The sequence below is a fragment of the Cupriavidus sp. HY129 genome, assembly GCF_059492215.1.
Genome location: NZ_CP083255.1, coordinates 1 through 114,079 on the forward strand (window position 1 = coordinate 1; position 114,079 = coordinate 114,079).

At 64.1% G+C, this 114,079-nt stretch carries 102 protein-coding genes (1 of these 102 cut by a window edge); 64 read left to right on the top strand and 38 right to left on the bottom strand.

What is annotated here, in order from left to right:
* Together K6G35_RS16480 and K6G35_RS16485 are read left to right on the top strand one after the other, a co-directional pair.
* Window positions 1–3,471 carry a hybrid sensor histidine kinase/response regulator gene (locus K6G35_RS16480; RefSeq protein WP_008643855.1) on the top strand — a complete coding sequence of 1,157 codons (3,471 nt, stop codon included), beginning with the start codon at window positions 1–3 and terminating at the stop codon, window positions 3,469–3,471.
* Window positions 3,472–3,661: 190 nt separating this feature from the next.
* Window positions 3,662–5,050: an MFS transporter gene (locus tag K6G35_RS16485; RefSeq protein ID WP_008643856.1), complete on the top strand. Its 1,389-nt coding sequence runs from the start codon at window positions 3,662–3,664 to the stop codon at window positions 5,048–5,050.
* 55 nt (window positions 5,051–5,105) lie between these two features.
* Here the strand turns inward: K6G35_RS16485 and K6G35_RS16490 are convergent, their stop codons facing one another.
* The 3 genes from K6G35_RS16490 to K6G35_RS16500 form a co-directional block, all read right to left on the bottom strand.
* The gene (locus K6G35_RS16490) at window positions 5,106–6,092 is read right to left on the bottom strand and encodes a Bug family tripartite tricarboxylate transporter substrate binding protein (RefSeq protein WP_008643857.1); all 987 of its coding nucleotides are present in this window, start codon (window positions 6,090–6,092) and stop codon (window positions 5,106–5,108) included.
* A 68-nt stretch (window positions 6,093–6,160) separates the two neighbouring features.
* Entirely contained in the window at window positions 6,161–6,973 is an 813-nt protein-coding gene (locus K6G35_RS16495; protein WP_008643858.1) for an SDR family oxidoreductase, read from the bottom strand.
* Window positions 6,974–7,010: 37 nt separating this feature from the next.
* Entirely contained in the window at window positions 7,011–7,853 is an 843-nt protein-coding gene (locus K6G35_RS16500) for an IclR family transcriptional regulator (RefSeq protein WP_017512731.1), read from the bottom strand.
* 309 nt (window positions 7,854–8,162) lie between these two features.
* Between K6G35_RS16500 and K6G35_RS16505 the strand changes: the two genes are divergently transcribed.
* The 5 genes from K6G35_RS16505 to K6G35_RS16525 all read left to right on the top strand — a co-directional run bounded on the left by K6G35_RS16505 (window position 8,163) and on the right by K6G35_RS16525 (window position 12,800).
* Window positions 8,163–9,026 (top strand): branched-chain amino acid ABC transporter permease, encoded by an 864-nt coding sequence (locus K6G35_RS16505; RefSeq protein WP_017512732.1) that lies wholly within the window; start codon window positions 8,163–8,165, stop codon window positions 9,024–9,026.
* Between the two features lie 19 nt (window positions 9,027–9,045).
* Complete coding sequence (locus K6G35_RS16510) at window positions 9,046–10,074, top strand: branched-chain amino acid ABC transporter permease (RefSeq protein WP_008643861.1); 1,029 nt, start codon at window positions 9,046–9,048, stop codon at window positions 10,072–10,074.
* Complete coding sequence (locus tag K6G35_RS16515) at window positions 10,067–10,831, top strand: ABC transporter ATP-binding protein (RefSeq protein ID WP_008643862.1); 765 nt, start codon at window positions 10,067–10,069, stop codon at window positions 10,829–10,831. The genes K6G35_RS16510 and K6G35_RS16515 overlap by 8 nt, the downstream gene beginning before the upstream one ends.
* A complete protein-coding gene (locus tag K6G35_RS16520) occupies window positions 10,818–11,525 on the top strand; it encodes an ABC transporter ATP-binding protein (RefSeq protein WP_008643863.1) in 708 nt (235 codons plus the stop codon). Before K6G35_RS16515 ends, K6G35_RS16520 begins: the two co-directional genes overlap by 14 nt.
* A 102-nt stretch (window positions 11,526–11,627) precedes the next feature.
* Window positions 11,628–12,800, top strand: a complete 1,173-nt coding sequence (locus K6G35_RS16525; RefSeq protein WP_008643864.1) for an ABC transporter substrate-binding protein — start codon at window positions 11,628–11,630, stop codon at window positions 12,798–12,800.
* Between the two features lie 192 nt (window positions 12,801–12,992).
* Here the strand turns inward: K6G35_RS16525 and K6G35_RS16530 are convergent, their stop codons facing one another.
* Both K6G35_RS16530 and K6G35_RS16535 read right to left on the bottom strand, forming a co-directional pair.
* Window positions 12,993–15,521: a DUF6600 domain-containing protein gene (locus K6G35_RS16530; RefSeq protein WP_495676758.1), complete on the bottom strand. Its 2,529-nt coding sequence runs from the start codon at window positions 15,519–15,521 to the stop codon at window positions 12,993–12,995.
* Window positions 15,522–15,709: 188 nt separating this feature from the next.
* Window positions 15,710–17,035, bottom strand: coding sequence for a putative bifunctional diguanylate cyclase/phosphodiesterase (locus K6G35_RS16535; protein WP_008648643.1), 1,326 nt, complete (start codon window positions 17,033–17,035; stop codon window positions 15,710–15,712).
* A gap of 221 nt (window positions 17,036–17,256) precedes the next feature.
* Between K6G35_RS16535 and K6G35_RS16540 the strand changes: the two genes are divergently transcribed.
* The 7 genes from K6G35_RS16540 to K6G35_RS16570 are packed head-to-tail and all read left to right on the top strand — an operon-like array spanning window position 17,257 to window position 25,788.
* Window positions 17,257–18,927 carry a methyl-accepting chemotaxis protein gene (locus tag K6G35_RS16540; protein WP_008648635.1) on the top strand — a complete coding sequence of 557 codons (1,671 nt, stop codon included), beginning with the start codon at window positions 17,257–17,259 and terminating at the stop codon, window positions 18,925–18,927.
* A gap of 27 nt (window positions 18,928–18,954) precedes the next feature.
* Window positions 18,955–19,428 (top strand): chemotaxis protein CheW, encoded by a 474-nt coding sequence (locus K6G35_RS16545; RefSeq protein WP_495676759.1) that lies wholly within the window; start codon window positions 18,955–18,957, stop codon window positions 19,426–19,428.
* Complete coding sequence (locus K6G35_RS16550; RefSeq protein WP_008648632.1) at window positions 19,425–20,717, top strand: CheR family methyltransferase; 1,293 nt, start codon at window positions 19,425–19,427, stop codon at window positions 20,715–20,717. The genes K6G35_RS16545 and K6G35_RS16550 overlap by 4 nt, the downstream gene beginning before the upstream one ends.
* Entirely contained in the window at window positions 20,710–21,444 is a 735-nt protein-coding gene (locus tag K6G35_RS16555) for a chemotaxis protein CheW (protein WP_008648631.1), read from the top strand. The genes K6G35_RS16550 and K6G35_RS16555 overlap by 8 nt, the downstream gene beginning before the upstream one ends.
* Window positions 21,441–23,744, top strand: a complete 2,304-nt coding sequence (locus K6G35_RS16560) for a hybrid sensor histidine kinase/response regulator (RefSeq protein ID WP_035883136.1) — start codon at window positions 21,441–21,443, stop codon at window positions 23,742–23,744. Before K6G35_RS16555 ends, K6G35_RS16560 begins: the two co-directional genes overlap by 4 nt.
* Entirely contained in the window at window positions 23,741–24,757 is a 1,017-nt protein-coding gene (locus K6G35_RS16565) for a chemotaxis response regulator protein-glutamate methylesterase (RefSeq protein ID WP_186425720.1), read from the top strand. The genes K6G35_RS16560 and K6G35_RS16565 overlap by 4 nt, the downstream gene beginning before the upstream one ends.
* Before the next feature lie 23 nt (window positions 24,758–24,780).
* Complete coding sequence (locus tag K6G35_RS16570) at window positions 24,781–25,788, top strand: response regulator (protein ID WP_035883133.1); 1,008 nt, start codon at window positions 24,781–24,783, stop codon at window positions 25,786–25,788.
* A gap of 332 nt (window positions 25,789–26,120) precedes the next feature.
* Here the strand turns inward: K6G35_RS16570 and K6G35_RS16575 are convergent, their stop codons facing one another.
* Window positions 26,121–26,537, bottom strand: a complete 417-nt coding sequence (locus tag K6G35_RS16575) for a hypothetical protein (protein WP_234707017.1) — start codon at window positions 26,535–26,537, stop codon at window positions 26,121–26,123.
* A 14-nt stretch (window positions 26,538–26,551) separates the two neighbouring features.
* Between K6G35_RS16575 and K6G35_RS16580 the strand changes: the two genes are divergently transcribed.
* On the top strand, window positions 26,552–28,777 hold the full coding sequence (locus K6G35_RS16580; protein ID WP_495676760.1) for a TagA domain-containing protein: 2,226 nt from the start codon (window positions 26,552–26,554) through the stop codon (window positions 28,775–28,777).
* Window positions 28,778–28,999: 222 nt separating this feature from the next.
* Here the strand turns inward: K6G35_RS16580 and K6G35_RS16585 are convergent, their stop codons facing one another.
* The 4 genes from K6G35_RS16585 to K6G35_RS16600 form a co-directional block, all read right to left on the bottom strand.
* Entirely contained in the window at window positions 29,000–29,299 is a 300-nt protein-coding gene (locus tag K6G35_RS16585) for a PadR family transcriptional regulator (RefSeq protein ID WP_008651813.1), read from the bottom strand.
* Between the two features lie 171 nt (window positions 29,300–29,470).
* On the bottom strand, window positions 29,471–30,973 hold the full coding sequence (locus tag K6G35_RS16590; protein WP_011518471.1) for a tripartite tricarboxylate transporter permease: 1,503 nt from the start codon (window positions 30,971–30,973) through the stop codon (window positions 29,471–29,473).
* Window positions 30,974–30,986: 13 nt separating this feature from the next.
* The gene (locus tag K6G35_RS16595; protein ID WP_008644611.1) at window positions 30,987–31,448 is read right to left on the bottom strand and encodes a tripartite tricarboxylate transporter TctB family protein; all 462 of its coding nucleotides are present in this window, start codon (window positions 31,446–31,448) and stop codon (window positions 30,987–30,989) included.
* Window positions 31,449–31,861: 413 nt separating this feature from the next.
* Window positions 31,862–33,352 (bottom strand): MATE family efflux transporter, encoded by a 1,491-nt coding sequence (locus tag K6G35_RS16600; protein WP_286882597.1) that lies wholly within the window; start codon window positions 33,350–33,352, stop codon window positions 31,862–31,864.
* A 234-nt stretch (window positions 33,353–33,586) separates the two neighbouring features.
* Here K6G35_RS16600 and K6G35_RS16605 point away from each other — a divergent pair, with 234 nt between their 5' ends.
* Window positions 33,587–35,014 carry an NAD-dependent succinate-semialdehyde dehydrogenase gene (locus K6G35_RS16605; RefSeq protein WP_008644613.1) on the top strand — a complete coding sequence of 476 codons (1,428 nt, stop codon included), beginning with the start codon at window positions 33,587–33,589 and terminating at the stop codon, window positions 35,012–35,014.
* Between the two features lie 81 nt (window positions 35,015–35,095).
* Here K6G35_RS16605 and K6G35_RS16610 read toward each other — a convergent pair whose 3' ends face one another.
* The 7 genes from K6G35_RS16610 to K6G35_RS16640 form a co-directional block, all read right to left on the bottom strand.
* The gene (locus K6G35_RS16610; RefSeq protein ID WP_008644615.1) at window positions 35,096–36,295 is read right to left on the bottom strand and encodes a DUF2252 domain-containing protein; all 1,200 of its coding nucleotides are present in this window, start codon (window positions 36,293–36,295) and stop codon (window positions 35,096–35,098) included.
* 59 nt (window positions 36,296–36,354) lie between these two features.
* Window positions 36,355–36,717 carry a cytochrome C oxidase subunit IV family protein gene (locus K6G35_RS16615; protein WP_008644617.1) on the bottom strand — a complete coding sequence of 121 codons (363 nt, stop codon included), beginning with the start codon at window positions 36,715–36,717 and terminating at the stop codon, window positions 36,355–36,357.
* A gap of 8 nt (window positions 36,718–36,725) precedes the next feature.
* Window positions 36,726–37,430: a heme-copper oxidase subunit III family protein gene (locus K6G35_RS16620; RefSeq protein ID WP_008644619.1), complete on the bottom strand. Its 705-nt coding sequence runs from the start codon at window positions 37,428–37,430 to the stop codon at window positions 36,726–36,728.
* 12 nt (window positions 37,431–37,442) lie between these two features.
* On the bottom strand, window positions 37,443–38,111 hold the full coding sequence (locus K6G35_RS16625) for a cytochrome c oxidase subunit 3 (protein ID WP_035883129.1): 669 nt from the start codon (window positions 38,109–38,111) through the stop codon (window positions 37,443–37,445).
* Window positions 38,108–39,865: a cytochrome c oxidase subunit I gene (ctaD, locus tag K6G35_RS16630; protein ID WP_008644623.1), complete on the bottom strand. Its 1,758-nt coding sequence runs from the start codon at window positions 39,863–39,865 to the stop codon at window positions 38,108–38,110. The genes K6G35_RS16625 and ctaD overlap by 4 nt, the downstream gene beginning before the upstream one ends.
* Before the next feature lie 36 nt (window positions 39,866–39,901).
* Window positions 39,902–41,077 carry a c-type cytochrome gene (locus K6G35_RS16635; protein ID WP_495676761.1) on the bottom strand — a complete coding sequence of 392 codons (1,176 nt, stop codon included), beginning with the start codon at window positions 41,075–41,077 and terminating at the stop codon, window positions 39,902–39,904.
* 276 nt (window positions 41,078–41,353) lie between these two features.
* A complete protein-coding gene (locus tag K6G35_RS16640) occupies window positions 41,354–41,857 on the bottom strand; it encodes a membrane protein (protein ID WP_035883124.1) in 504 nt (167 codons plus the stop codon).
* Between the two features lie 276 nt (window positions 41,858–42,133).
* On the opposite strand from K6G35_RS16640, the gene K6G35_RS16645 reads away from it, so the two are divergent.
* Window positions 42,134–42,322 (top strand): hypothetical protein, encoded by a 189-nt coding sequence (locus tag K6G35_RS16645; RefSeq protein WP_008644630.1) that lies wholly within the window; start codon window positions 42,134–42,136, stop codon window positions 42,320–42,322.
* A 172-nt stretch (window positions 42,323–42,494) separates the two neighbouring features.
* On the opposite strand, the gene K6G35_RS16650 is transcribed toward K6G35_RS16645, so the two are convergent.
* Window positions 42,495–43,406, bottom strand: a complete 912-nt coding sequence (locus tag K6G35_RS16650) for a LysR family transcriptional regulator (RefSeq protein WP_035884076.1) — start codon at window positions 43,404–43,406, stop codon at window positions 42,495–42,497.
* Between the two features lie 98 nt (window positions 43,407–43,504).
* On the opposite strand from K6G35_RS16650, the gene K6G35_RS16655 reads away from it, so the two are divergent.
* The gene (locus K6G35_RS16655) at window positions 43,505–44,059 is read left to right on the top strand and encodes a DMT family transporter (protein WP_008646700.1); all 555 of its coding nucleotides are present in this window, start codon (window positions 43,505–43,507) and stop codon (window positions 44,057–44,059) included.
* Here K6G35_RS16655 and K6G35_RS16660 read toward each other — a convergent pair.
* Window positions 44,016–44,957 carry a LysR family transcriptional regulator gene (locus K6G35_RS16660; RefSeq protein ID WP_008646697.1) on the bottom strand — a complete coding sequence of 314 codons (942 nt, stop codon included), beginning with the start codon at window positions 44,955–44,957 and terminating at the stop codon, window positions 44,016–44,018. The two genes, K6G35_RS16655 and K6G35_RS16660, sit on opposite strands and share 44 nt — an antisense overlap.
* A gap of 130 nt (window positions 44,958–45,087) precedes the next feature.
* Here K6G35_RS16660 and K6G35_RS16665 point away from each other — a divergent pair, with 130 nt between their 5' ends.
* Window positions 45,088–46,089 carry a tripartite tricarboxylate transporter substrate binding protein gene (locus K6G35_RS16665; RefSeq protein ID WP_008646695.1) on the top strand — a complete coding sequence of 334 codons (1,002 nt, stop codon included), beginning with the start codon at window positions 45,088–45,090 and terminating at the stop codon, window positions 46,087–46,089.
* An 8-nt stretch (window positions 46,090–46,097) separates the two neighbouring features.
* On the top strand, window positions 46,098–47,210 hold the full coding sequence (locus K6G35_RS16670) for a CoA transferase (RefSeq protein WP_024570037.1): 1,113 nt from the start codon (window positions 46,098–46,100) through the stop codon (window positions 47,208–47,210).
* 47 nt (window positions 47,211–47,257) lie between these two features.
* On the opposite strand, the gene K6G35_RS16675 is transcribed toward K6G35_RS16670, so the two are convergent.
* The gene (locus K6G35_RS16675; protein WP_495676762.1) at window positions 47,258–49,276 is read right to left on the bottom strand and encodes a methyl-accepting chemotaxis protein; all 2,019 of its coding nucleotides are present in this window, start codon (window positions 49,274–49,276) and stop codon (window positions 47,258–47,260) included.
* A 911-nt stretch (window positions 49,277–50,187) separates the two neighbouring features.
* Between K6G35_RS16675 and K6G35_RS16680 the strand changes: the two genes are divergently transcribed.
* The 9 genes from K6G35_RS16680 to K6G35_RS16720 all read left to right on the top strand — a co-directional run bounded on the left by K6G35_RS16680 (window position 50,188) and on the right by K6G35_RS16720 (window position 57,262).
* A complete protein-coding gene (locus K6G35_RS16680; protein WP_495676763.1) occupies window positions 50,188–50,508 on the top strand; it encodes an RNA chaperone Hfq in 321 nt (106 codons plus the stop codon).
* A gap of 222 nt (window positions 50,509–50,730) precedes the next feature.
* Entirely contained in the window at window positions 50,731–51,969 is a 1,239-nt protein-coding gene (locus K6G35_RS16685; RefSeq protein ID WP_008646678.1) for a flagellin FliC, read from the top strand.
* Window positions 51,970–52,084: 115 nt separating this feature from the next.
* Window positions 52,085–52,465, top strand: a complete 381-nt coding sequence (locus K6G35_RS16690; protein WP_286882328.1) for a flagellar protein FlaG — start codon at window positions 52,085–52,087, stop codon at window positions 52,463–52,465.
* Between the two features lie 42 nt (window positions 52,466–52,507).
* Window positions 52,508–53,980 carry a flagellar filament capping protein FliD gene (gene fliD / locus K6G35_RS16695; RefSeq protein ID WP_495676764.1) on the top strand — a complete coding sequence of 491 codons (1,473 nt, stop codon included), beginning with the start codon at window positions 52,508–52,510 and terminating at the stop codon, window positions 53,978–53,980.
* Between the two features lie 24 nt (window positions 53,981–54,004).
* Window positions 54,005–54,439: a flagellar export chaperone FliS gene (fliS, locus tag K6G35_RS16700; RefSeq protein ID WP_008646675.1), complete on the top strand. Its 435-nt coding sequence runs from the start codon at window positions 54,005–54,007 to the stop codon at window positions 54,437–54,439.
* 21 nt (window positions 54,440–54,460) lie between these two features.
* On the top strand, window positions 54,461–54,805 hold the full coding sequence (locus K6G35_RS16705; RefSeq protein ID WP_495676765.1) for a flagellar protein FliT: 345 nt from the start codon (window positions 54,461–54,463) through the stop codon (window positions 54,803–54,805).
* An 86-nt stretch (window positions 54,806–54,891) separates the two neighbouring features.
* On the top strand, window positions 54,892–56,235 hold the full coding sequence (fliK, locus tag K6G35_RS16710; RefSeq protein ID WP_495676766.1) for a flagellar hook-length control protein FliK: 1,344 nt from the start codon (window positions 54,892–54,894) through the stop codon (window positions 56,233–56,235).
* The gene (locus tag K6G35_RS16715) at window positions 56,232–56,513 is read left to right on the top strand and encodes an EscU/YscU/HrcU family type III secretion system export apparatus switch protein (RefSeq protein ID WP_008646668.1); all 282 of its coding nucleotides are present in this window, start codon (window positions 56,232–56,234) and stop codon (window positions 56,511–56,513) included. Before fliK ends, K6G35_RS16715 begins: the two co-directional genes overlap by 4 nt.
* Window positions 56,514–56,623: 110 nt before the next feature.
* The gene (locus K6G35_RS16720; RefSeq protein ID WP_008646666.1) at window positions 56,624–57,262 is read left to right on the top strand and encodes a methyltransferase domain-containing protein; all 639 of its coding nucleotides are present in this window, start codon (window positions 56,624–56,626) and stop codon (window positions 57,260–57,262) included.
* A gap of 19 nt (window positions 57,263–57,281) precedes the next feature.
* Here K6G35_RS16720 and K6G35_RS16725 read toward each other — a convergent pair whose 3' ends face one another.
* The 7 genes from K6G35_RS16725 to K6G35_RS16755 are packed head-to-tail and all read right to left on the bottom strand — an operon-like array spanning window position 57,282 to window position 65,261.
* Window positions 57,282–58,406, bottom strand: coding sequence for a DegT/DnrJ/EryC1/StrS family aminotransferase (locus K6G35_RS16725; protein WP_186426848.1), 1,125 nt, complete (start codon window positions 58,404–58,406; stop codon window positions 57,282–57,284).
* Window positions 58,403–59,206, bottom strand: a complete 804-nt coding sequence (locus K6G35_RS16730; protein WP_051705492.1) for a WbqC family protein — start codon at window positions 59,204–59,206, stop codon at window positions 58,403–58,405. Before K6G35_RS16730 ends, K6G35_RS16725 begins: the two co-directional genes overlap by 4 nt.
* Window positions 59,203–60,432 (bottom strand): class I SAM-dependent methyltransferase, encoded by a 1,230-nt coding sequence (locus K6G35_RS16735; RefSeq protein ID WP_035884083.1) that lies wholly within the window; start codon window positions 60,430–60,432, stop codon window positions 59,203–59,205. The genes K6G35_RS16730 and K6G35_RS16735 overlap by 4 nt, the downstream gene beginning before the upstream one ends.
* Window positions 60,429–60,980: a dTDP-4-dehydrorhamnose 3,5-epimerase family protein gene (locus K6G35_RS16740; protein ID WP_035884166.1), complete on the bottom strand. Its 552-nt coding sequence runs from the start codon at window positions 60,978–60,980 to the stop codon at window positions 60,429–60,431. The genes K6G35_RS16735 and K6G35_RS16740 overlap by 4 nt, the downstream gene beginning before the upstream one ends.
* Window positions 60,977–62,083 carry a CDP-glucose 4,6-dehydratase gene (gene rfbG / locus K6G35_RS16745; RefSeq protein WP_035884084.1) on the bottom strand — a complete coding sequence of 369 codons (1,107 nt, stop codon included), beginning with the start codon at window positions 62,081–62,083 and terminating at the stop codon, window positions 60,977–60,979. The genes K6G35_RS16740 and rfbG overlap by 4 nt, the downstream gene beginning before the upstream one ends.
* Entirely contained in the window at window positions 62,065–62,835 is a 771-nt protein-coding gene (gene rfbF / locus K6G35_RS16750; RefSeq protein ID WP_008646656.1) for a glucose-1-phosphate cytidylyltransferase, read from the bottom strand. The genes rfbG and rfbF overlap by 19 nt, the downstream gene beginning before the upstream one ends.
* On the bottom strand, window positions 62,832–65,261 hold the full coding sequence (locus K6G35_RS16755; RefSeq protein WP_489696394.1) for an O-linked N-acetylglucosamine transferase, SPINDLY family protein: 2,430 nt from the start codon (window positions 65,259–65,261) through the stop codon (window positions 62,832–62,834). The genes rfbF and K6G35_RS16755 overlap by 4 nt, the downstream gene beginning before the upstream one ends.
* Before the next feature lie 13 nt (window positions 65,262–65,274).
* Here K6G35_RS16755 and K6G35_RS16760 point away from each other — a divergent pair, with 13 nt between their 5' ends.
* Window positions 65,275–65,937: an LbetaH domain-containing protein gene (locus K6G35_RS16760; protein WP_035884086.1), complete on the top strand. Its 663-nt coding sequence runs from the start codon at window positions 65,275–65,277 to the stop codon at window positions 65,935–65,937.
* Window positions 65,938–66,175: 238 nt separating this feature from the next.
* Here K6G35_RS16760 and fliE read toward each other — a convergent pair whose 3' ends face one another.
* Window positions 66,176–66,496 carry a flagellar hook-basal body complex protein FliE gene (gene fliE, locus K6G35_RS16765; RefSeq protein WP_011519664.1) on the bottom strand — a complete coding sequence of 107 codons (321 nt, stop codon included), beginning with the start codon at window positions 66,494–66,496 and terminating at the stop codon, window positions 66,176–66,178.
* Between the two features lie 369 nt (window positions 66,497–66,865).
* Between fliE and fliF the strand changes: the two genes are divergently transcribed.
* From fliF to K6G35_RS16810, 9 genes are all read left to right on the top strand, one after another.
* On the top strand, window positions 66,866–68,548 hold the full coding sequence (gene fliF / locus K6G35_RS16770) for a flagellar basal-body MS-ring/collar protein FliF (protein WP_017511937.1): 1,683 nt from the start codon (window positions 66,866–66,868) through the stop codon (window positions 68,546–68,548).
* Window positions 68,535–69,548: a flagellar motor switch protein FliG gene (fliG, locus tag K6G35_RS16775; RefSeq protein WP_011519667.1), complete on the top strand. Its 1,014-nt coding sequence runs from the start codon at window positions 68,535–68,537 to the stop codon at window positions 69,546–69,548. The genes fliF and fliG overlap by 14 nt, the downstream gene beginning before the upstream one ends.
* The gene (gene fliH, locus K6G35_RS16780) at window positions 69,535–70,371 is read left to right on the top strand and encodes a flagellar assembly protein FliH (protein ID WP_286882336.1); all 837 of its coding nucleotides are present in this window, start codon (window positions 69,535–69,537) and stop codon (window positions 70,369–70,371) included. Before fliG ends, fliH begins: the two co-directional genes overlap by 14 nt.
* Window positions 70,364–71,836 (top strand): flagellar protein export ATPase FliI, encoded by a 1,473-nt coding sequence (gene fliI / locus K6G35_RS16785; RefSeq protein WP_286882337.1) that lies wholly within the window; start codon window positions 70,364–70,366, stop codon window positions 71,834–71,836. Before fliH ends, fliI begins: the two co-directional genes overlap by 8 nt.
* On the top strand, window positions 71,829–72,281 hold the full coding sequence (gene fliJ, locus K6G35_RS16790) for a flagellar export protein FliJ (RefSeq protein ID WP_008649006.1): 453 nt from the start codon (window positions 71,829–71,831) through the stop codon (window positions 72,279–72,281). Before fliI ends, fliJ begins: the two co-directional genes overlap by 8 nt.
* 15 nt (window positions 72,282–72,296) lie before the next feature.
* Window positions 72,297–73,784, top strand: a complete 1,488-nt coding sequence (locus tag K6G35_RS16795; protein WP_495676767.1) for a flagellar hook-length control protein FliK — start codon at window positions 72,297–72,299, stop codon at window positions 73,782–73,784.
* 188 nt (window positions 73,785–73,972) lie between these two features.
* Window positions 73,973–75,007: an alpha/beta fold hydrolase gene (locus K6G35_RS16800; RefSeq protein ID WP_008647191.1), complete on the top strand. Its 1,035-nt coding sequence runs from the start codon at window positions 73,973–73,975 to the stop codon at window positions 75,005–75,007.
* Between the two features lie 66 nt (window positions 75,008–75,073).
* Complete coding sequence (alkB, locus tag K6G35_RS16805; protein ID WP_008647188.1) at window positions 75,074–75,736, top strand: DNA oxidative demethylase AlkB; 663 nt, start codon at window positions 75,074–75,076, stop codon at window positions 75,734–75,736.
* Between the two features lie 143 nt (window positions 75,737–75,879).
* Entirely contained in the window at window positions 75,880–77,349 is a 1,470-nt protein-coding gene (locus K6G35_RS16810) for an SLC13 family permease (protein WP_008647186.1), read from the top strand.
* A 42-nt stretch (window positions 77,350–77,391) separates the two neighbouring features.
* Here K6G35_RS16810 and K6G35_RS16815 read toward each other — a convergent pair whose 3' ends face one another.
* A complete protein-coding gene (locus K6G35_RS16815; protein ID WP_324608912.1) occupies window positions 77,392–77,694 on the bottom strand; it encodes a helix-turn-helix domain-containing protein in 303 nt (100 codons plus the stop codon).
* Window positions 77,695–77,942: 248 nt separating this feature from the next.
* On the opposite strand from K6G35_RS16815, the gene araD reads away from it, so the two are divergent.
* The 7 genes from araD (at window position 77,943) to K6G35_RS16850 (ending at window position 85,968) form a co-directional block, all read left to right on the top strand.
* On the top strand, window positions 77,943–79,682 hold the full coding sequence (araD, locus tag K6G35_RS16820; protein WP_035884093.1) for an L-arabinonate dehydratase: 1,740 nt from the start codon (window positions 77,943–77,945) through the stop codon (window positions 79,680–79,682).
* Window positions 79,683–79,689: 7 nt separating this feature from the next.
* Entirely contained in the window at window positions 79,690–80,409 is a 720-nt protein-coding gene (locus K6G35_RS16825) for a ribonuclease activity regulator RraA (protein WP_008647180.1), read from the top strand.
* 79 nt (window positions 80,410–80,488) lie between these two features.
* On the top strand, window positions 80,489–81,457 hold the full coding sequence (locus tag K6G35_RS16830) for a Bug family tripartite tricarboxylate transporter substrate binding protein (RefSeq protein WP_008647177.1): 969 nt from the start codon (window positions 80,489–80,491) through the stop codon (window positions 81,455–81,457).
* A 42-nt stretch (window positions 81,458–81,499) separates the two neighbouring features.
* Window positions 81,500–82,438, top strand: a complete 939-nt coding sequence (locus tag K6G35_RS16835; RefSeq protein ID WP_029307084.1) for a 2-hydroxyacid dehydrogenase — start codon at window positions 81,500–81,502, stop codon at window positions 82,436–82,438.
* 107 nt (window positions 82,439–82,545) lie between these two features.
* A complete protein-coding gene (locus K6G35_RS16840) occupies window positions 82,546–83,400 on the top strand; it encodes an intradiol ring-cleavage dioxygenase (RefSeq protein ID WP_495676768.1) in 855 nt (284 codons plus the stop codon).
* Between the two features lie 285 nt (window positions 83,401–83,685).
* The gene (locus K6G35_RS16845; RefSeq protein ID WP_495676769.1) at window positions 83,686–85,275 is read left to right on the top strand and encodes an EAL domain-containing protein; all 1,590 of its coding nucleotides are present in this window, start codon (window positions 83,686–83,688) and stop codon (window positions 85,273–85,275) included.
* Window positions 85,276–85,350: 75 nt separating this feature from the next.
* A complete protein-coding gene (locus K6G35_RS16850; protein ID WP_008648762.1) occupies window positions 85,351–85,968 on the top strand; it encodes a LysE family translocator in 618 nt (205 codons plus the stop codon).
* Window positions 85,969–86,022: 54 nt separating this feature from the next.
* Here K6G35_RS16850 and K6G35_RS16855 read toward each other — a convergent pair whose 3' ends face one another.
* Window positions 86,023–87,018 carry a Bug family tripartite tricarboxylate transporter substrate binding protein gene (locus K6G35_RS16855; RefSeq protein WP_495676770.1) on the bottom strand — a complete coding sequence of 332 codons (996 nt, stop codon included), beginning with the start codon at window positions 87,016–87,018 and terminating at the stop codon, window positions 86,023–86,025.
* A gap of 100 nt (window positions 87,019–87,118) precedes the next feature.
* Complete coding sequence (locus tag K6G35_RS16860) at window positions 87,119–88,045, bottom strand: LysR family transcriptional regulator (protein ID WP_186426838.1); 927 nt, start codon at window positions 88,043–88,045, stop codon at window positions 87,119–87,121.
* A gap of 208 nt (window positions 88,046–88,253) precedes the next feature.
* On the opposite strand from K6G35_RS16860, the gene K6G35_RS16865 reads away from it, so the two are divergent.
* A complete protein-coding gene (locus K6G35_RS16865; protein ID WP_495676771.1) occupies window positions 88,254–88,733 on the top strand; it encodes a polyhydroxyalkanoate granule-associated phasin in 480 nt (159 codons plus the stop codon).
* Window positions 88,734–88,897: 164 nt separating this feature from the next.
* Entirely contained in the window at window positions 88,898–89,239 is a 342-nt protein-coding gene (locus K6G35_RS16870; protein WP_035884099.1) for a hypothetical protein, read from the top strand.
* Window positions 89,240–89,394: 155 nt separating this feature from the next.
* Here the strand turns inward: K6G35_RS16870 and K6G35_RS16875 are convergent, their stop codons facing one another.
* Entirely contained in the window at window positions 89,395–90,399 is a 1,005-nt protein-coding gene (locus tag K6G35_RS16875) for a dienelactone hydrolase family protein (RefSeq protein ID WP_495676772.1), read from the bottom strand.
* Between the two features lie 286 nt (window positions 90,400–90,685).
* Here K6G35_RS16875 and K6G35_RS16880 point away from each other — a divergent pair, with 286 nt between their 5' ends.
* Window positions 90,686–92,044 (top strand): serine hydrolase domain-containing protein, encoded by a 1,359-nt coding sequence (locus K6G35_RS16880; RefSeq protein ID WP_035884101.1) that lies wholly within the window; start codon window positions 90,686–90,688, stop codon window positions 92,042–92,044.
* Window positions 92,045–92,321: 277 nt separating this feature from the next.
* Here K6G35_RS16880 and dbpA read toward each other — a convergent pair whose 3' ends face one another.
* A complete protein-coding gene (gene dbpA / locus K6G35_RS16885) occupies window positions 92,322–93,725 on the bottom strand; it encodes an ATP-dependent RNA helicase DbpA (RefSeq protein ID WP_035884102.1) in 1,404 nt (467 codons plus the stop codon).
* Window positions 93,726–94,056: 331 nt separating this feature from the next.
* On the opposite strand from dbpA, the gene K6G35_RS16890 reads away from it, so the two are divergent.
* The 5 genes from K6G35_RS16890 (at window position 94,057) to K6G35_RS16910 (ending at window position 99,630) form a co-directional block, all read left to right on the top strand.
* Complete coding sequence (locus tag K6G35_RS16890) at window positions 94,057–95,037, top strand: quinone oxidoreductase family protein (RefSeq protein WP_495676773.1); 981 nt, start codon at window positions 94,057–94,059, stop codon at window positions 95,035–95,037.
* Window positions 95,038–95,108: 71 nt separating this feature from the next.
* Complete coding sequence (locus K6G35_RS16895; RefSeq protein WP_008644170.1) at window positions 95,109–96,176, top strand: beta-keto acid cleavage family enzyme; 1,068 nt, start codon at window positions 95,109–95,111, stop codon at window positions 96,174–96,176.
* 117 nt (window positions 96,177–96,293) lie between these two features.
* The gene (locus K6G35_RS16900; protein ID WP_495676774.1) at window positions 96,294–97,286 is read left to right on the top strand and encodes a Bug family tripartite tricarboxylate transporter substrate binding protein; all 993 of its coding nucleotides are present in this window, start codon (window positions 96,294–96,296) and stop codon (window positions 97,284–97,286) included.
* A gap of 311 nt (window positions 97,287–97,597) precedes the next feature.
* On the top strand, window positions 97,598–98,758 hold the full coding sequence (locus tag K6G35_RS16905) for a porin (RefSeq protein ID WP_035884168.1): 1,161 nt from the start codon (window positions 97,598–97,600) through the stop codon (window positions 98,756–98,758).
* Between the two features lie 113 nt (window positions 98,759–98,871).
* Window positions 98,872–99,630 carry an SDR family NAD(P)-dependent oxidoreductase gene (locus tag K6G35_RS16910; protein WP_035884107.1) on the top strand — a complete coding sequence of 253 codons (759 nt, stop codon included), beginning with the start codon at window positions 98,872–98,874 and terminating at the stop codon, window positions 99,628–99,630.
* A gap of 77 nt (window positions 99,631–99,707) precedes the next feature.
* On the opposite strand, the gene K6G35_RS16915 is transcribed toward K6G35_RS16910, so the two are convergent.
* A complete protein-coding gene (locus K6G35_RS16915; RefSeq protein WP_495676775.1) occupies window positions 99,708–100,454 on the bottom strand; it encodes an SDR family NAD(P)-dependent oxidoreductase in 747 nt (248 codons plus the stop codon).
* 61 nt (window positions 100,455–100,515) lie between these two features.
* Window positions 100,516–101,451 (bottom strand): 3,5-dioxohexanoate:acetyl-CoA acetone transferase, encoded by a 936-nt coding sequence (kce, locus tag K6G35_RS16920; protein ID WP_035884110.1) that lies wholly within the window; start codon window positions 101,449–101,451, stop codon window positions 100,516–100,518.
* Window positions 101,452–101,651: 200 nt separating this feature from the next.
* Here kce and K6G35_RS16925 point away from each other — a divergent pair, with 200 nt between their 5' ends.
* Window positions 101,652–102,497, top strand: a complete 846-nt coding sequence (locus tag K6G35_RS16925) for a TauD/TfdA dioxygenase family protein (RefSeq protein WP_011519696.1) — start codon at window positions 101,652–101,654, stop codon at window positions 102,495–102,497.
* A 27-nt stretch (window positions 102,498–102,524) separates the two neighbouring features.
* Window positions 102,525–103,094 (top strand): RBBP9/YdeN family alpha/beta hydrolase, encoded by a 570-nt coding sequence (locus K6G35_RS16930; protein ID WP_008644150.1) that lies wholly within the window; start codon window positions 102,525–102,527, stop codon window positions 103,092–103,094.
* 54 nt (window positions 103,095–103,148) lie between these two features.
* Here K6G35_RS16930 and K6G35_RS16935 read toward each other — a convergent pair whose 3' ends face one another.
* Window positions 103,149–104,141, bottom strand: a complete 993-nt coding sequence (locus tag K6G35_RS16935; protein WP_035884111.1) for a Bug family tripartite tricarboxylate transporter substrate binding protein — start codon at window positions 104,139–104,141, stop codon at window positions 103,149–103,151.
* Window positions 104,142–104,427: 286 nt separating this feature from the next.
* Here K6G35_RS16935 and K6G35_RS16940 point away from each other — a divergent pair, with 286 nt between their 5' ends.
* Window positions 104,428–105,471: an AraC family transcriptional regulator gene (locus K6G35_RS16940; RefSeq protein WP_008644142.1), complete on the top strand. Its 1,044-nt coding sequence runs from the start codon at window positions 104,428–104,430 to the stop codon at window positions 105,469–105,471.
* 257 nt (window positions 105,472–105,728) lie between these two features.
* On the opposite strand, the gene K6G35_RS16945 is transcribed toward K6G35_RS16940, so the two are convergent.
* A complete protein-coding gene (locus tag K6G35_RS16945) occupies window positions 105,729–108,320 on the bottom strand; it encodes a bifunctional aconitate hydratase 2/2-methylisocitrate dehydratase (protein WP_286882347.1) in 2,592 nt (863 codons plus the stop codon).
* Window positions 108,321–108,768: 448 nt separating this feature from the next.
* On the opposite strand from K6G35_RS16945, the gene fliL reads away from it, so the two are divergent.
* From fliL to fliR, 7 genes are all read left to right on the top strand, one after another.
* The gene (gene fliL / locus K6G35_RS16950; protein WP_008644140.1) at window positions 108,769–109,257 is read left to right on the top strand and encodes a flagellar basal body-associated protein FliL; all 489 of its coding nucleotides are present in this window, start codon (window positions 108,769–108,771) and stop codon (window positions 109,255–109,257) included.
* 146 nt (window positions 109,258–109,403) lie between these two features.
* Window positions 109,404–110,414 carry a flagellar motor switch protein FliM gene (gene fliM / locus K6G35_RS16955; RefSeq protein ID WP_008644139.1) on the top strand — a complete coding sequence of 337 codons (1,011 nt, stop codon included), beginning with the start codon at window positions 109,404–109,406 and terminating at the stop codon, window positions 110,412–110,414.
* Entirely contained in the window at window positions 110,407–110,877 is a 471-nt protein-coding gene (gene fliN / locus K6G35_RS16960; RefSeq protein ID WP_035881059.1) for a flagellar motor switch protein FliN, read from the top strand. Before fliM ends, fliN begins: the two co-directional genes overlap by 8 nt.
* The gene (gene fliO, locus K6G35_RS16965; protein WP_008648906.1) at window positions 110,874–111,434 is read left to right on the top strand and encodes a flagellar biosynthetic protein FliO; all 561 of its coding nucleotides are present in this window, start codon (window positions 110,874–110,876) and stop codon (window positions 111,432–111,434) included. The genes fliN and fliO overlap by 4 nt, the downstream gene beginning before the upstream one ends.
* Window positions 111,431–112,225, top strand: coding sequence for a flagellar type III secretion system pore protein FliP (fliP, locus tag K6G35_RS16970; protein WP_011519706.1), 795 nt, complete (start codon window positions 111,431–111,433; stop codon window positions 112,223–112,225). Before fliO ends, fliP begins: the two co-directional genes overlap by 4 nt.
* Window positions 112,226–112,238: 13 nt before the next feature.
* Window positions 112,239–112,508, top strand: a complete 270-nt coding sequence (gene fliQ, locus K6G35_RS16975) for a flagellar biosynthesis protein FliQ (protein WP_008651899.1) — start codon at window positions 112,239–112,241, stop codon at window positions 112,506–112,508.
* Between the two features lie 45 nt (window positions 112,509–112,553).
* Complete coding sequence (gene fliR / locus K6G35_RS16980) at window positions 112,554–113,339, top strand: flagellar biosynthetic protein FliR (protein WP_008651897.1); 786 nt, start codon at window positions 112,554–112,556, stop codon at window positions 113,337–113,339.
* 27 nt (window positions 113,340–113,366) lie between these two features.
* Here fliR and blaOXA read toward each other — a convergent pair whose 3' ends face one another.
* Window positions 113,367–114,079 carry the 3' portion of an OXA-1206 family carbapenem-hydrolyzing class D beta-lactamase gene (gene blaOXA, locus K6G35_RS16985; protein WP_186426831.1) on the bottom strand. It continues 112 nt past the right edge of the window, so only the last 713 of its 825 coding nucleotides appear in the window; the start codon falls outside the window, past its right edge — the gene reads right to left on this strand; the stop codon is at window positions 113,367–113,369.

Genomic DNA, 114,079 nt, shown 5'->3' on the forward strand with positions numbered 1-114,079 from the left:
ATGCAGCAAATACTCGATCGCACACAGGAGTCGCTGGCGCAGGCGTTTGCTTCGCTGGCGCGCAACGCAAGACGGCAGCGTCAGCTCTACTACGCCACAGTCGGCCTCCTAATTGCGATCGTCATCGTATCGGCCATCCTGCTCGGCGGGCTTGCGGCTGCCAAGCAGCTCGACATCCGACGCAGTCATCTTGCCCAGTATGTCAGCGCGATCTCCCTTCAACTCCAGAGCGATGCCTCATTCCTGCGCCGAACGACGCTGACGGTGGCGCATTACCTGAATGCCCGCAGCGATTCGCCCACCGATCCAGATCTTCTCGAACGCATACGTCGTACTGGCATCGCCGTTGCTCCTGATGGCCGCTACACACTGCTGGTACCCTCGAGCACGCAGCAGGCCTGGGGCCGTTCGCTTCCAGAACGCGTCTGGCAATTGCAGCAGATTGCCATTGCTGCGCTGACCACCCGCGTCGCCTTCGAACTCGATAATCCCGCCTATGTGGTCGACGCGAATGCCGAGTACGCCGTCATCCTGACACCGTCTCCAATGCCACTCGACGTGGCGCTTCTGATTGCCGAGCAAAACGACCCTGTGGAAGTACTGCGGGACAAACTCGTTCAGGCCTTGCAGGCCCGGACCGGACAGGAGCTTCCGCGTAACGGAGAGCAGGTTTGGATCGGACCCGTCGAGGATCCGGTGCTGCACTCGCAAGTCATGACGTCCGTGGTAGGGACAACGGCAGGCGACGGACACCGACCTGCGCTCATCGCATCGAGTACACCTGTCAATGCCTTCCTGTCCCAGCTCAAGCGCCCGAGCGATCCAGCCATGCTGCTGTTGCTCAACCACGCGGAAGACCGCATCGACATCTCCCCGCGGGGAAGCTCGCTCGAAGTCGCGGAACGCATTCTCTCGCGCACACGCCGCCTGCCCCCCGACACACTCCGGCTCGGAAGATCCGGCCTGGTGCTGGTGCAGCCATTGCGCCAGGATTTCGGCTCCCTTGTCTATTTCCTGGCCTACGGCAAACTATTCAGTTCGATCTACTACGAACTGATGACCATCGGGTCCCTGAGCATGATGTTGATCATCGCGATCGTGATATCCACACGCTACTGGGACATTCATTTGCTGAGACACGGCCAGGCCGAAGCCGCCCGCGCGCTCGAGAACGAAACGATCAACCATATCCTCGTCAATGCCACGCCGATCGGGCTTTGCATCGTCCGCCAGCAGGACCACGTCATCGTGACCTCGAACCTGGTTGCCGACACGTTGCTTGGATGCAGTCGGGGAGCGACGATGCCCACCCGGATCATCGACGCCTTGCGCCAGCGCCCCTCGCAGGCTTTCAGTGACGCGTTCGGGCCAATTGCGCAGATCAGGGTGCCCGGGTACGCCCATGCCGACGCTTCCCGGCGGTGCAATTCCACGACGGAAGCCGCACCTGCTTCAAAGCCACAGTTTCTGCAAATTACATCAGCGCCCGCCAGATACCGCGGAGAGTGCGTGCTCTTCTGTGCCATTCAGGACGTAACAGCACAACAACAACTCGAGCAGAAGCTTCGATCCGCCCAGCAAGCGACGGAAGCCATGATGCGTGCCCGATCGAATTTCTTTGCCGCGATGAGCCACGAGATACGCACGCCACTGAATGCGCTCCTGGGCAATCTCGAACTGCTCGGGCGCAGCCGCGGCCTCGAGGCACACGCAACACGGCTACGCGCATTGCAGTCGTCCTCCGAAGGGCTGCGTCGGATCGTCAACGATATTCTTGATTTCTCGAAGATAGATGCTGGCGAGATGAAGCTGGTGTCCGCACCTTTCAATCCGCTCGACGAACTTGAAAGTCTGTCCCTTTCCTACGCGCCCATGGTGACGGATCGACCGATCCGCTTCTACGCCCAACTTTCGCCTACCCTGAGCACGCTTCTGAGGGGCGACCGCATGAGGCTGGCGCAGATCGTCAACAATCTGCTTGGCAATGCGTTCAAGTTCACGGCGAGCGGGAAAATCACGCTTAGTGCGGAGATTTCTCGAGATGCCCAAGGAATGGCGACGCTGGTCTGCCGGGTGCGAGACACCGGAGACGGCATGTCTCAGGCGCTGGCTTCCCGTGTATTCCAACCCTTCGTGCAAGGCGAGACCAGCACCACGGCGTATTACAGCGGCACTGGACTCGGCCTCTCCATCTGCGCCCGACTGAGCGAGCTGATGGGCGGACACATCAGCGTTGAAAGCGTGGAGGGCGTGGGCAGTGCCTTCACGGTAGTCATTCCGTTTGCCGAGCCTGCGGCAACGGCCCCGGCACATGGATTGACGATGCTTGGTGGCATGGTCATGGTGCTATGCCAGGAAACGGAATCTGGTGCCACGCTGGAAGCCTGGCTGACAAGAGTCGGCTGCCAGGTGCACGTGCTGCCGGCCAGTTGCGCCGCCCACACCTGGCTATGTACCAGCCATCCCCAGATCATGGTTGTGACCGGAGAGTATGGGCTCGACACAATCAGATCACTTCGAACCATTTGCCCGGCGAACGCCGTGTGGATCACACGCAATGGGCCGGATCGCCCAGCAGAGCTGGAATCGGGAATCTTTGAGGTTTCCGCATACAACCATGCCGCCATCCTGGCCGGCGTAAAAACCGCATTGATCGGGCCACCGCGACCGGTCGAAACAACAAACGGAACCGCCGGCGCAAATGGAAAGGCGCAGGCCGAAGCGACTCCCCATTCGCCCGATCAGCGTGGCACGGTTCTGGTCGCCGAAGACAACCCACTGAACCGCATGCTGATTGCCGAGCAACTCGAGACGATCGGCTGGACGTCAATCGTGGTCAACGATGGGCGCCAGGCACTCGCGGTGCTCGATCAACAAGCTGTCGACATCGTGCTGACCGACATCCAGATGCCGGTAATGAACGGATACGAACTGCTATCTGCAATCAAGGCCAAAAGGCCGCCGCTGCCCGTTTTTGCATTCAGCGCGGTCACGCACGCCGGTCAGGCCTCCGACTGGCATGCTCGCGGATTCGACGGCTACATTGCCAAGCCAGTGTCGCTGGCGGAACTGGAGCACGCCCTGCACGGCGTGTCCCTGCAACCGGACGTAGATGCCGCGCGCTCCACACCCGCCTCCAGCGACAGTCCCGCCGATATCGTCCCGGCGGCCGATCGCGAGCGCTACCGGGCGCTGCTGCGCGAACACCTGCAAACGGATGAGCCCAAGCTTGCCGGCATCCTGCTCAGCCGCAATACCCAGGCCTTGGGCCAATGGGCTCATCGTTGCGCGGGGGCATTCCTGATCGTCGGCGCAACCACCATCGTCAAGCTCTGTCGAGCCGTCGAGCGCCTCTGCGATGACGGAAACGAGTGGTCGCCCCTCCTGGAAACAGAAGCCGGTGCATTGCAGGCGGCGGTGCATGACTTCCGCGCCAGCCCGGATCAGCCCGAGGAAACGTCAACTACTTGATCCGGCGACGCAAGAAAGCGTTGTCACGTAGCCGCATGACGCACCGTGAGAGATATCCAGATTTGCGCTGCATGGCCTGACAGGACGATAATGGCGGGGCCGTTCTCTTCCTGATCCAGGGCGCCAAAAGCGGTCTGACGGGGTCTCCGGGCCCGGAATGGCAAGCCCAAGCCGCTCTCTGCCCCGTTCCATGCAGCCCCATCAAGGACTCCCCTATCCCCAGCGTGCCTGGGCAATCCTGACCGTCTTCTGCGGTCTCATCATGGCCGTGCTCGATGGCTCGATCGCCAATATCGCGTTGCCATCGATCTCCCGTGAGCTTAACGCCGAAGCCGCCAGCACGATCTGGGTCGTCAATGCCTACCAGTTGACCGTTACCATCTGCCTGTTGCCGTTGTCGTCACTGGGCGACATCCTCGGCTACAAGCGTGTGTACCGGACTGGGCTGGCAATCTTCCTCATCGGATCGCTGCTCGCCGCATGCGCGGTGAACCTGCCGATGCTGGTGGCGGCCCGTGTCATCCAGGGCATCGGTGGTGCCGGCATCATGAGCGTCAATACCGCGCTCGTGCGATTCATCTATCCGCCGACCAAGCTCGGACGCGGTATCGGACTCAACGCGCTGGTGGTTGGCGTGACGATCGCCGTTGGCCCTTCACTCGGCGCGCTGATCCTTGGCATCAGCAGCTGGCCGTGGCTGTTCGCGGTGAATGTACCGGTGGCCATCGTCGCGCTATGGATCTCGCGCTGGGCGCTGCCTGACACACCGGCCCAGCCGCGCGCGTTCGACTATCCCAGCGCCGTGCTGTCCGCAGTGGTCTTCGGCATGTTTATCCTCGGCGTCGACAGCATGGGGCACGCAACACTGCGCGTCGTTGGCGCGATCGGGATCGCGTTGGCCATCGTCCTCGGCTGGCTGCTGGTGCGTCGCCAACGCGGGCGTCCGGCGCCGCTGGTACCGGTCGATCTGTTCGCGAGCCGCGCCTTCACGCTGGCTGTCGGCACATCGTTCTGCTCGTTCATGACGCAGATGCTCGCGTTCGTAGCCTTGCCGTTCTATCTCGAGTATCAGCTTGGACGCAGCCTGCAGGAAACGGGCTTGCTGATCACCCCCTGGCCGCTGATGGTCGCCTTGATGGCAGCGCTGTCCGGCAGGCTGTCGGACCGCTATCCGGCCAGCATTCTGGCAGGCGCGGGCCTGATTATGCTGACTACCGGTCTGATTGGCCTGGCCTTGCTCTCGCCAACCGCCAGCAGCTTCGATATCGCCTGGCGCACCGCGCTGTGCGGTATCGGCTTCGGCTTCTTCCAGTCCCCGAACAACCGGGCGATGATCGGCGCCACGCCACGTGAGCGAAGCGGCGGTGCCAGCGGTGCTCAGGCAACGACGCGTCTGCTGGGACAGACCACGGGAACCGCAGTGGTCGCGCTGCTGTTCAGCCTAGACAACGCTGGTGCGGCGAGAACCGCGCTCTTCGCCGCCGCCTGCGTGGCGGCGATCGGCGCAATCATCAGCTTCAGCCGGCTGCGCGACGCCCTGCCCGCACCGACCGAAGGCGCGGCCGAGCCGGACGCCTGACTACCCAAGGGCCAGGACTCGCGAGAGCCCCGGCCCTTGCCGGGAAGATGCGGTATTAGTCCGCCTTCGCGCCAGAATCCTTCACGACCTTCGCCCACTTGGCGATCTCGCTGCGCTGATACTCTGCCAGCTTCTCAGGCGTCCCGAGAACCGGATCGAGACCCAACGTCTTGAGCTTTGCCTGCACGTCGGGCTGCGTGAAAATGCGGTTCATCTCGGCGTTCAGCTTGACCACGATCTCTTTCGGCGTATGTGCCGGCACGAAGACCGCGAACCACGATGTTGCCTCGTAACCGGGCAGGCCCTGCTCGGCGATGGTCGGGATGTCCGGTGCGGAGGCCGAACGATGCGCACTGGTCACGCCCAGCGCGCGCAGCTTGCCCTCCTTCACCACCGGCAGCGCGGACGGCAGGTTGTCGAACATCATCGTGATGTGGCCGCCCAGCAAGTCCGGAATGGCCATCGCCCGCCCCTTGTATGGAACATGCTCGATTTTCGTTCCCGCCATCGTGTTGAACAGTTCGCCCGCCACGTGCAAGGACGTACCGATACCCGGCGTGCCAAACGTCAACTGCCCCGGCTTGGCCTTGGCCAGCGCAATCAGTTCCTGCACGTTCTTCGCGGGCACGGACGGATGCACGACCAGCACGTTCGGCGTGGACGCCAACAGGATCACGGGCGTGAAGTCCTTGACCATGTCATAGGGCATCTTGCTGTACAGCGCGCCATTGATCGAATGCGTGCCGACCGTGCCCAGCGCCAGCGTGTAACCATCGGGCGCTGAGCGGGCCACCGTCTCCGCGCCGATATTGCCGCCCGCGCCCGGCTTGTTGTCGACGATAACGGGCTGCCCCAGCGAGAACTTCTCGGAAAAAATCCGCGCAAGAATGTCCGGCGCACCACCGCTCGGAAAGCCGACCACCATGCGGATCGGCTTGGCCGGATAGGCATCGTTCGCCTGCGCGGCGGGAATCGCCGCTAACGAGGCCGCGGCAGCCAGCATCGCCACGACATGGCGACGCGTGAACATTCGTACATACATGGATCTGTCTCCTGATTCTCCGGGCTTTTCGCCTCTGGATATGGGATAGGCCCGCGCGGGGCCCTGAGTTAAACGACGATGTTGCCAAACTCCTTGGTGACCTGGTCGTGCAGCCGACGCATGCCACGCAGCCACCGATCGTAGTCTTGCCCCTTGCGACGGTAGTACTCCAACACCTCGGGGTGCGGCAGGATCAGGAAGCTCTCGTTGGCGACGCCTTCGAGCGTCTTCTCAGCCACGTGCTCGGCCGTGACCGAACCAGCCTGCAGGAAGCCCTTGCGCTCGCCGCCCTCGCCGAACAGCATCTTCGTCTGCACACCCTGCGGGCAGATGCAGCTCACCTTGATGCCGCGGTCGCCGTAGGTGATCGACAGCCATTCGGCAAAGCCGATCGCCGCGTGCTTGGTCACGGCATAAGGCGCCGATCCGATCTGCGAGAGCAGACCCGCAGCCGAGACCGTGTTCACGAAGTACCCATCACCACGTTCGAGCATCTGCGGCAGCGCAGCCTTGGCCGCGTGGATATGCGCCATGACGTTGATTTCCCAGATGCGCTGCCATTCGTCCGCGGTGGCATCAAGGCCCTTGCGCAGGATGATGCCGGCGTTTGAGCAGAACACGTCCACCTGACCGAAACGCTGCGTGGCGGTGTCGACCAGATTCTGCACGGCTTCGGCATTTGCCACGTCCACGCGTTGCGAGAAGATCTGGCAGCCTGGCGCGGCCGCCACTGCCTCGGCGGCCACCTGCGACGCGCCGGCCTCGTCAATATCCGCCACGGCGATGCCGCGTGCGCCGGCACGGGCAAACGCCAGCACCAGGGCGCGTCCAATACCGGTGCCGCCACCGGTCACGATTACGGTCTTGTTGCGAACTTCCATGCATGCCTCCAAGGTTCGATGTCTGCGATGAATAAGATCAGGCTGGCCGCCAGAGTCTTGCCGCGAGCGCGTCCGCCAACTCGCGAATGCGGGGGCCAAGATTGCCTTCGAGAATTTCGGGCGAGAGCCGCGTGGACGCCCCGCCGATGTTGATCGACAGCACTTCCGAGCCATCCGCCAGACTCACCGGCGCGGCGGCGCCACTCACCGAACGGTCCCACTCGGCGTGCGCCATGCAGAAGCCACGTCGCGCGTGTTCGCGCAGCCCACGCTCAAGCTTGGTACGGATGGATGCCCAACGCGCCCCGTGGTGACGCTCGAGTTCGGCGAACACCGCGCCTCGCCGATCGGATGTCAGGCCCGCCAGCCACGCCTTGCCGATGGCCGATGTCGCCATCGGCAGCCGCGAGCCAGGCGTGAGCCTCATCACCAACGCACCACGCGGCTGGCACACCTCGAGATACACCATGTCGTGACGATCCGGCGCCGCCAGCGCCACCGTACAGCCAGTGGCAAACGCCAGAGACTGCATCAGCGGCTGCGCGATATCGCGAATGCCGGCCCCCGAGAGATAGCGCTGCGCGGGCAGCATCGCCGCCTGGCCAATGCGGTACTTCTCCTGGGCCTCGACGTACACGAGGTACCCGAGGCTGGCCAGCGTGTACGTCAGGCGCGACACGGTTGGTCGGGGGATGCCGGTACGACGAGACAACTCCGCATTGCCAAGGAAGTCATCGTCCGGTCCGAACGCACGCAGCAACTCCACGCCGCGGGCCAGCGCCGTGACGAAATTCCGATCCCCGTCCTCAGCGGGACGCGCGGCATCGGCCGATACCAGGGCGGTATCGGCGGGCATCGGAATCGAGGTTGTGCGCTTCATTTCGACTTCATATCAGTTTCCGGCAAGGAACGACCGCGCTATGCGCGGAAAGAATTGCGGTCATACACACGGCAAGTAAGGCAAGGCCCGCCCCGGGGGCCACTTGCACACTGAAATCAGGGATAACGCGGAGGTTCTGAAAGGCTTCTGCAAGCCCATATTTCGCACAGCGGAATACTACGTCCGATCGCTTGACGCTACTTAAAACGCTATGCAACAGTCGCCAAAAAAGAACGACCGTGCGAGAACGTCACGGCGTCAACAGACAGTGTCGGTACAAACCCCTGTATCGGCGCAAGGAGACGGTTCATGGCATTGTTTTTTCAGCAGTTTCTCAATGGCCTGACTTTGGGCGGCGTCTATAGCCTGGTCGCACTCGGACTGACCCTGGTCTACGGCATCTTGCACGTACCAAACTTCGCGCACGGCGCGTTCTACATGGCCGGTGCGTATGTGTCGTACTACGCCATGACCACGCTGGGCATGAATTACTGGCTGGCCATGCTTGCGGCGGCCGTCGTGGTGGCGGTGCTGTCGATGCTGGCGGACCGCCTGGTCTTTTATCCGCTGCGCCATGCGCCCGAGATTCACGACATGATCGCCGCCATCGGCATCCTGCTGTTTCTCGAAGCCGGCGCGCAGGCCCTGTGGGGGGCCGACTTCCACCGCATGCCCACGCCGTATGGTCAGATGGTCGAGATCTTCGGCCTGACCGCTCCACTGCAACGGCTGTTGATCATCGTCGCGGCATTCGGCCTGATGGTGCTGCTCCACCTGTTCCTGACGCGCACGGTCACGGGTTCGACGATCGTCGCCATGGCGCAGAACCGCGAAGGCGCCGCGCTGGTCGGTATCGACGCCATGCGCGTGACACTGCTTGTGTTCGCGATCTCTGGCGCGCTGGCCGCCATCGCCGCCACACTCTACGCGCCGATCAACCTGGTCTATCCGAGCATGGGCAACCTGGTCATCACCAAGGCGTTCGTGATCATCATCCTCGGCGGCATGGGCAGCATCCCCGGCGCGATCGTGGGCGGGCTGATCATCGGCATGGCCGAAAGCTTCGGTGGCTTCTACATCTCCACCGACTACAAGGACATCATCGCCTTCCTGCTGCTTGTGATCATCCTGTCGGTGCGTCCGCAGGGCCTGTTCGCCGGCAAGACCGCCTGACAGGAACCAGGAGACCACCATGAAAACAATGCAAGGCAAAATCGGCTGGACGCTGTTGTTCGTCGCGGCCATCGTGTTTCCGCTGGCCGTCCCCAACAGCTACTACCTGACGGTGATGACGCTGGCCTTCATCATGGCCATCGCCACGCTCGGGCTGAACCTGCTGACCGGATACACGGGCCAGCTCAATCTCGCGCATGGCGGCTTCATGGCTATCGGCGCCTACACCCTGGGCATCCTGACCGTCGACCATCAGATGCCGTACTGGCTCGCGTTCGCGTTGTCCGGCGTGGTCTGCATGGTTTTGGGTTATGTCGTCGGCACGGTGTCGCTGCGCCTGAAGGGGCACTACTTCTCGATCTTCACGATGTGCGTGGGCTACATCATCTATCTGCTGATCGAGAAATGGGAGAGCCTGACCCACGGTGCGGTAGGCCTGATCGGCATCCCGGTCCCGGCTTCGATCGGTCCGATCGCCTTCGACAGCGTACAGGCGCAGTACTACCTGGTGCTGGTCTTCCTGGCCCTGGGCACATTCGTCATGCATCGCATCGTCAGCTCGCTGGTCGGCCGCAGCTTCATGGCCGTGCGTAACAGCGATGCTCTCGCGGAAGCGCTCGGCATCAACCTGATGCGCACCAAGGTCCTGTCGTTCGTGCTCTCCGTGGGCTACGCCGGATTCGCCGGCGCGCTCTATGCCGGCCAGGTACGCTTCCTGGGTCCGGACATCGCCCGCACCGACATCACGTTCGACATGGTCATGGCGATGCTGGTCGGTGGCACGGGCACGCTGCTCGGTCCGCTGCTTGGTTCGCTGCTGGTACCGTGGGTCACGCAGACCCTGCAGTTCCTGCAGGACTACCGGATGCTCGTGTTCGGTCCGGTGCTGATCCTGCTGATCATCTTCGTGCCGGATGGCATCGTCGGTTCGTTCCTGAAGCGGCAAGTCCGCCGAGCCGCCGCCGCGCGCCGTGGACAGATGGCCGCCGCGCGCCCGACGCAAACCACGTCCGTCCCGACCACCCGCCCCGGAGCCGAGAATGCTTGAGATCCGCAATCTGACCAAGAAATTTGGCGGCCTGACCGCGGTGCACGATGTGTCCGTAACGTTTGAGACCGGCCATATCAACGCGATCATCGGTCCCAATGGCGCCGGCAAGACGACGTTCTTCAATCTGATCGCTGGCACCCATGCGCCGACATCGGGCCAGATCCTGCTCAAGGGACAGGACGTCGCCGGACTGCGCGCGGACCAGATCGCCCGCCTGGGCGTGGCGCGCACGTTCCAGGCCACCTCGCTGTTCGACCGCGCGACCGTGCTCGACAACCTGATCGTCGGCCATCGGCTCCGCACAAAGTCCGGGCTGGCCGACGTGCTGTTCAACACGCGCCGCCTGCGCGAAGAAGAGAAGCTGTGTCGGGAGAAGGCCGAGGCCGCGCTCGATTTCGTCGGGCTGTCACACCTGGCGCATGAACTGGCTGCGGATATCACCCAGGAAGCGCGCAAGCGCGTGGCGTTCGCGCTTGCGCTGGCCACTGACCCGGATCTGCTGCTGCTCGACGAACCTGCCGGTGGCGTGAACCCGGAGGAGACGGTCGGCCTTGCCGAACTGATCCGCAAGATGGTCCGGCACGGCAAGACCGTCTGCCTGATCGAACACAAGATGGACATGATCATGCGACTGGCCGACAAGATCATGGTGCTCAACTACGGCGAAAAGATTGCCGAAGGCACGCCGGCGCAGATCCAGCAAGATCCGCACGTCATTGAAGCCTACCTGGGAGCCGACCATGTTGCAGCTTGATCGCGTCTCGCTGTCGTACGGCAGCTTCCGCGCCCTGGACAATATCTCGCTGCACGCAGGCGCCGGAGAACTCGTGGTACTGCTTGGCGCGAACGGCGCGGGCAAGAGCTCCATCTTTCTCGCGATGAGCGGCATCCATCGCATCAGCGGCGGCAGCATGCGTTTCGACGGCCGCGAGCTTGGCGGGATGAAGCCGTCGCAAATCGTGCAGGCGGGACTCGTGCACTGCCCAGAGGGCCGCAAGCTGTTCCCCGCAATGAGCGTCGAGAAGAACCTGACGCTTGGCGCCTATGTGCATCGCCGTGACCGGGCCGGCATCCGCAAGACGCTCGAAGAGGTCTACGAGATGTTCCCGATCCTGCTCCAGAAGAAGGATGATCCCGCGGGATCGCTGTCTGGCGGGCAACAACAAATGGTGGCGCTGGGCCGCGCGCTGATGAGCCGCCCGCGCGCGCTGCTGCTCGACGAGCCCTCGCTGGGTCTTGCACCGCTGGTGGTCAAGCAGATGTTCGAGATCATCCAGCGCATCAATCGCGCCGGCACCACCGTACTGCTGGCGGAGCAGAACGCCTACGCGGCGCTCGGCATCGCCCATCGCGCCTACGTGATCGAGAATGGTCACATCGTGATGGAAGGTGATCGCGATACGCTGCTGAAGGATGAGGGGATCAGGAAGGCGTACATCGGCGGGTAATTCGATTCGCCGAACTGGCTGAATACACCCTTCTCTCACTCGCGGGAAAAGGGCGATAAGGGCGTAGAGAACAAGCGCAGTCAAAACTCAAAGGAGACAGCAATGCAGTACAAGACATTGGGTCGTTTCTTCCCGCTGGCCGCATGCGCGGTGGCGGCATTGGTCGCATCGGCACCGGCACTGGCGCAGGAAGTGGTCAAGATCGGCTACACCGGTCCGCTGTCGGGCGGCGCGGCGCTCTACGGCAAGAACGTGCTGTCGGGCATCCAGATGGCTGTCGACGAGATCAACGCCAGCGGCCTCGAGGTCAAGGGCAAGAAGGTCAAGCTGGAAGTCGTCTCGCTCGACGACAAGTACGCGCCTGCCGAAGCCGCGATCAATGCGCGTCGCCTGGTGCAGCAGTACAAGACCCCGGCGGTGTTCGTACCCCACTCGGGCGGCATCTTCGCGCTGCAGGCCTTCAATGAACAGGAAAAGTTCATGGTGATGGCGTACTCGAGCGTGCCGCGCATCACCGACGCCGGCAACAAGCTGACGATCCGCATCCCGCCGGCATACACCGGCTACATCGAGCCGTTCGTCAAGGCGCAGATGAAGCGCTTTGGCAAGAACGTGGCGCTGGTACCTGCCGACCATGACTACGCCAAGGCCTGGGTGCAAGCGTTCGTGCCGGCCTGGGAAGGCGCGGGCGGCAAGGTGGTGGGCAACAATCCGATGTCGTACACCAAGGCCACCGACTTCTACACCGGCGTTTCGCGCGCCATCGCCGACAAACCCGACGTGATGTTCGTCGGCGGCCCATCGGAGCCGACCGCGCTGGTGGTCAAGCAGGCGCGCGAGCTTGGCTTCAAGGGCGGCTTCATCATCATGGACCAGGCCAAGATGGACGAAATGGCCAAGGTCACGAACGGTCTGGCCATGCTCGAAGGCTCGATCGGCGTGATGCCGCTGGTCAACGACGCACGCCCGGTGGCACAGGCCTATAACGCCCGCTACAAGAAACTGCACGACGGTCGCGATGCCACCACGGAAATGTCGCTGAACTACACGATGACCTGGGCGCTGGCCAATGCCATGAAGCTGGCAGGCACCACCAGCGACGCAGCGGCCATCCGCGCGAAGATGCCCGAAGCGGTCAAGACGCTGCCGAAGGATGTCAATCCGAACGAGGTGGAAGGCATCGACGCCAAGGGCGGCTCCATGGCCGATACCGTGGTTGGCTGGGTGCAGAACGGCAAGATCGCGCCGGTACGCCTGTCGGAACTGGGCAAGTAAGCAGCCCGCCGGAGAGAGACGACGGAGGAGTGGGACCCTGCTGGCGGGCAAGCCAGCGCCATAACTAGAATCGCAAGTGGAGAGAAAGCAAAGGGCGTCCGATGATTCGGACGCCCTTTGTCTTTCAGGAGGTGCCGCTGGACATCCACCCCCTATCCCGCTAGCTGGCGAGGGTGAAACACCACGGACTCATCAACGACCGTCGTTATGTGCCTGTTCCTCACGACTCTGACGCGCGCGCTCCTGCTGCGCCCGTTGTTGCTGCTGTTGCTGTTGCTGCTGCTGTTGTTGCTGTTGTTGCTGCTGGATCTGGCGCTGGCGGTCCTGCTGTTGGCGCTGTTGCTCCTGCATCTGCCGTTGCTGCTCCTGTACCTGCCGCTGTTGTTCCTGCGCCTGGCGCTGCTGATCCACCTGTTGCCGCTGCATGGCCTGCTGACGCTGCTGCTCGAATTGCTGGCGCTGTTGCTCCTGGAACTGGCGTGCGTGTTCGAGCTGCTGTTGCTGTTGCTGTTGCTGCTGCTGCACCTGCCGTTGTTGATCCATCTGCTGGCGTTCTTGCGCTTGCCGCTGCTGGTCCATTTGCTGCTGCCGCTGCTGCGCCTGCCGCTGTTGATCCATCTGCTGGCGTTCTTGCGCCTGCCGTTGCTGGTCCGACTGCTGTTGCCGCTGCTGCGACTGCCGTTGCTGATCCATCTGCTGACGCTCTTGCGCCTGGCGCTGCTGATCGAACTGCTGCTGACGCTGTTGCGACTGCCGTTGCTGATCCATCTGCTGACGCTCTTGCGCCTGGCGCTGCTGATCGAACTGCTGCTGACGCTGTTGCGACTGCCGTTGCTGATCCATCTGCTGACGCTCTTGCGCCTGGCGCTGCTGATCGAGTTGCTGCCGCTGCTGGTCCTGCGCCTGTCGCTGCAGCGCCTGCTGCTGACGCTGCTGGAATTCCGCGGACTGCCGCTGGCGTTCTTCCGTCTGGCGTTGCTGGTCGAACTGCTGACGCTGGATCGCCTGCTCCTGTCGTTGGGACTCCTGCGGCAGACCACGCATCTGGTCCGGCCGCGGCGCGAAGCCGCGACCGCTCTGGGCCGCCTGGCTAACCCGCACATCAGGTTGCCACGGCATTGCCTGGGCTGGCTGCCCACCCCGGCGTGAACCCTGTTGCGGCCGCGCTTCCTGCGTCGGCCCCCGCCATGCCGGCCCCGCACCCGCCGTGCCGCCTTCGCGCGCGAAGCGGTTTGCCAGTTCGTCGGGCCCCACACGGCCAGGCTGACGCGCGGCAATCGCCTGCCGCTCAAACCCCGCGCGCGCCATCGGCGGCAGCCCGCGCGGCTGGGCCGCGCCAATCAGGCTGGTCTTGACCGGCGCCATCGGCGGCGCGCCAAAGTTGCCTTCACCAGCGGGCAGATGCCGCCACTCGTCGCGCGTACGGGCACGCGGCACCGGTCGGCCCTCCACGAAGCTCCGTGACGACATGCCAGAGATCGCGCCAGGTACCTCGCGGTTGTTCCAACGATCCCGATCGCCACGGGCGATAAAGTTGTTGTTGATCGTGACGTTGTTGATGCGCGTGACATAGGTCGGGCTGGCGCGATAGATCGGCCGATACACATCGCGAGGGCCCAACGGATACCAGGCCACCCCCGGCCCGCCGCCGATGCTGATCGTCGCGCTCACGCCACCGACGAATCCGACCACCGCTGGCGCATAGTAAGGCCGCACCGAGATCGGCCCCGGCACCCATCCCCAGCGGTTGCCGAAGTAGGCCCAACGCCCATAGTGAGAAGGCGCGAAGCCCCACGGCGCGTCGTCGACCCAGGTCCAGCCCCAGGGCGCCACCCAGGCCCAGTAGCCCGAACTATAGGGCGCCCAACCGGCTGGCTCGGCGCGAGGAAACCACACCGCGCCATAGCCCGGGTCTTGCTGCCAGTCACCATAGTCGTCCAGCGCGGTATAGCCCGTCATATCGCGCGGAACATAACGCGCCGATACGGACTCATCCTCGCGCGCGTCGCGCGCGGCCGTCCACTGGTCGAAGCTGTCGGGTCCACCAACGTTGCCCGGACCGGCATCCGCGAGATCGGCACCCGCAAAGCGCATCCGCTGCCCACGGCTCATTTCGATCGAACGCGTGTCGCCATAAAGCACGGCGGTGCCGTGGCGGATCGACACCTGCGTCGTGGTGCCGTCGGGGGAAACGTCGAGCCGGTAGTCACCCGGCTCACGTGGCACAAACGCCAGATTGGGTGTATCAATCTCCACTTGCTGGTCGGGTGGCAGCGCGCGCACGCGCAACTGGAGCGTGCCTTGTGTCAGTTTTACCTGCGTGGTGTGATCGTCGAGGTTCAGCACCCCTGCGGCGGTGCCGCCACCCAGTCGGATCGCAGTGGCGCCGGCGTGAAGTTCCGCTCGGCCGCCCGGATCGACCCAGACCCGGTCGCCAGTGGTCACTGGCCGATTCAGGCCGATCGCAGCCCATTCGTCGGAGCCCGCCGGAGCAAAACTGAGGCCGCCGGCCGCATCGGTTACCGTGGCAATGCGCGAGGAAGGGTCCGCCGACTGTGCAGTTTCCGGGCCGGCGGGCACTCCGGCTCCGCCTTGCCCCTGCTCGATGTAGCCAGGAGGCATGTTCGGGTTATAGCCCTGAGCGCCGGCCGGTGCCTGCGCGAGCAGCGCGGCCAGGCCGAACGCCACAGGCGCCAGCGCGAATCTTGTATGGGATTGCATGTGTGTTACCTGAGTCCGGTGGGCCACCGCGCCCACGCGCGGCCGCCATCGTGGCGACCTGTCAGTGCCACCCTACATCTGATAACGATGCAGAGTTCTACCTGTGTACCGGACTTTGTAAGTACATATTTCCCCGCGGCCCGGCCGGGCGATGGGGGATAAAGGTGGAAACAAATCCGTCGCCCGTGTCAGCGCGGCTGGCGGCGGAGGTGCTCTGTCAGGAGGTCAGCGGACATCGGGCGCCCATAGAGATAGCCCTGCGCCTCGACGCATCCGTTGGCCAGCAGGAATTCCCGCTGGGCGTTGTTTTCCACCCCTTCGGCGACCACGCCGATGCGCAGGCTCTGCCCGACGTTGATGACCGAACGCACGATCGCCGCATCGACACTGTCTTGCGTGACGTTGCGAATAAACGACTGATCGATCTTGAGCCGGTCCACCGGGAAGGATTTCAGGAAGCTCAGAGATGCATAGCCGGTGCCAAAATCGTCGCAAGTCAGCGTCACGCCATCGCGGCGCAGCGCCTGGAGCTGGCCCGACACCTCGTCGCCCTGCTGCAGTGCGATGGTCTCGGTGATCTCGATCTCCAGCCGGTCGGGCGGCAGCTCGAGCGCCCGCAGCACATGGCGGACCTCGGTCAGCAAGCGGCTTTCGGACAGCTGGGCGGCAAACAGGTTGATCGCCACCCGGGGGGCATCGGGAAACGTCAGCGACCACGCCCGCGCCTGCGCGCAAGCCGTGTGCAGCAGCCACATGCCGACGTCCGCCGCCACGCTGCTCGCGGCCAGGGCGTCGATAAACGCGGCCGGGGCCAGCAGGCCCAGCGTCGGATGCCGCCAGCGCATCAGTGCCTCCGCGCCCAGCACGCGGCCATCCCGCAGGTCCACCTGCGGCTGGTACAACAGTTCGAACTGCCGCTGGGCGTAGGCTTCCCGCAAGGCCTGGACGAGCGACAGTCGCGTCATCACATCCGTGCGCATCTGCGGTTTGAAGAAGCGGATCGTGCGCCCGCCATCGTGCTTGGCCCGGGCCAGTGCCAGGCTGGCGGCTGCCAGCACATCGGAAGTGGTATCCCCGCCGGTCGGCATCACGCACGCGCCCAAGCTGGCCAGCACATGGTGGCGGCGGCCGTTAAGTTCGTGGGGGGCAGACAGCATCGACAGGATGGCGGCGCTCACGTGCCGCACCAGCGTCGGGTCCGAGATGGAGGTCAGCAGCACGGCGAACTCGTCGCCGCCCACGCGGCCAACCACGGCGTCGCGCGGCGCGGCATCGCGCAGCCGGCGGGCAACTTGCTGGAGGATGGCATCGCCCTCCATATGGCCATGCATGTCGTTGAACGCGCGGAAATCGTCGATGCCAACCAGCAACAGGGAAAAGCGGGGCGTCGCCTCGCTATGCAGGCGCGTTTCCAGCCGATTCAAGAATGCCTGGCGAGCGACCACGCCGGTCAGCGGATCGACATCCGCCGGCGGCAAGGCACCAGTCGCCTGCGCCTCCGACTTGGCCACCATCCCTGCCCTATCTGTTGTGATGAACATGTTCCCTGCTCAAGCTATTTGGCAAGTGTGACGAAAACCTTGGAAAATGCAAGCGCTTCCAATTTCCGGCGCAACGGCGCAACGCCCCGGGCACCGCGTTGAAATGGCTTGGGCGTTACAGTACCCTACGCCGCAAAAGGCTACCACCCAAACGAGGGATACCCCCAACTGGGTGACGGCGCCCGCCCCAACGCATGACCCAGCCCGCCCCGAGCCCGGCGGCCTCACCGGAGACGATCCTGATCGTGACCCACTGGACCATCCGCACCCGCATTCTGGCGAGCTTCACCATCATCCTGCTGGTCATGGCACTGATGAGCGGCGTCGCCTACCGACGGCTGTCCGCCATCGAGCACGAAACCACCGTGATGCGCACCGATGCGCTGCCGGGCCTGAACTACAGCGCCGGAATGCGCGGGGTCTGGGGCGAAATCTACGTGCTGGCCTGGCAGACGGTAACCGCGGCCGATGCTCCGCAGCGCGCCCGCCTGCTGACGCAGACGCAGGACGCCATGCAGCGTCTGGACCGTTTGGAGCAGCAGTACGACGCCACCATCGTCCGTGACGACGACCGGGCCCGCTTCCACAACTACCAGGCCGTCCGCGCCCGGTACCAGCAGGCCGCCCAGCCGTACCTTGACCCTGCTCAGTGGAAGGATGCCGCCACAGCCCAGGCCGCCCTGCGCGGCAGCGCGCACGACCTCTGGTCTGATGGCCGGAAGTTGCTGCAGGACATCGTCGACGACAACGGCAAGGTCAATGAGCGGGCCTCCACTGGCATCGTTGACTCGGTGGTAACGGCCAAGGTCAGTATCGAAGTGGCATTCGGCATCGCCGTGCTCGCCGCCCTGATCGCCGGCTATCAATTGCTACGCGCCATTACGGTGCCGATGGGCAAGATCGTCTCGCTGCTGAAGACCATGCGCGGCGGCGACCTGCGCCAGCGGATGGTGCTGCATCGGCAAGACGAGTTCCAGGCCGTGGAGGAAGGTTTCAACCAGATGGCTGACGAGCTGACGTCGCTGGTCGGACAAGCGCAACGCTCGGCAATTCAAGTCACTACCTCGGTCAACGAGATCGCCGCCACGGCGCGCCAGCAGCAGGCCACCGCCACCGAAACGGCCGCCACGACCACGCAGATTGGCGCGACTTCGCGCGAAATCTCGGCTACCGCGCGCGACCTGGTCCGCACCATGAGCGAGGTTTCCCACGCCGCCGACCAGACAGCCGGACTGGCTGGCACCGGTCAGGTGGGTCTGTCGCGCATGGAAGCGACGATGAACCACGTGATGGAAGCCGCCGGCTCGGTTAACTCCCGTCTGGCCACGCTCAACGAGAAGGCCGGCAATATCAACCAGGTGGTGACCACCATCGCGCGCGTGGCGGACCAGACCAACCTGCTGTCGCTGAACGCCGCGATCGAGGCCGAAAAGGCCGGCGAGTACGGCCGCGGATTCTCCGTGGTGGCCACCGAGATTCGTCGCCTGGCGGACCAGACCGCCGTGGCCACCTACGACATCGAACAGATCGTGCGCGAGATCCAGTCGGCCGTGGCCGCCGGGGTGATGGGCATGGACAAGTTCTCGGAGGAAGTCCGCCGCGGCATGTCCGAGGTCACCCAGGTGGGCGACCAGCTTTCGCAGATCATCGGGCAGGTTCAGTCCCTGGCGCCGCGCGTGCAGATGGTCAACGAAGGGATGCAGGCGCAGGCAGGCGGCGCCGAGCAGATCAATCAGGCGCTGATCCAGCTGTCCGAAGCCGCGCAGCAGACGGTGGAGTCGCTGCGTCAGTCCAGCCAGGCCATCGACGAACTGACGCTGGTTTCCAACGAACTGCGCAGCGGCGTCTCGCGCTTCAAAGTCTGAGCAGGCGACCCCGGAGCCGCCATCGCCATGGCCCTTTTCCTGCTCTTCCGCATCGGCGCCGATCGCTACGCGCTCGATAGCGTCGAGGTGGCCGAGGTCCTGCCGCTCGGCCCCGTCAAACAGATACCCGGCGCGCCGGAGTGGGTCTGCGGACTGATGACCCGGCACGGACAGCCCGTGCCTGTCATCGACATCACCGCGCTGGCCACCGGCACACCCGCCACCGCGCGCGCCAGCACCCGCACCGCGCTGGTGCATTATCGGCGCGCGCGCGACGCCGGCACCCAGCCTCGCGTGCTTGGCCTGCGGCTCGAGCACGCCAACGAAACGCTGCGCTGCGATCCCGCATCGTTCATCGATGGCGGCATCGACCCGACACACGCCCGCTATCTTGGACCGGTGCGCCACGATCCGCGTGGCCTGATCCAATGGGTACATGTCGGTGCGCTGCTGCCCGACGCCGTCCACGCCATGCTGTTTTCCGCAACGTCCCCGGCATGACCGACGCCCCCCATCCGCCCACCTTGATCGAGGCGCTGCTGAAGGAACGCATCGGGCTTGATGCCGCATCGGTCGGCCGAGGCACGATCGCGCGCGCGGTGGAAGAACGGCGCCAGGCCCTGGGCGCCGATGACCCCGCGGCCTACTGGAACCTGCTTCATGCGGTGCCGGACGAGCTGCAGGCGCTGATCGAGTCCGTCGTCGTCCCGGAAACCTGGTTCTTCCGGCACCGCGAGGCACTGCTCGCGCTGGCCCGATTCGCCGCGCAACGGGTGTTCGGGGCCGGGGAGCCGATGCTACGCATCCTCAGCCTGCCCTGCTCGACCGGTGAAGAGCCCTATTCGATCGCGATGGCGCTGCTCGACGCCGGGATTCCGGGCAATCGCTTCCGCGTCGATGCCATCGATATCAGCGCACGCGCCCTGGAACGCGCGCGCGCCGCTGTCTATGGCGACAACGCGTTTCGCGGCCAGCCGCTGGACTTCCGTGATCGCTACTTCATGCCGGTCACCGGCACACCGGCGACCTATCAACTGCTGCCAAAGGTCCACAATCAGGTACGGCTGCTATACGGCAACCTGATAGACCCCGACTTGCTGAGGCACGAAGCGCCGTACCACTTTGCGTTTTGCCGCAACCTGATGATCTATCTCGATCCGGCCACGCAGTGCGAAGCGATCCGGACCCTGCGCCGCCTGACCCGGCCAGACGGCATGATCTTCGTTGGTCCCGCGGAAGCAAGCCTGCTGACGCGCGAGGGGCTGGCCGGCGCAGGGGTCCCGCTGGCCTTCGCCTTCCATGCTCAGCCAGCCGCCAGCCCATCGAGCCACGCGCCAGCAGCGCAAATGGTGCTGCCGCCACAGCCCGTGATCACGAGGGCCCGATCGGCCGCCACCACCCCGGCAAGGCACGCGGCGCCCGTGTCGGATGTGGCGACGAGCAGCCCGTCAGCGCAGCCAACACCCGCGCCCAGCCGCGAAGCCGCGCTGGCTGCCATGGCAGCCATGGCCGATCGCGGCGAACTCGATCGCGCCCTGGCGGCGTGCCAGCAATTCCTGGCTGAGCACGGGACATCGGCCGACGGCTGGTGTCTGCTGGGCGTGCTGCACGATGCCTCGGGCCGCGCCACCGAGGCGCACGCGGCCTACCGCAAGGCGGTGTATCTCGACCCTGGCCATGAAGAAGCGCTCTATCATCTGGCCGCCCTGCTCGACAGCGGAGGCGATACCGCCGGCGCGCACCGCTTGCGCGAACGCGCCCAACGTCATGCCCGAATGAGCCATGACTGAACCAAATTCACTGTTGCCCCATGCCGCCCCGGCAAGCGCCATCGACGACTGCTGGCGCCGCATCGGCGTGACCGGCGATCGCACCTGCCCGCTACTCGCCACGCACATCACCTGCAGGAATTGCCCGGTCTACGCCCAGGCCGCCTTGGTGTTGCTCGACACACTGGCCATCGACCCGATCGTCCAGCCTGCCAGCGATAGCGATACGCCCATCGACCCATCGTCAGCCGACCGGCTGGCCGGAGAGTCGTACATGGTGTTTCGCGTCGGCGACGAATGGCTGGCCTTGCCGACGGCCGCGCTGGGCGAAGTCACTGCGCCTGCGCTGGTCCACTCGCTGCCACATCGGCGCCATGCCGCGCTGATCGGGGTAGCGGCCGTGCGCGGCGCGTTGCTGACGTGCATCTCGCTGGCGCTGCTGTTTGGCGAATCCGCTGAATCCGCTGAATCCGCTGAATCCGCTGAATCCAACGGGCGTGGCGGCCAGGATGCCCAGCGCGCGGCGCGCTTCCTGATTCTTGGCCAGGGACGCAATGCGATCGCGCTGCCCGTTGCCGAGGTAGCCGGCGTCGAGCGCGTCACGCAGGATGTCTTGCTGCCCTTGCCGGCGACGCTCGCGCGCGCCTCCGCCCGCTATTCACGCGCGCTGTTCGATTTCAACGGCCACAGCGTCGGTCTGCTTGATGCCGACCTGCTGCGGCAGGCGTTGACCCGGAGCCTGTCATGAATCCGGAACAACTCCGTGATGCCTCGTTGCTGGACCTGTTCGCGCTCGAAGCCGACGCGCAGGCCGATGTGCTCAATGCCGGCCTGCTGGCCCTGGAACGCGATCCCACGGCAGCCGTCCAGCTCGAGGCTTGCATGCGCGCCGCGCATTCGCTAAAAGGGGCCGCGCGCATCGTCGGGCTCGACGGTGGCGTGCGCGTTGCGCATGTGATGGAGGATTGCCTCGTCGCCGCGCAACGTGGCGGCCTTCTGCTGAGCGCCGCCCATATCGATGCGCTGCTGCAAGGCACTGACCTGCTGCAGCGAATCGGCCATCCGCCCGATGGCAACGCCAACTGGCCGGAGCTTGGCGGCAAGGCGGAGATCGACGCTTTCGTCGCCCGTCTCGAGGCGCTGCTCGATGGTGGCGCGGATGTGGCGGCACTGGCAGCACCGACAGTGTTGCCGTCGGCCGCCGAGCCCTCGCCGCCGGAGCCCCCGTTATCCACGGTCGATCGCCCGTCAGCGAGCACCGTCGCGCCGGCGCAGCCACAGGAGTACTCCGGCAACCAGGAACGCATCCTGCGCGTCAATGCCGAACGGCTGGACCGGCTGTTGGCGATGGCCGGCGAGTCGATGGTGGAGACGCATTGGCTACGGCCGTTCGGCGTCGCGATCCAGCAAGCCAGGCGTCAACAGATGCGCGTGATGCAGGCGCTCGATGGCGTTCAGGCGCTGCTCGACAGCCCCGATAGCACCGTGCCACGCTTGCGGGCGGCACTGATGGAGACTCGCCAACTGCTCGAGGACAGCCACGGCCAGCTCACCCAGCGCGTGGAAGAATTCGACCAGTACGATCACCGCCAGAGCGGACTGTCGCGCCGCCTGTACGACACAGCGCTGTCGTGCCGGATGCGCCCGCTGGCCGATGGCATCACCGGTTACTCGCGCATGGTGCGCGACCTGGGCCGCTCGCTCGGCAAGCGTGTCCGACTGGAGTTGTCCGGCGAGCAAACCCAGGTCGACCGGGACATTCTGGAACATCTCGACGCACCGCTGGCTCACCTGCTGCGCAATGCGGTCGATCATGGCATCGAAGCGCCGGAGACGCGCCGCGTCGCCGACAAGCCGGAAGAAGGCCGGGTATCACTCCATGCGTGGCACAACGCCGGCCGGCTTGTGATCGAGATCTTCGATGACGGCGCAGGCGTCGATCTGGAAGCGTTGCGCGCCGCCATCGTGCGGCGAGGCCTCGCCCAGGCGGACACCGTCGCGCGGCTATCGCAAGCCGAGTTGCTCGAGTTCCTGCTACTGCCGGGATTCAGCATGCGCGAGACGGTTTCCGAGGTCTCCGGCCGCGGCGTCGGGCTCGACGCCGTGCAGGACATGGTGCGTGCCGTGCGGGGCAGCCTGAGGCTTTCCCAGCAGCCTGGCAGCGGCCTCCACTTCCATCTCGAGTTGCCGCTGACACTGTCGATCGTGCGGGCGCTGCTCGTGGAAATCTCGGGCGAAGCCTATGCATTCCCGCTGGGCCACGTGCTGCGTGCCGTGGCCGTGCGCCGCGAAGACATCGAACAGACCGAGCAGCACCAGCACTTCCGCCACGACGGCAAGCCGGTGGGACTGATCAGCGCCGCGCAGGTGCTCCAGCGTCCCGAGCGTGGCCAGGATGGAGATACCGTCCCCGTGGTCGTCATCGGCGAGCAGGATCGCGTGTATGGCCTTGCAGTGGATCGCCTGATCGGCGAGCGATTGCTGGTGGTGCAGCCACTCGCGCAGGCCCTTGGAAAGATCAAGGACATCGCGGCGGGCAGCCTGACCGACGATGGCACGCCGGTCCTGATCTTCGACGTCGAGGACATGCTGCGGTCGGTGGAAAAACTCGTCTCCGATGGCCGCATCGAACGGGTGCGCCATGGCGGCGAGGAAACGACCCAGACACGACGCAAGCGCGTGCTGGTGGTGGATGACTCGCTGACCGTGCGCGAACTGGAGCGCAAGCTGCTGAGCGGACGCGGCTACGACGTGGCCGTCGCGGTGGACGGCATGGACGGATGGAACGTGCTGCGTGCGGAATCGTTCGATCTGGTGATCACCGACGTCGACATGCCGCGCATGGATGGCATTGAACTCGTCAGCCGGATACGGAGCGATGCCCGCCTGACGCATCTGCCGGTAATGATCGTCTCGTACAAGGACCGCGAGCAGGATCGCGAGCGCGGCCTGCAGGCTGGCGCGGATTACTATCTGGCCAAAGGCAGCTTCCACGATACCGCGCTGCTCGACGCGGTACGTGACCTGATCGGCGAGGCACGCTCATGAGAATCGGCATCGTCAATGATTCCGCGCTGGCTGTTACCGCATTGCGGCGCGCGCTTGCGCTGGACGCCACACTCGAGATCGCCTGGATCGCCGGCGACGGCGAGGAAGCCGTGCGGATGGCGGCGACCCAGACTCCTGACCTGATCCTGATGGACCTGCTGATGCCGGTCATGGACGGCGTGGAAGCCACACGGCGCATCATGGCCGAATCGCCGTGTGCGATCGTCGTGGTGACCATGGACCTCGGCCGTAACGCGAACCAGGTGTTCGATGCCATGGGGCACGGTGCGATCGATGCCGTAGACACCCCGACGCTCACCGACTCCGACACCAAGCTCGCGGCCGGCCCGCTATTGCGGAAGATCCGGAACATCGCACGCCTGCTTGGCGGACGCGCGCAGGCGCCCCATCCGCTCGCGGCGGCCACCAAGACGCCCACCGCGCCCCGGCTGGTCGCGATTGGCGCATCGGCCGGCGGCCCGGCTGCGCTGGCCACGCTGCTCGGCGCGTTGCCAGCTGACTTTGGCGCGGCGGTCGTCGCCGTGCAACATGTCGACGAAGCGTTCGCCCAGGGCATGGCCGAGTGGCTCGACGCGCAGTGCCAGCTGCCGGTACGCCTTGCCCGGGCTGGAGAGGTACCGGAGGCCGGTGCGGTGGTGCTGGCCGGCACGAACGATCACTTGCGCCTGACCAGCTCGGGACGCCTCATCTATACCCCCGAACCTTGCGACTACCTGTATCGCCCTTCGATCGATGTGTTTTTTGAAAGCGTGGTGGAACACTGGCGCGGTGAAGCAATCGGAGTATTGCTGACCGGCATGGGACGCGATGGGGCGCAAGGCCTGAAGGCCATGCGTGAACGCGGCTTCCAGACCATCGCGCAGGATCAGGCCACGAGCGCCGTCTACGGGATGCCCAAGGCGGCGGCCACACTGGGCGCGGCGAGCGAGATTCTGCCACTGCAGAAGATCGCGCCGCGACTAGTCATGACGTGTGGCGGCGGTCGGCGGTAAGAGAAAAGAACAGGAGGCGAATAATGCCCAGACAAATCAAATCGGCCGATGCGGCGGCCACCCATGAATACCCGGCGATGGTGCTGCTGGTCGACGATCAGGCCATCATCGGCGAGGCTATCCGGCGCGCGCTGGCCAGCGAATCCGATATCGACTTCCACTATTGCTCGCAGCCCGAGGAGGCCGTGGCGGTGGCCGAGCGTACCAAGCCCACTGTGATCCTGCAGGATCTGGTCATGCCCGGCACCGATGGGCTGACGCTGGTGCGCCGCTACCGCGAAAACGCCGCCACGCGCGATATTCCGATCATCGTGCTGTCGACGAAGGAAGAGCCCACCATGAAGAGTGCGGCTTTCGCGGCCGGCGCCAACGACTATCTGGTCAAGCTGCCGGATTCGATCGAGCTGATCGCGCGTATCCGCTACCACTCTCGCTCCTATCTGAACCTGCTGCAGCGTGACGAGGCATATCGGGCGCTGCGCCAAAGCCAGCAGCAATTGCTCGAGACCAACCTGGAACTGCAGCGGCTAACCAATTCCGACGGGCTGACGTCCCTGTCGAACCGGCGCTATTTCGACGAGTACCTGGGCGCGGAATGGAAACGCGCCCAGCGCGAACAGACTCAGCTTGCGCTACTGATGATCGATGTCGACGCATTCAAGGGCTACAACGATACCTACGGCCACGTGGCCGGCGACGAGGTACTGCGCCGCGTGGCCACCGTGATTCGCGAGAACTGCGCGCGGCCGGCGGACCTGCCCGCGCGCTTCGGCGGCGAGGAATTCTCGATGATCCTGCCGGCCACGTCGCCCGGCGGCGCGCGACTGCTGGCCGAGAAGGTCAGGCGCGCGATCGAGACGCTGCGCATTCCGCATGCCTGCTCCCCAACCGGCGGATTTGTCACGGTCAGTATCGGCGGCGCGGTGATCGTACCTGGAAGCGATGCCGATTTCAGCCGGCTGATCGAGGCTGCCGATGCGGGCCTCTATCAGGCCAAGCGTAATGGACGAAACCAGGTAGTGATGGCGTAGTTCAGAATCTTCTGCTCCCGGGTTTCCAGATCTTGGCTTCCATCGCCGAAGCCAAGGTAAATCCTCGCCTGGGACACAACAAGTCAACGCCTTGACACGCATCGCAATGCCGATGCGCCCGGTAGCCATCGCCCCCGCTTCCCCGGCGGATGGCCCGATGCGATTCCGTACCGGATATTTCTTAGGTTCACCCCCCCTTTCCCCGCATTAAGCGCCGTCTTTGTGCGCCGCCTTTGAATGCCAAGGCGACCTATCTCGTTCAAAGCGATATTCTTCCTCGCGCGTCAATTATCAATATCAACGCATCACGTAAATAGTATTTACGCCAAAAATCATAATAATAGACTCATTTGCCCCAAAGCAAAAAAAGAGCGCCGGAACATTATCACTGCCCAGCTAAAATCATTGGCGAGGTTAATTATTAAACTCAATCGTAAATAATAAATTACAAAAACAACATTATTTACATCCAATACACGCGAGCAATGAAATGACATACAACCATCATTCACGAAATTTCGCTTCAGCATCACCTGTTTCCAGGGTCTCAACGCTTCGTCGGCCGCACACGGAACTCCTTCGCATTGCAGCCGCATCGGCTTTGGCCCTTGCGGCGCTGGCCGGATGTGGCGGCGGTGGAGACAGCGGCCCGTCATCGGGCAGCACGCAACCTGCGCCAACCCCGACGCCAACACCAACGCCAACGCCAACACCAACGCCAACACCAACACCAACACCTGGATACCCACGCACGACTTTCGACTTGGCCGGCGCGCTCGAATACGGGCAAACCAGTGTCGTGAGGCAGAACGAAACGCGTATCGCACCACACCTGGTCGAAGGCCGCAGCACGCTCCTGCTGTTTACGCCAACCAAGCCCATCAGCAATGACCAAGAAGTATTTGTCGAAGCAATGCTGAACGGCGTATCGATGGGACGTCTCTTCCTGAAGAAGCCCGCCGACCTGAATGGCTATGCGGAAGACAGGATTACCCAGGACACCTTGCCACGCTACAGCACACAGGCGTGGAGCACGCAGATGCCCACTGGGTGGATGAAGTCCGGTGTCCAACTAACCGTTGGCTATGACGAGCTGCGCCACGAGGTAAAACAGATCTACGCATACCGCGTCACGAATAGCCTTCCCCCGCTGGCGGCTCCATCGGAACTCACATACACACGAACCAAGGTGCTGTTCTGGGAGGATCCTGATTCCAATGCCGATACCCTCGATTCGGACAAGCTCGCTGACGAAATCCACGCCCGCATGCCGGTAAGCAGGATATCCATCGTGGACTACCTGCCTGCACGCTGGAACAGCGTCATTATGATGGACTCCCCAAATCCCCCAAGGAGGTTTGATTCACTGAGGCAGATACCGATCTCTGGGGTCCTTCCAACCCGCACCACGGCGTGGGCCGCGAACATCATGGTGGACAAGGCAAACACCGGACGCGGTTTGCAGGCCACCGACCCCTTCGACATGTTCAATCAGTCGTCGCCGCTTGCTTATGGAGCCACCCTTTCTCAAGGACGCTACAAGGACCGTGACGGAAATCTCCAGAGCGCCTTCGACGCAAATACCGGCCGCCCTGGCTGGGCTCAGATCCAATGGAACGAGGAATGTAGCGGTGCGATGAACCGAGCACTGGGCAGAGTCGTAGGCTTGACCCCATTCGTTGAAGGGCAACCCTTGGAGTTCGGAGGCGAGTATCCCGATGGTCTCATATGGGCAGCCTCGCACCCGCAGCCATTCGATACCGCGCGAGGCGTATTCAGAACGTGGTATGCGGCCACCGATGGCTTTACCATTCGGTCGTCAGACAAGCCACTGCGCGGCCGGATTGATCCTCAGTTCTACCACAAGGAAATCAACGACTATAAAGAGCCTGCCGACAGTCAGAGCTGCTTCTCTCCTTATACAAACAGCAACACGCGCGCGATCCAGCAGCTGCTGGAGTCAACACCAACGCTGCGGACCGTGGCCGGAAACCCTGGTTACTATCTTTGGGATGACACGACACGAACTTACGCTCCCGTCGCGCCAAACTGGAAAGGTGCGGCGTTGCAGTTGAAACCGGATCGTATGGGCATTCCGGTGGCTACCGTGATCGGCTCGCTGACATCCAGCGAGAGTCCGGGCGCCAGCATGCTCTTCCCGCCGTTGTTCGCAGCCAGCGGGAACACCTTTGTCCTGGAGGAAATCGGCACGACTTCCATCAACTACAGAGGGGCAAGGTACGCAGCACGGGTCCGCTACGCGGATGGCAGCCACCGGATCTTCATCATCCCAAAAGAGATGGCTAGCAAGGACCGCGCATACTATTTCTCGTTCAACCTTCCGATTGCCGACAAGCCTGTCGAAGTATCCTTGTACCGCTTGCAGCACCCGTACGTGGAAAACGGTCCCCGCGGACTGTCCCCCTCTGACACACTGCTGTCTACCCAGGCCATCACGGTACCCACCTCAATGCCTGCGGTCGTGACTCGGGGCGGTGATTCCCGGCAAGAAGCGCGTACGGCAATGGTAAGCAAGCTATGCACGACTCAGACATGCGAGACAGAGAGTATCGATATCGCCTGGCATCCGGATGACGAGTCGCAACTGTATTTCGTCGCCGGGCGGCCCTCGCTCGGTCTGACGACTCCCGTTGGGAACCCCAAGGACGCGCCAATGCGGCTTGAAGTAATGATGAAGGGACCGGACGGCAATCAACGCGTCGTGGTATTCCGGGCTTCGCGCGCCGTCAATACGACCGCCGATGGCTATCGCCTGAGCCCGGCAAACTATTGGACCGAGCCGGAATTGCTCAAGGACAGACTACAGCACCTCTATATCTGGGTTCATGCCAACGACAACACCGCGTTGCCGGCCGGCCGCTACACGATGACAGACGCCGTAAAGCTGCTCGACGTGCATGCCGTCAGCGGTGCCGGCGACAGAATCGTCGACAGGGTCAAGCTGAACGCCACATTTGAAAAGCTCTGACGCACTAGCATAGTTGCCACCCCGGCGCCGGTGCAGCGTTTCCATCGAGACGCTGCACCGGCGCATTTTCATGCTGCGCGCCGACACGCATCTCATCTCTCGTGGACGAAGCCAGTGGCGTTGTTGAATGCTTCGTTGGTGAACCCCTGATACCGACAATGCTTGGATGACGATGCCGGTACCACGCCTCATTCCAGGCGGCGTACCGGCATTTGCATTGGTTTATTCGGCTGTCTCGCTCATGTCGTCCTGAAGGACGTTGAGATGTGCGAGGTAGGCGTCCAGTTCGGCCCGTCCCGCATCCGTGATGCTGTAGACGCGGCCGTTTCCCTCGACAAGTTCGGCGGTAATGGATCGCGCCATCAACAGGCTACGCAGGATTGGGCGCAGCGCGCGGATATTCTTGTCGATGCCTCGCTCGCGCAGCCGCTCCATCAGGTTGAATACCGTGGATGGACTGGCCTGGACAAGCCGGAGGATATAAAGCCTGGAAACGATACGATCGAGCGATGGCGTTTTCATGGGCGCAGGCAACGCAACTAGCGGTGCGGAGAATCGAATCATCGTGCGCAGCCCATGACTGCAGCGCAGTCGGGCAGTCCTATCAGTGCTTCAAAGAAACGGGGGCGCTTTTGGCACCCCCGCAAGCTTACTCGGCTCGCGCCGGCATGGCGCCGGCGCTTGTCGTCAGAATTACTCTTCCTGGAACGCTTCTTCGCGCTTCGCCTTGATCGACGGCAGTGCCACCACGGCCACCAGTGCGGCAGCAGCAATCAGCAGGCCCATCGACAGCGGACGCGTCACGAACACGGTGAAGTCACCACGCGACAGCAGCAGCGAGCGGCGGAAGTTCTCTTCCATCATCGGTCCGAGCACGAAGCCCAGCAGCAGCGGTGCGGGTTCGCACTTCAGCTTCAGGAACAGATAACCGATCACGCCGAAGGCAGCAGCCATGAACACGTCGAACGTCTGGTTGTTCACCGAGTACACGCCGATGCAGCAGAAGACCAGAATCGCCGGGTAGAGGAAGCGATACGGCACGGTCAGCAGCTTCACCCACACGCCGATCATCGGCAGGTTCAGGATGATCAGCATCAGGTTGCCGATCCACATCGAAGCGATCAGGCCCCAGAACAGCGCGGGGTTGCTGCTCATCACCTGCGGACCAGGCTGGATGTTGTGGATCGTCATCGCACCGACCATCAGCGCCATCACGGCGTTGGGCGGAATGCCCAGCGTCAGCAGCGGGATGAACGAGGTCTGGGCAGCGGCGTTGTTGGCCGATTCCGGACCTGCCACGCCTTCGATCGCACCCTTGCCGAACTCGTGAGCGTACTTCGACGTCTTCTTTTCCAGCGAGTAGGCCGCAAACGAAGCCAGCGCAGCACCGCCACCCGGCAGGATACCCAGTGCTGAACCCAGCGCCGTGCCACGCAGCACTGCCGGAATCATGCGCCTGAAGTCCTCCTTGGTCGGCCACAGGTTCGTGACCTTGTTCGTGAACGTCTCACGGGCTTCCTTCTGCTCCAGGTTCGCGATGATTTCCGCGAAGCCGAACATACCCATGGCCAGTGCCACGAAGTCGATGCCGTCGGTCAGTTCAGGTACGTCGAACGAGAAGCGCGCGGCGCCCGAGTTCACGTCGGTACCGATCAGGCCCATCAGCAGACCCAGCACGATCATCGCCACGGCCTTCGGCAGCGAGCCCGAAGCCAGCACCACGGCGCCGATCAGGCCCAGCACCATCAGCGAGAAGTACTCGGCGGGACCGAACTTGAACGCCAGTTCCGACAGCGGCGTAGCGAACGCAGCCAGGATCAGCGTGGCCACGCAGCCAGCGAAGAACGAACCAAGGCCTGCAGTAGCCAGCGCCACACCAGCGCGGCCACGACGTGCCATCTGATAGCCATCGATCGTGGTCACCACCGACGACGATTCGCCCGGCAGGTTCACCAGAATAGCGGTGGTCGAACCGCCGTACTGCGCGCCGTAGTAGATACCGGCCAGCATGATCAGCGCGGCCACCGGCGGCAGCGAGTACGTCACCGGCAGCAGCATGGCGATAGTTGCCAGAGGCCCAAGGCCCGGAAGCACGCCGATCAGCGTCCCGAGCACGCAGCCCAGGAACGCGTACGCGAGGTTTTGCAGCGACAATGCCGTGGAGAAGCCCAGGGCAAGATGGTCAAACAATTCCATTTCGGGCGACTCCTTAGCCGGTAATGAAGGCAGGCCAGACCGGCATCTGCAGGTTGATGCCGTACACGAAGGCGCCCAGGGCGATCAGCACGAGCACCACGCTGTTAAGCAGGGCACCCTTCCAGCTGAACTCATGGCTGGCCATCGACGACACCATCACCAGCACGAACACCGACAGCACCATGCCGAGCGGCTTGAGCAACAGGCCGAACAGCACGACGGAACCCAGAATCCACAGAAGCGTCTTCAGATCCCAGCGGGCAAGTTGATCTTCCTCACCCTTCGACGACAACGACCCCATCAACACCAGCGCGCCCAGGATGGCCAGTACCAGGCCAAGCAGGAACGGAAAGTATCCGGGGCCCATCTTGGCGGCCGTCCCCATGCTGTAGCCGCGCGCGACGAAGGAAAAGCCAAGACCGACCAGAATAAACATCAGGCCGGAGGCAAAGTCCTTTTGGCTGCGTATGCGCAAAACGATTCTCCTCAAGGTTGTGAATTGCGGCACCGTGCGACACACCGGCTCTGGGGCATCTCCACGGCGAACGTATCAACTTCGACACGTTCATCGCAGCGAACAGTAGAGTCGGGAACTTTCAGGCTCCTTTCATTTGTCTGGGGTTTAGGGTATCCCCCAATCTTCAGCGCACGCGTCGTTTTTTCGTTTCCATCACGTTGTGACGTATTAAGTTGGAAACCAAAACCACAACTGAAAGTTAAATGAAAGACGTGGTGGAAAGGTGTTTGAAAGGGAATAGTGTGGATTGGCGCGGCACTGCGCGGCAGAGGGTGCCGCGCGGCTTTCGACTTGCTTACACCGCGGGGCGGTGCGTGAGTGACACGATCAAATGTCTCTCATCCATACATTCAGAAACCTGTCTGGATGCATTAGGAAGGTTGTCGCGCGACTTCCGCGTTGGCCTCTGCGTCGGCTTCCGCGCCCGCATCGGCATCCTCGCATGGCACGCCCATGCTGGTGTCGGGTGCATTCCCCACCGCTTCCGGATGTGGCGCGACCGGCAGGATATGACTGCGGCGCCAGTTACCGTAGCGGTAATAGCCGAGCGCAAGCAGCACCGATACCACCGAGCCGAGCGGGAAACTCCACCAGATCGATTCGGCGCCGATGTGCGGCCCGAGCAGCCACGCGAACGGCAGGCGGATCAGCCACATCGACACGAACAGAATGACCAGCGGCGCCATGACGGCGCCCGTGGCACGCACGGCGCCGAACACGACAATGGTGAAGCCGAACAGGATGAACGACCACAGCACCACGTTGTTGATGTGCTGCGCGATCTCAATCGCGACGCTGTCATCCCCCAGGAACAGGCCAAGCGAGTGGCGATTGAACGCATAGACCAGCGCCACCAGCGCACCGGTCATCAACACGTTGAAGAGCATGCCAACCTGCGTGACACGCGCCACGCGCACCCACAATCCCGCTCCCACGTTCTGCGCGACCATCGATGACACACTGGCGCCAACCGCCAGGGCCGGCATCTGCACATAGGTCCAGAGCTGCGATGCCACACCGTAGGCCGCGGTCGTCCGCGAGCCGTACGTATTGACCAGCGACATCATCACGATGGCCGACGACGAGATCACCACCATCTGCAATCCCATCGGCAGCCCCTTCATCACCAGCGCGCGCAGGATAGCCATGTCTGGCCGGAGCAACGCAAGTTGCTCCCGGTGCAGCAGCAGGAAGTGCCGGCGCCGGTACAGCAACCCGATCATCGCCGCCAGGCTGGTCAGTTGCGCGATCAGCGTGGCCAGCGCCGAGCCAGCGATGCCAAGCGGGGGAATCGGGCCCACCCCGAAGATCAGTACGGGATTCAGCACAACGTCCAGCACCACCGAGAGCAACATGAAGTAGAACGGCGTGCGCGAGTCACCCGCGCCGCGCAGCGTCATCATCACGAAGTTGTAGAAATACATGAACGGCAGCGCGATGAAAATGATGCGCAGATAGATGATGGCCAGCGGCGTGGCATCGTCCGGCGTATGCATCGCGGCCAGGATGTGCGGCGTGAAGACATAGCCCAGCACGGCGGCCAGCACCGACAGGCCGACGAAGAACGTGGTGCTGGTGCCCACCACGCGTCGCGCCTCGTCGATGTCGCGCCCGCCGACTGCCTGGCCGATCATGATCGTATTGGCCATGCTGATCCCGAACACCACGCCGAGCAGGAAAAACAGAATGATGTTGGCGTTCGACGTGGCCGTGAGCGCCGCCTCGCCAAGGTATCGGCCGACCCAGACCGAATTGATCGAGGCGTTGAGCGACTGCAGGATGTTGCTGCCAAGCACCGGCAGCGAAAACATCAGCAGCGTGCGGCCGATCGGGCCGGTGGTCAGTCTGGCGTCAGGCTTCATTGGGGCAGTTTTTTCCGCACCGCAGCAGTGCGAGGGTTGCGAACCTGTCAGTCTAGTCCCTGGCCGGGCACCATGCCAGCCACCGGACACATGACAGTTGTGGCGGGGCGATAATCGCCCGCAAGTCTGCCAGTGCGGACTTCCGTCCAAAGCGTTAAGCTTGCGCTTTCATTCTTCGACCACCCGCGGCGCGCCCCCTTTCGCTGCGCCGTCCATTTCCTTCAGGAGACAGGCATGTACCAGGATCTCGCCCTCTACATCGATGGAGAATTCATCAAGGGAGGCGACCGCCGCGAGCAGGACGTCATCAATCCGGCCACCCAGGAACTGCTCGGCAAGCTGCCGCACGCTACCACTGCCGACCTGGATCGCGCGCTGGCCGCCGCGCAGCGCGCCTTCGAAACCTGGAAGAAAACATCGCCGCTGGAACGCTCGCAGATCCTGCGCCGTGTGGCAGAACTGACCCGTACCCGCGCCAAGGAAATCGGCCGCGACATCACGCTGGACCAGGGCAAGCCGCTAGCCGAAGCCGTGGGCGAGGTGATGATCTGCGCCGAACATGCCGAATGGCACGCCGAGGAATGCCGCCGCATCTACGGCCGCGTGATTCCGCCGCGCAATCCGGCGGTGCGCCAGATCGTGGTGCGCGAGCCGATCGGCGTCTGCGCCGCGTTCACGCCGTGGAACTTCCCGTTCAACCAGGCCATTCGCAAGATCGTGGCTGCGCTGGGCGCCGGCTGCACGCTAATCCTGAAAGGTCCGGAAGACTCCCCGAGCGCCGTGGTGGCGCTGGCCCGCCTGTTCCACGATGCAGGCCTGCCCCCGGGCGTGCTGAATATCGTATGGGGCGTGCCGAGCGAAGTTTCGACCTACCTGATCGAATCGCCGATCGTGCGCAAGATCTCCTTCACCGGCTCGGTACCGGTGGGCAAACAGCTTGCCGCGATGGCCGGCGCGCACATGAAGCGCGTGACGATGGAGTTGGGCGGTCACTCGCCCGTGCTGGTGTTTGACGACGCAGACATCGAACCGGCCGCCGAAATGCTGGCCCGCTTCAAGCTGCGCAACGCCGGCCAGGTTTGCGTATCGCCCACGCGCTTCTATGTTCAGGAAAAGGCCTACGACAAATTCCTGGCGCGCTTCACCGAGGTCATCGGCTCGATCAAGGTCGGCAATGGGCTGGACGACGGCACCCAGATGGGCCCGCTCGCACATGAGCGCCGCATCGCATCGATGGAGCAGTTTCTGGACGATGCCAGCCATCGCGGCGGCAAGATCGTCGCCGGCGGCTCGCGCATCGGCGACAAGGGCTTCTTCTTCGCACCGACCGTCGTCACGGACCTGCCCGACGATGCCAAGCTGATGGTCGATGAACCGTTCGGCCCGGTAGCCCCGGTCACGCGCTTCAAGGATGCGGAGGAAGTGCTGCGCCGCGCCAACAGCCTGCCGTTCGGCCTGGCCTCGTATGTCTTCACCAACTCTCTGAAGACGGCCAACCTGGTATCGAACGGACTTGAAGCCGGCATGGTCAACATCAACCACTTCGGCATGGCGCTGGCCGAGACCCCGTTTGGCGGCATCAAGGATTCGGGTATCGGCAGCGAAGGTGGCCAGGAAACCTTCGACGGTTACCTGGTGACCAAGTTTATTACCCAGGTTTGATGGCGTAGTTCGCTGGGTTCTCCCCTCTCACATGCAATGTGAGAGGGGAACAACCGAACAGCCGATCAGCTGGTCACCTGATCAGGCGCTCTTCCCCCGCGCCTTCGCATAGTCCTCCCGGAACTGCTTCCACTGCGCGAGCGAAACATCGCGCCCGTGCTTTGCCAGCCGCAGCACGGTGGATTGCCAGCGCCCGCCTGCGGCGAAATCCTGTAACTGCTCGACACGATCCGCCGCCTGATGGCCACAGCCACGCAGATGGGCCGAGGCCGCGGCACGCGCCATCGTGGCGAACACGTCTTGCAACACAGTCTTGTCGCGGCAGTGCTCCAGATTCACTCGGTCGGTGCTCGGTTGCAAGCTCTTGACCAGGTACGAAGCCTTGCCCAGCGGCACGTATGAGAACAGTGCGGGCGATGCGGCCTGCATGATCTGCTGGATGGTCGCCACGCGTTGCGCATCGCTGCCCCAGCGCGGTTGGCCGCGTGTGCGCATTCCGATCCAGGCGCTCGGTGCCGCGCGTTTGATATCGATAAGCCGCTGACTTGCCGGCATGTCACGCTCATGCGCCAGCACGACGTAGCGTTCGAGCCCCAGGCTGCCCACACCGGCCACGCGTCGCGCCGAGTCTTCTGCGACGAAGCGATGACCGTGATGTTCCTGCTTCGAGTAGATCCCCAGAATTTCGGAAGCGCGTTCACGCTGCATCTTGTCCGCGCGCAGCGCATGGCCGTCGAACTTCAGACGCCGCCGCCCGCCACGCATCTCCGTGCGCGCGTTCAGCAGCGCGCCGCGTTTGCGGCGTTTGACCTGCCGCAGCAGCGTCGCCACCAGACCGCTCGCGGTGGCGCGTTCCAGCCAGCGCGGCTTGCCCGCGCGCAACATCGCCGTGTAGACCGACAGCATCTGTGCGCAGGCCGTACGGGCATCGGCTTCCGACAGGCCAATGCTCTCCCCGGCCACCAGCACGCTCGACAACATACGGATGACATCGACCGTCAGCGGCGCCAACATGGCATCGTCGAAATCGTTCAGGTCGAAGTACACGAGTCCGTTGTCGCCCTTGAACGTTCCGAAGTTCTCCACATGGAGATCGCCACACACATAGGTGCTAGGCGCATCGAGCAGACCAGCCTCGCGCTCGAGCGACGCCGCGTACAGGTGGTTGGTGCCTCGGAAGAAAGCGAACGGGTCGGCTGCGATCGCCGCCAGCTTCATCGTCAGCCGCTCGGGATCGCGGCCGTGGTTGTAGATCAGGATGCTTTCGGTAGCAGCGTGCATGGGCGGCGGAGTCCTCGATCGGGTTGCGCAGCGCCCTCATCGCATTTCATCATGCGACTTCAGTGAAAAAACACGCCGCGAGTCAGGAAAGTGTAATCCGCTTCGGCCGCCATGAGAAATACCAGCACGAGCAGGCACAGCGGCGGGATCAGGATCGCGCAGATCAACGCCATGCGCTCCCAGGCCATGTGCATGAATACGCTGACGATCAGGCCGGCCTTCAGGATCATCAGCAGCAGAATCAGGAACCAGCGCAGGTATCCCGTGAACCCGAAGTAGTCCACCAGATAGGACATCGTGGAGAGCACGAACAGCAGCCCCCAGACCTTCAGATACAGGCCGATAGGATGTTCCTGTTTGCCGTGGCCACCGTGGGCCGCCTCGGACGCTTCGGGGGCCGGAGTGATGGGTGTCGATGCCATGGTCGCCCTCACCAGAGATAGAACAGCGCGAAGATGAAGACCCAGACCAGATCGACGAAGTGCCAGTAGAGACCGGCGATCTCCACGACCTGGTAGTTACCGCTTGGTTCGTAGTGCCCGCGCACGACCTTGCTGGCGATCGTCAGCAGGTAGATCACGCCACAGGTCACGTGAAAGCCGTGGAAGCCGGTGATCATGAAGAACGTGGAGCCGAACTGCGCAGCGCCCATTGGATTGCCCCAGGGACGCACGCCCTCGTGCACGATCAGCGTGGTCCATTCGAACGCCTGCAGACCGACGAACGTCGCCCCGAGCGCGGCGGTCGCCAGCATCAGCAGACCGCAGGGGCGTCGCTCGCGACGGTAGGCGAAGTTCACGGCCATCGCCATCGTGCCACTGCTGGTGATCAGTACGAAGGTCATGATTGCGATCAGGATCAGCGGTAGCGTATGACCGCCGATGTTCTCGGCGAAAGCCTTGCTGGTGTCCGGCCATGGCGCCGTGGTGGAGATGCGCACGGTCATGTAGCCGATCAGGAAGCAACTGAAGATGAAGGTGTCGGACAGCAGGAAAATCCACATCATCGCCTTGCCCCAGGACACCTTGAATGCGCGCTGGTCGGATGACCAATCAGCGACGAGGCCCCTGAAGCCGCCCGGCGGATTCCAGGCTTCCGGATGCGATCCGGCCGAGGAAGGAACTTGCGAATGCATGGGCGCTCTCCGTCAGGACCTGCCACAGATGTACGCGACGAGCTCCGGCGTGAGCCAGCCCAGCGCGCCGAGCAACACGACCCATACCGCCAGCAGGAAGTGCCAATAGCGCGCGCACAGCCCGATGCGCATCACCGTGCGCGTGCCACTGCCGCGATCCACCGCCACAAACGCGAAGGCCACCAGCCCGCCAAGCATGTGCAGACCGTGCATGGCCGTGAGCAGGTAGAAGAAGCTGCCCGCTGGATTGTTCGCGGGAACAACGTGAAGCGCGTACAGCGCCTGCCACGCCCACAACTGCACGCCAACGAACCCTACGGCGCCCATCCCCCCAAGACGAAACGCCTGACGTGCTCTCACCATGCGGCCCGAGTGCGCCGCCCGCCTGGCAATCTCCATCGACACACAAGCGGCGGCGAGCACGACCGTGGACAACCACACCTGCCACGGCAGTGCAATTCGCTGCCAGTCCGGGCTGTCCATACGCATGACGTAGGCGGCCAGAAACAAGGTGAATAGCGCCGTGACCACGCCCATGAATATCCACAACCCTATGCTGCCGGGGGTGCGTGCCCCATGTCCATGCAAGGCGTCACCACCGGCGGGGCCGCCTCCGGGTGCTTCACGTGAAGCCCGGAAGACGCCGCCACCCGTATCCACCGCGAACGATTCGGCTTTCATGCCACGGCCCCCCTTCTCGCGTGTGGCTCGGGTTCGCTCCCACCTGCGTCTGGCGGCGCATTCTGCGCAATGAAGTCCTCCTTCGCGCCCGGCACGCTGTAGGCGTAGGCCCACCGATAGACCACTGGAAGATGCGCGCCCCAGTTGCCGTGCGCCGGCGGCGTCTGCGGCGTCTGCCACTCCAGCGAGGCGGCACGCCACGGGTTGGCGCCTGCCGGCTGCCCACGCCGCACGCTCCACGCGAGGTTGAAGATGAAAAGCAACTGCGCCGCCGCGACGATGAACGCTGCGATCGAGATGTACATGTTCAGGGTGTGCGCGGACTCGGGTATGAAGTCATAGCCCTGCCACGCGTAATAGCGCCGCGGCATCCCCAGAATACCGAGGTAGTGCATCGGAAAGAAGATGGCGTAGGTGCCGACGAACGTGATCCAGAAATGAATGCGGCCAAGCGTGTCGTTGAGCAGGCGTCCGGTGACCTTCGGATACCAGTGGTAGATCCCGCCGAAGACGACCAGGATCGGCGAGACACCCATCACCATATGAAAGTGCGCCACGACGAAGTAGGTGTTCGACAACGGAATGTCCACGCTGACATTACCGAGGAACAGGCCCGTCAGACCGCCGATCACGAACGTGCTGATGAAGGCGATGGCGAACAGCATCGGCACCGAGAAATGGATGTCGCCCTGCCACAACGTGATCACCCAGTTGTAGACCTTGATGGCAGTGGGTACTGCGATGATCAGCGTCGTGGTGGCGAAGAAGAAGCCGAAGTACGGATTCATGCCACTCACGAACATGTGGTGCGCCCACACCACCACCGACAGCACACCGATGGCCAGGATCGCCCACACCATCGTGCGATAGCCGAAGATGCTCTTGCGCGAATGCACGCTGATCAGATCGGAGACGATCCCAAAGGCGGGCAGCGCGACGATATAAACCTCGGGATGACCGAAGAACCAGAACAGGTGCTGGAACAGCAGGGGGCTGCCGCCCTTGTAGTTGAGCTGCTGCCCCATCGAGACGACTGCGGGCATGAAGAAGCTGGTACTGAGCGTCTTGTCGAGCAGCATCATCACACCGGAGACAAACAGCGCCGGGAACGCCAGCAGTGCGAGAATCGTCGCCATGAAGATGCCCCACACTGCCAGCGGCATCCGCAGCATCGTCATGCCCTCGGTACGCGCCTGCAGCACCGTGGTCACGTAATTCAGGCCACCCATGGTAGCCGCCACGATGAAGATCAGCAGCGACACCAGCATCAGGATGATGCCCCAGTCATGCCCTGGCGTGCCGGGCAGGATCGCCTGCGGTGGATAGAGCGTCCAGCCCGCGCCGGTGGGTCCGCCCGGGACGAAGAAGCTGGCGAGCAGCACGAGCACCGACAGGAAGTAGACCCAGAAGCTGAGCATGTTCAGGAATGGGAATACCATGTCGCGCGCGCCGACCATCAGCGGGATCAGGTAATTGCCGAAACCGCCAAGAAACAGCGCCGTCAGCAGGTAGATCACCATGATCATCCCGTGCATCGTCACGAACTGGTAGTAGCGATTGGCGTCGATGAAATCAAACCGTCCCGGAAAGCCCAGTTGCATCCGCATCAGGTTCGACAGCGTCACGCCGATCAGCCCGACCACGATGGCGACCAGCGTGTACTGCACGGCGATCACCTTGTGATCCTGGCTCCAGATGTAGCGCGTCCAGAAACTCTGTGGGCCGTGGTGGGCGGCATCATCGGCATAGGCCATCTTTTGCTCTCCGATTTCTGACTGTGCGTCGGGCCGCTATTTGCCAGCCTGCGGGGCCCCCGTTGCGCCAGCACCCAGCGAACGGATATACGCCGACAGCGCCACCACATCGGCATCGGTAACAGGCAACTTGGGCATCACCGGCCCGAAGCCCTTGACGATGCGGGCCTGCGGGTCCTCGATCTCCGTCTTCAGGAACGCATCGTCCACGGTCGCGCTGCTGCCGTTGCTGAAGGTCTGCGTGCTGCCGTACAGGCCCTTCCAGCTTGGGCCGACACCCACGCTGCCATCGACGCTATGGCATCCCACGCATCCTTTGCTTTGCGCCAGCGCGCGGCCCTGCGCCACGAGATCGGCGGCGCCAGCCGGCGCGCCCGCCACAGCGGTTCCTTCGACTGGCACAGCGGTGGGCACGGCGACCTTCGCCAGCGTCATCGCGAACGTCTGCTGCTTCGCAAGCCACGCGTCGAAGGCGGCCTGATCTTCGACCACGACGTGACCGCGCATGTTGTAGTGGCCCAGACCGCAGAGTTGCGCGCAAAGAATGTCGAAGCGGCCGGTCTTGGTGGGCGTGAACCAGAACGACGTCACCATGCCGGGCACCATGTTCATGCGCGCGCGGAACGGTGGCACATAGAAATCGTGCAGGACGTCCTTCGAGCGCAGGAGCACCTTGATGGGCCGGTTCAGTGGCAGGTGTACCTCCGGCCCCATGACGAGTATGTTGTCCTGTCCGTTCGGATCATCGGGATTCAGGCCGAGTGGATTTGTGCCGCTGACGAATCGGGGGTCCGTGGTACCGAGCTGGCCACTTTTGCCGGGGAAGCGGAACGCCCATTGCCACTGCTGCCCCACCACCTCCATGACCATCGCATCGCGTGGTGGCCGCACGTAATCCGCGTAGACGATCAGGCCCGGCGCCAGCAACGCGATGATGCACACGGCGGTCAGCCCGATCAGCCAGCGCTCCAGTTTCGGGTTCTCCGGCGCATAGGCAGCGCGATGCCCCGCGCGATGACGGTAACGCCAGACGATGTAGCCGACGAGCAGGTTGATGACGACGAAGAACAGCCCAGTAATGACGAGGGTAATGGTCAGCGTGTCGTCCATCTGTTTCCAGTTGGACGCCAGCGGTGTCGCCCACCAGGGGCTCAGGAAATGAAAGAGCACCGAGGCAACGACAATGATGACGAGTGCGATGGCGATCGCCATGACCCCCCTCCTCCGCGCGGACGAAAAGCCACGAGGAATGCGCAGTCTGCGCAGGTGGATTAAGACTAGTGCATCGTTTCAGGTCACGGCAAGGCGACATCGTGCCGGGATCGGTGCGCCGGGACGCGCATGGGCCACGATAAAAAATGGCGGAGGGGAAGCTTACTTCCCGATCCGCCATCGTGGCCACGCGCGGCCCCGTGTAGTGGCAAAGTGCGCGACGCAATCAGACCATCAGCACATGATGTATTCGGTACAGGATTCCACGGCAAGTATCTAACGAGATACGCCGCGCGACTCCAGCTTCCAATAGCAGATGGCGATGGCCATCCCGAAGATGAGGTGCCCCACCAGCGTATGCCAGCCACGCTGGTCGACAAACCACGGGAAGGCGCTTGTCATCACGTAGAAGTTGAACAAGTACACCACCAGGCCGAATACCGCCCCGACCAGTAGCGACATGCCGACGCTCGAATCGAGCTGGAACGGCGCGATGATCGCGCACAGCACGCAGCCGAGTATCGCGCCGAGCACGAAGTGAATGATCAACGCTGCGGCGACCGTGCTGACGCTGAAGAACGAGTTCTCCAGAACATCGCGCCCGAGCACGATTGCGGCAACCATGCGCGTGGTGCCCCATGGGTGAACGCCGGCCACCATCGTCGACCAGAACATCTCCACCACGATCAGCAGCGCACCGGCCGCGAGCCCGGACACGGCAGCCGCCGTCCAGTCCGGCAGGCGACGCATGTAGTGGTGCGAATGCATATGTAGTTCCATAGCGCCCTCCAGTCTGCTTCAGTCTGCTTTGGTGACCCCGTGCGTCCAGCATAGGACACTCGTCATCAATACGGCTGACACGACAGGAAAACCGTGTGGGAAACCGTCCGGGTGCGCTGTCAACGGTACAAACGGCTTCGCGCCAAGTCTCGTGCGAGATACCTGGCAGAGCATGACATGACGCAAACAGTACGGGACAACCCCAAGCACTACAGCCTTGTATTCGCCACACACTGCCTATACTGGAAGAACAAAGAAACAAGATAGGAGACCGCCATGCTGCATCTTCAGTTACAGGCGCACGATCTTGTATTTCTGATCCCCATGGCACTCGTCGGCCTGTTGGCGATGGGCGCAATTCCAGTTGCGGCCAAGGCGTTGCGTATCAGTTGCCGTTGCGCCGGCGCGATCCTGGGAGTCCTGCTTGGGGTATTGGTGCTGGAAGCCCTGCCGCTGCTGATCTAGCGATCGGCGATCAAACAGGACACCAGTTAGAGAGAACGCCGCTAGGCAGAACGGGCCTGGTCAAGAAGAGCCGCCATTTTATGCGAGCGCTTCAAACCGTGCTTGTCGGCTTGCTTTCAGCCCGGTAGCGCGTGCTCGCCCCATCACCCGCCACCACATCGAAACCGCGCGGCTAGGTGCCCTCGGGCTGCTGGCTGCACTCCCACACCGTCTGGCGCAGCCAGCGATGCGCGGGATCGGCCCTGCGCCGCGCGTGCCAGGCCTGCTGGAACGGCACCGGCGCCAACGCGATCGGCGGCGCGAACGCCCGCAGCGCGCGATTTGGCGCCGCGGCAACCGCGCGGGTCGCGACGGTCAGGATCAGGTCGGTGCCGGGCACGAGATCGAGCGCAGCGCCCCAATGGGGCAGCACCAGGGCCACATGCCGCTGCATGCCAGCCTCGGCCAGGGCGAGATCGATCTCACTGGGCGCGTCGGGACGCATCGCCACCAGCACATGCGGCCGCGCCAACCAGTCCTCCGCCGATAGCGGCCCCCGCCGAGGCAGCGTGGTCCGGTCCGCCACGCTCGTGTAGTGGTCTTCGAACAGCGTAGCCACCTCGATATCGCTGGGCAGCCGTGGAAAGACACCGATCGCCAGATCGGTCTCCCCATCGGCAAGCTGCGCGAGCATCGCCTCGCGGCCAGCCTGGATCACGGCGAGGTCGATGCCGGGCGCCTCGCGGCGCAGCCGCCGCATCAGCGCGGGCAACACGCTGCGCGCGCCATAGTCGGACAAGGCCAGCCGGAAGCAGCGGCGCGCATGGGCGGCGTCGAACGTGGATTCGCCCACCAGTCCGTTCAATTGACCCAGTGCATCGTCCAGCGGGCCCAGCAAATCGCGCGCGCGTGCGGTGAGCGTCAGGCCGTTTTCGCGACGCACCAGCAGCGGGTCGTCGAAGATATCGCGCAACTGGGCCAGCGCGTGGCTGACGGCCGGCTGACTCTTGTGCAGCCGCACGGCGGCACGCGTCACATGCTGCTCGGTCAGCAAGGCGTGCAATGTCAGCAACAGGTTCAGGTCGATACGGCGCAGGTCATCCATGCGGCGAATGTCTCATGTATGGATTGCGAATTTCCATTGCGGCGGCGGCGCGTGCAACATGCCCGATAACAGATTGCATTCGAATCGGAGAAATTATCATGACCTCGCCGCTTGCCGCATCCGCTGGCTCGCTCTGGATGCCATTGGGCGTCGCGCTTCTGGCCGGCGCGATGATCCCATTCCAGGCCGGCAGCAACGCCACGCTGGGCCGCGCGCTCGGGCACCCGCTCTGGGCCACCGTCGTCTCGCTCGTGATCAGCCTGGTTGCCGTCGTGCCCGTGCTGCTGGCACTGCGCGCATCGGCGCCCAATCTCGCTGCGGCCGCGCAGGGACCGTGGTGGCAATGGATCGGCGGGCTGTTCGGCGTGATCTACATCACCGCAGCGCTGTGGCTGGCGCCGCGCGTGGGCGCCGCGAACTTCATCGTCGGCGCCGTGGCCGGCCAGTTGCTGGCGTCGATGCTGGTCGATCATTTCGGACTGGTGGGCCTGCCTGCCCGGCCCGTCACGCTGGCGCGCCTGGCCGGCGTGGTGCTGGTCCTGGCGGGCATCTGCGTCATGCAATGGCAGCCGGCGCGAGCCACGAGCAACGCATTAAGCGAGCGGAATCTCAGGGGACAGTCAGATCAGCCAAGGCATCCCGGATCAGCGTGATGCCGGGCCAGGCCCCCATCTCCGCCATTGTGATGAATACCGTGCGCCCCACCGGGAACGAAAAATCATGGCGTACCGGGTGCACCATTCCCAGTTGCGCATAGTGCGCCACGGCGCTTTCCGGTGCGACGGTCAAGAGATCGCTGCTTGCCACCACACTCAGATTCGTGTGGAACGAGAACGACTCGACCTTGGGATGGGGCGGCACCAGCCCTGCGGACAGAAAGGTGTCGTCGAACACCTGGCGCGTATAGGCCTCGCGTGACGCCACGATCCAACCCTGTTCGCGCAGTTCCGCCAACCCGACGTTGCGCCTGCGGCGCAGTGGGTGGTCCTGTGCGCACGCAATGGCGAGCGGCTCCTGCCACAGCGGCGTGACCGCCAGCTTGCTTGCAGACTGCTTATCCAGCTCCACGCCGATTCGGCCAATCACGCAGTCGACATCGCCACGGCTCAACATTCGGAGCAGCCCGCCCACCGTCGATTCACGCACGACGAGTCTTGGGCAGTCTGGCCGCGCAGCCATTGCCGCCAGCAATCTCGGCAGGATCACCACGCCAACCAGCGGGAGTACGCCAAGCCGCACCACGGGAGCGGGGGGTGCTTCCGCCGCCGACTGAGCCGCCACCGCCAGCGCGCTGAGCGCGATACGCAGGCGGTCCAGTGCGACCAGTCCCGCAGGGGAAAGTGCTGCGCCGCGCGTGGTACGCGCGACCAGTTCCACCCCGAAGGCAGATTCCAGCTCCTGCAACATCTTGGTTGCGGCAGGCTGGCTGAGCGCCAGTTGTGCGGCCGCCGTCGTCAACGAGCCATGCTCGGCCACGAGTTCCAGAAAGCGTAGATGCCGGATGCGCAAGCGATCCAGCCGCTGCGCGCGCGCTGGCCTGTACAGGCCCATACCGTGTTGCTCAGGCAATACCCGGGTCATAACAAAACGTGATGACGCAATCAAGACATCATAATTTACAGGAAAGAATCCGGCTCGCACAATGCTGTCAAACAAGCTCACCTGAGCAAGAGGAGACAAAATGCGGCGAATCGCAAGGCGACTGGCATGGCTACCTGGCCTGGCAGTGGCGATCGGCACAACAGGGGTGGCAAGCGTGGCAGCAGCCTCGGCGGAAACCGGATATCCCACGCGGCCCGTGCACTTGATCGTTCCCTACGCCGCAGGTGGCGGCCCGGACATCCAGGCCCGCAAGCTGGCCGAAGTCGTCTCGCGCGACCTGGGACAACCGGTCATTGTGGAGAACAAGGTTGGCGCAGGGGGCATTCTTGCCGCTGAGTTCGTCGCCAAGCAGCCGGCTGACGGCTACACGCTGATGATCGGCGCCTCCACGCATCTGGTGCAGAAACTGATGCAGCCGTCGGTCAGGTTCGACCCTGCCAGGGATTTCACCCACATCATCCGTACCGGCTTCAGCCCACAGGTCATGCTGGTGAGGAGCAACTCGCCCTACCAGTCCGTGGCCGATCTTGTCGCTGCCGCGCGCAAGTCGCCGGGCAAGCTCAACTATGCGTCGGGGGGCATCGGCAGCGCCGCCCATCTGTCGGGCGCGGCATTGGCAAGCGCCGCGGCGATCGACCTGGTCCATGTGCCCTACAAGGGCTCGGTCGAGATCGTTCCCGCGCTGATCCGGGGCGATGCAACACTTGGCTTCCCGATTGCATCGACCGCGATCCCGCAGATCGAGAACGGCAAGGTGCGTGCATTGGCGGTTACCTCCGCATCCCGCTTGCCCGGCTTGCCCCAGGTGCCAACCCTGAACGAGGCGTTGGGCCGGAACGACCTGGCGCTGGATTCATGGTTCGGCATCTGGGCGCCCGCCGGCGTGCCAAAGCCCGTGGTTGCACGCTTGCAGGCTGCTGTGATCAAGGCCCTGAATGATCCCGGCACACGCGACATGTTCCAGAAGGCGGGTTCGGTGATCGACCCCACACCGAGCCAGGAAGCCTTTGACCGATTCGTTGCCGACGAGATGGTCAAGTACCGCCGGATCATCGAATCGAACCATATTTCGCTGCAATGAGGCCACCCATGACCACCGAAAACCTCTCGTTCTCCCCCCTTGCCGGCGTCCGGGTACTGGACTTCTCGCATGTCATCGCGGGCCCGTTGGCAACGTTCTACCTGTCACAGCTCGGGGCCGATGTGCTGAAGATGGAGAACGCCAATGGCGGCGATGTCATGCGCAGGACCGAGACTGGCCGAAAGGGCTTTCTTGCGCTCAATGCGGGCAAGGACTGTCGTGATATCGACCTGGGCTCCGAAGCGGGCCGCGCCGACGCTCTCGCCCTGGCGGCCACGTGCGATGTCGTCGTCGACAACCTGCGCCCCGGCGTGTTGGAGCGATTCGGCCTCGGCTTCGAAGCGGTGCGGGCAGTGAATCCGCGCGTGGTGTATTGCTCGATCTCGGGCTTTGGTCGCGGCAGTGCCGACTGGTCGGGCCGACCCGCATACGACCATGTCATTCAGGCGGCCACAGGCATGACCTTTCTGGCGGGCAACGAGAACGACCCGCCGATCAAGACCGGATTCCCTGTCGTCGACGCTGCAACGGGTATGCAGGCTGCGCTCTCCATTCTGGCCGGTCTGCGCGAGCGCGATCGCTGCGGCTGCGCCATTCAGCTCGACATCTCCATGACCGGCGCAGCGATGCAGCTCATGTATGGCTTTGCCTGCGAGGCATTGACGGATGGCACGTCGCCCTCTCGCGTGGGCAACCGGGGCTACTCGGGCAGTCCGACGGCGGACTTCTTCCCCACGACCGACGGCTGGATTGCACTCGGCGCCAACACCCCACGCCAGTTGCTGCGCCTTCTCGAAGTCCTGGAACTGTCCGAGCTTGCCGCCGACCCGACCTACTTTGCCGAACCACTGGACGCGGAGTCCCCCACCACCTTCGTGCGCTCACGCGACCCCGCCGCCCTGAAAACGATCATCGCGCAACGCCTGCAAATGCTGCGCGCTGACGAACTCGAGGAGCGCCTGGCCACGCGCGGGGTACCCGCAGCGAAGGTACGCAAGCTGGGCGAGTTTGCCGAAGCGGCGCTAGGTCACGGCCGCATATCGACTGTCACACTGCGCGATGGCGACACCGAAGTCATGTCGCCGGGCCTGGGCTTCGGCGCCCGGCGACATCCGGGCTAATTCGGGTCAATCCGCGCTAACGCTGATCGCCCCGCACCGGCGCGCGCTCAGAACGTTTCCCAATCGCCGCTATCGGCCGTCGCGGGCACCGGTGCGGCCGATGGCCTCGCCTTTGCCACGGGCCGACGGCTCGACGGCGTGGCCAGTACGGGTTCCTTGCGCTGATGGGTGACCGGCTGGCGGGCCTTGGCTGGCGTGGCTGGCTGGCGCGCCAGTACCGGGGCCGCCGAGGTCTTGCGAACCACGGGCGGTCGCACGGCGGCAGGCACTGCGGGCGCGCGCAATGGGCGTGATGGCTGCACCGGGCGCTGCAGGGCAGCGGCGGCCGTCTGGGTCGATGCCTTCTGGGGCGATACCTTCTGAGGCAATGCCTTCGCAGGCGATACCTTCTGCGGCGATGGCCTCGGCGCCAAGGGCTTCGGCGCAGCTGCAGGCAAGCGTGGCGCCGGTTGAACCGGCTGCGCAACGACCGCCACGGGCCCCGGCGCGCGCGGCACTTCGCGCTGCTGTTGCTCGCCCAGATCGAAACGCGCGACTTCCGTCACCAGCCCGCCGGCCTGCTGCATCAGGCTTTCGGCGGCCGCACTGGCTTCTTCCACCAGCGCGGCATTCTGCTGCGTCACGGTTTCCATCTGCGCAATCGCCAGGCCCACCTGCTCGATGCCAGCGCTCTGCTCCTCGCTGGCGGCGGTGATCTCGCCCATGATGTCCGTAACGCGGCGCACCGCGCCGACGATGTCATCCATCGTCTTGCCGGCCACTTCGACCTGGCGCGCGCCTTCCTTTACCTGCCGCACGGAGCCGTTGATCAGATCGCCAATTTCCTTGGCCGCCGACGACGAACGCTGCGCCAGGCTGCGCACCTCGGCCGCCACAACGCTGAAGCCGCGACCTTGCTCGCCGGCACGCGCCGCTTCCACGGCCGCGTTCAACGCAAGAATGTTGGTCTGGAATGCGATGCCTTCGATGACGCCAATGATCTCGGCCACGCGCGCCGAGGACTGGGTAATGCCGTCCATCGTATCCACCACGCTGCGCACCACACGGCCGCCTTCGGTGGCGACATCTGATGCGTTCGCGGCAAGCTGGTTGGCTTGTCGCGCGTTCTCGGCGTTCTGGCGCACGGTGGACGTCAACTGCTCCATCGACGCGGCAGTCTGCTCCAGCGATGCCGCTTGCTGCTCGGTACGGCGGGACAGATCGGTATTGCCACTGGAGATCTCGCGCGCGGCGGTATCGATCGAGCCGGCCGCGTGCTGGATGCCGCGAACCAGCGTGCCGAGCTGGCCAAAGGCGCGCTCAAGCGCGCCGAGCATCCGGCCCATCTCGTCCTGGCTGCGTACTTCGATGGCGTGCGCAAGCTGGCCCTGCTCCAGCGCCTCGGCAGCGTCAAGCGCCTGCCGGGCCGGACGCGTCACCGAGCGTGTCATGCCGATACCGAGCAGCGCGGCAATGATCGCCGCCAGGGCTGCCATGCCGATCAGAAGGTTACGCGTAAAAGCGTAGCGCGCTGTTGCCTCGTCCACCGCCTCCACGGCCAGCTTCTGGCCAAGCTGGGCGATCACGTCCAGCTTGTCAAAGTACGCGGCCTGCGATGACGGCAGCGTGGCAGTCAGTCCTGCACGGGCGCCATCGTATTCCCCGGCGCCCAGCTGGCGCATGACCAGGTCAAGCTGGCCGTCATAGGTGGCGCGTGCCTGCGTCAGTTGTTCGAACACGGTTTTCCATTCCGCATTGCCCGACGCCACCAGGGTCTTGCCAATCGGTTCGAGCGTCGCGTCGATTTCCTCGCGGAACCGGGCGATCTTCGCCGCGTTCGCGGTGACCAGCGCGGCATCCTCGGTCAATGCCGCATCGCGCACCATCAGACCGATCGTCAGCACGTGCGCCTTGGCGTGATTCAGGTCGATCACCCGCAGCAGCCGCTTCTCCACCGCCATGTGCATGGCATCGTTCATGCTGCCCAGCGCCGACACCCCAACCGCGGCAACCGCGGCGAGCAGCAGCACCACGAGACTGAAAGCAAAGGTCAGCCGCGCCCCGATCCCCATTTTTCGCAAGCCCATCACTTCGTACCTTTCTCTTGTGATCCGATTGTTCGTACGAGCGATATCCGCCCGAAACCGGGCATCGCACGGCCTCCTATCGGCGGCGTCGCGGACGGACTTGAGCGCGAAAACGAATTGAGGGGGAAATCGGCAGGTATTCGATGGATTGACTGCACAACAAATGGCATCTAATCCATCTGCGCAATACGCACCGGCACCGGAGACCAGACACACGGCGTCAGACCATCGTCGGCCCGACCAGCCAGTGCGAAAAAAAAGCCTACGCGCGGGGTGCTCGTAGGCTTTCCAGGACTGCTCTGAAGGACCGGCTGTACCCGGTCCAGCGCTCGAATATAAACCCGCTTACATGAGGTGTAAATCGCGCTTCTATCAGGGATTCCCCTGATGGCGGGTGTAATCCGAAGATCACTTGATGGCTTCGCAGTAGCGCAAAAGTCACGTGCGGGCTCTTCGTCAGATATCGGCAATTCCCCGCAAAGCATTAGCTGGCGCGGGTTGGCGGCATCTGGACGGGCGTTCCGATGGCAGCGCACCGCAAGTGCTTGCCACAACTCACTCCACGCGACAACATCACAAATAGAGTAATGACTCTAGCCGAAGACAAGCAGCCGCTCAGTCAATGCTTGTAAAACTTTGTTACTCTCCCCGTCTGAAGTATTTCCCTTCTCTCCTGGCAGCGCCGATTGGACGTGGTGGCCGGGCAGCGCCCCCGATATTCGCGAATCGTCTGCCCGCCGCAGTCATGCTGGCCAGTTCCTGCGCCACCTCCGGCTCCGAGAGCGAATGTTTCAAAGCGCCCCACGATCTGAGCGCACAAAACGTCACCCATAGTGCGTTACAGATCAAATCATGTGGTCATCGGACCGTTGTCAGCCGCCAGATCCCTCGCGGGTTCTTCCGGAGAAGTTGTGAAGAAGGAAAAAAAGGCTCCAAGACCCAGCCGGAAACTGCAGCACCTGCATTACGCAGCCCACGGCGCAAGCCGCAACGCAGTCATCGTCCATCTGTCGAACGGCACGAGGTTGACCGGTGTCGTCCTGGCATCGGACAACTATATGGTCCTGCTCGGGCAAAGCGCAGAAGACCCTACCCCCACGCTGATCTACAAGCGCGCGATTACCGTCGTGACGCCCGCCCACGCGCCCGAAACGGCGTCGGTGCTGCTCGACGCCGAAACGTCGCCGGACTTCGTGCGCCTTTACACCCCGCGCACGCGCAAGCGCCGCTGAGAGACGCAGCAAGTCGTGGCGCCCTTCTATATAGATGCGGGCCCACGACCACGCGAACGCCCGGTCAAGTTGCACGCGCAACCCCCGCAAAGATCACTCTAAAGTCTACCCCTGCCCGGTCGATAACCTTTGCAACGGAGGCACTCTACGCCCTGCAACGCAGGCAGCCAACGTTACGGCACCCGCCGGAATGCCTAAAACATTGCAAATAGGAGTCGTACCATGGCGCAAGTCATTAATACCAACTCGTTGTCTCTGATGACTCAGAACAACATGAACACCTCGCAATCGGCACTGAATACCGCTATTCAGCGCCTGTCGTCGGGCCTGCGCATCAACAGCGCAAAGGACGACGCTGCCGGCCTGGCAATTGCGAGCCGCTTCACGTCGAACATCAACGGCCTGACCGTTGCCCAGCGTAACGCCAACGACGGCATCTCGCTGGCGCAAACGACGGAAGGTGCGCTGACCGAAGTCACGAACAACCTGCAACGTATCCGTGACCTGTCGGTGCAAGCCGCCAGCGGCACGAACTCGTCGTCCGACCTGAAGTCGATCCAGGACGAAATCACGCAGCGTATGTCGGAAATCGACCGCCTGTCGGCCCAGACCGACTTCAACGGCGTGAAGGTGCTGTCGTCGAGCGCCAAGAGCGTGAACATCCAGGTTGGCGCGCAAGACGGCCAGACCATCGCCGTGAACCTGCAAGAAATCAGCACGAAGACCCTGGGTCTGACCAGCTTCAACGTGAACGGCCCGGTCGCCAACGGCGCCGCCACGTTTGATGGCGCGACCAACATGGTTGGTGTGGCTGACGCCAGCACCGCCGACTTCCAGAAGGCCTTCGGCTCCACGACCAACGTGACGACCTCGACCGTGTCGGAAAAGGCCGCCGGTACGCTGGCCACCACGCTGGGCATTGCTGCCGGTAGCGTGGCGGTTGGCGCCAACGCCGTGGTCGACAAGAACGGCAACTGGTTCGCTCAGGTCGCGATCACCCCGGCCAGCCAGACCGAAGCCCAGGCCCTGAAGAACCAAGGCATGAACGGCGCAGTCAGCGGCACGACGATGTACACGTACGTTGCGCTGGACCCGGCTACGGCCGACACGACGACGACCGCTGGCACCGCTGCCTTCTCGTTCGACACGAGCAAGGTCACGGCCGCCAACCTGACGGCTGGCGCCTCGTCCAGCCCGCTGGCGACGGTCGACTCCGCCCTGCAAACGGTGAACAGCCTGCGCAGCTCGCTGGGTGCTATCCAGAACCGTCTGGATTCGACGATCTCGAACCTGGGCACGACCATCACCAACCTGTCGTCGTCGCGCTCGCGCATTCAGGATGCTGACTACGCAACGGAAGTGTCGAACATGACCCGCGCGAACATCCTGCAACAAGCTGGTACCTCGGTGCTGGCTCAAGCGAACCAGACCACGCAAGGCGTGCTGTCGCTGCTGCGTTAATCGCAACGCGTAAGCAGGAAGGCCGGACCTCGTGTCCGGCTTTCTTGCGCCCGGAGTATTTTCCCAGGGCTTCGGCTCTGGGAAAACATTTCGAGATGACCGAGTCAGGACAATCATGGCAACCCAAGCTGCTCCATCGTCGGGCGTAGTGCAAGCGGCAGTCGGCGTGTCCCTGCCGCAGCCCGGCCTGCGTACGTCCGCCACGCCTGCGGATGCATCACAAGCACCGGCAGCCGCCACGCCGGCCGCACCGGCGCCTGACCATCCGGCGGCGCGCCCCAGCACGGATGCGGCAGTCAGGAAACTGACCGAGGCCCTGCGCGCTGCATCGGTCAGCGTCCAGTTTGAAATCGACCGCGAGACCAACCGCGTCGTGACCAAGATCGTCGACAAGGCCAACGGCGAAATCATCCGACAGATTCCCACAGAGGAAGTCGTGCGTATCGCCGACGCGCTGGCCCAGTTGCAAGGGCTGTTCGTCAACCAGACCGCCTGACATCGGCGCAGCTCCAACCAGAAGCCCCCTGGAAAACAAGAAATGACTACGATCTCCAACCTCGGCGTCGGCTCCGGTCTCGACCTGAGCAGCCTGCTCGATCAGCTCACCACGGCTGAACAGGCACCGCTCACCGCGATCAAGACCCAGCAGAGCAGCTACCAGACCAAACTGTCCGCGTACGGGCAGTTGCAGAGCATGCTCGCGGCGTTCCAGGCATCGGCCAACCAGTTGTCGAACCCCACGTTCTTCCAGGCCACCACGGCAAGCGCAAGCAACACCTCGGTACTGAGCGCTACCGGTAGTGCCACTGCGGCGCCAGGCACCTACTCGGTCAACGTCACGCAACTGGCGCAGTCGCAGTCGGTGGTTTCCACCGGGCAGGCATCGCAGACCGCCGCCGTCGGCACCGGCACGATCCATATTGATTTCGGTGCGATCACGGGTGGCACGCTGGACAACAACCCGGCCAGCCCGACCTACGGCAAGTACACCGGCGCCACCTTCACGGCCAACAACGGCTCCACCGGCGTCGACATCACGATCGACAGCAGCAACAACACGCTGCAGGGCGTTCGTGACGCCATCAACAAGTCCAATGCCGGGGTGACCGCCAGTATCATCAATGATGGATCGGGCACGCCGTACCGGCTGGTCATCAACTCGAACGCAACGGGCGCCACGAACAGCGTACGCCTGTCCGTGAACGAGAACGATGGCGGCACGGCGCTTTCGGATCTCGTAGCCTACGATCCAGCCGGCACGCAGAACATGACCCAGACCGTGGCCGCGCAGGATGCCAAACTGACGGTCAACAATATCGCCATCCAGAGCAAGAGCAACGCCGTCACCGACGCGGTGCCGGGCGTCACGCTCAATCTGAACCAGACCGGCACGAGCAACGTGGCGGTGCAGCGCGACAACAGTTCCATCGTCACCGGTCTGCAAGCCTTCGTCGCGGCTTACAACAATCTCCAGAACACCGCCGCCTCGCTGTCAGCCTACGACCCGAGCACCAAGACCGGTTCTCCGCTGACGGGCGATTCCACGTTGAGCATCATCCAGTCCCAGATGCGCAGCGTGATGAACACGCCGCAGACAGGCAACGCGCTCACCACGCTGTCGCAGATCGGCATCTCGTTCCAGAATGACGGCACGCTTGCTCTCGACACCACCAAGTTGACCTCGGCGCTGAACAACAACCCAGGCGCAGTTGCGGGGCTGTTTGGCAACGCCAACGGCGTGAGCGGCTACGGCAACCAGATCAGCACACTGGTCAAGAACCTGACCAGCAGCAACGGCGCGCTGACGACGGCCACGGCCGGCATCAACAACACGCTCAAGGATCTGAGCAATCAGTACGATGAAACGCAGACCCGCATCGATGCGGTCATCGCCAATTACAAGACGCAGTTCACGCAGCTCGACGTAATCATGTCGCAGATGCAGAACACCAGTTCGTACCTGACGCAGCAGTTCAGCGCCATGAACGGCACAAGCAGTAGCAAGAAGTAACGTCAGCCAACAGCAGGAGTCCACATGTTCGCGCGCCGCAATGCCGTCAATGCCTACGCCCAGGTGGGTGTCGAAACCGGAGCCATGAGTGCCAGTCCGCACCAGCTGATCGTCATGCTCTACGACGGCGCACGCGCGGCCATCGCACGTGCCAAGTTCCACCTGGCGGCCGGCGACGTCGCAGCCAAGGGCAACGCCATCTCGAAGTCGATCGACATCATCGACAATGGCCTGCGCGCCGTGCTCGACCACAATGCCGGCGGCGACGTTGCCGCGGACCTGGAACGGCTGTACGACTACATGTCGCGCCAGCTCATGCTGGCCAACCTGCGCAATGACGAAGCGCTGCTCGACCAGGTCGACAGCCTGCTGCAGGACCTCTCCAGCGCCTGGGCGCAGATCGGCAATCCAGCCGCCAACGGCACGCTGGCCGCACAGCCGATCGCTGCCAACTCGTGACTTTCTTCCGGAACTGAGACGATGTACTCCAACATGCCTGCCAACCCGTCGGTCATCCAGATCTACGAGGAACTCGTCCTGCTCTCGGAGCAGATGCTCGAAGCCGCCCGCCATGGCAATTGGGACGCAATGACCGAAGTCCAGCGTGTTTACGTGGCTCAGGTGGAAGCACTCCGCGGCAAGGACACGCACCCGCCCGCGACGCTTCAGGAACGTATGCAGCGCCAGGCCCTGCTGGCCAAGCTGCTGGCTCACGACGCCGCGATCCGCGATCTGGTGATGCCGCAATTGCAACGCCTCGGGGAACTGCTCGGCAACGCCCGCCGCCGCCGCGACGTCAACGAGGCCTACGGCGTTTCCGCCTGAGAGATACGTTCACAGGGCGCCCGGCGTGGCGCCAATGCGGGCCTTGAGCTCACGCATCCGTAACGCCCCATGTCACGGCCCGTTCCATGTCGATTCCGATTCATTCCCAGCCTGACGCTGGCCAGCTCGCACGTAACGACCTGCTGACACAGCGCACGGCGCTGGCGGTCGACAAGCTGGCCGCGCTGATGCCGGTCCAGGACACGAACGAGACCAGTTCGCGTGACACCAGCACCGATCTCGGCACCGCTGGCCGCGTGCCCGGTGCGCGGCCCGGCGAAGCATCGGCCGGCAATACCGCCGGCGCCGTCGTCACTTCGACGCGCGAAACGCTGAGCTTCGCAGCGCGCACGATCCTCGACCTGTTCGCGAATGCCGACGAGGCCGCCGCCGCGCTGAAGTCGGCCTCACCGCTCGCCACGCGCACGGAAATGCAATCCGCGCCACTGCTGGCCACCAAGCTTGCCAGCCTGCTCGACCAGAGTGGCATGTTCTATGAAGCGCATCTCGCCGAATGGGTGAGCGGTGCGCGTACGCTCAAGGACATCGCGCGCGAGCCCCAGGCCGTGCTGGCACGAGCCACCGCCAACAGCGCCAACCCGCCCCCTCCCGATGAGCCGCTGCGCCAGTTGCTGGCGCTGCCCTACTCCCCTCGGGCCGCCGATGCGGCGCGTGCGACGATGCTTGCAGCCGTGGGGCTTCCCGATGCCCCTGATGGCGACGCCACCGGCCGGGCAGGAAACGCCGCACACGGCGCAGGCACTGCCAACGGAACGGGCAGCGCAGGCGGCATGGCCGCGAATCGGGCCGCCGATGTTTCATCATTCGGCCGCCACCCGCCTGTCACCCGCACCATCACCGTCGGCGATCCGATTCCCGCGCCCGACGGCTCGCGCACGCAATCACTGCAGGCCGCCCAGTCATATGCCAGCGTTGCCGACGCGGGCAATGCGCCACGCGCGTCTCTGCTGGCCACGCACGCGTCGACATCCGAACCGCCCGCCGCACCGCCCCCAGCGCAAGGCCAGATCGTGCACCCGGCGACGGAGGGCCTGATGCGCCAGCAACTCGAACTGCTGGCCGCCCAGCAGTTCCGCTGGCAGGGCGAAGCCTGGTCCGGCACACAGATGTCGTGGGAAGTGTCGCCGACTCCCGTTGACGAGGATGGATCCGGCACGCAGCACCAGGCGCGGAGCTGGACCACACGGCTGGTCGTGCAGATGCCTGGCATGGGCACGGTCGAAGCCAGCCTGACGCTATCGCCGTCGATGCTGGACGTGCGAGTCAATGCACCGCTGGATGACACTGCCGCAAGGCTTCATGCGGCCATTCCCGATCTGCACGGGCGTCTGGCGGCCAGCGGCTTCGTGGTGGGCCAGATTACGGCACGCACCGATACGGCGCCAACGGCAGCGGGAGTCCCGTCATGAGCGACACGTCGCGCGGCGCCGCGGTGGCGCTGTCATATGAAGAAGGCGAGAAGGCCCCACGCGTGGTGGCCAAGGGCTACGGCGTCACGGCCGAATCGATCATCGCGCGCGCCCAGGAAGCCGGGGTCTATGTCCACAATTCTCCGGCGCTGGTCAACCTGCTGATGCAGGTGGACATGGACTCCCAGATTCCCCCCCAGCTCTATCTGGCGGTGGCCCAATTGCTGGCGTGGCTGCATCAGATCGAGCACGAGACGGGGCAATCCTCGGCCAAGTAATAAGCGCCATTGCCGCAATAGCCCGGAAAACAGGCCTTTCTTCGGCGTCTTGCAGTGCCTTTCCATTTCGTATGATGCAAAGCGCATAGCAGACCAACCGACATCACCGCATGACACAGTCAACCATTCGCACCAAGCCATTGCTGGAATCCCTCAAATGGGGCTGGTTCGACTTCGAGGACTATCTGTTCGAGAAGCGGTATGGACTCGATCTGGGCGGGGTAGTCCCGGTCAAGGACCTGATGGACGACACCAGCCTCCCGATCGCACATGCGTCCACCTACCATGCCGTGTGGTGTCGCAACCTCCGCGAGTTGTTCCGGGAGGCGCGGCGCACTGGGCATCGTTTCGACAATTTCGTGGACATCGGTTCGGGGAAGGGCAAAGCCTGCTTCTACGCGCACACGCGGCAGCCGTTCCGAAATATCGTGGGCGTGGAGTTTTCCAGCACCCTGATCGACGTCTCCAGCCGCAACCAACGCCGGTTCGGTGCCGACAACATCTCGTTCGTCAATGCCGATGCCACAGGATTCAGTCTCCCATCTGGCAACAACATCGTGTTCATGTTCAATCCGTTCGACGACGTGATCCTCGAACGCTTCGTCAGGCATAACCTCGATCACTTCCGCCAGCATCGCTCCGTCATTGCCTATGCCAACGACGTGCAGCGCATGACACTGGTACGTTTCGGGTTCGAAACCATCTACCGGAATCAGGAACGGAAGATTTCGCTGTACCGCCTGCCGTAGCAGACGGTCAGGGACCCCATCAGCGTTGGGAAAGTAGCTCGCGCACGGCGGCACCAACGCGCGCCACGTCGTTCCGCTCGAGATTGAGACCCGATGGCAGGTTCACGCCATGCGCGCCCAGCCGGTAAGCCACCATATTGCATTCGCGTGCCATCGAAGCTGGCTGCGTTTGCGCATACGCTTCCAGACTGCTTAACGGACTGAAGAAAGGTCGGCAATCAATCCCCTCGCCGGCGAGACGACGGATGACTTCGGCTTTTCCGCCCAGTCGATCCGGCAGAATTGCCGTCGTCATCCAGTAGCTGCTACGTACGCCTTCGGCTTCGTGGTTCAGCATGACCTCTTCGCAATCGCCCAGCTCCTCGCGATACCAGCCGAAAATCACCCGTTTGCGCGCCACGAGCTCCTCGATGCGCTCCGTTTGAGCCAGGCCAAGCGCGGCCTGCATGCTGCTCATCTTGTACTTGTAGCCCACCTCGCGATTCATGAACATGGTGTCACCAGGCGCACGTCCGTGATCGCGCAGCACGAGCACCCGCTGGTGGATGGCATCGTCATCGGTGATCAGCATCCCGCCTTCCCCGGTGGTCAGGGTTTTCGAACCATGGAAGCTGAACGTCCCGGTTGCGCCGAAGGTTCCGGCTGGTCGACCGTGGGACCAGGTTCCGGCCGCCTCGGCCGCATCCTCGATCACTGCCAGATCATGCCGGCGTGCGATGGCCTGCAATGCAGCGTAGTCGGGCACGTTGCCGTACAGGTCCACCGGGATCATGGCGCGGGTACGCGGCGTTACATATGCCTCTACCGATTCCGCCGACAGACACCAGCTCTGCGGGTCGATATCCGCAAACACCGCCGTCGCCCCCACATACTGGATCGGTGCCGCGCTGGCGATCCACGTGGAATCCGGGACGATGACTTCGTCGCCGGGTCCGATGCCGAGCGCGAGCAAGGAAAGATGCAGCGCCGAGGTGCAGGATGGCAAGGCCACGGCATGCCTGACGCCGTGATATTCGGCGAAGGCGCGCTCGAAGCGCTCGTGGTACACGTTGGCGTTGGCGTACCAGGCATTGGTCACAGCGTCGGTGACGTATGCGATTTCCTTCTCGCTGATGGAGGGCCCCGAGACAGGGATACGTTTCATGGCAGTGTGACCTCCAGTGCGGGCGTTAGGATGGCATCGGCTGATACAGCCTCTGCGCTTGCGGCTTGCCAGGACACCGTGCGGGAGCAAATGTACTGCGCACCCTCGCGACCACAGTTGGCGACGAGATCGAGCGCGCTGACGTAGGGCGTGAACGCGCCGTGGCGCTGCGGATAGGCACGCAGTTGATAGTCCATATACTCGACCACCACGCCGGCGCGCTCGAAGCGCTCGTGGTCCAGGTAGTGCCTCGCCCCGTGTCCGGTGACATAACGGCTGGCACCAAAATGCCCGCACAGCGCCAGCAACCTGCCGCTGCTCTCCCCGCCAACGCCGAGCGCCGACGCGTCCAGGAATTGCCGTCCGGCATCGAGCCCGAAGTAATGCGCCAGCGCCATGACAGACGCGCGCGACAGCGCCGCCAGCGTCGTCGCGTTCTGCGAGAAGACCGCATCGACCAGCGCCAGCATGTCATCCAGATGCGGCGTGCCCAGGTACGCCTGGCGCAGCACATCGCGATGCCGGCTGCGCCAGTCGGTGTTGTCGTCGATCTCGAGGTCAGAGATCAGGCTGTGGCGATGGCGGTCGCGTAGCGGCACGGTCAACCAGCGCACGCCATCGCGGGTCTTGACCTGAACGCGGTTGATGAAGCCGCGCGCGAACTGCACGTCGTCATAGAAGACGTAGGTGTCGCACAGGCGAATCTGCTCGAGCATGCCGACCCAGGGGAAGTACATCGGCTGGGACACCACGAGCGTGCCCGTGGTGTCCATGGAGCCTGTATGCGGCGCCGTACTCATGATGGCAGTCTCCGGATCTCCGGCACCGCCACAGCAAAGGTCCCTCCCCACTCCGCAACGCGGTGGTTCTGCGCCACCACTTCATCGGCAATGTTCCATGGCAGGATCAGCACGGTATCGGGCCTGCGGGCATCGAGTTCTGACGGCGCGCAGATGGGAATATGGCTGCCGGGCAGGAATTTTCCCTGCTTGGAGGCGGCTGCGTCGCAGACAAACGGCAGCAGGTCGGGCCGCACGCCCGCGTAGTTGAGCAATGTATTGCCCTTGGCGGCAGCGCCGTACGCGGCCACCCGACGGCCGGCCCGCTTCTCTTCGAGCAGGAACGCCAGCAGGCCATCCTTGACAGCATCGGCACGGGCCTGGAACGCGAGATAGATGTCCAGGCTGCGCAAGCCGAATGTCTCCTCTTCCTCGATCAACCCGGCCACCGAGGGCAACATTACGCGAGCGTCATCGTCATGGCAGCCATAGACACGCAGACTGCCGCCGTGCGTGCTCAGCCGCTCCACGTCGAACACGCGCAGCCCCGCCTGCGCGAAGATGCGTGACACCGTGTACAGCGACAGATACGAAAAATGCTCGTGATAGACCGTGTCGAACTGGGTCTGCTCGATCAGCCGCATCAGATGCGGGAATTCCAGCGTGATGGTGCCACCCGGCTTCAACGCGACCTTCAGGCCGCGCGTGAAATCGTTGATGTCCGGCACATGGGCATAGACGTTATTGCCCGCGATCAGGTCGGCACGCTTGCCCTGCGCGACCAGCCGTCGCGCCAGCGCTTCGCCGAAGAACTCGCGCAGCGTCGGCACGCCGATCGCCTGGGCGGCATCTGCGGTGCTCGTCGTCGGCTCGATGCCCAGGCACGGAATGCCGCCAGCCACAAAGTTCCGCAGCAGGTAACCGTCATTGGAGGCTACCTCGATCACGAGGCTGTCAGGTCCCAGCGACAGCCGCCGCGTGATGTCGGCCGCATAGCGCGCCGCGTGCTCTAGCCACGTCCGCGATGTGGACGAGAAATATGCGTAGTCGGGCCGGAAGAGCGCGTCGGCCTGCGCGTAGTCTTCAGTCTGGACCAGCCAGCAGGTATCGCAGACAAAGAGCTTGAGCGGGAAATGCGTTTCCGGCGCACTCAGTTCGGCGTGATCCAGATAGGCATTGGACGGCGGCGCGAAGCCGAGATCCAGAAACACGTGCCGAAGTTCGGCGTTGCAGTGTCGGCAGTTCATGGCACGATGCCGGCAAAGCCGGCACTGAGAAGTGGGTGGGAGGCATCGCGGGCGGAGAGTTCCCCCACCGGCAGCGGCCATTGGATGCCAAGCATGGGGTCGTCATGACGCAGGCCACGTTCGGCCTGCGGCGCGTAGGCTGCGGTATGGAGGTACATCAGTTCGCTGTCCGGTTCCAGTACCTGGAACCCGTGCGCGCAGCCCTCCGGAATCACCATCATGCGGGCATTCTCCGCACTTAGCTCTTCCGCATGCCACCACAGGAATGTTGGCGATCCCGCGCGCAGGTCCACCATGACGTCCCATACGCGGCCGGCCAGGCAGCGCACAAGCTTCATCTCCGCATGTGGCGCCAACTGGAAATGAAGCCCGCGCAACGCGCCGACCTCGCGCGTATGCGAATGATTGGCCTGCACGATCCGGCGATCGCCCAGCACGGGCGCCAGCGCGTCCGCGCAGAACAGCCGGGCGAACGCGCCGCGCTGATCTTCGATCCGCCGGGTGTCTACGATCGCCGCGCCGGCGATGGGCAGCGGTGTAACGATCATGGCGTTGCCCAGCACACGCCGGCAGCCGCGGCGGCGATCATGTAGTCCTCGATCTGGCGGCGCGTGATGCCTGCCATGCCATCCTGCGAAGTCCGGTACCAGCCCGCCGTGGCCGCCAGCGCCTGCTCGAGCTGCCACACCGGCTGCCAGCCAAGCTCACTGCGTGCCCGCGCGCTATCGAGATACAGCAGGTTCGCCTCGTGCGGGCGCGGCGTGGCACTCACATGCCATTCGAGCGCCGGCCAGTGGCAGCGCATCATGCCGAGCACGGCCTCGACCGTCCGGTTGTCATGCGCGGACGGGCCGAAGTTCCAGGCATCGGCGCACGCCGCATCGCCCTGCAACAGCCGCTGTCCTAGCAGCAGATACCCGGACAGGCAGTCGAGCACGTGCTGCCACGGACGTGTCGCGCCCGGTGAACGGATCTCCAGCGATTCCCCACGCGAGGTCGCACGCACGAGATCTGGAATCAACCGGTCCTCGGACCAGTCCCCACCGCCGATCACGTTGCCGGCACGCGCCGTGGCCAGCAATGGTGCGTCCGGTTGCGCGAAGAAACTCTGCCGATAGCTGGCGGCCACCAGCTCCGATGCCGCCTTCGACGCGGCATAAGGATCGTGTCCGCCAAGCCGGTCGGACTCGCGGTATCCCCATGACCACTCGCGGTTCGCGTAGACCTTGTCGGTGGTCACCACGACCACTGCGCGCACACCGGGCATGCGACGGCAGGCGTCGAGCACATTGGCGGTGCCCATCACATTGGTCGACCAGCTTTCCAGCGGATCGCGATACGAGCGGCGCACCAGTGGCTGTGCCGCCAGGTGAAACACAATCTCTGGATTGCCGCGCGTGAGCGCGGCATCGACGGTTCGCGACTCGCGTACGTCGCCACGCAGATCTATGCAACGCTCCGCATGGGTCAGGTCCAGTTCGCCCCAGAGACTCGGCGTGGTGGCCGGGTCCAGCGCAACACCGGTCACCTCGGCACCAAGCAGATGGAGCCACTGCGCGAGCCAGCTACCCTTGAATCCGGTGTGCCCGGTCACGAGCACGCGGCGTCTCCGGTAGATATCACCGAAGTGCGTCACTTCCAGACCTTCCATGGCGGATTGCCCGATGCCCAGAGCTGTTCCAGCAGGTTCTTGTCGCGCAGCGTATCCATGGCCTGCCAGAAGCCACGATGCGAAAACGCCTGAAGATCGCCCCGCCGCGCGAGCTGGATCATCGGCTCGGCTTCCCACGCGGTGCCGTCCCCGTCGATCAGGTCGATCACCGACGGCTCCAGCACGAAGTAGCCACCATTGATCCAGGCACCGTCGCCTGCGGGCTTCTCCTGGAAATTGCGCACTTCCGATCCATGCATGTCGAGCGCGCCATAGCGGCCCGGTGGCTGGATCGCCGTCACGGTGGCGGGCTTGCCGTGGCTGAGGTGAAAGTCGAGCAACGCGCGTATGTTGACGTCCGATACCCCATCGCCATAGGTAAAGCAGAACGGCTCGTTGTCGAGGTACTCGCGCACGCGCTTGAGACGGCCGCCGGTAATCGTGTACTCGCCCGTATCCACCAGCGTGACGCGCCACGGCTCCACGTGCCGTTGCAGCACTTCCATGCGGTTGTTCTTCATGTCGAAGCTCACGTCCGACATGTGCAGGAAGTAGTTGGCGAAGTACTCCTTGATGATGTAGCCCTTGTAGCCCAGGCAGATCACGAAGTCATTGATGCCGTAGTGCGAGTACGTCTTCATGATGTGCCAGAGAATCGGCTTGCCGCCGATCTCGATCATCGGCTTTGGGCGCAGGTGCGACTCCTCGGAGATGCGCGTGCCGAGGCCGCCAGCCAGGATGACAGCCTTCATGCCGCCACCTCGTCGGCCTGCTCCGCACGGGCGGGCACGCCCGTGATCTCGTGGATCGTGGGAACCGGCATCGCCTCGACAACCGCCGCATCCAGGCCGAACGATTCCTGCAGGAAAGCCGCAAGCGCCGACTTGTCCTGCCCAAGTTCGTCCAGGCGCGCCAGCAGCAGGCGGTAGAGTGGCAGCGAGTACTTGCGCAGCATGGCACTGTCGATCAGCAGGTCCAGCGCGCCAGCCTTGTCGCCTTGCTGATAGAGCAGCTCGGACAATGCATAAGCCACCAGCCAGTGCTTGCTCCACTTTGCGGAGACGTTCTCCAGCAGGTTCGCCAGAGCGTCCGTGTCGTACGTAGCCATGATACCGACCAGCGACGTGGCGATTTCCTCCATCGAGATCCACCGGCCGCCGAAGAACAAGCCCTCACCATCGGGCCGCGCAATCTGGCCGGGCGTGCGATACGCGGACACCCATTTGGCCATTTCTTCCTCCAGCCAGCGGCACAGCCCGGCAGCATCGGACAGCGCGCTGCCTTCGAACCGCGTCCGGATCGACATGCGCAGCGCGTCAAGCTGCGCGACGTCCGATGCCAGGGCCACCGCGGTCTCGATGTATTGATCGTCCGTCGTGCAGATCAGCCCGGGCAAGCCGATGGTATTGAGGAACGACGCCGATATGCGCTCATGGAAGGCCTGGCCGGCGATCGTGACAAGGGGCACGCCCATCCAAAGGGCATCACATGCATTGGCGCCCGCAGTCAATGGCGCGGTGTCGAGCAGTACGTCGATACGGTGATAGAGCACGTACTGGTTCTTGCCCTCGCGCGGCACACAGATGACGCGCTCCGCAGCAATCCCCGCAGCCGCCATGCGCTCGAGCAACGGTACGCGCACGGCGTCGTTGTCGAGACCCGAGCACTCCACCAGCAGCCGGCTGCCAGGGCAGCGTGCCAGCACGCCACTCCAGAGCCTGAGCGTGCGCGCGCTGATCTTTGCCAGGTTGATGCAGCAACCGAACGTGATGTGACCGTTCTCCAGCGCGGGCGTCGGCCGCACCCGGTATGCGGCCGCATAAGCATCAAGCGGACGCGCAACGAGCGGAAAGTACGAGGCAATCGCCGGGGCATGCAACAGTTCTTCCGTACAGAACGCCTCATTGCCCTCGGGGTCGGCCATCGCCTCGGTGAGGCGGTAGTCCATGCCGGGCATGCCGGTGGTGCCGGGGTATCCGATCCATGTCAGTTGCTTCATGGCAAGACCATGCGCCATGTAGGTCAGCGGGGTATTGCGCGTGTATCCGCCGAGGTCGAACAGTACGTCGAGCTGGTCAGCCCGCACGATGTCCACAACCTCTTTCACGGTCTTGCCGGCCAGCTCGACAAAGTGTCCGGCAAAGTAACGGACCTTCTCCGTGATGTTGTCCGCGTGCCCGTTTAGCGAGTAGACAAAGACTTCGACACGGGTGTGATCCAGGTTTGCGAGGAATGGAATGACAAAATAGGCGCAAGCGTGGCTCATCAGGTCGTTGGACATAAGCCCCAGCCTGATACGGCCATTGTCCGCAGACGGATGCAGTGCCCTGGCACCGCGCTTTGCCGGCATCATCAGTTGCGCGCAACGCTCGGCTTCATGTCGAAGATCCAAGCCGGTGGTGTTCTCGTCGAACAACATCGTGAACAGCAGGTTGAAGCGCAGCAGAAGCTGATCCGGTGCAATGGCAATCGCCTCGCGCAGCGCGCCAACGGCCTCGCCAACCTTGCCGGTCTCCTTCATGGCGTTGGCGTACGCGGTCAGCGTGCTCACTTCCTTCGGCGCCAGTGCGCGCCCGCGCAGTGCGGCGTCACGTGCGCCTGGATAGTCTTGCAGGCCATAGAGCACGCTTGACCAGGTGGCCCACGCCTGCCACATCGGCGGGTTCTGGGCAATCACCGGCTCGAGTGCCGCACGCGCTTGCGGGTAGCGGCCGATCGTCATGAGGGTCTCGCCCATGACCACGCGCAGTTCGATGTCCTCGGGAAACCGCGCGAGCCCCTGCTCGCTCAGCCGCAGCGCTTCATTGCGATTGCCAAGTCTCAGACAGCTTACGGCGCGCAGGAAGTACGCCCGCGGCGAATCGCTACCATGCTTGTCGGCACGCTCCGCATTGCGAATGCACTCGTCATACTGGTGCGCCTTGAAACTCGCTTCCGCCTTGGCAAGGGAGTTGGATGCCTTCACGGCATGATAGCTGTCGTGCATGATTTGGGTCGATCGCCGGTGCCGCGCGACATTTCGCGCGCGCGCTCCTGATTGGAGTCTGCGCAGATTACTGCCGCGCCGCCCATCCCCATCCGGCAAACTTCGGCGAAAAACGGCAGCTTTTCTACCAATCACCGACTCTGGCCCCGGGCGATGATGCGTATCATGTGGCGTCACGAGTCCCTGGCGCATTGTTCGTCACCACATGGAGCGTTCCGCCGTGGAGCTGATCAACCATACCCGCGCGAGCCTGATCGATTATGTTTGCGCTCAGATTGGCACGTTCTTCCCGGATGGCGCGGACGTTCGCGGCGCGATCACGCAAGATTTCGCCGAGGCGATGGCGCGGGTGGAGCGTTGCCTGAATGCCAATCGCGTATGGCCACACGGCAGGTTCAACTACCTGCATTCGGCGCAGTACTGCCTGTTCCTGTACTACCTGTCCAACACCATCTGGCGCAACGGTGGCGACACGGATACCTGCACCCGACTGTTCCTGCTCAACAAGGCGCTGAACGGCATCGATCTGTTCTACGAGATCGCCATGCCGGACATCTTCATCCTCGGCCATTCAACGGGAATCGTGCTGACCAAGGCCACCTACGGCAATTACCTGATCCTTCACCAGAACTGCACGGTCGGTCGGAATCACGACGTGGCGCCGGTGCTGGGCGAAGGGGTGGTCATGTATCCGGGTAGCTCCATCATCGGCCGCAGCCGCATAGGCGGGCTATCGACGATCTCGATCGGCACACAGGTCGTGAACCGCGATACGCAGGGAGACTGCATGGTCTTCGGCGCGGAGGGCGGCGAACTCGCCTTCAAGCCGCGCAGCCATCGATACGTGGAAGAGGTCTTCCACATCTAAGCGGCTGCCCCCCAGGCTGACCCTATGCCCTCAGGACCTGCGCCCTTGGAAGCCGTTCCAGAATGAAGCGAAGCGGTTCTGGCCAGGGTGAAGCAGGGATTTCGGCTCGTGTGCGAGCCGCCTGCGGAACGGCATGTGCCTGCGAGCACATGCGCGCCCTGCAAGGGCGGGACCGCAGACAGTACAAGTCGTACGGCAAGGCCCCGCAACGACGCCAGAATCTTTTTGAAGCGGCTTCTTAGACAGGCATGTTCATCATTTCCTGATACGCAGCGGTCAGGCGGTTACGCACCTGCACGGCGGTCTGGAACGAGATGTTGGCCTTCTGCATGTCGATCATGACGTCGTTGAGCGACACACCGGCCTTGCCCATTTCGAATGCCTCGGCCTTGCCGTAGGCGCGGTCCTGCGTGGCATTCAGGCGTTGCAGCGAGCGCTGCAGCTCGCCCGCGAAGCTTTCGGTTGCCGCCGATGCCTCCTGGGGCGCGGCGCCGCCGCCGGCCACCTGCGCGGTGGCGCGCATTTGCTGGAGCATGCCCTCGATGGAAGAAATGGTCATGACGCGTCCGGGTCCTTGAACTTGAAGAGAGAGGCGAACGGACGACGCGCCTAATGAGTCACACGCCATCCAGTTTCAGTCCTCGCACTGTACCCATCCGCCCGTGCCGACCAAAGCACGAAATCGACAGGAAAACCTCCCCTATTCAGCCGATTGTCGTTGGCCCTTCTGCCCGATCATCGCTACCGTGCCGGATCTGGCGGAACAGCCGCGACCATTGCAGCCCGCCCCCGGCCATGAACATCAACTATCGCGGGGAGTGCGCGTGTTTTTTCTGCAGCGTGATTTGAGCCGTGCCGGGAAGATTAACGGCAGCAAAGGCCAGAGTGGCAAGGGCGGATTCTGCCCAGCCAAGCCGGAGACGCGCGCATGAACGCGACCGCAACCCTGCCGAACGGCACGGCCCTGCTCGAAAAGGTCAAGGCCAATCCGCGCCTGCCCATGATGCTGGGCGGGGCCGCGCTGGTCGCCGCTATCGCCGTGGGTGTGATGTGGTCCCGCGCGCCGGATTACAAGGTGCTGTATTCCAATCTGTCGGAGCGTGACGGCGGTGCCGTGATCCAGTCGCTCCAGCAGATGAACGTGCCCTACAAGTTCGCCGAAGGTGGTGGCGCGGTCATGGTGCCGGCTGACAAGGTAGCCGAGACGCGCCTGCGGCTGGCCAGCCAGGGCCTGCCGAAAAGCGGCACGACCGGCATGGAACTGATGGACAACCAGAAGTTCGGCATCAGCCAGTTCGCCGAACAGGTCAACTATCAACGCGGGCTGGAAGGCGAACTGGCCCGTTCGATCGAATCGATCGGCGCAGTGCAATCGGCCCGCGTGCACCTGGCGATTCCCAAGCCCACGCTGTTCGTACGTGAGCGCCAGAAGCCCACCGCCTCCGTGGTGCTGCAACTCTACCCGGGGCGCGCCGTCGATGAAGGCCAGGTGGCCGCGATCACGCACCTGGTGTCTTCCAGCGTGCCGGAACTGACGCCGAAGTCGATCTCGATCGTCGACCAGCAGGGCAACCTGCTGTCCGGCACCAACGATCGTTCGCTCGATGCCAGCCAGCTCAAGTACGTCCAACAGGTCGAGCAGGGCTACGTCAAGCGCGTGGAGTCGATCCTCGCGCCGATCCTCGGCAAGGACAACATCCACGCCCAGGTCACGGCCGATGTCGATTTCTCGTCGGTCGAGCATACCGACGAGAGCTACAAACCGAACCAGGACCCGACCAAGGCCGCGATCCGCAGCCAGCAGACCAGCGAATCGAACTCGCAGGGTGGCACGCCTGTAGGTGGCGTGCCCGGTGCGTTGTCGAACCAGCCGCCGGCCGCCGCCGTGGCCCCGGTGACCACGCCGCAACCGCCGCGCCAGCCCGGCCAGCCGAATCCGCCCGCACAGGCCAACCAGCCCGCGCAGACGACCCAGACGGCCGAGAAGACCGGCCCGAGCAACAGCCGCCGCGACTCCACCACCAACTACGAACTCGACCGCGTGGTGCGCCACGTCCAGCAGGCAGCAGGCGGTGTGAAGCGTCTGTCGGTGGCCGTGGTGGTGAACTACCGCACCAAGGTCGATGCCAAGGGCAAGCCGGTGACGGAGGCGCTGTCAGCCAAGGAACTGGCCCAGATCGAAAACCTGACCAAGGAAGCGATGGGCTTCTCCGCCGACCGCGGCGACTCGCTGAACGTGGTCAACAGCCCGTTCACGAGCGACGTCAAGACGGAGCCGGAAGTGCCGGTGTGGAAGCAGCCGCAGATGATCGACCTGGCCAAGACCGGCGTCGGCTACCTGCTGCTGGCCCTGCTGGCCGTGTTCCTGTGGTTCAAGGTGGCGCGTCCGGTGCTGCGCAAGTACACCGCGCCGCCGCTGCCCGCGCCTACCGAGACGGCAGCCGCCACCGAAGCCGTTCTGCTGCCGCCGGAAGAGGAAACCAATCCGGAAGTGCTGCGCCTGGCCGCGAAATATGAAAGCGATCTCGCCCTGGTGCGCGACGCCGCGCAACGCGACCCGCGCCTGGTCGCCAGCGTAATCAAGACTTGGATGGCAAATGACGAAGGCTAACAAGGGAGTGCCCGAAAAGGGCCTGCAGAAGAGCGCCATCCTGATGATGGCCGTGGGCGAGGATGCAGCCGCCGAAGTCTTCAAGCACCTGTCGCCGCGCGAAGTGCAGCAACTCGGTTCGGCGATGGCCAACCTGTCATCGGTGACGCGCGAGGAAATGTCCGAGGTCCTGTCCGAGTTCCGCAACGAGACCGAACAGTACCTGGCACTGGACGTCGATTCGAGCACGTTCATCAAGAGCGTGCTGAACAAGGCGCTGGGCGAGGAGCGCGCGCTGTCCGTGATCGAGGACATCCTCGAATCGCGCGATCCGGGCGGCGGCATCGACTCGCTGAACTGGATGGATTCGACTTCGGTGGCAGAACTGATCAAGGACGAACACCCGCAGATCATCGCCACGATCCTGATCCACCTGGACCGCCAGAAGTCTTCGGAAGTGCTGGGCTTCTTCACCGAACGCCTGCGCAACGACGTGATCCTGCGTATCGCCACCTTCGGTGGCGTGCAGCCGGGCGCGCTGCAGGAACTGACCGACGTGCTGACCAAGCTGCTGGCCGGCCAGAGCCTGAAGCGCAGCCGCATGGGCGGCGTCCGCACGGCGGCCGAGATCATCAACCTGATGAGCACGGCCCACGAGGAAGCGGTCATCGACGGCGTACGCACGCACGACGCCGACCTGGCGCAGAAGATCATCGACGAGATGTTCCTGTTCGAGAACCTGCTGGAGATCGAAGACCGCGGCATCCAGCGCGTGCTCAAGGAAGTGGCCACCGAATCGCTCATCGTCGCGCTCAAGGGCGCGCCGCAGGAGCTGCGCGACAAGTTCATCCGCAACATGTCGACACGTGCCGGCGAGATGCTGCGCGAGGACCTCGAGGCGCTGGGACCGGTGCGCGTGTCGCAGGTCGAGGCCGAGCAGAAGGCCATCCTGCAGGTCGTGAGACGTCTGGCCGAGGCCGGCGAAATCCAGATTGGCGGAGGCGACGATGCCTACGTTTGACCGCGGTTTTTCCGCTGGCCGTGGCCCGGGCCACGGCGATCCAGGGTTCTTCGGCGCGCCCTCCAAGGGCGCGACCGGCGGCCTGACCAACCTGCACGAGAGCGACGACGGCTTCCAGGGCTTCCAGCCCCCTGCCCGTCCACGCTCGCGCGGCGAAAGCTGGCAGCGTTGGCAGATGGAGTCGCTGGATCCGCGCGATGTCCTGCGCAAGGCGCTGGCGGCCCAGTTGCCCGCCGAACCGCCACCACCCCCGGCAATCGATTTCGAAGCGCTGGACGCAATGCGCGACGGGGCCCGCAAGGAGGGCTACGCGCAGGGCTACAACCAGGGCCAGACGCAAGGTTATGGCGATGGGCACCGCGAAGGCTACGCACGCGGGCTTGAAGCGGCACGCAATGAAGCGGCCCGCCTGCAGCAGCTTGCCGCCAACTTCCACGACGCGCTTGGCCGCGTCGACAACGATATCTCCAACGCGCTGATCGGCCTGGCGCTGGACGTGGCCCGCCAGCTCGTGCGCAAGACCGTCGAGCTCGATCCGGCCGCATTGCTGCCGGCTGCGCGGGAACTGCTGACCGCCGAGCCACCGCTCTCCGGCGCGCCTTGCCTGCTGCTGAACCCGGAAGACATCGCGCTGGTGGAAACACACCTGTGCGGCGAACTCGAAGCCGCCGGCTGGACGCTGCGGGCCGACCCGTCGATCGCACGCGGTGGCTGCATCGCCAGTGCCGCAAGCGGCGAGATGGACGCCAGCCTGTCCACGCGCTGGCAGCGCGTGGTCAAGGCGCTGGGCCGCAACGATCCGTGGGAGCCGCCCCATGCGTGACGAGCCAGCGCAGGCCACCGCGCCCGACGCCCCCGCCGCGCACGTCGGCCCGCATGTCAGCCATTGGCGCGACGCACTGGCAGCCGCATCGGCCGGCGTCAGCGAAATCGACAGCAAGCGCACCTGTGGCCGCCTGACGCGTGCCGCCGGACTCGTGCTGGAAGCCGTGGGGCTGCGTCTGCCCGTGGGGAGTGACTGCCTGATCGAACTGCCCACCGGACAGCATTCGCATGGCGGCCCGCGCACGGCAGAAGCCGAAGTGGTCGGTTTTGGCGCGGACCGTCTCTACCTGATGCCGCAATCGGACGTGGCCGGCCTGGTACCGGGCGCGCGCGTCTATCCGCTGGAGCCGTCGCCGCTGCCCAACGGCATGGTCGGCGCCGGCGCGCCGCGCGAGCAGGGATCGAAGCGGCTGCCGGTTGGCGATGGCCTGCTCGGCCGTGTGCTCGATGCGGCCGGACGGCCGCTCGATGGCCTCGGCCCGATTACCGCTGCCAGCGAAGTTCCGCTGGCCGGCACGCAGATCAACCCGCTGACACGCGCGCCGATCGAGACCGTGCTCGACACCGGCGTGCGCGCGATCAATGGCATGTTGACCGTCGGTCGCGGCCAACGGATGGGCCTGTTCGCCGGTTCCGGCGTGGGCAAGAGCGTGCTGCTGGGCATGATGGCGCGCTACACCAATGCGGACGTGATCGTGGTCGGCCTGATCGGCGAACGCGGCCGCGAGGTGAAGGAATTCATCGAGAACATCCTCGGCGAGGAAGGCCGCAAGCGTTCGGTGGTGGTGGCCGCGCCGGCTGACACCTCGCCGCTACTGCGCATGCAGGGCGCTGCCTACGCGACGCGCCTGGCCGAATATTTCCGCGACAAGGGCCAGCACGTGCTGCTGATCATGGACTCGCTGACCCGTTACGCGATGGCGCAGCGCGAAATTGCGCTGGCCATCGGCGAGCCGCCCGCCACCAAAGGCTACCCGCCCTCGGTGTTCGCCAAGCTGCCGACGCTGGTGGAACGCACCGGCAACGGCCCCGAAGGCGGCGGCTCGATTACCGCGTTCTATACGGTGCTGACCGAGGGCGACGACCAGCAGGATCCGATCGCCGACTCCGCCCGCGCCATTCTGGACGGCCACATCGTGCTGTCCCGCAGCCTTGCCGAGGCCGGCCACTATCCGGCCATCGACGTGGAAGCTTCGATCAGCCGCGCCATGACTGCGCTGATCGACGCGCCGCAGTTTGCCTCCGTGCGGCGTTTCAAGCAGTTGATGTCGCGCTACCAGCGCAACCGCGACCTGATCAGTGTCGGGGCCTACGTGCCCGGCAGCGATCCGGAGCTCGATCTCGCGATTCGCATGTATCCGCGCATGGAGGCCTTCCTGCAGCAGGACATTCACGAACGCGCCGGCTACGACGCCTCGATCGCCCAGTTGCACGATCTCTTCGAGAGGACGCATCATGGTTAAGCACAATCCGCTGAATACGCTGGCCGACCTGGCCCAGGACGACACGGACAAGGCCGCGCGCGAACTGGGTCGACTGCAGGGGCTGCGCACCCAGGCCGAGCAACAACTCAACGCGCTGACACAGTACCGTCAGGAGTACCGCGTCCGGATGCAAGCGATCGCCGCCGAAGGCATGTCGTCGAGCCGCTGGCACGACTTCTCGCGCTTCCTCGATTCGCTTGACCACGCCATCCGTCAGCAGACCAATGCGCTGGCCAAGGCCGAGGCGGACCTGCTGGCCGGACGCGCCAACTGGCAGCAGCAGAAGCGCCGCCAGAACTCGTTCGATACGTTGATCACGCGAGCGGAAACACGCGAGCAGCAAGTCTCCGCCCGGCGCGAGCAGCGCGCCAATGACGAATACGCGGCCCGCATTGCCCGCCAGCCGGCGGCCGGCCGAACCTGATCCGACGAAGAGACCATGATCGATATCAGCCAGCTTATTGGTAACACCGCCAACGCCGCCCTCAAGACCCTGACGCAGTCCAACGCCGCCAGCACCGCCGCCGCGGACGCCAAGGCATTCCAGGACGCGCTATCGCGCGCGCGCGATAGCGCCCCGCAGAGCACGCAACCGGTCGCCAGCAAGTCCAAGGATTCAAGCCAGACCAGCGCGCCGAAGGATGACGCATCGCAGAACACGCGGCAACAGACGACGCAGGCCAGTACGTCCGGCGCTTCCAGCACACCGCAGCAGAAAGACAGCGGCAAGACCAGCGCCACGGCCGACAAGAAGGACGACAGCACGCAAGCCAGTGACGACGGTTCGACGCCCTCGAGCGACGCGCAGGCCGCAGCAGCAGCCCTGGCCGCTGCGATGCTGGCACAGCAGGCCGCACCCGCCACGACGGCACTGACTGGTGGCGCAGCCGCCGATGCAGCGGCCAATGCAGCCGCGGATGCAGCCAGACTAGCCGGTGCCAACGGCCTCCCGCTCGCCGCTCAGACCGCGGCGACCGCGACCGCCACGCAAGCAAACCCGGCCACCGATGCCGCCACGCTGTTGGCCCAGGCCGCCGACGCGCAATCGGCCACGACTACCGCCGGCACTGCCGCCAAGGGAACCGCGCCAAGCCCGGCGGACACGCTGGCCACGATCGCCCAGCAGCGCGCGGCTGCGCAGAACAGCACGCCGACCGCCGCTGACAAGATCGCCGCCGCGCTCAACACCCCGGCGCAGACGGGCGCGCAGGACGCGCGCGGCCAAAACGCGGGCCAGCAACAGACCGGCCTCGGCCACGGCGCGCAACCGACCTTGCAAGCCGACTCGACGCAAGCCAGCCAGACGCCCGTCGCCACGCCATATGCCATTGCGCAGGCCAGCGCACGCACGGGTGAAGGCACCGACACCGGCGCCACGAATCCGAGCAGCGCTGCCATGCTGGCATCGGCCCTGTCCGCGCAATCCCAGGCGAACGCCGCACAGACCACGGCCGCCGCAGCAGCGGCGCGCCCGGCAGTCGCACCGAATCTTGGCGACAGCCAGTGGGCTCAGGCACTGGGCCAGCAGATGGTGCGACTCTCCACGCAAGGCAGCCAGACCGCCGAACTCGACCTGAACCCGCCGAACCTCGGCCCGCTCAAGGTCGTGCTCAATGTGGTCAACGATCAGGCCCAGGCCCAGTTCGTCTCGCCGCACCAGGCCGTGCGCGCCGCGGTGGAAGCCGCGCTGCCGCACCTGCGCACGTCGATGGCCGAAGCCGGTATCCAGCTTGGCCAAACGTCTGTCGGCAGCGATGGCTTCGCCCAGGCTGGCAACGGCGGCCAGCAGCAACAACGCCAACCGGGCAGCGGCAGCGCATTCGCGCAGGCCGCCGGGCTGACGCAGGATGCGCCGGTCCAGGCAACGGTGGCAGCGCCTCGCGCACCGCGCGTGCTGGCGCGTGGGGAAGTCGATACGTTTGCCTGATTCGACTGCGCCACGGGTTCTCCCTCTCTCCCATTTCATGGGAGAGAGGGAGAACACAACTCGCGCTTGATGCGTGCGCCGGCGCGCACTCCCTCGCCCACGAGGGCAGAAGGCCGAGGGGCCGCCCAAGCACGACATGGGCATTTGTGCGACGATTCCCCTCCCGATCCGCACGCCCCCTGCGCACCATGCTCAAAGTCCGTCCGCTGCTGCTCGCAGCCATCGCCCTCTCCGTCCCACTCGCCCAAGCTGCCCACGCTGCCCAGACCGCCGATAGCGGCCCGGCCTACGGTCCCCAACTCGAGGGATTCGATTACCCCTATCCGGTTCAGCAATATCGCTTCAGTTCGCAAGGGCAGCCGCTCGAGATGGCCTACATGGACGTCAAGCCGGAGAAGCCGAACGGCCGCGCCGTGGTACTGCTGCATGGCAAGAATTTTTGCGCTGCCACGTGGCAGGAGAGCATCCAGCAGCTCACCGCCGCCGGCTACCGCGTGATCGCCCCCGATCAGATCGGCTTCTGCAAATCGACCAAACCGCCGCACTATCAGTATTCGTTCCAGCAACTCGCGCGCAATACCCACGATCTGCTGGCCTCGATCGGCGTGCACGACGTCACCGTGATGGGCCATTCCACGGGCGGCATGCTGGCGATGCGCTATGCATTGATGTATCCGAAGGAAACCGCGCAACTGGTGCTGGTCAACCCGATCGGCCTGGAGGACTGGAAGGCCAAGGGCGTGCCGTCGCTGTCGGTGGACCAGTGGTACGCGCGCGAACTCAACGTGACGGCCGAGCGGATTCGCAACTACGAGAAATCGACGTACTACGTGAACCAGTGGAAGCCCGAGTACGAGCCCTGGGTGCAGATGCTGGCCGGCATGAACCGCGGCCCGGGCAAGCAGATCGTTGCGTGGAACTCGGCACTGCTCTACGACATGATCTTCACGCAACCCGTGGTCTATGAAATAAGCGCGATTCAGGCCCCGACCCTGCTGATGATCGGAGATCGGGACACCACCGCCATCGCCAAGGACGCCGCGCCGCCGGACGTGCAGGCGAAGCTCGGCCACTACCCCGAACTGGCGAAAGCGACCGCCAGGGCGATTCCGAACACGACACTGGTCGAATTCCCCGACATGGGCCACGCACCGCAGATGCAGGATCCGCAGGCGTTCCACAAGGCATTGCTGGAAGGGTTGGCGAAGGTGGGTGGGAAGTAGGCGTGGCTGGCAGGAAAACGGCAACTGCGATCCCGAGTACCATCCCAGGTACCCGAAATGCCCGCCATGACCTTCGACCTCTTCGACGCCCTTCCCGCTGATTCCAACGCCCCGCCTGCCGTGGAGACGCTTGCGCCGGGCGCCGTGGTGTTGCATGGATTCGCGCGGGATACGGGGCCGGAACTGCTCGCCGCCGTGCAGACGATCAGTGCCGAAGCGCCGTTCCGCCATCTGATTACGCCGGGCGGCCTGCGTATGTCCGTGGCCATGACCAATTGCGGCGAGCGTGGCTGGGTGTCCGATCGCACTGGGTATCGCTACGATGCGGTCGATCCGGAGTCAGGACGGCCCTGGCCGGCCATGCCTGCCGTGTTCCGGTCGTTGGCCGAACACGCGGCGGAAGCGGCTGGCTATCCCGGCTTCGCGCCCGATGCCTGCCTGATCAACCGCTATCTGCCGGGCACGCGCCTGTCGCTGCATCAGGATCGTGACGAACTCGATCTGCGCGCACCGATCGTTTCTGTCTCACTGGGCCTGCCGGCCGTCTTCCTCTGGGGTGGATTGCGTCGCGCCGACCGGCCGGACCGATTCCGGCTCGCGCATGGTGACGTGGTGGTCTGGGGTGGGCCGTCCCGGCTCGTCTTCCACGGCATCGCCCCACTGGCCGACGGCGATCATGCGTTGACCGGAAGCGAGCGAATCAACCTGACGTTTCGCAAGACCCGCTAAGCAAGACCCAAGACCTGCCAGTTACGCGGGATCGCATGGGCAGTTGCCTGCACACCAGGACAACCACTACGATAGCGGCTCCGCACCATCTTCAGAACAAGGCCGGCGCCACGTTGCGCCCGGCAGCCAGCGAGACAACCCCGATGTCAGCTTCTCCCGGCCATACCGGCCAGCCCGACAACACCGCGCCACGACAGGAAACCCCACCACCCAAACCTGCGCCGCTCGGCGGCCGCCCGGCCGATTCGATCCGCGCCGCATTGCTGATCGCCGCGTGCATCAGCGTGGTATGGATCGCAGGGCAGTGGCTGCAGGCGCCGCCCGCGCTGATCTGGGCCGGCGCGCTGGTGTTGTCGACGGTGTGCTGCTGGGCGGTCGGGGCGCTACCGGAGCCCACCGCCACGCTGCTGTTCTTCCTTGCCGCGGTGGTGTTCCATATCGCCCCGCCAACGGTGGTGTTCTCGGGATTCACGTCCACCGCGTGGTGGCTGATGTTTGGTGGCGCCGTCACCGGCGTGGCGTTGCGCAACACGGGACTGGCGCTGCGGCTGGCCGACATCATCTTCCACAAGCGCGTTGGCACCTATCCGCAGGTGATCACCACGGTGGCGCTCAGCGCGGTGGGCCTGGCCTTCCTGATGCCCTCCACCACGGGCCGCGTGCTGCTGCTGATGCCGATCGTGCTGGCGCTGGCCGACCGCCTTGGCTTCGCGCCCGGCTCCAACGGCCGCATCGGCATGGTGCTGACCGTGGCGGCCGCCAGCTACATGCCGCCCACGTCGATCCTGCCCGCCAATATTCCGAACAGCGTGCTGTTGGGCGCTGCCAGTTCGCTCTATGGCATCAACCTGAGCTACGGCAGCTATCTGCTGCTGCATTTCCCGGTGCTCGGCGTGCTGAAGACCGTGGTGCTGATCTGGGTAATCTGCCGCATGTTCCCGGAAAGCGGGCCGATCGCGCCGCAAGCCGCCAGCGTCCGCACGCAGATGGGGCCGCAGGAGCGTGCGCTGGCCATCATCCTGGCGCTGGCCGTGGCGGGCTTCGCCACGGATGCCTGGCATGGCGTTTCGCCCGCGTGGATCTCGCTGGCAGCGTGCATCATCTGCCTGCTGCCGGGCATCGGGCTGGTATCGCCCAAGGCCATGACCGAGCAGGTCCACCTGGTACCGCTGATCTACGTGGCTGGCTTCCTGGGGCTGGGCGCGGTGGTCGAATCGACGGGCCTGGGCAGCGCGATCAGCGCGGGGCTGCTGCACTGGCTGCCGATGACGCCCGGTCACACTGCGGCGAATGTCGGCACGATTGGCGCGATGGGCGCCGTCATCGGCATGTTGTCCACGCTGCCGGCCCTGCCGGCCGTGCTGACGCCGCTTGCCGCCGATCTGGCGAAGGCCACCGGACTGCCGCTTGAATCCGTGCTGATGCTGCAGGTGCCGGTGTTCTCTACCGTGTTCTTTCCGTACCAGTCACCGCCGATCATGATCGCAATGCAGCTGGGCGGCGTAGGCCTGCGGCACGGCACGCGCCTGTGCCTGACCATGGCGGCCATCACGATCGTGGCGCTGCTGCCGCTGGACTATCTCTGGTGGCGCCTGCTGGGCTACCTGCCCTGAACCACTCAGCCCCCTGACCGCACAACTCACGACCTCACGACCTCACCACTCCAACCGGTCGATCTCCGCGTCGCTCAAGGTGGTGCCCGGCTTGTGGTCCGATTTGTGGTCCGGCTTGTCGTCCGGTTTGTCGTCCAACGCGCGCGGCTCCACGAACAGATCGAAGTCATAGGCAGCCAGCAGCGCCAGTAGTTGCGCCACGCTGATCGTCTCGGGGTTGAGTTCCAGGTGCGAGATGCGGCTCTGGCTGATAGCCAGCCGGGCTGCGGCATCTGCCTGGGAAAGGCCCGCGATCTTCCGCGCGCCCTGAAGCACCTGGCCGAGCTGCTCGCTGCTCGAAATCACGACTCTCGACATCATTGATTACCGAGAAATGAATATCTGAAATCTATCAATTTCGAGATATTCATGACAAATTTTCACGCCCGACACGCCATGAATGTGGCGCATCGGGCGAATTTTCTGTCGCGCAATCCCAACCGCCACATATCTGACTTGCATTGACGCCCGGTTGCGTCGGTGAGTACACTGTGCCAGCCAATAGTCGTATGACAACTGACGACTATGACGAATACCAACGTGGAAGAGACAAGATGACGGCTCATAGAAAGACGCCGGACGCACTCCGCAGCGCGCGCTGGTTCGCGCCTGACGATCTGCGCTCATCCGGGCACCGCTCACGGATCATGCAAATGGGCTACTCGCCCGATGAATGGATGGGCAAGCCGCTCATCGCCATCATCAATACGTGGTCCGACATCAACCCATGCCACGCGCACTTCAAGCAGCGCGTGGAAGACGTCAAGCGCGGCATCCTGCAGGCCGGTGGTTTCCCCGTGGAGCTACCGGCCATTTCTTTGTCCGAGAGCTCGGTCAAGCCGACCACCATGCTCTACCGCAACCTGCTGGCGATCGAGGCCGAGGAACTGATCCGCTCCCACCCGATCGACGGGGCCGTGCTGATGGGTGGCTGCGACAAGACCACGCCGGGCCTGCTGATGGGCGCCACCAGCGCCGGCGTGCCGGCGATCTACGTGCCGGCCGGGCCGATGCTGCGCGGCAACTACAAGGGCACGGTACTCGGCTCCGGTTCCGATGGATGGAAGTACTGGGACGAACGCCGCGCCGGCAACATCAGCAAGGCCGAGTGGATCGGTATCGAGGGCGGCATCGCGCGCAGCCACGGCACGTGCATGACGATGGGCACTGCCAGCACGATGACGGCGATCGCCGAGACCATTGGCATGACGCTGCCGGGTGCGTCGTCGATTCCGGCGGCGGACGCCAATCACATCCGCATGTGCTCCGAATCGGGTCGCCGTATCGTGGAGATGGTCTGGGAAGACCTGACGCCGGCACGCATCCAGACGCACCGCGCGTTCGAGAACGCCATCGCGGTCGCCATGGCCATGGGCTGCTCGACCAACGCGATCATCCACGTCATCAGCATGGCGCGCCGCGCGGGCCATGACATCGGCCTCGACGATTTCGACCGCATGAGCCGCCACGTGCCCGTGATCGCCAACATCCGGCCCAGCGGCGACAAGTACCTGATGGAAGACTTCTTCTACGCGGGCGGGCTGCCCGCACTGATGAGCCGCATCCGGGACAAGCTGCATCTCGACACGCTGACCGTCACCGGCCGCACGCTGGGCGAGAACATCGCCGGGGCCGAGGTCTACAACGACGACGTGATCCGCACGCGCGACAACGCGCTCTACCAGGAAGGCGCGCTGGCCGTCCTGCGCGGCAACATCGCACCGGACGGCTGCGTGATCAAGCCGAGCGCGTGCGAAAAACGGTTCTTCAAACATACCGGTCCGGCGCTCGTGTTCGACGACTACCCCTCGATGAAGGCAGCGGTCGAGAACGAAGACCTCGACGTTACGGCCGATCATGTGCTGATCCTGCGCAACGCGGGGCCGCAGGGCGGACCGGGCATGCCGGAGTGGGGGATGTTGCCGATTCCGAAGAAGCTCGTGAAACAGGGCGTGCGCGACATGCTGCGCATGTCCGACGCACGGATGAGCGGCACGAGCTACGGCGCCTGCATCCTGCACGTGGCGCCGGAAGCGTACATCGGCGGGCCGTTCGCGCTGGTGCAAACCGGCGACCTGATCACGGTCGACATCGACCGGCGCAGCATCCATCTGGAAGTCTCCGACGAAGAACTGGAACGCCGCCGCGCGGCATGGCAACCGCCGCCACCCCGCTACTCGCGCGGCTACGGCTGGATGTTCTCGCGCCATATCCGCCAGGCCAACGACGGCTGCGATTTCGATTTCCTGCAAACCGACTTCGGCGAAGCCGCCGGCGAACCAAGCATCTACTGAACCCGCCATGTCCGAGCTCACCCCTGCCCTGCTCGCCGCGCTGAAAACCGTCAGCACCGCCACGCTGTGCACCGCGCTGTTCAAGCGCGGACTGCGCAACCAGTTCATCCAGGACGTGCGGCCGATCCAGTCCAACCCCGGCACGATGGTCGGCGAAGCGTTCACGCTGCGCTATATCCCGGCGCGCGAGGACCTGAATCCGATCACCGTGTTCCAGGATCCGAACCATCCGCAACGCCAGGCCATCGAGCAATGCCCGCCCGGCGCGGTGCTGGTGATCGACAGCAGGAAAGACGCGCGCGCCGCATCCGCGGGCTCGATCCTGGTGACCCGATTGATGCAACGTGGCGGCGCCGGCATCGTTACCGACGGCGGCTTTCGCGATTCTCCTGAAATCGCCCAGATGGCGATGCCCGCCTATCACCATCGCCCATCTGCTCCGACCAATCTCACGCTCCACCAGGCGCTGGAATTCAACGTGCCGATCGGTTGCGGCGATGTGGCGGTGTTTCCCGGCGACGTGATCGTCGGCGACGCGGAAGGCGTGGTCGTGATCCCGCAGGAAATGGTGGAGGACATCGCCGCCGAGGCGGTGGAGATGACGGCGTTCGAGGACTTCGTGACCGAGGAGGTACGCAAGGGCCGCTCGATCATCGGGCTGTATCCGCCCACCACTGAAAAGGCGCGTGAGGATTTCGCGGTCTGGCGGAAGGAACACGGGCGGTAACGCGTTCGATCTCTCCTCTCCTACGACGTGGGCGAGGGGAGCGCATCACAAACGATAACGATAACGATCGGGAGACCCCATGTTGAAGACAGCCCGCCTTGCCGTGGCGCTTTGCGCCGCCACGCTCTCCGTCACCGCCCCCGCGCAGACAAACTGGCCCACACGCGCCGTGACGATCATCGTGCCGTTCACTCCCGGTGGCGGCACCGACATCGGCACGCGCCTTGTAGCCCAGCGCCTGTCGCAGCTCTGGGGACAACCGGTGGTCGTCGACAACCGCCCCGGCGCGGCCGGCAACGTTGGACTGGAACTCACCGCGCGCGCCAAACCCGATGGCTACACGCTGGTGGCGGGCAACGTCGGCACGCAATCGATCAATCCGTTCCTGTACAAGAAGCTCTCCTACAACCCTGACGGCTTCGTCCCGGTGACGATGATGGCCGAGTTGCCATTTGCGCTCGTGGTCACGCCGGGCCTGCCCGCGAATACGCCGAAGGAACTCGTGGCGCTGGCCAAGGCCAAGCCGGGCAAGCTGACGTTTGCCAGTTCCGGCACCGGCGGCTCGCCGCATCTGTCTGGCGAGATCTTCAAGGCGGCGACCAGCACCGACATGCTCCACGTCCCATACAAGGGCGGCGGTGCGGCGATGACCGACCTGATGGCCGGCAACGTCGACATGTTGTTCGCGTCGATCCTCGAAACTACCGGCCACGTAAAGGCCGGCAAGCTGCGCGCGCTGGCCGTGACCGGCACCGTGCGCTCGCCGTCGATGCCAGATGTGCCGACGCTGGCCGAAGCCGGCATCCAGAACGCGGAGTCGGGCTCATGGGTGGGACTGCTGGCGCCGGCCGGCACGCCGAAGGAGATCGTCGACAAGATCGCCGCCAGCGTGAAGCAGGTGGTGGTCATGCCCGACGTGAAGAAGCAACTGATCGAGCAAGGCGCGATTCCAGTGGGCAATACGCCGCAGCAGTTCGCCGCCATCATCGCCCAGGACCGAAAGCGTTATGCAAAGATCATCGCCGATAATCATCTGAGCGCGGACTGACCCGCACCCAGCCAAAACACCGATAACAAGGACTCTTCTCGCATGAAACCCCGCCTCCTTCAGCATGGCCGACTCCCGGAAAAGACCGAAGCCCAGCTTGCCGAGCAGTTCGATGTCCATCCGTTCTGGGCCGAGACCGATCCCGCCGGCTATCTGGCAAAACACGGTGGCGAGTTCGTGGCGATGACCACGCGCGCCGCGATTGGCGTCGATGCCGCAATGCTGGCCGCGCTGCCGAACCTGCGCGTGATCTCGAGCTTTGGCGTGGGCACCGACAAGCTTGATCTGGAGACGGCCCGCGCGCGCGGCATCGCGGTCGGCTACACGCCGGACGTGCTCAACGACTGCGTGGCGGACACCGCGTTCGCGCTGCTGATGGACGCCGCGCGACAGGTCAGCGCCGCGGACCGCTTCGTGCGGCGCGGCGAATGGCCCAAGGGCCCGTATCCGCTGACCACGCGCGTCAGCGGCAAGCGCCTGGGCATCGTCGGTATGGGCCGCATCGGACGGGTCATCGCCAGGCGTTCGATCGGATTCGACATGGAGGTGCGCTACTTCGGCCGCAAGCCGCAGGACGGCGTGGACTACGGATTCGAGCCGTCGCTCGAAGCGCTGGCGAGCTGGGCTGACTTCCTGGTGGTGGCAACCTCGGGTGGCCCGTCCACGCGGCACCTGATCTCGGCCAGCGTGCTGGAGGCACTCGGGCCGCAGGGCTATCTGATCAACATCGCACGCGGCACGGTGGTGGACGAAGCCGCGCTCGTCAGCGCGCTGACCGACAAGCGCATCGCGGGCGCGGGACTCGACGTGTTCGAGCGCGAGCCGCACGTGCCCGAAGCATTGTTCGCGCTCGACAACGTGGTGCTGCTGCCGCACGTGGCCAGCGGCACGCACGAGACCCGTGCCGCCATGGCCGATCTGGTGTTCGACAACCTCCAGAGCTTCTTCGCCACCGGCGCGGTGCTGAAATCCGCCGTCTGACGTCGTCGCCCGAAGTGTAGCCGGGTCGACACCAGGCAGAAATACTGCGCGCCCCGGCCCGGACTACACTGGCATCCCACATCTTCATCGCCCTAACGGAACGTGTGATGCCCGAAGACTCTCGGCCCCGGCCCTCGGGGCGCCGCCGTCATCTGCTGGCCATGGGACTTGGCGGCGCCGGCCTGATGGCCGCATCGCGCATGGCCACGGCGCAAACGCCTGCCGCGCTTCTGCCCCTCACCGCGCAGACCACCGAGGGGCCGTTCTACTTCGATGCCGGCAAGGTCCGCCAGGACATCACCGAAGGCCAGCCCGGCGTGCCGGTGGAGGTCCGCTTCACGGTGGTCGACATGCACGGCCGGCCGCTCGCGGGCAGGCGCGTCGACCTCTGGCACTGCAATGCCTCGGGGGTCTATTCCGGCTATGCGGGCCAGGTGGATGACCACGGCCAGCGCGTGTCCATGCGGAACCGCACATTCCTGCGCGGAAGCCAGCCGGTGGGCGCCGACGGCGTGGCAGTGTTCCGCACCATCTACCCGGGCTGGTACGCCGGGCGCGCCACGCATCTGCATATGAAGGTATTCGACGGCAGCCGTACTTTGCTGACTACGCAGTGTTTCCTGCCCGATGCGCTCAGCGAGTATCTCTATACGCAACTGCCGACATACCGCCGCAACGGCGTGCGCGATATCCTCAACCGCAACGACGGTATCGCGCTGATGGCCGGTGATACCGTGCTGGGCGCCGTGCGCGAAGCCCGCGACCGCTACGTGATCACGCTCACGCTGGTGGTCGATCCCGCCGCCACGGCGCCACGCGAGCCAGGCCATCCGCCGGGGCCACCGCCCGGCCTTCCACCGGGCGCACCTGGCGCACCCGGCGGTTTCGGCGAACCCACGGCGCCTGCCGAAGGCATTGCCCGCGTCGAGGCGATCGTTCCCGGCCAGCGTCTCCAGAAGTAGCATCCCGCCCCACCACCCCGGTTCCGTCTCACCCGCATGACGGATATACCGGGTGCAGTCAAATCCCCTACGCTGTACGGATTGCCGCCGCCAAACCCGTGGTAGCGGCGTCCGGGGCGCTTGCCGCCGCCGAAAAAGTATCAGACATGATCGGCAATTGTTCGCTATGCTCCCCACAACGGCAGTGATTTCCCTGTTGCAGCTCACCTCCGCTCAGTACTAGTTGGTCAATGGATGGCGCCCGCCGAAGGCGCCGCGTGCAGCGTAGTCTCGTGAGGGCCCCCGATGCAGCGAAGCTGGTTCCTGGTGGTGACGATCGCGCTGACGACGTTGGCCACGCTGTTTCCCGTGGGAATCGGTGTGTTCATGGCGCAGCTCGAGGCGAACCGGCGCGAGGCGGACCAACTGAGCGTATTTGCCGATGCCGCGACCCGGCGGGCCGAACTGGTCATGACGCAGGCAATCAGTGCGCTGCAGGATATGGAGATGCTGCGGGACGAGCCATGCACACCCGCCAACCTGGTCCAGCTTCGCCGCATCACCTACACCTATTCCTATATTCAGGACGCCGGCATCTATCGCGCCGGCAAACGGCTTTGCTCGGCGCTGCTTGGCCCCATCGAGCCTGGACAGTTCCCCCTGCCGCCGCCCGACTGGCGCACGCCTGACGGGCTCGACTACTGGTTCGACCAGCCCGTCCCGTTCAACACCCAGCGACACGTGGTGCTGATCGGCCGCAACGGCAACAACGTCGGGCTCGACTCGCAGGTCTTCGTCGATGTCGTCGATCGCGAATCGCGGATGCTGGCCGTGGTGCAGACCGATGCCGGCCGTATCTTCGCGGCAACGCAGGGCGCGAACCTGACGCGGCTGCAGCAGGCCTACTCGGAACACTCATATGGGTCAGGCGCCGACGCCACGCAGGAAGACGACGCCTCGATCGTCCTGCGTAAATCACGCAACATGCCGCTGGCAGTAGTAGTGCTTGCCCCGCGCGCGGCGTTGCTGGCCAACTGGAAGTCGCTGCTGATCGGCGGGCTCGTAGTCGGACTGTCCGCCGGCGTGCCGCTCGGCATCCTGGTCTGGCGACGCGCCACGCGGCGCTTCAGCCTGGAAGGCGAACTGCGCAGCGCCGTGCGCCGCCACGAGATGGTGGTGCATTACCAGCCGATCGCCTCGCTGTCGGACAACCACTGGGTGGGCGTGGAGGCGCTGGTCCGCTGGCGCCGCAACGGCAGGCTCGTGCGGCCCAACCTGTTCATTCCGATGGCGGAGAACGCGGGACTGATCCAGCAGATCACCGACCAGGTGCTGGACATTATCCTGTCGGAACTCGGCACGCTGCTGCGCCGGTTCCCGTCGTTCTACGTGTCGATCAACGTCGGCGTGGAAGACCTCAAGAGCCGGCGCTTTCTGAGCGTGCTCAATGCGCGACTGCGCGGCTCAGGCATCGCGCCCCAGCAGATCCGCATCGAGGCCACCGAGCGCGGCTTCCTGGAGCCCGACGTGGCCCGCGACACGATCCAGGCGTTTCGCGATGCCGGACACCCGGTCTATATCGACGACTTCGGCACCGGCTATTCGAGCCTGTCTTACCTGCAGAGCTTCAAGGTCGATGCGCTCAAGATCGACAAGTCGTTCGTCGACACGATCGGTCAGGAGGCCGCGTCGAGTACCGTGGCGCCGCACATCATCGCGATGGCGCAGTCGCTCGGCCTGCAGGTCATCGCTGAGGGCATCGAGGACAAGATGCAGGCCGACTTCCTGCGCGAGCAGGGCGTCGACTACGGCCAGGGCTGGCTGTTCGGGCGGCCCATGCCCGCTGTGGAACTGGCGCAACTGATGACGCGGGCCACGCCGCAAGCCGTGGCCTGACGGCTAGAATCGACCCACCTCACCGGTGATACGCCGCCGAATCGTTTCCCAACGTATTGACCCCGGAGCCGCCGCATGTCGCTACCCGCCCTGTTCCTGACCGCTGCCGGCGTGGGCCTGGCCGTGGCCGCCCCCGTTGGCCCGATGGGAATGCTGTGCATCCGGCGGACGCTGACCGACGGGCCCCGCGCCGGGCTGGCCATCGGCTTCGGCATTGCCTGCGGCGATGCGATCTACGGACTGGTGGCGGCGCTGGGGCTGGTAGGCGTCTCGCAATTCATGCTGGCCTACGACAAGCCACTGCATCTGGCCGCCGGGCTGTTCCTGGTCTATCTGGGGCTGCGCACGTTCCTGCAGAAGCCGACCGACCAGGCGGCTACGCTGAACAGCAACGGGTACGGCGTGCGGGCCTTTGGCAGCGCACTGCTTCTGACACTGACCAACCCGCAGACGATCATCATGTTCGCCGCGTTGTTCGCCACACTGGCGCCGCGTGGCGCGTTCTCGACCCCGATCGCGATGACAACGGTGCTCGGCGTGTTCTGCGGCTCGATCCTGTGGTGGTGCGTGCTGGTGACAATCGTCAGTGGCGCCCGTCATGCGCTGGGGATGCGCGTGCGCCAATGGATTGATCGCGCGGCCGGCGTGGCGCTGGCCGCGTTCGGTGTGTCGGAAATCCGGCGCGCGCTGTAGCCCTATACCCCCGGCGGCACCGGGGATATGACCACCCCGATGCCGTACCGCTGATTACTCGGCCTTCGCGCCCGAATCCTTCGCCACCTTGGTCCACTTGGTGGTTTCGGTCTTGATGAAGGCGGCAAGCTGCGGCGGCGTCATGTCGCCAGCCGTCACGCCCTGATCGTCGAAGCGCTTCTGCACGTCCGACTGCTTCAGCACCTTGGCAAGTTCCGCGCTCATGCGCTGGCGAATCGGCTCCGGAGTGCCGCGCGGCGCCATCAGCGCATACCACGTGGTCACCTCGTAGCCGGGCACGCCGCTTTCCGCCACCGTCGGCACACCAGGATAGGCGGGCGAACGTTTGGCCGACGTGACGGCCAGCGCCCTGACCTTGCCGCTCTTCACGTGCGGATTTGCCGACGGGCTGGTCTCGATCGCCATCTGGATCTGGCCCGCGATCAGGTCGGTCATCATCGGCGCGCCGCCCTTGTAGGGCACGTGTGAGATATCGGTGCCCGTAGCCGAGCGGAACAGCTCGCCGGACAAGTGCTCGGTGCTGCCGATGCCCGCCGAACCGTAGTTCACCTTGCCCGGATTGGCCTTGATGTAGGCGATCAGTTCCTGCACGTTCTTGGCGGGAATCGACGTGTTCACCAGCACGACGTTGGGCGTCAGCGCCACCATGCCGATCGGTTCCAGATCCTTCTGGAAATCGTACGGCAGCGTCTTGTAGATGCCGGGGGCCATGGTGTGGGCCACGGTCGCCAGCAGGAACGTGTAGCCGTCCGGATTCGCACGCGCTACCAGCGCGCCGCCGATGGTGCCACCCGCGCCGGGACGGTTGTCGACCACCACGGGCTGGCCAAGCGCCTCGCCCAGCCGTTGTCCGACTGCGCGGCCGATGATGTCCGTGGTGCCGCCCGACGCGAACGGCACAACGAGCGTGATCGGCTTCGACGGCCAGTGGTCGGCGGCAAATGCGGAGCCGGTCGGGACGGCAGCCATGGCAATGGCCGCCCCCGCCAGCATCCTGAGCGCCGTGCGGCGCGCCATGCATGGGGTCATGCGAGTCTCCTCGGGGAACTATGGAATTCTGAAATGCCTGATCCCTGAGACTTTACGAAGGTGGCGAAGCCTGCACCAGCCCCGTGCCGGCGGGAGGTGTTCAGGATTTGTGAAGGGTGGCACCGGGCCAGCGTTCGGCCGTGACCAGTTGGCGGGCCACCGATTCGAGCACGCCTCGCGCTGCCAGGCCGGCCGGCGACAGCTCGTCGTCCGACAGGCTGACCAGCAGGTTCGGACGCCTGACGCTGGCATCGGCGATCTCGATCAGCGCCAGCGGGTCGCCCAGATGGCGCGCCACGGCGGCGCCAGGCTGAATCGTCGCGCCAATGCCGGCACGCACGGCGTCCATCAGGACGGCCAGCCCGTCGATTTCGACCACCACGTTCAGCGCACGCTGGTGACGGGCCGCGGCCGCGTTCAGCACGGCGCGCAGGCCGTGCGCGCTGCTGGGCAGAATCAGCGGGATGTCGCCGATGTCCTCGAGCCGCACCGCATTCGCCGCTGGCAACCCAGGCTGATCGGGGCGCGCGATCAGGAAAAGCCGCTCTTCGAGCAATGGCGTGGTGCTCCAGCGCTGACCCGCTTCGAGCTGGAACAGCACGGCCAGGTCGAGCTGGCGTGCGCCAATCATCGAAGCCAGGTTGCCTGACAGGCTTTCGACCAGATGAAGACGGATATCGGGATAACGCTCGCGCATCGCGACCATGAACGGCGGCCCCAGCACCGCCAGCGTGCTCGGTGCCATGCCCACGCTGACGTGGCCCGACAGCCGCGCCGTCCGCGCCGCGCGCGCAGCATCGTCCGCGTGGCGCAGCGCCAGTTGCGCCTGACGCCAGAAGGCCAGGCCCGCGTCGGTCGGCACCACGCCGCTCGACGTGCGCTGCAGCAGCCGCGTGGATAGCTCGCTCTCGAGGCGACTGATCTGCTGGCTCAACGCGGACGTGACGACGCCAAGCCGCTGGGCCGCCTGTCCCATGCTGCCAAGCTCCACCACATGCACGAAGTAGCGCAACTGCCGCAGTTCCATTTCCTCTCCTGTCACAAGCCCCCGGTATTGTGCCTTGTACGCGGGTTGACCGGGTGGGCACGATGGTCGAGCATGTCGACATCGTCCTCGCCGTGCAGCGCGGTGACGCTACCGTCATCGCACATGCACCGTCATCTGGCGGATGGCAGGCACAGTCCTCGCTTGCCACGCTATTGATCACCACGTGTACCCAAACGGAGCTTCCACCATGCAAAGCACCCCACCGGCTGCCGCAACGTTGTGGCCGATGCCGACATTCTCGTTCCAGGCCTTGACGTCATTCGATCACACCGCAATGGAGGGCTGGCACAAGTTCATGGGCCTCAATGCCGACTTCACACGTTCGATGTTCGAGGAAGTCCAGTTCGACTGGGCATCGTGCTTCGTGCCGCAGGACCCCGAGGACTTTTACGTGCGCGAATGGTCGTGCCAGATCCCGTTCCTGTCGATCCCGCTGCGCTACGCCACGGCCATGATCGAACTGACGGCCTCCACGCAGCGCGCATGGGTGGATGCCTGGGGTCACATGTTCGGACTGCCGGTGCTGCCAACACCGTTGTCACTGATGCCAGCGGCCCTCACCGATATGCCTGCCACAGCACCGAAGGGCGAGGTGGAAGACGTTCCTGCATCGTCCATCCGCGAGACGCCACATCCTCGCAAAGGTAAGGCCGCGTCATCGACGTAACCAACGGTTGCAGATTCGTTCTGGCGACATCACGCGGAGATCGTCGTTCTTCGTTGTAACGACTATGCTGCAAGGGACTGACCTCCGCGTCATGCCGCCTGCCCGATGGCATTCTGGGCGCACCCGGCCAGGCAAGTGATTCGCGCCCATCTCGCGAGGCGACTATGCGCAAGATCCTCCTCACCAGCCTGATTGTTGCCACGGCGGCCGTGGTGGCCGCGCCGATGGCACATGCCCAGGACAAGAAGCAGTTCGACCCCTACACGCAAGGCGCGAAGTCGGACCAGTACAACCCGTACACCGACGGCGCCAGGGCCGGCGACAAGTTCGATCCCTACACCCAGGGCGCGAACACGTCGGCGCAATCCAATCTGGTGCCGGACCAGAAGGCCGACCCGTACACCGAGGGCGCGAAGGCGGGCAAGTATGACCCGTACACCGACGGCGCGCGCACCGGCAAGTTCGACCCCTTCGTGGACGGCGCCAAGTCCGACTCCGACAAGTAGCCCTCAACCCTCATTTGACGCAATGAACTCGCCCGGTGCGGCCGAAAGGCCGCACCGGGCGTTCTGCCTCAGGTGACGGGCCGACGACAGCCGCACCACTTCAGCGCGTCCGCGCCGTCTGTCCAACCGCACCTCCGTGGCAACTGCCACAACGATCATGGACGCGTTGCCGTTGCGACGACACCAGGTTTAAGCACCGCGATCACCAATTCGTGAAGCACCTGCCTTGCCGCCCTTGCTGCCTGCTCGTCATAGGCGATAGTCACGCCCCGTTCGACACACGGGTCATCGTAGGTAAAAGGCTTGCTGGTTTGTGCGTTGACCAGCAACCCATTCTCCAACTCCACCGTGCTGCAATGCCGCGTTGTTTGCGCGCGCGGAAGCTGCACGGCCGACGCGAGCGCCCGCGAATCAAAGGCGTGATTGGCCTTTGGATACTCGATCAACATCGCATCGTTACCCTTCGCCTTTAGCCGATCGACATATGCGCGGCACGGGCCAACCGGGTCGTAGTTATCCGCGCTGCCCTGGAGAATTCTTAACGGCTTTGCCACAAGGTCATCGTCGTCGCGATACGTATAGGAGCAGTCGGGATAAAAGGCGACGTAGGCCGCGAACTCGGTGCCGGGTGATGCGTGCAATCGGTGAAACCGTTTCAGGCTTGCATAGAGCGCATTCTGCCCGCCTCGCGAAAACCCCACGAGCATGATTCTCGTCGGGTCGATACGCGGATGTCTCGAAAGAATCGCGAGCGCGCGAAAGGCGTCTTCCATTTGCGCCAGGCGAGGTAGCTGAGCCTGGTCGTTGATCGTGCTGGTGATGCCACGAGCAGAAAAGCTGTCCAGGACAAACGTCGCGACGCCCATCCCCAGAAGATCCTGCTCCCAGTCGGTCACTGAACTACCGATACCGCCTGAGCCATGCAGCAGAATCACCAGTGGGAGCCGGTCCGCCCCGGCCTTGGGGAGCCGAAGTTCGCCCGCAATCGTTGCAGGTCGACCGCCCTCGACACCGGCCAGAAATTCCTGGTCCGACATCGTGACAGTCGGTACAGGAATGACCTCGGTCCGAGCGACTTGCGCCAGTCCGCCGGGTGACAGACACCCGAGTGTGAAGAGCAAGCAGAATTGGGCAGCCAGATAGGAAATTGCGGATTTCATGGCACCCCCTTCTTTTGCGTTCTTGTGCCTTCTTGTGTTTTCTTGTGCCTTACTGTGAGCACCCATTCACACGCGGAGTATTGCCCCCCAGATAGTCTAGGTAGCACGATGTCCATCTGCTAAACGATTCTTCCAGCCTGGCAAGCGGGGCATTTCCTGAAACGAAATGACGCTTGAATCCGGACCGCAGGGGATTCCCATCAGTTATGACTCGATGCCCCTCGGTTTCTTGTGAGACAGAATCCTCGCTTTCATACTCCGAAGCACGCTTTGCAAAGGAGAAAGAATGGACACCGTGCCTCGCCACCGCATTCATTGGCAGCGTAAGTGCAGGGCAATCGCCACGATAGCGCTGCTCGCCGTGACGGGCGGGGTCGCGGCACAGTCGCTGGGCCGCGACCAGAGCAACGACCGGAAGGACGTCGGTGTCATGGAGGGCTTTCCGCCGTCTCCAGCCATGCGTGTGACCAAGACCAACGCATTCCAGCCACCATATATGCGCTGGGCCTTCCGTCATGCGCGCGAGACCTCGCCGACGGCGGGAGTTCGGCACGCTTCAACGCCAATGACGCTGTCGGAGCGGCCGGCAGCAGGTCTCGATAACCTGCAATTCAATGTGGAAGGACAGGCAGTCAAATTGTCCGATTACCTTCGGGACACCCACACCGATGGCTTCATCGTGCTGCACAAGGGGCAGATTGTCTTCGAACGGTATCTGGATGGCTTCGGACCCGCTCAGCCGCACATCTGGGCGTCGATGACCAAATCGCTCACGGGCCTGATGGCGGCCATGCTGATTGTCGATGGCAAGTTTGACCCCGAAGCAAGGCTGGCCACCTATGTGCCCGAGTTGGCGGGCAATCCATTCGGCGACGCCACGCTCGCGCAGAACCTCGACATGGAAGTGCCCGTCGCGTATTCGCCAGAGCTTCCGCCCGATCTGGGGTTGTTCGGCGCGGTCGGAATCATCCCGCGCCGCGCGGGTGCGCCGGACAATATCTACGATTTCCTCAAGACCGTCTCCACCGACAAGGGGGCCGTCACTGGAGACTACTGGTTCTACCAGAACGGATCGCCGGAAGCTGTTGCATGGGCGATGCGCCGAATCTCTGGCAAATCGTGGGCGGAACTGGCGCAGGAAACGGTCTGGTCGAAGCTGGCCCAGGACGACGCTTATATTCAGGTCGACTCACTCGGAACAGAAATGGCAAGCGGTGGCCTGAGCACGACCTTGCGCGATGCGGCCCGTTTTGCCGACGCAGTCCGGCGCGCGCAGGCCGGGGATGCCGACGCGGGCATTCCCGTTCAGGCTGTCCGTGCCGCATTGCGCCCGCGCGGAAACCAGGCCGGGTTCGCCAAGGGCCGCCTCGCGGCTGGCCGGCCGGGTTACGCATATGGTGACTACTGGTATCAGGTGAACGACGGCGATGGCTCCGTGGAGGCGAGCGGCCGGTTCGGGCAGAAGATCTACATCAATCCGAAAAAGGAACTGAGCGTAGTGAAATTCTCTTCGAGTCCTGATTCAGCGCCTCGCGGCGCTTCGGCAGAAGCGGGCAAAGCCGTGGCGGCACGCAATGGATCGCTGGAATCATCGGCAGCTTTTATCGCCGCAATCCGGGCCGTCTACGGGGCCATACCGCACTAAGAGGCGCTATCAAAAAGAAGCGAAGCGGTTCTGGCTAGGCGCGCGGCCGCAGACAGTACAAGTAGTACGGCAAGGCCGCGCAACGACGCCAGAATCATTTTGATCGTGCCTCTAAGCCCACCGGATCACGGGGTCAGGTGCAGCAAGACCGGCCCTCGAACCCCGGCGTGGCGACCTTGTGGTGACGGTAGCGCCGGCGACCTGGCGTTTGCGATCGGATCAGTCGCACCTATCCTGATCACCGCTGCGCCAGGCTCGCTGGGATGGCTCAGCCGAGTTACCGCTGATCGGTCGTCAGCATTCGCACTCTCACCTTGCGGCCCTTCACCTTGCCTTCGTTCAGCCGCTTCACCGCCTCGCGTCCGATGGCGCGGTCCACGGCGATATAGGTCGACATCTCCATCACGCTGATCTTGCCGATCTGCTCCTTTGTGAAGCCGGCCTCTCCGGTCAGCGCGCCGAGGATGTCGCCGGGCCGGATCTTCTCCTTGCGCCCGCCCAGCATCTGCAGCGTGACCATTGGTGGCAGCAGGCGCCCGCCGCCTGACGGCGTCAGTTCTTCAAGCGCGTGCCATTCGAACTCGCCGCCCTGGTGCTGCTCGATGTTGCCGACGCGACCCATTTCATCCAGGCTGACGAGGCTGAAGGCCGAGCCTGCCTCGCCAGCGCGCCCGGTACGGCCGACGCGGTGGACATGGACCTCGGGGTCGGGTGTCACGTCCACGTTGATCACGGCTTCCAGCTGCGCGATGTCGAGCCCGCGCGCGGCCACGTCGGTGGCGACCAGCACCGAGCAGCTCCGGTTGGCAAACTGCACCAGCACCTGGTCGCGATCGCGCTGTTCGAGGTCACCGTGCAGTTCAAGCGCGGCATAGCCCTGCGCGCGCAGCAGGTCGGCCAGATCGCGGCAGCGCGCCTTCGTATTGCAAAAGGCGAGAGTGGTAGCCGGGCGGAAATGGTCGAGCAATCGTCCGACGGCGTTGAGACGATCGCCCTCCTCCACCTCGTAGAAGCGTTGGGTGATGGTGGCCGCGTCGTGCGCCTCCTCCACCTTCACCGTCTTCGGTTGGCGCAGGAAGCGATGGGCGAGCTTGTCGATGGCGGCCGGATAGGTGGCCGAGAACAGCAGCGTCTGCCGGTCCTTCGGTGCGTGGCTGGCGATAAATGCGATGTCGTCGTGAAAGCCCATATCGAGCATGCGATCAGCTTCATCGAGCACCAGCGTGTTGATCGCATCGATATTCAGGCTTCCGCGATCGAGGTGATCGATGATGCGGCCCGGCGTGCCTACGACAACGTGCGCGCCGTGAGCAAGGCTCTCCACCTGCGGCCGGATCGGCGAGCCGCCGCTGAGCGTCAGCACCTTGACGTTGTCTTCGGCGCGGGCGAGACGACGGATCTCCTGTGTGACCTGATCGGCCAGTTCACGCGTGGGACAGAGCACCAGCGCCTGTACGTCGAGCGGACGCGGATCGAGACGATGCAGCAGGGCGAGCCCGAACGCCGCAGTCTTGCCGCTGCCGGTGCGGGCCTGGGCGATGAGGTCGTGACCAGCCAGCGCGAGCGGCAGGCTGGCGGCCTGGATCGGCGTCATGGCGTCGTAGCCAAGCTGGACGAGGGTAGCCTGCATGGCCGCGGACAGCGGCAGCGTGGCGAATGAGGTAGGGGCTGAAGAAGTCATGCCGGATTATAGATGCGCGGCCGCGTCTTGCACGCCTTCCCTGCTCAGCGGCCTGACGGCATGACGCAATCGGCACATGCCAGACCATCGCCGCGACCGGCACGCTCAACGTCGACGGGGGCGAATACGGCGGCAACGCGCCCGCGAGCCGATTCCCCCAACGTGACCACGCCAGCCATATCCCTGTCGCAAAAGGGAAAGTTCAAGACATGCACGGAAAAGCGGAAAGTTGGGCCAGATCAGATGATTCACCACACAGGTTGTCCATCTGACGCGCTCGATCCGCACGCCACAGGTGGACCTCCATATTCGACAGCAGACAGGAGACCACATGGCGAAAGTCGTCAGGATTTATGAAACGGGCGGCCCCGACGTCCTTCGTTTTGAGAACGCCACGGTTGGTGAGCCGGGACCGGGCGAGGTCCGTGTCCGTCACGTGGCCGTCGGCCTGAACTTTGCCGACACCTACTTTCGCAGCGGTCTCTACAAGGTTCCACTGCCCAGCAGCATTGGCAACGAAGCCGCCGGCGTGATCGAGGCCATAGGTAGCGGCGTCACGCATCTTGCCGTCGGCGACCGCGTGACCTACACGGGCTTTACACCCACGCTGGGCGCCTACAGTACCGAGCGATTGATCTCCGCCGACCCGCTGATCAAGCTGCCGGCAGCGATCAGTTGCGAAGTCGCGGCAGCCATGACCATGCGGGGATTGTCAGCCGCGTACCTGATGCGCCGGATCTACCCCTTCAAGGCGGGCGACACCATCCTGCTCCATGCGGCCGCGGGTGGTGCCGGCCTGATCCTCTCGCAATGGGCCAAATTGCTGGGGCTGACCGTCATCGGAACGGTTTCCACCGATGCCAAGGCCGAAGTGGCGCGCGCCCATGGCTGCGACCACACCATCAACTACAGCCATGAAGACGTGGCCAAGCGCGTGCGGGAACTGACGGATGGCGTAGGTGTGTCCGTGGTCTTCGACAGCGTGGGCAAGGACACTTTCATGTCGTCGCTGGACTCACTCAAGCGCCGTGGCCTGCTGGTATGCGTGGGCTTCGCCTCCGGAGCCGTCCCGGCATTTGACCCGGCAGTTCTGGCCCGCAAGGGCTCCGCGTATCTGACGCGACCGGCCCTGGCCGACTACATCGCCGATCCCACCGAGAAGGCGGAGCTGGTCGACGAACTGTTCGGCCACGTGGCCGCAGGCCGCATTCGCATCGACATCAATCGCCGCTACGCGCTGGAGGATGCCGTGCAGGCACATCGCGACCTTGAGGGTCGCAAGATTGTCGGTTCGTCCATTTTCGCCATCTGACGGTTGCCCTTCCCTGGGGAGCATCCCGTTCGCCATCCCGCTATTCACCATTCATCCGGAGACCCATCACCATGCATTTCCTTGACGGCCACCTGTACCCCGAGAACCAGCAACCGCTGATCATCACCGCCGCACCGTATGCGCCGGGCTGGATTCCCGAAGATTTCCCGGAAGACATTCCGGTCACCATGGAAGAACAGATCCAGAAGGCGGTGGACTGCTACGAAGCCGGCGCCAGAGTGCTGCATCTGCACGTGCGCGAGGCCAACGGCAAGGGCAGCAAGCGTCTGTCGATGTTCAATGAGCTGATTGCGGGCGTGCGCGCCGCCGTGCCGGATATGGTGATCCAGGTGGGCGGCTCCATCAGCTTCGCGCCGGAAGAGGGCCAGGACGCCAAATGGCTCAGCGATGACACGCGACACATGCTCGCCGAACTCGATCCGAAACCCGACCAGGTGACGGTCACCGTCAACACTTCACAGATGAACGTGACGGAACATGCCGGTCTCGACGACTTCAAGGGTGTCTCGCGCGGTTTTCCGCACCTCTACAAGACCTACAAGGACATGGTCGTGCCTTCGAACCCAAGCTGGGCCGAGGAGCACATCCGGCGTCTGACCGCTGCCGGCATCCAGAGCGAGTTCCAGTGCTACAACATCAATAGCTTCGAAACGATCGAGCGAATGATTCGCCGCGGCGTCTACAAGGGGCCGCTGGTGATGAACTGGGTGGCCATCAGTGGTGGCATGGATCAGGCGAACATCTTCAACCTGGCAAATATGCTGCGTGCCGTGCCGGACGGCGCCGTGGTAACGGTGGAGAGCTCGGTACTGAATGTGCTGCCCATCAATATGATCGGCATCGCGCTGGGCCTGCACGTTCGGTGCGGCATCGAGGACGTGCTCTGGAACCAGTCCCGCACTGGAAAGATGAGCTCCGTCGAGCAAATCAAGCAGTTGGTGCGCATCTCCCGCGAATTCGGTCGCCCCATCGCCACAGCCAAACAGACACGGGAAATCCTCAAGCTTGGGGTCTTCTACGACACCGTGGAAGAGACGCTTCAGGCCAATGGCTTCTCGCCGAATCGTAACGGCGCCAACCAGGGCTTCCTGCGCAAGCAGGAGAACCTGCCGTCCTGAAGTCAGCCAGCCGGGCCGGACGCCAGCCCCTGCCCCCGGGGCTGGCGTCGACCTCACGCATCGACCTCACGCATCGGTTGAGCGACCGTCAAAAGACCAAGTACATGGAGGTAGACAATGGCATTACGCATGCAAAAACCGGCTGCGGTCGTGCTGGGCACCGCGGCGCTTCTGGCGCTGTGCGCTTCAGCGCAGGCACTGGCTGAGGACGTCTGGCCGTCGCGCCCGATTCAGATGGTCGTGGCGTCGTCGGCAGGGTCCGGAGTCGATGCGCTGGCGCGCCTGATGGCGCAACGCCTGTCGATCGCGCTGAAGCAACCTGTCGTTGTCGATAACCGGCCAGGCGGCAGTGGCGTCATCGGGACCAACGCGGTCGTCAAGGCGCCTGCTGACGGATACACGATCCTCTACACCACGGCATCGAACATGGTCGTTGCCCCGGCCGTACTGAAGACCATCCCCTACAACCCCAAGAAGAGCCTCCTACCCATCGCCGAGACGGCCTCGGGTGGCGTGGTACTGCTGGTGAGTAACGACCTGCCGGTCCATAGCCTGCCGGAACTCATCCAGTTGCTCAAATCGAATCCGGACAAGTACAGCTACGCGACCTGGGCCACGGGATCGTCAGGCCAGTTGATGATGGAATGGCTCAAGAAGCAGACCGGCATGAAGACCGATCACGTCCCGTATCGGACTTCGACCCAGTTGCTGACCGACCTGACCTCGGGAATCGTGAAGATCGGTTGGACAGACCCGGGCGCGCCAGTCCCATTCCTGCGCTCCGGCAAGGTCCGCGCCATTGCCATTGCCGGCAACGTTCGCGCGCCGCAGCTACCGGACGTCAAGACCATGGGTGAACAGGGCTACGCGTTCGATGCGGTGGGCTGGTTCGGCATGTTCGCACCGGCAGGAACCAACCCGGCGATCGTGAAGCGGTTGTCCGATGAGGTCAACAAGGCCCAGGCATCCCCAGATCTCGCAGCCACGATGAAGGCCATGAACTTTGGTCCCCCGCCTGTGAAGACATCGGTGCAATTCGGCGAGACGGTCAGCCACGACCTCGATGTCTGGTCGAAGATCGCCACCGATGCGGGGATTCAGATCGACTAGTGGATGAACCACCGCCAGGCGCCCACGGTGCCCGGCGTCTTGCGTCGAACGCCAGTTGAAATCTCGACGCAAAGCGGGGCAAGCCGTTGATCTGCCTTGCCCGTAGCCCTACTGCAAATCCAAGCGCAAGACAGGACGAACGCCATCGCTCACACAAAGGGCGAGAGCCGTGCTCGTCCATGGATAAACGCGCGGGTTCTGCGCAAGAAAGGGAACCGGACTTCGATTCGGACCCCTGGCAACGTTCCAGGCCGGTGGCGCCCGCGCGTCACCAGCCTGGAAACCAAAACAATGAACGTGGAGGAGTGCTGGTGAACAAGAGACTTTTTGCCCTGGCTGCCGCTTGTGCGTGTGGTGCGGCCAACGCGCAATCGAGCGTGACTTTGTACGGTGTGGTCGATGTGAACGTGGAGTACGTCAACCACGTCGGGGCCGTGCCGCAGGCAGGTAACGGCTACAACCCCGGCCCGCCCCAGACGGTGTTTCGCGAGAACTCTGGCGGCTACTCCGGATCGCGTTGGGGTCTTCGCGGCGTCGAAGACCTCGGGGGCGGCCTGAAGTCGATCTTCGTGCTGGAAAACGGCTTCAATGCCGATACCGGCACGCTGCAACAGGGGGGACGCATGTTCGGGCGCCAGGCCTTCGTCGGCCTCGACACACGCTTCGGTGTGTTCACGTTCGGCCGACAATACCAATCGATTTTCTCCACCATGGCCAACTTCGTCCCGGCGCGATATGCCACGCAGTATGAGCCGACGGGCGTGGTGGCGGGGGCCAACTTCCGCCAGGACAACACGGTCAAGTACTCCGGGACGTTCGGCCCCTTCACCGCGCAGGCGGACTGGTCGTTCGGGGTTGGCACGACACTGCCGTCCACCTACCCCACGGTGCCGACGGCGGGTGGCGCCGGTGAAGTACCGGGCCAGTTCCGCCGCGATTCGGCCTATGGTGCCGCCTTGAGCTATCTGGCTGGGCCGGTCGGGCTGGGTATTGGCTACGACCAGTGGAATCCGACCATCGGCACGGGCAATGGCACGTTCAAGAAGGCCGTTGTCATGGCCAGCTACGCGTTCAACGATACGGCGAAACTGATGGGTGGCTACCGATGGGGGCAGAACAAGGATCCAGGCGGCACGACGATCCTGCGCGACGACTTCTACTGGATTGGTGGCCAATACCGCTTCTCGTCGGCGCTGGATTTCACGCTCGAGTATGACTATCAGAACGTGAAGAACCTGGGAGGAAACAACAGCGTGGCCAACCCCTGGCAGATTGCCCTGATCGCAGACTATGCTTTCTCCAAGCGGACCGACGTGTATCTGACCACGGCATACAGCAGGAACGCCGGCCTGGCGATGGAATCGGCAGCGAGCGGCTTCGCGACCAGCCTGGCGTTGGGCAATTCCTATGCGCTGGCCAACGGACAGAAATCCATGTTCGGCGCGGCATTGGGGATTCGACACGTGTTCTGAGCGTTCGGCCGGAAGCGCCTTGAGGTGACTTGAGGTGACCTGATGCGACTTGAGGCGACTTGAGGCGACTTCCGGCTTCACTGACGTTGTCCGCATACTGGAGAGAGCGAACCATGGATCTTGGTCTGAAGGACAAACGAGCGATAGTCACTGGTGGCAGCCGGGGGATCGGCAAGGCGATTGCACTCCAGCTCGCGCAGGAAGGCGTCGACGTGGTAGTGGCAGCCCGTGGACGCGCGGCGTTGGAAGCGACGGCTGCCGAGCTGGCGACGCTGACAGGAAGACGGATCGTGCCACTCACCGTGGACACTTCCAGCAAGGTGTCCGTGGATAGCATGGTGAAGCAGGCGATCGCCGCCTTGGGCGGCATTGACATCCTGGTCAACGCCGCGGCATTGCCTGGTGGAATCTCATCGGCCTCACGGCTCGATGAAATCGACGATGCGCAAGCCATTGAAGATATCGACATCAAGGTGATTGGCTATCTGCGCACCGCGCGAGCGCTCGCGCCACACCTGATCGCCAATGGCTGGGGGCGGATCGTGAACATTGGTGGCCTGGCGATCTATCGCACCGGCCGCCCCATTGCCACGCTGCGCAACGTCGGCGTGGCTGCGATCACCAAGAATCTGGCGGATGAACTCGGGCCGAAGGGTATCAATGTCACGGCGGTCCATCCCGGAGCGACGCGGACGGAGACAACCGACGCGGCATTCGAAGCCTGGGCCGCGGCAAGGAACTCGCTGGGCCGCATTGTGGAAGCCCGCGAGGTTGCGACCGTCGTGGCATTCCTTGCATCGCCAGTGAGTGTAGCGATCAATGGCGATGCCATTTCTGTCGCTGGCGGGAGCCCCGGCACCATCAGGTACTGATCGCTACTGATCGCTGCAGTGCGTGCCGAAGCCCCGGCATTCCCGGGGCCCTTGCCCGCGCCCCGAGACGTCTCCGACTACCCGGCGGTCTTCCCACCGTTCACATGAAGGATCTGCCCTGTGATGTACGTCGATTGATCGGATGCCAGGAACAGAATCGCATCGGCGACCTCTTCCGGCGTGCCAACGCGCCCGGCAGGGATCGTCGCAGCGACGGAGGCAAGCCGATCCGCGCCACCGGCAATGCGTCCGAGCATGGCCGTTTCAATCGGGCCCGGCGCCACGGCGTTGACGCGGACATTCGCCTGGATGACGTCGAGGGCCGCGGACTTGGTCAGGCCCTCGATCGCGTGCTTGCTTGCCACGTACATCGGATTGCGCGGATTGCCACGACTGCCCATCGTGGATGACAGATTGACAACGACTCCGCGCTGTTGCGCGATCATCGCTTTCAGCTCGTGCTTCATGCAAAGGAACGTCCCAAGAACGTTCGCATCGAACGTCGTCGCGTACGACTGGACGGTCTGCTCGACGATCGACCCCGGTGTGCCTTCCGTCCCGGCACTGTTCACTGCGATATCAAGGCAGCCAAAGCGCTCGATAGCATGACTGACAAGACGCATGACATCGTCCTCGCGGCTGACATTGGCCGCCAGGAAGTCTGCTTCCGCACCCATCTCCCGAAGTTCGGAGATGAGGGCGTCTCCGGCTGCGGCATTCCGCCCGGAACAGACCAGTCGCGCGCCCTTGGCTGCAAAGGCCAGCGCCGTCGCACGGCCGATGCCGGCGGTCGCGCCGGTGATCAAGACAACAGGATGAGACATGAGCGTTTCCTTGGATAAGACAGGAGAAACTATTCGTGAGCCCTTGGGGAAGATCGGCCGGTCAGAACGCGACGGCATCGCGGCCCTTAAGCTGCAACATGTCGCGGGCCTCGTCCGGCGACGCCACTTCGAGGTTCAGCGATTTCAGAATGCCAACCACGCGTTTGACCTGCTCGGCGTTACTGGTCGACAGCTTGCCGCGGTCTTCCCAGAGTGAATCCTCCAGGCCAACGCGAACGTTTCCGCCCATGGCCGCCGCCATCGACGCAATCGGCATCTGGCTGCGACCGGCGCCGAGCACGGACCAGTAGTAGTCCCTGCCGAACAGGCGCTCCGCGGTGCGGCGCATGTGCATGACATCGTCGGCGTGCGTGCCGATCCCGCCCAACAGGCCAAACACGGACTGGATGAAGAACGGCGGCTTGAGGATGCCGCGGTCAATGAAGTGCGCGGCCGTGTAGAGGTGGCTCGTGTCGTAGCACTCGATCTCGAAGCGTGTGCCGTTGTCGGCGCAGGATTCGAGGATGTAGCGGATTTCCTTGAACGTGTTACGGAACACGCGGTCCTCGGAGCCTTCGAGGTACGGACGTTCCCAGTCGTGCTTGAACGTCGCGTGCCGGGCGAGCATCGGATAGAGGCCGAAGTTCATGGACCCCATGTTCAACGAGGCAACCTCCGGCTTGAGTTGCAGCGCCGGCTGCAAGCGTTCTTCCACCGACATGTTGGGGGCGCCACCAGTCGTGAGGTTGATCACGACGTCCGAACGGGCCGCGATCCGTGGGAGAAACGCACGAAAGAGGGCCGGGTCTTGCGATGGCTGGCCATTCTCCGGGTTTCGCGCATGGAGATGGACAATGGCCGCGCCAGCCTCCGCCGCGGCAACGGCCTCGTCTTCGATCTCCCTGGCGGTGATGGGGAGATAAGGCGACATTGTGGGGGTGTGAATACTGCCGGTCACGGCGCAGGTGACGATCACCTTGCTCTGTGGTGCTGCCATGGTGGATGCCCTCCGTTATTTCGCTCGAAAATGAACTGCCCGGTGCGATGTCGCATGCTACGGAACTTGACCTTCGCAGGCCGCTGCAACGGCCGGAATGTCGCGAATTGGAAAGTGAATGTCCTGCCGAAGTAAGCATGGATGCCTGGAACACCAGATACTCGTTGCCAGGCACTTACAAGACAGCAGGAGACATGGAAATGAAGATCAGGCAAATCACCCCTGCCATCGGGGCCGAGATTTCCGGCGTCAACATCGGCGAGGCGGCGCGCGATCCGGCAGTCTTCGCCGAGATCCGCGCGGCGCTGCTCAAGCACCGGGTCCTCTTCTTTCGCAAGCAGGAAATCACGCGCGCCGACCACGTGGCCTTCGCCAGCGGCTTCGGCAAGCTGGAAGACCATCCCGTGGTTGGCAGTGTTCCGGACTACCCGGGCCTGGTGAAGGTCTACCGTAGCGACAACCCGCACAGCTTCGAGAACAGCTATCACTGCGACGGTCTGTGGCGTCCCAACCCCGCCATGGGGGCTGTCCTGCGCTGCCTCGAATGTCCCGAGATCGGTGGCGACACCATCTGGGTGAACATGGTGAAGGCGTACGAGGAACTCCCCGATGAGATCAAGTCGAAGATCGACGGCTTGCGCGCGAGGGCCAGCATCGAACACAGCTTCGGGGCGGTAATGACACCGGAGAACCGCGCGAAGCTGGCGCAGGATCATCCACCGGTAGAGCATCCTGTGGTGCGCATCCATCCGGAGACCGGGGAGAAAATCCTGTTCGTCGGCGCCTCGTTCACAACGCACTTCACCAACTACAGCACACCAGCCAACGTGCGCCATGGCATCGACAAATCGCCTGGCGCCTCGCTGCTGCTCAACTACCTGACCAGCCGCGCCACCATTCCGGAATACCAGGTGCGCTGGGCCTGGCAGGAGGGTGACGTCGCGGTGTGGGACAACCGCAGCACGCAGCACTACGCCGTCAACGACTACTATCCGGCACCGCGCAAGATGGAACGCGCCGGCATTGTCGGTGATATCCCGTACTGAGCTGGAAGACAGAGAAAAGGGCATTCCATGACATCCGGAAATCAGCCAACGGTCGTGATCGTTCCCGGCTTTCGCGATCACATGCCGGAACACTGGCAGTCGCTGCTTGCGGAGCGCCTGCAGCAGCAGGGGCGGGCGGTGCGCATCGTGCCGCAGATCGATCACGACAAGAGGTTGCGCCGCGCGAGAGTGGAGAACCTCGAGCGTGTCGTCAGCGACATCCCAGGGCCGGTCATCCTCGTCGCGCATAGCGTGGGCTGCCTGATTACCGTTCACTGGGCACAGGAGACGAAGTGCGCCGTGCAGGGCGCGCTGCTTGCTGCGCCGGCCGACTTTGACAACCCCTTGCCGCCCGGATACACCGATCCGCTGACGTTGGAAAAGGAAGGCTGGACCCCGATCCCACGCCGACAGTTGAAATTCCCGAGCATCGTGGTCGCAAGCCGCAATGATCCGCTCGGAAAATTCGAGCGAATCCAGGAACTGGCGCAGGCGTGGGGCAGTCGTTGCATCGACGCCGGGGAAGTCGGGCATCTCGGACCTGTGGATGGCTTTGGCACATGGCCGCTGGCGGAAGAACTGGTTCAGCAACTCTGAGTCAACGCATCGCGGCGCTGGCAACCAGCGCCGCGACTCACCGTCGATTCACCATCAGTCCGGCTTGAAGTGGATGGAGCGCAGCAACGCGCCCTGGCGCTCGTAGGACTCACGCACATCCTTGAGAAGCTCATCGGTGGTAGCCGGCGAACCGGGCTCCATACCCATGTCCTCGAGCCTTGGCCGGAGCGTCGGAGATTGCGTCACTTTGAGCGTCGCGTCGCGCATTTTCGCAATCACGGCTGGCGGCACGCCTTGAGCGGACCAGATCCCCATCCAGCTCACGTCCTGCAGGTCTGGATATCCCGACTCGGTAAAGGTCGGAACGTCAGGCAGTGCGGCCATTCGCCTGGGCGACGCCACCGCATAGGCCCTGAGCTTCCCCGCCTTGATGAATGGCAGCGAAGTCGCCGGACCGTCGAACATGAGCGGCACCTGTCCACCCATCACATCCTGCAGTGCGGCCGGTGAGCCCTTGTAGCTCACGGTGCCGGCATCGAGCCCGGCAACGCGATTGAACTGCACACCCATCGTCTGACCACGCGTGCCAACGCCAAAGTTCGCATAGTCGAATTTGCCCGGCTTCGACTTCACGTACCTGACCAACTCACCGAGATTTTTCGCGGGCAGGTTGGGATTCCCGACGAGAACGAGACCATATTGCGTAAGCTGAGCAATCGGGACGATGTCCTTGAACGGGTCGTATGACACCTTGATGGCAAGAGGCACCTCGGATGCGATCCCCTTCTGGATCAAGAGGAACGTGTAGCCGTCTCGCGGCGAAGCCAGCATGGTCTGGACGGCGATGGTGCCCCCCGCGCCCGCCTTGTAGTCGACGATGACCGGTTGGCCAAGCGAGGCCTGCAACTCGCGGGCAACGAGGCGTGCCACGATATCCGCCGTACCACCCGGGGGAGCGCCCACGAGTATCCGCACAGGCTTGGTGGGCCAGTCGGCGGCCCGGGCCGCTTCCATGGCCGGCAGCGCAGAACCAAGGACGAGTGCAAGCGCCATGGCCTGGCGGGCACCGCGGGTGATCCGTATCATCGGGGGCTCCTTTCTATCGGACGGGGGGCGTCATCGCCATCGCTGTGACGATTGCTCAAGGACTTCCCGAAGCGAATCATCCCGCCCTCCCCCCCTTCCCGCTTTGCCTATCGCGTCGTGATTTGGCCTTTGGCGACAGCCATGGCAGCGCGGAAACAGGGAATCGCCGATGAGGCGAATGCAGCGCAAACAACCTTGCTGCCGCGCCTGAAGCTCGGGGATTCCTCCCGCTTGACAACCCATTGCCGCTGTCTATCATGGGCTGTCTTTCTATGGTCAGTTCCCGATGTCGTTACTTGTCCGGGCCGCAGCCCTCACCAACTACAGCGAGGTCGCTCGTGCCGCCGGACTCGATCCGGTGCGGATGATGATGGACGCGGGAATCAGTCCGAGCGTGCTGCGCGAACCGGATCTCATGATTCCGGTCGAGCGTTACGGACGCCTGCTGCAGACCTCTGCAACCATGTCGGGCAACGAGAGTTTCGGGTTGGCCATGGCCGAGTCGCGCCTGCTGTCCAATCTCGGTGCGGTCGGCATGCTGATCCGCGACCAGGCGACGCTGCGTGACTCCCTCACCTTGCTGATGCGCTATCAACCGTTGCTCAACGGCGCGCAGTCGCTGGCGGTCGAGGATTGCGGCGGACGGGTCATCATTCGCGAGGTGCTGATCGCCGGCAACGCTCATCAGCCAACTCGCCAACGGGTTGAATTGGCGCTTGGGGTCATGGTGCGGTTGATACGTCAGCTCATCAAGGCCGACTGGCAGCCACAACGCGTGTGCCTGGAACATCCCGCGCCGCGCGACCTGAGCACGCACCACCGGTTCTTCGGTCCTCACGTCGAATTTGATTGTGACTTCAACGGCATCATCTGCGCGAAGGCCGATCTCGATGCACGCAACCCGTGGGCCGATCCGGCCATGGCGCGCTACGCACAGCAACTGATAGACGAGTCGGCCGTCATGCAACAGGCGACGATGCTCGAGGACGTGCGGCGCACCATCCTCCTGCTGTTGCCCAGTGGCCGCTGCAGCGCCGAGCAGGTCGCCGATCACCTCGGCGTCGTGTGCCGCACGGTCCAGCGCCGGCTGGCCGAGCGGGGGCAGAGCTTCTCGTCGATGGTCAATGAAATCCGTACGGAACTCGCGACGCGTCATGTCATCGAGAGCGATCGTCCATTGACCGAGGTGGCGACCCTCCTCGGCTTTTCCGCGCCGAGCGGATTCTCGCGCTGGTATCACGTGCAGTTCGGTTGCAGCCCCAAGGAGAGCCGGGCCGCGAATGGCACCGCACGCCGGCAGACCGCAGCCGCGCCAGCGAGCAATGCGTGATGCTGGCTGCCGCTGATCGCGTAAGTGGCGATCGGAGCATCAGCCACTAGCCAGCACGATCCGGCCGATCTCCTTCCTGCCGGTCTCCTTCCTGCCGGTCCATCCACCCAACGACAGTCACACGCGGCAGCCATCAGGCAATCCTGACCGGGCTTGCGCAATCACCCATGAAAAAACCCCGCGGGCGCTTCACGCGCACGCGGGGTTCATCGGACTTCAGTTCGTTCCTCGGCGTCGCCGCCGAGGAACGTCGACACTTAGATCGACACCGTGTCCGCAACTTCCTTGAAGTCTTCGATCTGGTCGAAGTTCATGTACTTGTAGATCTTGTCGCCGTTGGCGTTCAGCACGCCCATGTCGGCCATGTACTCTTCCTTGTTCGGGATACGACCCAGGCGCGAGCAGATGGCAGCCAGTTCAGCGGAACCGAGATACACGTTCGTGTTCTTGCCCAGACGGTTCGGGAAGTTACGCGTCGAGGTCGACATCACCGTCGCGCCTTCGCGCACCTGTGCCTGGTTACCCATGCACAGCGAGCAACCCGGCATTTCGGTACGCGCGCCAGCCGTGCCGAACACGCCATAGTGGCCTTCCTCGGTCAGCTGCTTCTGGTCCATCTTGGTCGGCGGGGCAACCCACAGCTTCACGGGGATGTCGCGCTTGCCTTCCAGCAGCTTCGAAGCGGCACGGAAGTGGCCGATGTTGGTCATGCACGAACCGATGAACACTTCGTCGATCTTGGCGCCAGCCACGTCGGACAGCGTCTTCACGTCGTCCGGGTCGTTCGGGCAGGCCACGATCGGCTCGTGCACGTCGGCCAGATCGATTTCGATCACGGCGGCGTACTCGGCGTCGGTGTCCGGCTCCAGCAGCTTCGGATCGGCCAGCCATGCTTCCATGGCCTTGATACGGCGCTGCAGGCTGCGCGGGTCCTGGTAGCCTTCGGCGATCATCCACTTCAGCAGCGTGATGTTGCTGTTGATGTATTCGATGATCGGTTCCTTGTTCAGGTGCACCGAGCAACCGGCGGCCGAACGCTCGGCGGAGGCGTCGGACAGTTCGAAGGCCTGTTCCACCTTCAGGTCGGGCAGACCTTCGATTTCGAGGATACGGCCCGAGAAGATGTTCTGCTTGCCTTGCTTGGCCACGGTCAGCAGACCCTGCTTGATCGCGTACAGCGGAATGGCATTGACCAGGTCACGCAGCGTCACGCCGGGCTGCATCTTGCCCTTGAAGCGGACCAGCACCGATTCCGGCATGTCCAGCGGCATCACGCCGGTGGCAGCGGCAAAGGCGACCAGGCCCGAACCGGCCGGGAAGCTGATACCGATCGGGAAGCGGGTGTGCGAGTCGCCGCCGGTGCCCACGGTGTCGGGCAGCAGCATGCGGTTCAGCCACGAGTGAATCACGCCATCGCCCGGACGCAGCGAGATACCGCCACGGGTGCTGATGAACTGCGGCAGCGTGTGGTGCGTCTTCACGTCCACCGGCTTCGGATAAGCGGCGGTGTGGCAGAACGACTGCATCACGAGGTCGGCCGAGAAGCCCAGGCAAGCCAGATCCTTCAGCTCGTCGCGGGTCATCGGGCCGGTGGTGTCCTGCGAGCCCACCGAGGTCATCTTCGGTTCGCAGTACGTGCCCGGGCGGATGCCCTTGCCTTCGGCCAGGCCGCAGGCGCGGCCGACCATCTTCTGGGCCAGCGTGAAACCCTTGCCGGTGTCGACCGGGTTCTGCGGCAGGCGGAACAGCGTCGACGGGGCCAGGCCCAGCGACTCGCGGGCCTTGGCGGTCAGGCCACGGCCGATGATCAGCGGAATACGGCCACCGGCGCGCACTTCGTCGAACAGCACGTCCGACTTCACCTTGAATTCAGCGATGACTTCGCCGTTCTTCAGGGCCTTGCCTTCGTAGGGACGCAGTTCCACCACGTCGCCCATTTCCATCTTCGACACGTCGAGTTCGATCGGCAGCGCGCCGGCGTCTTCCATCGTGTTGTAGAAGATCGGAGCAATCTTGCTGCCCAGGCACACGCCACCGAAACGCTTGTTCGGCACGAACGGGATGTCTTCGCCGGTGAACCACAGCACCGAGTTGGTGGCCGACTTGCGGCTGGAGCCGGTACCGACCACGTCGCCGACGTAGGCCACCAGGTGGCCCTTGTCCTTCAGCGACTCGATGAACTTGACCGGGCCACGCTTGCCGTCTTCTTCCGGCTGGAACGCAGCGCCTTCGCGCTTGTTCTTCAGCATGGCCAGCGCGTGCATCGGGATGTCCGGGCGCGTGGTGGCGTCAGGGGCCGGCGACAGGTCGTCGGTGTTGGTTTCGCCCGGCACCTTGAACACGGTGATCGTCAGCGATTGCGGCAGTTCCGGACGGCTCGTGAACCATTCGGCGTCGGCCCAGCTTTGCAGCACGGCCTTGGCATTGGCGTTGCCCTTGTCCGCCTTTTCCTTCACGTCGTGGAAGGCGTCGAACATCAGCAGCGTCTTCTTCAGCGCCTCGGCGGCCACGGTGCCCACTTCGGCATCGTCCAGCAGCTCGATCAGCGGCGAGATGTTGTAGCCGCCCAGCATCGTGCCGAGCAGTTCGGTAGCGCGGGCGCGCGAGATCAGCGGGGTCTTTTCCGAACCCAGGGCCACGGCGGCCAGGTACGAGGCCTTGACCTTGGCGGCGTCATCCACGCCTGCCGGCACGCGATAGGTGATCAGGTCCAGCAGCGCCTGCTCCTCGCCCGCCGGGGGGTTCTTGATCAGTTCGATCAGGTCGGCGGTCTGCTTGGCGGTCAGAGGCAGAGGGGGAATGCCAAGCGCGGCGCGTTCGGCGACATGGGCGCGATAGGTATCAAGCATAGGAACCTGCTGGTAATAGGGTTGTAACGGTACTGCCGTCTCTGTGGGGACTGGCGCGCGAGGCGGCCAGTTGCGCGTGATTGTAGACCGAAGTCCCCGCCAGATCAAATGTCTTATATCTTATATAAGAGTTGAGGCGGGCAAACCTTTACAGATCAATTACTTATCAAAGTGCGAATCATCTGCCTCCGCAAGCACTTTACGGGAACCCCATCCGGTCGCACGGTACCGCAAGCACGGACCCGGTGACTCGGCCGCCGTGCTGGTCTTAAGTTCCGCTCATCACATTCGTTAACCAGCAAGGAGGCGCAAATGGCGCTCCTATGCACCCGTGCGCCCGACGTCCGCCCAGCTCAAACGGCCAAGCTGAGCGGGATTCCCCCTTTTTATCGGCCCTTTGCTTGCCTGCAATTCGGGAAGAATGCAGGCATTCCGACACAGGCATCTCATGGCGAACACGCTTTCCCCCTCCCAGACCGGTGGCACCTCGAGCAAGCGCGGCCGGCTCCTGCTGATCGGCGGCGGTGTGCTGGTGGTGGCGCTGGGCGTTGGCGGCTTCGTGCTGGGCAACATCATCGGTGGCAGCCGCCAACCGGCGGCTCCTGCTGCCCCGGTGGTGCCGCCGCCGATCTTCGTGCCGCTGGATGCGTTCACCGTGAACCTCAAGAGCGAGGATGGTGACCGTTTCCTGCACACCGGCCTGTCTCTGAAGGTGGCGGACAGCGACACCCAGGCACGCCTGTCGCAGTACCTGCCCGAAGCGCGCAGCCGCATCCTGCTGCTGCTGTCGGCACGCCAGCCAGCCGATCTCGCCACCGTCGAGGGCAAGCAGAAGCTCGCACGCGACATCCAGGCGACCATCAGCCAGCCGTTTGCCGCAGGCCTGCCGCCCCAGAAGATCCTGGACGTCTTGTTTACATCGTTCGTGGTGCAGTAAGCCGTGTGCCTGCCTCGCGAACCCTGAACCACATCCGATATGAAACTGCCCGCCGAACTTCACCTCTGCCGCCGCATCGCGCGCGCCGCCTGAAGCCGGCCATGGACCGTTTCATCCTTAAAGCCGTTCACGGGGCAGGACACTAGATGGCCTACGACAAGTTCCTCTCGCAGGACGAGGTAGACGAACTACTGAAAGGCGTATCGGGCGAATCCGATGCGCCGGTGGCAAGCGTGCCCGTCGCCGACGATGGCGGCGTGCGTCCGTACAACCTGGCCACCCAGGAGCGCATCGTCCGGGGCCGCCTGCATACGCTCGAGATCATCAACGAGCGTTTTGCCCGCGCCCTGCGCACCGCGCTGTTCAACTTCATCCGCCGCGGCGCCGACATCTCGGTTGGCACCGTGCGGATCGAGAAGTACGGCGATTTCGTGCGCAACCTGCCGGTCCCGACCAACCTGAACCTGGTCCACATGAAGCCGCTGCGGGGCACCGCGCTATTCGTGTACGACCCGAACCTGGTGTTTCTCGTCGTCGACAACCTGTTCGGCGGCGATGGCCGCTTCCACACCCGTGTGGAAGGCCGCGACTTTACCCAGACCGAGCAGCGCATCATCCGCCGCATGCTCGACCTCACGCTTTCCAGCTACGGCCAGGCCTGGCGCACCGTGCATCCAATCGAGTTCGACTATGTCCGCTCGGAGATGCACACGAAGTTCGCCAACGTCGCCGGCCCGAACGATGCCGTGGTTACCACCGCGTTCCACATCGAACTGGGCGCCGTGGGCGGGCAGCTTCATATCTGCATCCCGTTCTCGATGATCGAGCCACTGCGCGATCTGCTGATGAACCCGCTGCAGGACGAGGTCGAGGTGGACAAGCGCTGGCTCGGCCAGCTCTCCAACCAGCTACGTGCCGCCGAAGTGGAACTGGTGGCCGAATTCACGCACCTGCGCAGCACCGTGGCCGAGGTTCTGGCCATGCGCGAAGGCGACGTGCTGCCGATCGAACTGCCGGAACACATCTTCGGCAAGGTGAACGGCGTGCCCGTCATGCAGTGCGGCTTCGGCACCATGAACGGCCAGTACGCGCTGCGCGTGGAACGGATGCTCAATTACCAAGACAGCGATTCCAACAAGGAAACCGATCATGACTGACGGCACCCAGGACAAGCCGGTCGATCCAATGGACGACTGGGCCAGCGCCCTCGCGGAGCAGACCAGCGCCGAGCAGGCAACGTCCGCTGCCGCGCCGGCGCCCAGCGCTGCCGCACCGACGGCGCAAGCCATGCCCGCCGCCACGCCGGCGGCTTCCACGGTGTTCCCGCCGCTGGCGCAGGAAGCGCCGCCGGGGTTCCACAACGATATCGGGATGATTCTCGATATTCCCGTGCAGCTCACGGTGGAACTCGGCCGCACCAAGGTACCCATCAAGAACCTGCTGCAACTGGCGCAAGGTTCGGTCGTGGAACTCGACGGCCTGGCCGGCGAACCGATGGACGTGCTTGTCAACGGCTACCTGATCGCCCAGGGCGAAGTGGTGGTGGTCAATGACAAGTTCGGCATCCGCCTGACGGACATCATCACGCCGTCGGAACGTATCCGGAAGCTCAACAAATGATGGTTGCCGCGCGCCGGCTTGCCGCGGGCATTGCCCTTGTGGGCGTTGCCGCTTCCGGCGCGCAGGCTGCCGACGTCGTGCTCAGCACGGCCCAGGCGGGCACGCCCACCGGCGGCGCCGCGACCAACACCACTACCAGCGCCACTACTGGCAACACCGGCGCCAACGCTCCCGTCATCAGCAGTGGGGCCAGCCTGGCGCAAGCCGGTCTGGGCCTGTTCGCCGTCATCGCGCTGATCCTGGCGATGGCATGGGTGGCGCGGCGCGTCGGCCTGGTGCGCCAGGGCTCGGGCAATGCGTCGATGAAGGTGGTCGGCAGCCTGATGCTTGGTCCGCGCCAGAGGGTGGTCACGGTGGAAGTGGGCGGTACCTGGCTGGTGCTTGGTGTGTCGCCCAATGAAATCCGTCCGCTTCACACGCTGGAAGCACAACCGCACACCGGTTCTCCGGACGATTCGCGGCCGGGCTCTCAGGCGGACTCAGCAATGCCCCGGAACATGCAGGGCGGATTTGGCGAGCGACTGATGCGCGCCATGCAGGAAAACCTCAAGAAATGAACTCGCTGCGTGCCGACGTCGCACGGCATCCCGCGCGCCTGCCGCGCGTGGCCGCCACCCTGCTGGCCTTGCTGCCGCTCGTGCTGTGGCTCGCGCCCGAATCGGCGCTGGCCCAGTCGCTGCCCGGCGTGACCAGCCGGCCGGGACCCGGCGGCGGCCAGACCTGGTCGCTGTCGATCCAGACGCTGGTCCTGCTGACATCGCTGTCGTTCCTGCCGGCGGCCATGCTGATGATGACGGGCTTCACCCGCATCATCATCGTGCTGGGCCTGCTGCGCAACGCGCTGGGCACGGCATCGTCGCCGCCCAACCAGGTACTCGTGGGTCTGTCGCTGTTCCTGACGTTCTTCGTCATGTCGCCGGTGTTCGACAAGGTCTACACCGACGCCTACCAGCCGCTCTCCGAAAACAAGATCAGCCTCGAGACCGCCGCCCAGCGCGCCGCCGTGCCGCTGCGCGCGTTCATGCTGCGCCAGACCCGCGAGAAGGACCTGGCGATGTTCGCGCAGATGGCCAAGACGCCCGAGCTGCAGGGCCCTGAGGACGTGCCGTTCACGGTGCTGGTACCGGCGTTCGTCACCAGCGAACTGAAGACCGCGTTTCAGATCGGCTTCACGATCTTCATCCCGTTCCTCATCATCGACCTCGTCGTGGCCAGCGTGCTGATGGCGATGGGCATGATGATGGTGCCACCCGCCACCATTTCGCTGCCGTTCAAGCTGATGCTGTTCGTGCTGGTCGATGGCTGGCAACTGCTGCTGGGCTCCCTGGCGCAGAGCTTCATGAACTGACCGGAGGCCCGCCATGACACCGGAAATGGTGATGACCATCGCCACGCAGGCGATGAAGATGACGCTGTTGCTGGCCGCACCGCTGCTGCTGGTGGCGCTGGCGGCGGGTCTGGTGGTGAGCCTGTTCCAGGCCGCGACGCAGATCAACGAAATGACGCTGACCTTCATCCCGAAGCTCATCGCCCTGTTCGCGACGATGGTGCTCGTCGGCCCGTGGATGATCAACACCTTCGTGGACTACATGCGCCAGGTGTTCCAGAGCATCCCCGCCATGGCCCACTGATCTGGCCGCCGTACCTTTTTCCCTTTTCCTTCCCAATAGCCTGCCGTGATCGAGGTCACCACCGCCCAGATGTACGGCTGGATCGCCGCCTTCCTGTGGCCGATGTTCCGGATGCTGGGGCTGATCTCATCCGCGCCGCTGCTCAGCGAATCGACGATTCCCCGGCGTCTCAAGATCCTGCTGGCGGCCGCCCTGTCGGTAGTCATCTCCCCCACGATCGGCAATATCCCCGCTGTACCGGTCTACTCGCTCGATGGCCTGCTGATTGTCCTCAACGAAGTCGGCATCGGCCTGTCGATGGGTTTCGCAATGCGGCTGGTATTCGCCGCGGTGCAGATGGCGGGTGAAGTCATCGGCTTGCAGATGGGTCTGTCGTTCGCGTCGTTCTACGATCGCTCCGCTGGCGGCCAGACCATGGTGCTGTCACGCTTCCTGAACATGGTGGCCATGCTGCTGTTCCTGGCGCTCGACGGGCATCTGATGATGCTGGCCGCGCTGATCGACAGCTTCCAGGGCCTGCCCATCTCCGGCGTGCCGCTCTCCGGGCACGGCTGGGGTGTGCTGGCTCGCGCGGGTTCGATGATCTTCTCCGCCGGTACCCTGCTCTCGCTGCCGATGATCGCGGCGCTGCTGACGATGAACCTGGCCATGGGCATCCTGAACCGTGCCTCGCCGCAGCTTTCGATCTTCGCCGTGGGCTTCCCCGTCACGCTGCTGGGCGGCATGCTGGTCCTGGCGCTGGTGATGCCGCACATGGGCGCCTACGTGCAGCATCTGATCGAAAGCGGCCTGCAGACCGCCGCTACCGTGCTCGACCAGCTAGCGCCCTAGCGATCAGGCAAAGACCTCGGCCGTCGCTCAGGACAGCGCGCCCACCTGCTTCAGCACCGCGCGCGCAATCTCCTGGCGCTTCGGCGCGACGCCCGGGTTCGGCATATCCAGGTTGATCGCGAACACGTACGTATCGTTGCCGCGCGCCACCCAGCCCACCCACCAGCCAACATCAACCTTTCCGGGCACCGTCACCCAGCCGGTCTTGGCGTAGATCGTGTACGCCGGCGTCTTCTCGATCGCCAGGATGTCATCGAGCATGTCGTAGCTCCGCGCCGAGATCATCGGCACCCTGCGCGCCGCCACTTCACGCAGGAAATCCACCTGCTGGTAGGCCGTGATCTTCAACTGGTTGTTAAGCCAGAACCAGTCCACCGGACCGTCGACGTTAGCATTCCCGAAACGCGCGGCTTGCAGGTACTTGCGGTACTGCTCAGTGCCGATGCGCCGCGCCAGTGTCTGATAGGCGGGAATGCACGAATTCTTGAGTGCCACACGCATCGAAACCTCGCCGTTGCAGACCGGTGGTAGAAACGGCTTGCCGTTGTGCATGATGACCTTTCCGTCCCAGGGCAGCATGTCGTTGTCGACATCGGCGGCAGCGCCCGTCTCAAGCGCGATCAGCGAATTGAAAACCTTGAACGTCGACGCGGGCGAATAGGCAGTTGCCGCGCGTTCGGGGTTGTACGTCAGCGTGCGTTGTTGCCGCACGTCGTGAATGACCATCGTGCCGTCAACGC

What these genes read in the sequence shown, in the direction of transcription:
- K6G35_RS16480 (WP_008643855.1), top strand. Translation starts at nt 1, where the DNA reads ATGCAGCAAATACTCGATCGCACACAGGAGTCGCTGGCGCAGGCGTTT.
- K6G35_RS16485 (WP_008643856.1), top strand. Translation starts at nt 3,662, where the DNA reads ATGCAGCCCCATCAAGGACTCCCCTATCCCCAGCGTGCCTGGGCAATC.
- K6G35_RS16490 (WP_008643857.1), bottom strand. Translation starts at nt 6,092, where the DNA reads ATGTATGTACGAATGTTCACGCGTCGCCATGTCGTGGCGATGCTGGCT.
- K6G35_RS16495 (WP_008643858.1), bottom strand. Translation starts at nt 6,973, where the DNA reads ATGGAAGTTCGCAACAAGACCGTAATCGTGACCGGTGGCGGCACCGGT.
- K6G35_RS16500 (WP_017512731.1), bottom strand. Translation starts at nt 7,853, where the DNA reads ATGAAGCGCACAACCTCGATTCCGATGCCCGCCGATACCGCCCTGGTA.
- K6G35_RS16505 (WP_017512732.1), top strand. Translation starts at nt 8,163, where the DNA reads ATGGCATTGTTTTTTCAGCAGTTTCTCAATGGCCTGACTTTGGGCGGC.
- K6G35_RS16510 (WP_008643861.1), top strand. Translation starts at nt 9,046, where the DNA reads ATGAAAACAATGCAAGGCAAAATCGGCTGGACGCTGTTGTTCGTCGCG.
- K6G35_RS16515 (WP_008643862.1), top strand. Translation starts at nt 10,067, where the DNA reads ATGCTTGAGATCCGCAATCTGACCAAGAAATTTGGCGGCCTGACCGCG.
- K6G35_RS16520 (WP_008643863.1), top strand. Translation starts at nt 10,818, where the DNA reads ATGTTGCAGCTTGATCGCGTCTCGCTGTCGTACGGCAGCTTCCGCGCC.
- K6G35_RS16525 (WP_008643864.1), top strand. Translation starts at nt 11,628, where the DNA reads ATGCAGTACAAGACATTGGGTCGTTTCTTCCCGCTGGCCGCATGCGCG.
- K6G35_RS16530 (WP_495676758.1), bottom strand. Translation starts at nt 15,521, where the DNA reads ATGCAATCCCATACAAGATTCGCGCTGGCGCCTGTGGCGTTCGGCCTG.
- K6G35_RS16535 (WP_008648643.1), bottom strand. Translation starts at nt 17,035, where the DNA reads ATGGTGGCCAAGTCGGAGGCGCAGGCGACTGGTGCCTTGCCGCCGGCG.
- K6G35_RS16540 (WP_008648635.1), top strand. Translation starts at nt 17,257, where the DNA reads ATGACCCAGCCCGCCCCGAGCCCGGCGGCCTCACCGGAGACGATCCTG.
- K6G35_RS16545 (WP_495676759.1), top strand. Translation starts at nt 18,955, where the DNA reads ATGGCCCTTTTCCTGCTCTTCCGCATCGGCGCCGATCGCTACGCGCTC.
- K6G35_RS16550 (WP_008648632.1), top strand. Translation starts at nt 19,425, where the DNA reads ATGACCGACGCCCCCCATCCGCCCACCTTGATCGAGGCGCTGCTGAAG.
- K6G35_RS16555 (WP_008648631.1), top strand. Translation starts at nt 20,710, where the DNA reads ATGACTGAACCAAATTCACTGTTGCCCCATGCCGCCCCGGCAAGCGCC.
- K6G35_RS16560 (WP_035883136.1), top strand. Translation starts at nt 21,441, where the DNA reads ATGAATCCGGAACAACTCCGTGATGCCTCGTTGCTGGACCTGTTCGCG.
- K6G35_RS16565 (WP_186425720.1), top strand. Translation starts at nt 23,741, where the DNA reads ATGAGAATCGGCATCGTCAATGATTCCGCGCTGGCTGTTACCGCATTG.
- K6G35_RS16570 (WP_035883133.1), top strand. Translation starts at nt 24,781, where the DNA reads ATGCCCAGACAAATCAAATCGGCCGATGCGGCGGCCACCCATGAATAC.
- K6G35_RS16585 (WP_008651813.1), bottom strand. Translation starts at nt 29,299, where the DNA reads ATGAAAACGCCATCGCTCGATCGTATCGTTTCCAGGCTTTATATCCTC.
- K6G35_RS16590 (WP_011518471.1), bottom strand. Translation starts at nt 30,973, where the DNA reads ATGGAATTGTTTGACCATCTTGCCCTGGGCTTCTCCACGGCATTGTCG.
- K6G35_RS16600 (WP_286882597.1), bottom strand. Translation starts at nt 33,352, where the DNA reads ATGAAGCCTGACGCCAGACTGACCACCGGCCCGATCGGCCGCACGCTG.
- K6G35_RS16605 (WP_008644613.1), top strand. Translation starts at nt 33,587, where the DNA reads ATGTACCAGGATCTCGCCCTCTACATCGATGGAGAATTCATCAAGGGA.
- K6G35_RS16610 (WP_008644615.1), bottom strand. Translation starts at nt 36,295, where the DNA reads ATGCACGCTGCTACCGAAAGCATCCTGATCTACAACCACGGCCGCGAT.
- K6G35_RS16615 (WP_008644617.1), bottom strand. Translation starts at nt 36,717, where the DNA reads ATGGCATCGACACCCATCACTCCGGCCCCCGAAGCGTCCGAGGCGGCC.
- K6G35_RS16620 (WP_008644619.1), bottom strand. Translation starts at nt 37,430, where the DNA reads ATGCATTCGCAAGTTCCTTCCTCGGCCGGATCGCATCCGGAAGCCTGG.
- K6G35_RS16625 (WP_035883129.1), bottom strand. Translation starts at nt 38,111, where the DNA reads ATGAAAGCCGAATCGTTCGCGGTGGATACGGGTGGCGGCGTCTTCCGG.
- ctaD (WP_008644623.1), bottom strand. Translation starts at nt 39,865, where the DNA reads ATGGCCTATGCCGATGATGCCGCCCACCACGGCCCACAGAGTTTCTGG.
- K6G35_RS16635 (WP_495676761.1), bottom strand. Translation starts at nt 41,077, where the DNA reads ATGGCGATCGCCATCGCACTCGTCATCATTGTCGTTGCCTCGGTGCTC.
- K6G35_RS16640 (WP_035883124.1), bottom strand. Translation starts at nt 41,857, where the DNA reads ATGGAACTACATATGCATTCGCACCACTACATGCGTCGCCTGCCGGAC.
- K6G35_RS16645 (WP_008644630.1), top strand. Translation starts at nt 42,134, where the DNA reads ATGCTGCATCTTCAGTTACAGGCGCACGATCTTGTATTTCTGATCCCC.
- K6G35_RS16650 (WP_035884076.1), bottom strand. Translation starts at nt 43,406, where the DNA reads ATGGATGACCTGCGCCGTATCGACCTGAACCTGTTGCTGACATTGCAC.
- K6G35_RS16655 (WP_008646700.1), top strand. Translation starts at nt 43,505, where the DNA reads ATGACCTCGCCGCTTGCCGCATCCGCTGGCTCGCTCTGGATGCCATTG.
- K6G35_RS16660 (WP_008646697.1), bottom strand. Translation starts at nt 44,957, where the DNA reads ATGGGCCTGTACAGGCCAGCGCGCGCGCAGCGGCTGGATCGCTTGCGC.
- K6G35_RS16665 (WP_008646695.1), top strand. Translation starts at nt 45,088, where the DNA reads ATGCGGCGAATCGCAAGGCGACTGGCATGGCTACCTGGCCTGGCAGTG.
- K6G35_RS16670 (WP_024570037.1), top strand. Translation starts at nt 46,098, where the DNA reads ATGACCACCGAAAACCTCTCGTTCTCCCCCCTTGCCGGCGTCCGGGTA.
- K6G35_RS16675 (WP_495676762.1), bottom strand. Translation starts at nt 49,276, where the DNA reads ATGGGCTTGCGAAAAATGGGGATCGGGGCGCGGCTGACCTTTGCTTTC.
- K6G35_RS16685 (WP_008646678.1), top strand. Translation starts at nt 50,731, where the DNA reads ATGGCGCAAGTCATTAATACCAACTCGTTGTCTCTGATGACTCAGAAC.
- K6G35_RS16690 (WP_286882328.1), top strand. Translation starts at nt 52,085, where the DNA reads ATGGCAACCCAAGCTGCTCCATCGTCGGGCGTAGTGCAAGCGGCAGTC.
- fliD (WP_495676764.1), top strand. Translation starts at nt 52,508, where the DNA reads ATGACTACGATCTCCAACCTCGGCGTCGGCTCCGGTCTCGACCTGAGC.
- fliS (WP_008646675.1), top strand. Translation starts at nt 54,005, where the DNA reads ATGTTCGCGCGCCGCAATGCCGTCAATGCCTACGCCCAGGTGGGTGTC.
- K6G35_RS16705 (WP_495676765.1), top strand. Translation starts at nt 54,461, where the DNA reads ATGTACTCCAACATGCCTGCCAACCCGTCGGTCATCCAGATCTACGAG.
- fliK (WP_495676766.1), top strand. Translation starts at nt 54,892, where the DNA reads ATGTCGATTCCGATTCATTCCCAGCCTGACGCTGGCCAGCTCGCACGT.
- K6G35_RS16715 (WP_008646668.1), top strand. Translation starts at nt 56,232, where the DNA reads ATGAGCGACACGTCGCGCGGCGCCGCGGTGGCGCTGTCATATGAAGAA.
- K6G35_RS16720 (WP_008646666.1), top strand. Translation starts at nt 56,624, where the DNA reads ATGACACAGTCAACCATTCGCACCAAGCCATTGCTGGAATCCCTCAAA.
- K6G35_RS16725 (WP_186426848.1), bottom strand. Translation starts at nt 58,406, where the DNA reads ATGAAACGTATCCCTGTCTCGGGGCCCTCCATCAGCGAGAAGGAAATC.
- K6G35_RS16730 (WP_051705492.1), bottom strand. Translation starts at nt 59,206, where the DNA reads ATGAGTACGGCGCCGCATACAGGCTCCATGGACACCACGGGCACGCTC.
- K6G35_RS16735 (WP_035884083.1), bottom strand. Translation starts at nt 60,432, where the DNA reads ATGAACTGCCGACACTGCAACGCCGAACTTCGGCACGTGTTTCTGGAT.
- K6G35_RS16740 (WP_035884166.1), bottom strand. Translation starts at nt 60,980, where the DNA reads ATGATCGTTACACCGCTGCCCATCGCCGGCGCGGCGATCGTAGACACC.
- rfbG (WP_035884084.1), bottom strand. Translation starts at nt 62,083, where the DNA reads ATGGAAGGTCTGGAAGTGACGCACTTCGGTGATATCTACCGGAGACGC.
- rfbF (WP_008646656.1), bottom strand. Translation starts at nt 62,835, where the DNA reads ATGAAGGCTGTCATCCTGGCTGGCGGCCTCGGCACGCGCATCTCCGAG.
- K6G35_RS16755 (WP_489696394.1), bottom strand. Translation starts at nt 65,261, where the DNA reads ATGCGCCAGGGACTCGTGACGCCACATGATACGCATCATCGCCCGGGG.
- K6G35_RS16760 (WP_035884086.1), top strand. Translation starts at nt 65,275, where the DNA reads ATGGAGCGTTCCGCCGTGGAGCTGATCAACCATACCCGCGCGAGCCTG.
- fliE (WP_011519664.1), bottom strand. Translation starts at nt 66,496, where the DNA reads ATGACCATTTCTTCCATCGAGGGCATGCTCCAGCAAATGCGCGCCACC.
- fliF (WP_017511937.1), top strand. Translation starts at nt 66,866, where the DNA reads ATGAACGCGACCGCAACCCTGCCGAACGGCACGGCCCTGCTCGAAAAG.
- fliG (WP_011519667.1), top strand. Translation starts at nt 68,535, where the DNA reads ATGACGAAGGCTAACAAGGGAGTGCCCGAAAAGGGCCTGCAGAAGAGC.
- fliH (WP_286882336.1), top strand. Translation starts at nt 69,535, where the DNA reads ATGCCTACGTTTGACCGCGGTTTTTCCGCTGGCCGTGGCCCGGGCCAC.
- fliI (WP_286882337.1), top strand. Translation starts at nt 70,364, where the DNA reads ATGCGTGACGAGCCAGCGCAGGCCACCGCGCCCGACGCCCCCGCCGCG.
- fliJ (WP_008649006.1), top strand. Translation starts at nt 71,829, where the DNA reads ATGGTTAAGCACAATCCGCTGAATACGCTGGCCGACCTGGCCCAGGAC.
- K6G35_RS16795 (WP_495676767.1), top strand. Translation starts at nt 72,297, where the DNA reads ATGATCGATATCAGCCAGCTTATTGGTAACACCGCCAACGCCGCCCTC.
- K6G35_RS16800 (WP_008647191.1), top strand. Translation starts at nt 73,973, where the DNA reads ATGCTCAAAGTCCGTCCGCTGCTGCTCGCAGCCATCGCCCTCTCCGTC.
- alkB (WP_008647188.1), top strand. Translation starts at nt 75,074, where the DNA reads ATGACCTTCGACCTCTTCGACGCCCTTCCCGCTGATTCCAACGCCCCG.
- K6G35_RS16810 (WP_008647186.1), top strand. Translation starts at nt 75,880, where the DNA reads ATGTCAGCTTCTCCCGGCCATACCGGCCAGCCCGACAACACCGCGCCA.
- araD (WP_035884093.1), top strand. Translation starts at nt 77,943, where the DNA reads ATGACGGCTCATAGAAAGACGCCGGACGCACTCCGCAGCGCGCGCTGG.
- K6G35_RS16825 (WP_008647180.1), top strand. Translation starts at nt 79,690, where the DNA reads ATGTCCGAGCTCACCCCTGCCCTGCTCGCCGCGCTGAAAACCGTCAGC.
- K6G35_RS16830 (WP_008647177.1), top strand. Translation starts at nt 80,489, where the DNA reads ATGTTGAAGACAGCCCGCCTTGCCGTGGCGCTTTGCGCCGCCACGCTC.
- K6G35_RS16835 (WP_029307084.1), top strand. Translation starts at nt 81,500, where the DNA reads ATGAAACCCCGCCTCCTTCAGCATGGCCGACTCCCGGAAAAGACCGAA.
- K6G35_RS16840 (WP_495676768.1), top strand. Translation starts at nt 82,546, where the DNA reads ATGCCCGAAGACTCTCGGCCCCGGCCCTCGGGGCGCCGCCGTCATCTG.
- K6G35_RS16845 (WP_495676769.1), top strand. Translation starts at nt 83,686, where the DNA reads ATGCAGCGAAGCTGGTTCCTGGTGGTGACGATCGCGCTGACGACGTTG.
- K6G35_RS16850 (WP_008648762.1), top strand. Translation starts at nt 85,351, where the DNA reads ATGTCGCTACCCGCCCTGTTCCTGACCGCTGCCGGCGTGGGCCTGGCC.
- K6G35_RS16855 (WP_495676770.1), bottom strand. Translation starts at nt 87,018, where the DNA reads ATGACCCCATGCATGGCGCGCCGCACGGCGCTCAGGATGCTGGCGGGG.
- K6G35_RS16860 (WP_186426838.1), bottom strand. Translation starts at nt 88,045, where the DNA reads ATGGAACTGCGGCAGTTGCGCTACTTCGTGCATGTGGTGGAGCTTGGC.
- K6G35_RS16865 (WP_495676771.1), top strand. Translation starts at nt 88,254, where the DNA reads ATGCAAAGCACCCCACCGGCTGCCGCAACGTTGTGGCCGATGCCGACA.
- K6G35_RS16870 (WP_035884099.1), top strand. Translation starts at nt 88,898, where the DNA reads ATGCGCAAGATCCTCCTCACCAGCCTGATTGTTGCCACGGCGGCCGTG.
- K6G35_RS16875 (WP_495676772.1), bottom strand. Translation starts at nt 90,399, where the DNA reads ATGAAATCCGCAATTTCCTATCTGGCTGCCCAATTCTGCTTGCTCTTC.
- K6G35_RS16880 (WP_035884101.1), top strand. Translation starts at nt 90,686, where the DNA reads ATGGACACCGTGCCTCGCCACCGCATTCATTGGCAGCGTAAGTGCAGG.
- dbpA (WP_035884102.1), bottom strand. Translation starts at nt 93,725, where the DNA reads ATGACTTCTTCAGCCCCTACCTCATTCGCCACGCTGCCGCTGTCCGCG.
- K6G35_RS16890 (WP_495676773.1), top strand. Translation starts at nt 94,057, where the DNA reads ATGGCGAAAGTCGTCAGGATTTATGAAACGGGCGGCCCCGACGTCCTT.
- K6G35_RS16895 (WP_008644170.1), top strand. Translation starts at nt 95,109, where the DNA reads ATGCATTTCCTTGACGGCCACCTGTACCCCGAGAACCAGCAACCGCTG.
- K6G35_RS16900 (WP_495676774.1), top strand. Translation starts at nt 96,294, where the DNA reads ATGGCATTACGCATGCAAAAACCGGCTGCGGTCGTGCTGGGCACCGCG.
- K6G35_RS16910 (WP_035884107.1), top strand. Translation starts at nt 98,872, where the DNA reads ATGGATCTTGGTCTGAAGGACAAACGAGCGATAGTCACTGGTGGCAGC.
- K6G35_RS16915 (WP_495676775.1), bottom strand. Translation starts at nt 100,454, where the DNA reads ATGTCTCATCCTGTTGTCTTGATCACCGGCGCGACCGCCGGCATCGGC.
- kce (WP_035884110.1), bottom strand. Translation starts at nt 101,451, where the DNA reads ATGGCAGCACCACAGAGCAAGGTGATCGTCACCTGCGCCGTGACCGGC.
- K6G35_RS16925 (WP_011519696.1), top strand. Translation starts at nt 101,652, where the DNA reads ATGAAGATCAGGCAAATCACCCCTGCCATCGGGGCCGAGATTTCCGGC.
- K6G35_RS16930 (WP_008644150.1), top strand. Translation starts at nt 102,525, where the DNA reads ATGACATCCGGAAATCAGCCAACGGTCGTGATCGTTCCCGGCTTTCGC.
- K6G35_RS16935 (WP_035884111.1), bottom strand. Translation starts at nt 104,141, where the DNA reads ATGATACGGATCACCCGCGGTGCCCGCCAGGCCATGGCGCTTGCACTC.
- K6G35_RS16940 (WP_008644142.1), top strand. Translation starts at nt 104,428, where the DNA reads ATGTCGTTACTTGTCCGGGCCGCAGCCCTCACCAACTACAGCGAGGTC.
- K6G35_RS16945 (WP_286882347.1), bottom strand. Translation starts at nt 108,320, where the DNA reads ATGCTTGATACCTATCGCGCCCATGTCGCCGAACGCGCCGCGCTTGGC.
- fliL (WP_008644140.1), top strand. Translation starts at nt 108,769, where the DNA reads ATGGCGAACACGCTTTCCCCCTCCCAGACCGGTGGCACCTCGAGCAAG.
- fliM (WP_008644139.1), top strand. Translation starts at nt 109,404, where the DNA reads ATGGCCTACGACAAGTTCCTCTCGCAGGACGAGGTAGACGAACTACTG.
- fliN (WP_035881059.1), top strand. Translation starts at nt 110,407, where the DNA reads ATGACTGACGGCACCCAGGACAAGCCGGTCGATCCAATGGACGACTGG.
- fliO (WP_008648906.1), top strand. Translation starts at nt 110,874, where the DNA reads ATGATGGTTGCCGCGCGCCGGCTTGCCGCGGGCATTGCCCTTGTGGGC.
- fliP (WP_011519706.1), top strand. Translation starts at nt 111,431, where the DNA reads ATGAACTCGCTGCGTGCCGACGTCGCACGGCATCCCGCGCGCCTGCCG.
- fliQ (WP_008651899.1), top strand. Translation starts at nt 112,239, where the DNA reads ATGACACCGGAAATGGTGATGACCATCGCCACGCAGGCGATGAAGATG.